The 114710-nt window shown below is 40.9% G+C and carries 99 protein-coding genes, 1 pseudogene and 1 CRISPR repeat array; of the genes and pseudogenes, 61 read left to right on the top strand and 39 right to left on the bottom strand.

Features of this window, described 5'->3' with window-relative positions; genetic code table 11:
* Positions 1-260 precede the first annotated feature (260 nt).
* From FHK89_RS11830 to FHK89_RS11800, 7 genes are all read right to left on the bottom strand, one after another.
* Positions 261-863, bottom strand: a complete 603-nt coding sequence (locus tag FHK89_RS11830) for a hypothetical protein (RefSeq protein WP_230660669.1) — start codon at positions 861-863, stop codon at positions 261-263.
* A 225-nt stretch (positions 864-1088) separates the two neighbouring features.
* The gene (locus tag FHK89_RS11825; RefSeq protein ID WP_230660666.1) at positions 1089-1640 is read right to left on the bottom strand and encodes a GTP-binding protein; all 552 of its coding nucleotides are present in this window, start codon (positions 1638-1640) and stop codon (positions 1089-1091) included.
* Between the two features lie 101 nt (positions 1641-1741).
* On the bottom strand, positions 1742-3124 hold the full coding sequence (locus FHK89_RS11820) for a hypothetical protein (protein WP_230660663.1): 1383 nt from the start codon (positions 3122-3124) through the stop codon (positions 1742-1744).
* A gap of 248 nt (positions 3125-3372) precedes the next feature.
* Positions 3373-3975: a hypothetical protein gene (locus FHK89_RS11815; protein WP_230660660.1), complete on the bottom strand. Its 603-nt coding sequence runs from the start codon at positions 3973-3975 to the stop codon at positions 3373-3375.
* A 223-nt stretch (positions 3976-4198) separates the two neighbouring features.
* Entirely contained in the window at positions 4199-4945 is a 747-nt protein-coding gene (locus FHK89_RS11810) for a PhnD/SsuA/transferrin family substrate-binding protein (protein WP_230660657.1), read from the bottom strand.
* Between the two features lies 1 nt (position 4946).
* Positions 4947-5450 (bottom strand): PAS domain-containing protein, encoded by a 504-nt coding sequence (locus FHK89_RS11805; protein ID WP_230660654.1) that lies wholly within the window; start codon positions 5448-5450, stop codon positions 4947-4949.
* A 328-nt stretch (positions 5451-5778) separates the two neighbouring features.
* Positions 5779-6141: a roadblock/LC7 domain-containing protein gene (locus FHK89_RS11800; protein ID WP_230660651.1), complete on the bottom strand. Its 363-nt coding sequence runs from the start codon at positions 6139-6141 to the stop codon at positions 5779-5781.
* Positions 6142-6591: 450 nt separating this feature from the next.
* On the opposite strand from FHK89_RS11800, the gene FHK89_RS11795 reads away from it, so the two are divergent.
* Positions 6592-7632, top strand: a complete 1041-nt coding sequence (locus FHK89_RS11795) for an aldo/keto reductase (protein ID WP_230660648.1) — start codon at positions 6592-6594, stop codon at positions 7630-7632.
* A gap of 386 nt (positions 7633-8018) precedes the next feature.
* Positions 8019-10319, top strand: coding sequence for a bifunctional 23S rRNA (guanine(2069)-N(7))-methyltransferase RlmK/23S rRNA (guanine(2445)-N(2))-methyltransferase RlmL (rlmKL, locus tag FHK89_RS11790; protein WP_230660645.1), 2301 nt, complete (start codon positions 8019-8021; stop codon positions 10317-10319).
* A gap of 115 nt (positions 10320-10434) precedes the next feature.
* Here rlmKL and FHK89_RS11785 read toward each other — a convergent pair whose 3' ends face one another.
* Positions 10435-10995: a septum formation family protein gene (locus FHK89_RS11785; RefSeq protein WP_230660642.1), complete on the bottom strand. Its 561-nt coding sequence runs from the start codon at positions 10993-10995 to the stop codon at positions 10435-10437.
* A 217-nt stretch (positions 10996-11212) separates the two neighbouring features.
* A complete protein-coding gene (locus FHK89_RS11780) occupies positions 11213-12169 on the bottom strand; it encodes a helix-turn-helix transcriptional regulator (RefSeq protein WP_230660639.1) in 957 nt (318 codons plus the stop codon).
* A 339-nt stretch (positions 12170-12508) separates the two neighbouring features.
* Here FHK89_RS11780 and FHK89_RS11775 point away from each other — a divergent pair, with 339 nt between their 5' ends.
* From FHK89_RS11775 to FHK89_RS11750, 6 genes are all read left to right on the top strand, one after another.
* A complete protein-coding gene (locus tag FHK89_RS11775; protein WP_230660636.1) occupies positions 12509-14548 on the top strand; it encodes a TonB-dependent receptor in 2040 nt (679 codons plus the stop codon).
* A 206-nt stretch (positions 14549-14754) separates the two neighbouring features.
* Complete coding sequence (locus tag FHK89_RS11770; protein WP_230660633.1) at positions 14755-15852, top strand: siderophore ABC transporter substrate-binding protein; 1098 nt, start codon at positions 14755-14757, stop codon at positions 15850-15852.
* A 24-nt stretch (positions 15853-15876) separates the two neighbouring features.
* On the top strand, positions 15877-16887 hold the full coding sequence (locus FHK89_RS11765; RefSeq protein ID WP_230660630.1) for an ABC transporter permease: 1011 nt from the start codon (positions 15877-15879) through the stop codon (positions 16885-16887).
* Between the two features lie 19 nt (positions 16888-16906).
* Positions 16907-17920, top strand: coding sequence for an iron chelate uptake ABC transporter family permease subunit (locus tag FHK89_RS11760; protein WP_230660628.1), 1014 nt, complete (start codon positions 16907-16909; stop codon positions 17918-17920).
* Positions 17921-17932: 12 nt separating this feature from the next.
* On the top strand, positions 17933-18691 hold the full coding sequence (locus FHK89_RS11755) for an iron ABC transporter ATP-binding protein (RefSeq protein ID WP_230660625.1): 759 nt from the start codon (positions 17933-17935) through the stop codon (positions 18689-18691).
* A 712-nt stretch (positions 18692-19403) separates the two neighbouring features.
* A complete protein-coding gene (locus FHK89_RS11750; RefSeq protein WP_230660622.1) occupies positions 19404-21476 on the top strand; it encodes a TonB-dependent receptor domain-containing protein in 2073 nt (690 codons plus the stop codon).
* Positions 21477-21830: 354 nt separating this feature from the next.
* Here FHK89_RS11750 and FHK89_RS11745 read toward each other — a convergent pair whose 3' ends face one another.
* The 4 genes from FHK89_RS11745 to FHK89_RS11730 form a co-directional block, all read right to left on the bottom strand.
* Positions 21831-22784: an EamA family transporter gene (locus tag FHK89_RS11745; RefSeq protein WP_230660619.1), complete on the bottom strand. Its 954-nt coding sequence runs from the start codon at positions 22782-22784 to the stop codon at positions 21831-21833.
* The gene (locus FHK89_RS11740) at positions 22781-23890 is read right to left on the bottom strand and encodes a GlxA family transcriptional regulator (RefSeq protein WP_230660616.1); all 1110 of its coding nucleotides are present in this window, start codon (positions 23888-23890) and stop codon (positions 22781-22783) included. Before FHK89_RS11740 ends, FHK89_RS11745 begins: the two co-directional genes overlap by 4 nt.
* Before the next feature lie 484 nt (positions 23891-24374).
* Complete coding sequence (gene gabT, locus FHK89_RS11735; RefSeq protein WP_230660613.1) at positions 24375-25658, bottom strand: 4-aminobutyrate--2-oxoglutarate transaminase; 1284 nt, start codon at positions 25656-25658, stop codon at positions 24375-24377.
* A gap of 81 nt (positions 25659-25739) precedes the next feature.
* Positions 25740-27194: an NAD-dependent succinate-semialdehyde dehydrogenase gene (locus FHK89_RS11730; protein WP_230660611.1), complete on the bottom strand. Its 1455-nt coding sequence runs from the start codon at positions 27192-27194 to the stop codon at positions 25740-25742.
* A 543-nt stretch (positions 27195-27737) separates the two neighbouring features.
* Here FHK89_RS11730 and FHK89_RS11725 point away from each other — a divergent pair.
* Positions 27738-28493 (top strand): IclR family transcriptional regulator, encoded by a 756-nt coding sequence (locus FHK89_RS11725; protein ID WP_230660608.1) that lies wholly within the window; start codon positions 27738-27740, stop codon positions 28491-28493.
* A 26-nt stretch (positions 28494-28519) separates the two neighbouring features.
* Here FHK89_RS11725 and FHK89_RS11720 read toward each other — a convergent pair whose 3' ends face one another.
* Entirely contained in the window at positions 28520-29152 is a 633-nt protein-coding gene (locus FHK89_RS11720; protein WP_230660605.1) for a hypothetical protein, read from the bottom strand.
* Positions 29153-29372: 220 nt separating this feature from the next.
* Between FHK89_RS11720 and FHK89_RS15020 the strand changes: the two genes are divergently transcribed.
* Entirely contained in the window at positions 29373-29612 is a 240-nt protein-coding gene (locus FHK89_RS15020; protein WP_442966592.1) for an NUDIX domain-containing protein, read from the top strand.
* Positions 29613-29789: 177 nt separating this feature from the next.
* Positions 29790-30527 (top strand): MarC family protein, encoded by a 738-nt coding sequence (locus tag FHK89_RS11715; protein WP_230660603.1) that lies wholly within the window; start codon positions 29790-29792, stop codon positions 30525-30527.
* A gap of 26 nt (positions 30528-30553) precedes the next feature.
* On the opposite strand, the gene FHK89_RS11710 is transcribed toward FHK89_RS11715, so the two are convergent.
* The 7 genes from FHK89_RS11710 to FHK89_RS11680 all read right to left on the bottom strand — a co-directional run bounded on the left by FHK89_RS11710 (position 30554) and on the right by FHK89_RS11680 (position 42035).
* Positions 30554-32098: a HEAT repeat domain-containing protein gene (locus FHK89_RS11710; protein ID WP_230660600.1), complete on the bottom strand. Its 1545-nt coding sequence runs from the start codon at positions 32096-32098 to the stop codon at positions 30554-30556.
* Between the two features lie 79 nt (positions 32099-32177).
* Complete coding sequence (locus FHK89_RS11705) at positions 32178-33413, bottom strand: VWA domain-containing protein (protein ID WP_230660596.1); 1236 nt, start codon at positions 33411-33413, stop codon at positions 32178-32180.
* Positions 33413-36016 carry a DUF5682 family protein gene (locus FHK89_RS11700; protein WP_230660593.1) on the bottom strand — a complete coding sequence of 868 codons (2604 nt, stop codon included), beginning with the start codon at positions 36014-36016 and terminating at the stop codon, positions 33413-33415. The genes FHK89_RS11705 and FHK89_RS11700 overlap by 1 nt, the downstream gene beginning before the upstream one ends.
* A gap of 67 nt (positions 36017-36083) precedes the next feature.
* Positions 36084-37163 (bottom strand): AAA family ATPase, encoded by a 1080-nt coding sequence (locus FHK89_RS11695; protein ID WP_230660590.1) that lies wholly within the window; start codon positions 37161-37163, stop codon positions 36084-36086.
* A gap of 53 nt (positions 37164-37216) precedes the next feature.
* A complete protein-coding gene (locus tag FHK89_RS11690) occupies positions 37217-38797 on the bottom strand; it encodes a DUF5691 domain-containing protein (protein ID WP_230660587.1) in 1581 nt (526 codons plus the stop codon).
* The gene (locus FHK89_RS11685; protein WP_230660584.1) at positions 38791-40563 is read right to left on the bottom strand and encodes an SWIM zinc finger family protein; all 1773 of its coding nucleotides are present in this window, start codon (positions 40561-40563) and stop codon (positions 38791-38793) included. The genes FHK89_RS11690 and FHK89_RS11685 overlap by 7 nt, the downstream gene beginning before the upstream one ends.
* A gap of 290 nt (positions 40564-40853) precedes the next feature.
* Positions 40854-42035, bottom strand: a complete 1182-nt coding sequence (locus FHK89_RS11680) for an acyl-CoA dehydrogenase (protein WP_230660581.1) — start codon at positions 42033-42035, stop codon at positions 40854-40856.
* 295 nt (positions 42036-42330) lie between these two features.
* On the opposite strand from FHK89_RS11680, the gene cas5 reads away from it, so the two are divergent.
* From cas5 to cas2, 7 genes are all read left to right on the top strand, one after another.
* Positions 42331-42972 (top strand): CRISPR-associated protein Cas5, encoded by a 642-nt coding sequence (gene cas5 / locus FHK89_RS11675; RefSeq protein ID WP_230660578.1) that lies wholly within the window; start codon positions 42331-42333, stop codon positions 42970-42972.
* Positions 42962-45232 (top strand): hypothetical protein, encoded by a 2271-nt coding sequence (locus FHK89_RS11670; protein ID WP_230660575.1) that lies wholly within the window; start codon positions 42962-42964, stop codon positions 45230-45232. The genes cas5 and FHK89_RS11670 overlap by 11 nt, the downstream gene beginning before the upstream one ends.
* A 73-nt stretch (positions 45233-45305) precedes the next feature.
* Entirely contained in the window at positions 45306-46208 is a 903-nt protein-coding gene (locus tag FHK89_RS11665) for a type I CRISPR-associated protein Cas7 (RefSeq protein ID WP_230660572.1), read from the top strand.
* Positions 46199-48634 (top strand): DEAD/DEAH box helicase, encoded by a 2436-nt coding sequence (locus FHK89_RS11660; RefSeq protein ID WP_230660569.1) that lies wholly within the window; start codon positions 46199-46201, stop codon positions 48632-48634. The genes FHK89_RS11665 and FHK89_RS11660 overlap by 10 nt, the downstream gene beginning before the upstream one ends.
* The gene (gene cas4 / locus FHK89_RS11655; RefSeq protein ID WP_230660566.1) at positions 48634-49344 is read left to right on the top strand and encodes a CRISPR-associated protein Cas4; all 711 of its coding nucleotides are present in this window, start codon (positions 48634-48636) and stop codon (positions 49342-49344) included. Before FHK89_RS11660 ends, cas4 begins: the two co-directional genes overlap by 1 nt.
* Positions 49332-50423: a type I-C CRISPR-associated endonuclease Cas1c gene (gene cas1c / locus FHK89_RS11650; RefSeq protein WP_230660563.1), complete on the top strand. Its 1092-nt coding sequence runs from the start codon at positions 49332-49334 to the stop codon at positions 50421-50423. Before cas4 ends, cas1c begins: the two co-directional genes overlap by 13 nt.
* Positions 50424-50478: 55 nt before the next feature.
* Positions 50479-50796, top strand: coding sequence for a CRISPR-associated endonuclease Cas2 (gene cas2, locus FHK89_RS11645; protein ID WP_230660561.1), 318 nt, complete (start codon positions 50479-50481; stop codon positions 50794-50796).
* A 352-nt stretch (positions 50797-51148) separates the two neighbouring features.
* Positions 51149-52409: direct repeats of the CRISPR family, unit length 32 nt; unit sequence TTCGCACCCATCGCGGGTGCGTGGATTGAAAC.
* Positions 52410-52471: 62 nt separating this feature from the next.
* On the opposite strand, the gene guaD is transcribed toward cas2, so the two are convergent.
* The 5 genes from guaD to FHK89_RS11620 form a co-directional block, all read right to left on the bottom strand.
* On the bottom strand, positions 52472-53980 hold the full coding sequence (gene guaD, locus FHK89_RS11640; protein ID WP_442966591.1) for a guanine deaminase: 1509 nt from the start codon (positions 53978-53980) through the stop codon (positions 52472-52474).
* 139 nt (positions 53981-54119) lie between these two features.
* Positions 54120-55037, bottom strand: coding sequence for a xanthine dehydrogenase accessory protein XdhC (xdhC, locus tag FHK89_RS11635; protein WP_230660558.1), 918 nt, complete (start codon positions 55035-55037; stop codon positions 54120-54122).
* A complete protein-coding gene (gene xdhB / locus FHK89_RS11630) occupies positions 55037-57625 on the bottom strand; it encodes a xanthine dehydrogenase molybdopterin binding subunit (protein WP_230660555.1) in 2589 nt (862 codons plus the stop codon). Before xdhB ends, xdhC begins: the two co-directional genes overlap by 1 nt.
* Positions 57622-59289, bottom strand: coding sequence for a xanthine dehydrogenase small subunit (gene xdhA / locus FHK89_RS11625; protein WP_230660552.1), 1668 nt, complete (start codon positions 59287-59289; stop codon positions 57622-57624). The genes xdhB and xdhA overlap by 4 nt, the downstream gene beginning before the upstream one ends.
* 151 nt (positions 59290-59440) lie before the next feature.
* On the bottom strand, positions 59441-60805 hold the full coding sequence (locus tag FHK89_RS11620) for a uracil-xanthine permease family protein (protein ID WP_230660548.1): 1365 nt from the start codon (positions 60803-60805) through the stop codon (positions 59441-59443).
* A gap of 574 nt (positions 60806-61379) precedes the next feature.
* Between FHK89_RS11620 and FHK89_RS11615 the strand changes: the two genes are divergently transcribed.
* A complete protein-coding gene (locus tag FHK89_RS11615) occupies positions 61380-62795 on the top strand; it encodes a CAP domain-containing protein (protein ID WP_230660545.1) in 1416 nt (471 codons plus the stop codon).
* 403 nt (positions 62796-63198) lie between these two features.
* Here the strand turns inward: FHK89_RS11615 and ftsH are convergent, their stop codons facing one another.
* On the bottom strand, positions 63199-65085 hold the full coding sequence (gene ftsH, locus FHK89_RS11610) for an ATP-dependent zinc metalloprotease FtsH (RefSeq protein ID WP_230660542.1): 1887 nt from the start codon (positions 65083-65085) through the stop codon (positions 63199-63201).
* A gap of 540 nt (positions 65086-65625) precedes the next feature.
* Entirely contained in the window at positions 65626-66258 is a 633-nt protein-coding gene (gene rlmE, locus FHK89_RS11605) for a 23S rRNA (uridine(2552)-2'-O)-methyltransferase RlmE (protein ID WP_230660540.1), read from the bottom strand.
* Between the two features lie 186 nt (positions 66259-66444).
* Between rlmE and FHK89_RS11600 the strand changes: the two genes are divergently transcribed.
* The 13 genes from FHK89_RS11600 to FHK89_RS11540 all read left to right on the top strand — a co-directional run bounded on the left by FHK89_RS11600 (position 66445) and on the right by FHK89_RS11540 (position 82164).
* Positions 66445-66786, top strand: a complete 342-nt coding sequence (locus tag FHK89_RS11600) for a YhbY family RNA-binding protein (protein ID WP_230660537.1) — start codon at positions 66445-66447, stop codon at positions 66784-66786.
* Positions 66787-66800: 14 nt separating this feature from the next.
* The gene (locus FHK89_RS11595) at positions 66801-67700 is read left to right on the top strand and encodes a hypothetical protein (RefSeq protein WP_230660534.1); all 900 of its coding nucleotides are present in this window, start codon (positions 66801-66803) and stop codon (positions 67698-67700) included.
* A gap of 224 nt (positions 67701-67924) precedes the next feature.
* Entirely contained in the window at positions 67925-71746 is a 3822-nt protein-coding gene (locus FHK89_RS11590; protein ID WP_230660531.1) for a phage tail tape measure protein, read from the top strand.
* 21 nt (positions 71747-71767) lie between these two features.
* Complete coding sequence (locus tag FHK89_RS11585; RefSeq protein WP_230660528.1) at positions 71768-75409, top strand: hypothetical protein; 3642 nt, start codon at positions 71768-71770, stop codon at positions 75407-75409.
* Positions 75409-76218, top strand: a complete 810-nt coding sequence (locus FHK89_RS11580; protein WP_230660524.1) for a hypothetical protein — start codon at positions 75409-75411, stop codon at positions 76216-76218. The genes FHK89_RS11585 and FHK89_RS11580 overlap by 1 nt, the downstream gene beginning before the upstream one ends.
* Entirely contained in the window at positions 76215-76553 is a 339-nt protein-coding gene (locus FHK89_RS11575) for a hypothetical protein (RefSeq protein WP_230660521.1), read from the top strand. The genes FHK89_RS11580 and FHK89_RS11575 overlap by 4 nt, the downstream gene beginning before the upstream one ends.
* Positions 76538-78529, top strand: a complete 1992-nt coding sequence (locus FHK89_RS11570) for a hypothetical protein (RefSeq protein WP_230660519.1) — start codon at positions 76538-76540, stop codon at positions 78527-78529. Before FHK89_RS11575 ends, FHK89_RS11570 begins: the two co-directional genes overlap by 16 nt.
* Before the next feature lie 22 nt (positions 78530-78551).
* Positions 78552-78779: a hypothetical protein gene (locus FHK89_RS11565; protein WP_230660516.1), complete on the top strand. Its 228-nt coding sequence runs from the start codon at positions 78552-78554 to the stop codon at positions 78777-78779.
* 137 nt (positions 78780-78916) lie between these two features.
* Positions 78917-79348, top strand: a complete 432-nt coding sequence (locus FHK89_RS11560; protein WP_230660513.1) for a hypothetical protein — start codon at positions 78917-78919, stop codon at positions 79346-79348.
* Positions 79338-79673, top strand: coding sequence for a DUF2730 family protein (locus FHK89_RS11555; protein WP_230660510.1), 336 nt, complete (start codon positions 79338-79340; stop codon positions 79671-79673). The genes FHK89_RS11560 and FHK89_RS11555 overlap by 11 nt, the downstream gene beginning before the upstream one ends.
* A gap of 14 nt (positions 79674-79687) precedes the next feature.
* The gene (locus FHK89_RS11550) at positions 79688-80014 is read left to right on the top strand and encodes an ArsR family transcriptional regulator (protein ID WP_230660507.1); all 327 of its coding nucleotides are present in this window, start codon (positions 79688-79690) and stop codon (positions 80012-80014) included.
* Positions 80015-80023: 9 nt separating this feature from the next.
* Positions 80024-80566 carry a DUF3486 family protein gene (locus FHK89_RS11545; protein ID WP_230660504.1) on the top strand — a complete coding sequence of 181 codons (543 nt, stop codon included), beginning with the start codon at positions 80024-80026 and terminating at the stop codon, positions 80564-80566.
* A complete protein-coding gene (locus tag FHK89_RS11540) occupies positions 80566-82164 on the top strand; it encodes a terminase large subunit domain-containing protein (protein WP_230660501.1) in 1599 nt (532 codons plus the stop codon). Before FHK89_RS11545 ends, FHK89_RS11540 begins: the two co-directional genes overlap by 1 nt.
* Here the strand turns inward: FHK89_RS11540 and FHK89_RS11535 are convergent.
* Positions 82147-82665 carry a hypothetical protein gene (locus tag FHK89_RS11535; protein WP_230660498.1) on the bottom strand — a complete coding sequence of 173 codons (519 nt, stop codon included), beginning with the start codon at positions 82663-82665 and terminating at the stop codon, positions 82147-82149. The genes FHK89_RS11540 and FHK89_RS11535 overlap by 18 nt on opposite strands.
* 234 nt (positions 82666-82899) lie before the next feature.
* On the opposite strand from FHK89_RS11535, the gene FHK89_RS11530 reads away from it, so the two are divergent.
* Complete coding sequence (locus FHK89_RS11530) at positions 82900-84417, top strand: DUF935 domain-containing protein (protein ID WP_230660495.1); 1518 nt, start codon at positions 82900-82902, stop codon at positions 84415-84417.
* Positions 84410-85696, top strand: coding sequence for a phage head morphogenesis protein (locus FHK89_RS11525; RefSeq protein WP_230660493.1), 1287 nt, complete (start codon positions 84410-84412; stop codon positions 85694-85696). Before FHK89_RS11530 ends, FHK89_RS11525 begins: the two co-directional genes overlap by 8 nt.
* Before the next feature lie 24 nt (positions 85697-85720).
* Here FHK89_RS11525 and FHK89_RS11520 read toward each other — a convergent pair.
* A pseudogene (locus FHK89_RS11520) lies at positions 85721-85840 on the bottom strand.
* 44 nt (positions 85841-85884) lie between these two features.
* On the opposite strand from FHK89_RS11520, the gene FHK89_RS11515 reads away from it, so the two are divergent.
* From FHK89_RS11515 to FHK89_RS11470, 10 genes are all read left to right on the top strand, one after another.
* Positions 85885-86331, top strand: coding sequence for a phage virion morphogenesis protein (locus tag FHK89_RS11515; protein WP_230660489.1), 447 nt, complete (start codon positions 85885-85887; stop codon positions 86329-86331).
* A 173-nt stretch (positions 86332-86504) separates the two neighbouring features.
* Positions 86505-86783 carry a Gp49 family protein gene (locus FHK89_RS11510; protein WP_230660486.1) on the top strand — a complete coding sequence of 93 codons (279 nt, stop codon included), beginning with the start codon at positions 86505-86507 and terminating at the stop codon, positions 86781-86783.
* On the top strand, positions 86776-87297 hold the full coding sequence (locus tag FHK89_RS11505) for a glycoside hydrolase family 108 protein (protein WP_230660483.1): 522 nt from the start codon (positions 86776-86778) through the stop codon (positions 87295-87297). The genes FHK89_RS11510 and FHK89_RS11505 overlap by 8 nt, the downstream gene beginning before the upstream one ends.
* 111 nt (positions 87298-87408) lie before the next feature.
* Positions 87409-88464, top strand: coding sequence for a hypothetical protein (locus FHK89_RS11500; RefSeq protein WP_230660479.1), 1056 nt, complete (start codon positions 87409-87411; stop codon positions 88462-88464).
* A gap of 43 nt (positions 88465-88507) precedes the next feature.
* The gene (locus FHK89_RS11495) at positions 88508-88837 is read left to right on the top strand and encodes a hypothetical protein (protein WP_230660476.1); all 330 of its coding nucleotides are present in this window, start codon (positions 88508-88510) and stop codon (positions 88835-88837) included.
* A gap of 65 nt (positions 88838-88902) precedes the next feature.
* Entirely contained in the window at positions 88903-89838 is a 936-nt protein-coding gene (locus FHK89_RS11490) for a major capsid protein (protein WP_230660472.1), read from the top strand.
* Between the two features lie 76 nt (positions 89839-89914).
* Positions 89915-90181, top strand: coding sequence for a hypothetical protein (locus FHK89_RS11485; RefSeq protein WP_230660469.1), 267 nt, complete (start codon positions 89915-89917; stop codon positions 90179-90181).
* A complete protein-coding gene (locus tag FHK89_RS11480; protein ID WP_230660466.1) occupies positions 90178-90675 on the top strand; it encodes a phage protein Gp36 family protein in 498 nt (165 codons plus the stop codon). The genes FHK89_RS11485 and FHK89_RS11480 overlap by 4 nt, the downstream gene beginning before the upstream one ends.
* The gene (locus FHK89_RS11475) at positions 90665-91174 is read left to right on the top strand and encodes a hypothetical protein (protein WP_230660463.1); all 510 of its coding nucleotides are present in this window, start codon (positions 90665-90667) and stop codon (positions 91172-91174) included. Before FHK89_RS11480 ends, FHK89_RS11475 begins: the two co-directional genes overlap by 11 nt.
* Before the next feature lie 54 nt (positions 91175-91228).
* Positions 91229-91984 (top strand): hypothetical protein, encoded by a 756-nt coding sequence (locus tag FHK89_RS11470; RefSeq protein ID WP_230660461.1) that lies wholly within the window; start codon positions 91229-91231, stop codon positions 91982-91984.
* Between the two features lie 83 nt (positions 91985-92067).
* Here FHK89_RS11470 and FHK89_RS11465 read toward each other — a convergent pair whose 3' ends face one another.
* Positions 92068-92727, bottom strand: a complete 660-nt coding sequence (locus FHK89_RS11465) for a helix-turn-helix domain-containing protein (RefSeq protein ID WP_230660458.1) — start codon at positions 92725-92727, stop codon at positions 92068-92070.
* A gap of 147 nt (positions 92728-92874) precedes the next feature.
* Here FHK89_RS11465 and FHK89_RS11460 point away from each other — a divergent pair, with 147 nt between their 5' ends.
* The 16 genes from FHK89_RS11460 (at position 92875) to FHK89_RS11385 (ending at position 102597) form a co-directional block, all read left to right on the top strand.
* A complete protein-coding gene (locus tag FHK89_RS11460) occupies positions 92875-93096 on the top strand; it encodes a DNA-binding protein (RefSeq protein ID WP_230660455.1) in 222 nt (73 codons plus the stop codon).
* Between the two features lie 54 nt (positions 93097-93150).
* On the top strand, positions 93151-93420 hold the full coding sequence (locus FHK89_RS11455) for a hypothetical protein (protein ID WP_230660453.1): 270 nt from the start codon (positions 93151-93153) through the stop codon (positions 93418-93420).
* 11 nt (positions 93421-93431) lie between these two features.
* Complete coding sequence (locus tag FHK89_RS11450) at positions 93432-93953, top strand: host-nuclease inhibitor Gam family protein (RefSeq protein WP_230660449.1); 522 nt, start codon at positions 93432-93434, stop codon at positions 93951-93953.
* On the top strand, positions 93950-94312 hold the full coding sequence (locus FHK89_RS11445) for a hypothetical protein (RefSeq protein WP_230660447.1): 363 nt from the start codon (positions 93950-93952) through the stop codon (positions 94310-94312). The genes FHK89_RS11450 and FHK89_RS11445 overlap by 4 nt, the downstream gene beginning before the upstream one ends.
* Before the next feature lie 11 nt (positions 94313-94323).
* A complete protein-coding gene (locus tag FHK89_RS11440; protein ID WP_230660444.1) occupies positions 94324-94635 on the top strand; it encodes a winged-helix domain-containing protein in 312 nt (103 codons plus the stop codon).
* Positions 94636-94678: 43 nt separating this feature from the next.
* Positions 94679-95674, top strand: coding sequence for a hypothetical protein (locus tag FHK89_RS11435; protein ID WP_230660441.1), 996 nt, complete (start codon positions 94679-94681; stop codon positions 95672-95674).
* Entirely contained in the window at positions 95667-95924 is a 258-nt protein-coding gene (locus tag FHK89_RS11430) for a hypothetical protein (RefSeq protein WP_230660438.1), read from the top strand. The genes FHK89_RS11435 and FHK89_RS11430 overlap by 8 nt, the downstream gene beginning before the upstream one ends.
* A 45-nt stretch (positions 95925-95969) precedes the next feature.
* Positions 95970-97787, top strand: coding sequence for an integrase catalytic domain-containing protein (locus FHK89_RS11425; RefSeq protein WP_230660435.1), 1818 nt, complete (start codon positions 95970-95972; stop codon positions 97785-97787).
* 2 nt (positions 97788-97789) lie between these two features.
* Positions 97790-98905 (top strand): AAA family ATPase, encoded by a 1116-nt coding sequence (locus tag FHK89_RS11420; protein ID WP_230660432.1) that lies wholly within the window; start codon positions 97790-97792, stop codon positions 98903-98905.
* A gap of 2 nt (positions 98906-98907) precedes the next feature.
* A complete protein-coding gene (locus FHK89_RS11415; RefSeq protein ID WP_230660429.1) occupies positions 98908-99294 on the top strand; it encodes a hypothetical protein in 387 nt (128 codons plus the stop codon).
* Positions 99295-99296: 2 nt separating this feature from the next.
* Positions 99297-99989 (top strand): DUF2786 domain-containing protein, encoded by a 693-nt coding sequence (locus tag FHK89_RS11410; RefSeq protein WP_230660426.1) that lies wholly within the window; start codon positions 99297-99299, stop codon positions 99987-99989.
* Between the two features lie 17 nt (positions 99990-100006).
* On the top strand, positions 100007-100570 hold the full coding sequence (locus tag FHK89_RS11405) for a hypothetical protein (RefSeq protein WP_230660423.1): 564 nt from the start codon (positions 100007-100009) through the stop codon (positions 100568-100570).
* Positions 100571-100580: 10 nt separating this feature from the next.
* A complete protein-coding gene (locus FHK89_RS11400) occupies positions 100581-100979 on the top strand; it encodes a hypothetical protein (RefSeq protein ID WP_230660420.1) in 399 nt (132 codons plus the stop codon).
* A gap of 18 nt (positions 100980-100997) precedes the next feature.
* The gene (locus FHK89_RS11395; protein WP_230660417.1) at positions 100998-101378 is read left to right on the top strand and encodes a Mor transcription activator family protein; all 381 of its coding nucleotides are present in this window, start codon (positions 100998-101000) and stop codon (positions 101376-101378) included.
* Positions 101379-101573: 195 nt separating this feature from the next.
* Positions 101574-101813, top strand: coding sequence for a Com family DNA-binding transcriptional regulator (locus tag FHK89_RS11390; protein WP_230660414.1), 240 nt, complete (start codon positions 101574-101576; stop codon positions 101811-101813).
* Entirely contained in the window at positions 101749-102597 is an 849-nt protein-coding gene (locus FHK89_RS11385; protein WP_230660411.1) for a hypothetical protein, read from the top strand. Before FHK89_RS11390 ends, FHK89_RS11385 begins: the two co-directional genes overlap by 65 nt.
* A 547-nt stretch (positions 102598-103144) precedes the next feature.
* Here the strand turns inward: FHK89_RS11385 and FHK89_RS11380 are convergent.
* The gene (locus FHK89_RS11380; RefSeq protein WP_230660408.1) at positions 103145-103876 is read right to left on the bottom strand and encodes a CHAP domain-containing protein; all 732 of its coding nucleotides are present in this window, start codon (positions 103874-103876) and stop codon (positions 103145-103147) included.
* A 284-nt stretch (positions 103877-104160) separates the two neighbouring features.
* Between FHK89_RS11380 and FHK89_RS11375 the strand changes: the two genes are divergently transcribed.
* Positions 104161-104688, top strand: a complete 528-nt coding sequence (locus FHK89_RS11375; RefSeq protein ID WP_230660405.1) for a hypothetical protein — start codon at positions 104161-104163, stop codon at positions 104686-104688.
* A 305-nt stretch (positions 104689-104993) separates the two neighbouring features.
* Here FHK89_RS11375 and lpxC read toward each other — a convergent pair whose 3' ends face one another.
* The 7 genes from lpxC to murG all read right to left on the bottom strand — a co-directional run bounded on the left by lpxC (position 104994) and on the right by murG (position 114581).
* A complete protein-coding gene (gene lpxC, locus FHK89_RS11370) occupies positions 104994-105890 on the bottom strand; it encodes a UDP-3-O-acyl-N-acetylglucosamine deacetylase (protein WP_230660403.1) in 897 nt (298 codons plus the stop codon).
* Between the two features lie 463 nt (positions 105891-106353).
* Entirely contained in the window at positions 106354-107556 is a 1203-nt protein-coding gene (ftsZ, locus tag FHK89_RS11365; protein ID WP_230660400.1) for a cell division protein FtsZ, read from the bottom strand.
* A 434-nt stretch (positions 107557-107990) separates the two neighbouring features.
* Entirely contained in the window at positions 107991-109271 is a 1281-nt protein-coding gene (gene ftsA, locus FHK89_RS11360; RefSeq protein ID WP_230660397.1) for a cell division protein FtsA, read from the bottom strand.
* A gap of 492 nt (positions 109272-109763) precedes the next feature.
* Positions 109764-110567 carry a cell division protein FtsQ/DivIB gene (locus FHK89_RS11355; RefSeq protein ID WP_230660394.1) on the bottom strand — a complete coding sequence of 268 codons (804 nt, stop codon included), beginning with the start codon at positions 110565-110567 and terminating at the stop codon, positions 109764-109766.
* A 311-nt stretch (positions 110568-110878) separates the two neighbouring features.
* Complete coding sequence (locus tag FHK89_RS11350) at positions 110879-111862, bottom strand: D-alanine--D-alanine ligase (protein WP_230660391.1); 984 nt, start codon at positions 111860-111862, stop codon at positions 110879-110881.
* Positions 111863-111945: 83 nt separating this feature from the next.
* Positions 111946-113391: a UDP-N-acetylmuramate--L-alanine ligase gene (gene murC / locus FHK89_RS11345; RefSeq protein WP_230660388.1), complete on the bottom strand. Its 1446-nt coding sequence runs from the start codon at positions 113389-113391 to the stop codon at positions 111946-111948.
* Positions 113392-113477: 86 nt separating this feature from the next.
* Positions 113478-114581, bottom strand: a complete 1104-nt coding sequence (gene murG, locus FHK89_RS11340; protein ID WP_230660383.1) for an undecaprenyldiphospho-muramoylpentapeptide beta-N-acetylglucosaminyltransferase — start codon at positions 114579-114581, stop codon at positions 113478-113480.
* Positions 114582-114710: the final 129 nt, after the last annotated feature.

Genomic DNA, 114710 nt, shown 5'->3' with positions numbered 1-114710 from the left:
TTATTTTATAAAATCATATATGACCCCTCCCATACCCTCCCCTTGAAGTAAGGGGAGGACTTAAAAACCAGTTCCTCCCCCTTTTTAAGGGGGAGGTTAGGAGGGGGTCTTATAAGTTGAGAGTGGCATATAGAATGTATACAATATAGATAGTGGCAATATTTGGCAGACATTAGTTGGCAGACAGTAGACCGCTATCTTGATATCATTGCAAAATAAATGATTATTTGCCATTTGCCTTTATAATATCTAGATAAAATCTAGCGTTGACTAAAACGCAAACCTGAGGTCTTAATGCCCCAAATCAGCTCAACAAAGGCTCTATTGTTGGTTAATGGCTCACCTTCTAAAATCAAAAAATAACCACTGCCATCAATCCATAAAAAGATAAAGCTGGTACTGGGCAACAACAAATCAATGTGTTGAAAAAAAGAGACTGCCTCACCACTGATGCCCCAGCCACGTTGTTGCTGACGTGATAAAAAATCACCAAAATCAGCCGCTGCCACACTCAAAGTATCTGCTTGCTCTAAGCTATATCCTATATGTGCTAAGCAAAAACCTTCATTGGAGGCGATTGCTGCTTTACGTTGTCCAGAGAGACTGGCAACCACATAAGGCAAAAACTTATCTAATGGCATACAAGGCGCTGGCAGTGCTGAAAAAAGTGTTTCTACCCACCCTTTTTCCATAAATATTTTTAGCCACGCTTCACCATAACTACCAACCCAATCAGACTTTTTGATTGCTACTTCTTGTGATAATACAGCTTGCAGAGCCTGTTGCTTGTCACTTGGCTTACGGGTAGCAAACGCTTCAAATACACCTGCTGGCGTTAGCATTAAATAATCAGTCTGAGTCACATTGGTTACCATATTATTTTATGATTACTTCTATTACCTGAATGACAGTTAGGGGTGCACAAGTATACATCCTTTGCCTAATACCTAAGAGACATTCAAGCTTAATTGATCAAAACAAATACTATCGCTTTAGCTTTGCAAGAAAATTTCTTTACATAAAAGTTGCTAAAAAGAAGGGGCTTGAAGGAAGTCAGACATCATACCTGTTGAAACATAAACTAAATTTTAATCTGCAATGGCATAGACCAATGAGCGTACTAACTGGCGCATCTGCTCTTTATCTCTGGCATCAACAGGCATGACATTGGCAGGCAAATCCATTTGTATTAACTGATCAGATAAACGCTGATGCAAATCCCATGGCATATTTTCAGCATGGGTGATACCAACGACCAATGAGCTGTCTTGCACAAGTGGAATAAAACACTCTAAGTAATCTTGCAAATCTTGAATTGGATCTTTGGCTTCTGCATTGAGTAACAAAATTAACCCTAACGCATTTTCACTTAATATTTCCCACATAAAATCAAAGCGTTTTTGACCTGGCGTACCATACAGTCGTACTTGTTCATTGGAGTCAAGCTGCATGATGCCGTAGTCCATCGCCACCGTGGTGGTCTTTTTTATTTTTTTTACCTCATCTGAAGCAGATTCTTCAGTTGAAACGATTTCTTTATCAGATAACACCCGTATCGCCTCAGTTTTGCCAGCACCAACAGGGCCTGCAATAATGATCTTATAGGTGTGGCGTGATAAAGCATCTGATAAAACAGTCATAATATATTCCTAGCCAATTGTTATTATTATCAAAAAAATTTTCTATCATGCCAAGTTGTACCCCGTATCACAAGTGGTTTCATGACTTGTGGGCTCAACAGTTATATAGACAGTTTTTGTAATAATCGTTTGAAAAAACCTGTGCGATTGGCTTGACGAATATCTGTATTTTTAGGTTTTTCATCTGCTATTTTCTTTGTAAAATCAATTATTTGTTGGGTTTCAGCCACTAATACTGACTCATCGGCAACACCCGACAATATACATAATAAAATAAGATGGTTTAGCTGTTGTAATGAAATCTCAGGAAACAATACTTGTAACTGTGCCAATGTACGTACTTTATTTAGACAGGCTGCCAATACAGGGTAAACGTAACTTGGTACAAAACGCATCATAGCAAAGTTAGGAATATACTTTACCTTTAACTGCAAACAACTGGCAGATCTAGGGATTTCTTTGAAGTCTATTTCTGCTGCCAACTGCCAAAACACAGTGCTCAACGCAAGTTTTTTATGTCCACTGAGGCTAAGCTGCTGTGATTTTTGTTTGTATTGTGTCTCACTAATTGGAATGACTCTGATATGATTGGTTGTGGATAACGCATATTGATATCCACCAACAATACAAAAGTAGTCTATCACTCTGGCAATATCTGCACCCATGAACACACTACGCTCAGTTGGATTAATCAACAGCTCATATTTATTCACTTGTAATATCATGGGCTGGTTTTGCGCAAAAACAGACAGCACCGTTTGCACAAATATGGTGTCATATACTGGTGTAAAGTATTGTTTTAAAACACCATCAATAATCTTGACATTAGGCCGACTTTTTTTGACCACATGTGCTACTTGGGTTTGCAGTGATGCTGATACTGTAGACGGTAATAAATCATCCTTGCGACGGCGGCTTATATGACTGGTCTTATCATGAATAAATGATCGATGGTTAATTGCAGTGCTGATCACTGATTGTTTGTGGGTGCATATATGGCTGTGTGTTTGTGAGACGTTTGCATTTGCCTCAGGCATCGAGGCAACCGTTGACCTTGAAAGCTGATTACGTAAAGATTGTGCTGGCATGACGTTATAATTTCTAATTTTTTGCAGCATATCATTCATATCATGCATCGAATAGGGCACTGATAAATACAAAATAGGTGTGTTTGTCTGCTGCGTTAATACCTGCCAATCTCTCAAATCTCTTCTAGAAACCAAAACTGTTGGATTGGTTTCTATAAATTTAAGTAAGTCAGATTGAAACTGGGTAGAATATTGAGTCATACCTACCCCTTCTAAATCCACCATAAACGCATCCACAGTAACCTTGATTTGGCTGCGTTGTGGCAACGTCAAATGCATTTGTCCAGAAAATTGTCTTTGAATCGAAAAACCATGAATAGACTGAAAATTTCTTTTGCATAACATTTTTATTGCTGCTGCATTTTGCTCAGAAAAACCAATTAAGAATAAATTCATTATTTACTCACAACAACTATTATATGCTCATATAAATATTAAATAATTTAATACTAGACAGAAATATTAATTATTTTTAAAAAATAAAAAATATTTAATAATTATCTATTTAATATCAATTTAATATTCACTCATTTATTGCATGTATTTAAACATAAACTGCACTTATAAAATAAAAATTCAACTAAGCTATGTGCTTCTTATTGTTATAAATGTCAGTTATAAAAGTACTATTATAATAGATATAATTACCCAGCCAATTGTTTTGGTTGATGTTGTAAATCCTGCTGACACTCTTGCCAGCGTTTATCAAATAGCCAATTTCTTTTACCTAACTTGAACCAAGCAATCGTAAATGCCATGACATCATGACAAGCAAGACAATGCGCAAAAAAATCAGACTCTATTTCTGTTATACGTTGCTGTTTTTTTTGTTGCTTATTAAATAGTAATAACTCCACCACTTCATTTGCCAACTGTCGAGCATTATCACTACTGGTCAGCAAATTATGGGAGGAGACATTGAGCGAAGGAGATACCAGAACACTCCAACGAGTCGCTAGAGGACTCACTTTTTGCATATAATCAAATTTTAATATACATTGCTCGAAAGCCTTATAAACATTGGGCTGCAATCTATCTTCAACCTTTTTGAGAACCTGCCCACCAATAAAGGGAATCTCATGCCAACATCCATAGAACATGTCTGCTAACGCCCCTTGCAAAGGCTCATTAATCATCAATGTTTTGGCAAACTCTATGCGCTGTTGATGGAATGATACTTCGTTAGGGTGCTGTACTACTCGCCGTGAATAAGAACGAAACTGGTTGTCTTGTCTGTTGGCTATCATGCTGGCTGCTCTACTGTCACCGTACTTTAGGTGTCAATCCATATTAAAAATAAGAGTGTTAAAAAATAAGAGTTAAAAAAACCATGCTTATCATATTAGGCAATATCCATACTTTTAATAATGCTGTCGTTTGGACAGCCTATTTATTAATAAGCATCATCATACCTACTATAATAGCATGGTGCTATCAGTAAAAAAACCTTTTATCTTAAATTTTTTACATTTAATCTAACAGAGTTTCCATTAGATCAATCATGAACTCAGCAGATTCACCATCCATCGCCTCAAAACCACGCTCAAATCCTAGCTCATTAAGCAAGGCTTGTGCTTCTGGCAGCTCTTGCAATGATAAAATTACCTTTTCAATGGTTTCAAGATGCTCAAAATCTTCTTTCACTAATAACACATGACTGATATCTGCCAGATCACTTTCAATCAAAACATTCAGTTGTGCATGTGTCAGCTTAGATAAGCCAGCAAATATATCCGCTAAAAAGAAGGCAACCTCTGCCTCACCTTTAATCACTTCTCTAGCCGCTGCTTGATAAGATTCGGTAATTTGAAAATTGAGATCGGCTTCTGTCAAGTCCACCGCCTCAAGCAGACGCAAACCAATCAGTTTGACGTCTCTATTATTTGCCATAGCAACCCGACTACCCGCTTTGATGTCCTCTAAACACTGGATATCACTATTTTCCGCAGCGGCAATCACCATTTCATCTGACTTACCCACAGGACGGGCAATGGCTCGATATCCCTGCTTGCGGATTAAAGCGGCTGCATCAAAAGGGTTGGCATAAATGATGCTGATGTCCTTTTGCGCAATCAACTCTTCTTGCTCTACATGGGAAGCAGGAGTTAATAGATGCAAGCCAATATCTGAATGCCTTTGCAGCAATGTATTGAGCATGTGCCAACCAGCAAAACGCTCTGGAGCAAAATCTGGAGCAATCAAAAAATTATAGGTCATGTTATGAATCTCCTTGCTGCTGTTGAGTTCGCATGGCGGCATACTCGGCAGTTGCTGCTTCAATTTTGCTGCGTGATGGCTTGCGACGTACCGAAGTATAACCCACAGTCACACCACGTCTAACATTCGGTACAGCGGTGGCATATACCCAATAATGACTACCATCTTTACAAAGATTTTTGACATAGCCATGCCATTTTTTACCCGCTTGTAGTGTTTGCCACATCTCAGTATATATAGGCGATGGCATATCAGGATGACGTAAAATATGATGCGGTTTACCAATTAATTCGTCTCTCTCATAGCCACTGATTTCAACAAACGCATCATTGGCATGGGTTAATATACCGTTTAAATCAGTACGTGATACGATCAGTTTACCATCTGGATAAGGGCGTTCTTCTTTTGTGTCATATACGATGCGTGACGTACCATCATAGTAATTAAGCTGATGCTGTGACGCAGGTTGACTAGGTTGTACCATATCTGGTATTTGTGTGCCCAAAATGACCTCCTTTACTCTCTACAATCATATAAAAATATATGCTAAGGACTGAATAAATTTTGGTGGTGTTCTAAAAAGTATGCTACCCCTCCCTAACCCTCTTTGGGAGAGGGCTGAAGCTATGGTAATTTATTAAAAATAGTCACAGCATACTTTTTGAAACCCTACCTAAATTTTAAATAAATTTAACTGCCATTAAAAATAACCAAACAAATAGCAAATTCAAATAATGTGCGCTAAGTTTTATTCTACATTGCTTTACTGATACAAATAACGACATCAGATGAATAACAAATCATTTGATGACAAATCTTAGCGTTATCAGACTCTATATCAGTTTAGACAGTGCTTCAGCTGCCCGCTTAATATCTAGGAAAATCAAGCCCAGCTTGGCATTTGATTTTGCGATGATGGTCAATACTGCCTCATCTCCTGCTGAGGTCATGATGACATAACCTTTTTCACCTTGAATCATCACTCGATCAATCTCACCACGCGCAAGCTCTCGCCCTGCTCTATCACCCAATGATAAAAGTGCCGCAGACATCGCACCAACACGATCTTCATCAATACCATTAGGTAATGCTGAAGCAATCATCAAACCATCCTTTGAAATAAGGGCAGATGCTTCCACATCAGCAGAAGAACCATTTAAGTCATTTAAGATTTGTTGCAACATATCTGTACGCATTATTTGATCTCCATATTATTAAAGTAGGTATAGCTTATTAAAGTAGATATAGCCAACCTATAAAATATTTATAATATAAATACTTCTTAAAATAGAACAAAAGTTGACTAATTTTTTTGTTGCTTTTAGATATTCGATGAGCATCATATATTAGTTTTTTGATGAAATAAATAAAAATTTATCGCTAAATTAATTATTAATAAAGCTCTGCTATTTTTATAATTCGCTTTTATTTCATAACATACTGATAAGCATGGTAAAATAATATTACAATTTTGTTTACTTTATTACAAAAAATATAAAATAAAATTTCATCGTGTCAAAATATTAAGTACAATATTATTGTATGAAACAGATATATTAATCTTGATTTTTTATTATTCCGCATTCTTTAAAGGAATTTCTTTAAAAGAATATACCCCTATCCACACTCAAATAAGTTTTTATAAGATGAAATATTACACCTTACCGCAGCTACAACAACAAGTATCCAAAATTTGCCTTGGTACAATGACATGGGGACAACAAAATACGGAAGCACAAGCTCATGAACAGATGAGCTTTGCTTTGGATGCTGGTGTCAATTTTTGGGATACTGCTGAGATGTACCCATCTCCACCAGACAAAGACAAGCAAGGGGCAACTGAACGCTATATTGGCTCATGGTTTGCTAAGACAAATAAACGCAAAGACGTCATCCTTGCCAGTAAAATCTCACCGATGAGCTTTTTGCGTGATGGCAACACCCGTTTAAATGCCGAGCACATCAGTGCTGCCATTGATGGCAATCTTGAGCGTTTGCAGACCGACTATATTGACATCTATCAACTACACTGGCCTGAGCGTCAAAGTAATTATTTTGGTAAACGTGGCTATACCGAAGCAATGGCACAGCAGGATTTAAGCGAGTTAACGCCTTTTTTAGAGACCATTGAAGCTTTAAATAATGAGATTAAAAAAGGTCGTATTCGTGCTTATGGGCTATCTAATGATACACCTTGGGGCATCATGCGCTATTTGTGGGAAGCTGATAAAAATGGGCTGATTGCACCCATTACGGTACAAAACCCCTATAACTTGCTCAATCGATTGTATGAAGTGGGTATGGCAGAAATCTCCCATCGTGAAAATATTGGTTTATTGGCATATTCGCCATTGGCATTTGGGGTGCTATCTGGTAAATACTTAGGAGGACGTCGTCCTAAAGGTGCCAGATTAACGATATATGATCATTATGAGCGTTATCTGAGTGCTGAGGCAAAGTGGGCAACACAGCAATATGCAATGATTGCTGAAGATGCTGGGCTGGATATGGCACAAATGGCGTTGGCATGGGTCAATAGTCGCTCATTTGTTGCTGCCAATATCATCGGTGCAACCTCAATCGAGCAGCTACGAGATAATATTAATAGTATTGATGTTGAACTGAGTACAGACGTTATTGAAGCCATTGAAAACGTACAACGGCAGCAATCCAATCCATCGCCATAATACAGTCGATACTCAGCTAACACAAACCAAACCAATTGGCTAAAAATAAGCGGGTGTTCTAAAAAGTATGCTACCCCCTCCCTAACCCTTCTTCAAAGAGGGATAGAACTGTTCCCTCTCCTAATGGAGGGGGCTAGAGGGAGGGCAAAATAACCACAGCATACTTTTTGAAACACTATCAAAAATAATCTGACTTTACCATACTATAAAAAGCCCCATTCAGCATTGCTGAGTGGGGCTTTTATGGTTAACTGTGCTAAAATCTACCCTACTTTGCAGCCCTCTGTGTAGCCATTGTTTAATGTTGCTTCCATTTAACCCCGTCATCTGTTTCATTATATAATTTTGTATATCCATACAACCATTCATACATCATAGGTAGATTCATGAGCACCCCCGTTTTGGCAAATAGTAACAACCAACCCCCTAAAACCGCCTCTCAGCAAACATTTGCTATCGTTATTACTTGCGCCGATGGACTTGAAGCACCCCTACAAACTGAGCTAACCACCTTTGGCATTGCCAGTGATATCAGCAGTACGGGACGTTTAAATGTCACCGCTACTTTGGCACAGATTTATACCATTTGCCTGTGGTCACGCGTGGCTTCTCGGGTGCTGCTACCCATCAAACGTCGCAATATTAATATCGATTATGATATTGCTGAGCAGCTTTATGGTCTGGCAAGTACGGTGGATTGGACAACGTGGTTTAATTTGGATAATACTTTTGCCATTCGTGTTTCGGTGGATAAGCGTATGCCAGTGAGTCAGCAGTTTGCGATGCTGCGTACCAAAGATGCCATTGCAGATAGTTTTAATAAAAAATACGCTGCCCGCCCCGATGTCGATAGTGAGCAACCTGATTTCCCCATTTATGTCAATATTGCTGACAAAACGGCTGAGCTGTATTTAGATATCTCAGGCACCAGTTTGCACCGCCGTGGCTACCGTGTGGCGATGACCGATGCGCCTCTAAAAGAAAACCTAGCTGCTGCCCTACTCTATAGCGTTGGCTGGCACGAAAAGGATCGTTATGATGCCATCATCGACCCCATGTGCGGCTCAGGTACGTTTTTAATCGAAGCCTTACTGATGCGCTGTGATTATGCGGTTGGACTGGATAAAGCCGAAGGTCAATTTGGCTTTTATCATTGGCAACACCATGACAGCGAGCTGTGGCAACAGATGGTGATTGATGCCACTGAGCGTTTTCATGATGCTTTAGCGACTTTTAGTGATGCACAGCAGGCTGAAACAAATAATATACTGCCCACCATTATTGGTTATGATGCTGATGTGGGTGCCATTAAAGCCACTTTAAAAAATATGATAGCGGCAGGTTTACAACCCATCGTCTCACAGGTGATGCTACAACACCGCCCCTTAAATCAACTTAAAGCAGGGCTTAGTGACTGGCAACAGCAAGGTAAGCTCAATGCACCACTGATCATCACCAATCCACCTTATGGTGAGCGTTTGGGTGATGAAGATATGATTAAGCCTTTGTATCAAGGCTTAGGACTCATCTTGCAAGAGACGTTTGTAAGCTCAAAACACGCACCGACACTCGGACTACTTGCCGCCCATGTTGAGCAAGCAGATGTGCTGCCGATTGCCAAGCCACAAACGCTGCGCTGTCATAATGGTGCAATTACTGTTTATTTCCGCTATGGTACACTCATCACCAAAAGCCCAGCAGCGTTAATCCATACCTTTGAGAAAAAAGAAATCAGCGTTGATGCTGGACAAGACTTTATCAATCGTTTGCAAAAAAATGTGGCAAAGCTAAAAAAACAAGCTGGCAAACAAAATATTACCAATCTACGCCTTTATGATGCCGATTTACCTGATTTTAAGGTCGCTATTGATGTGTATGCAGATAATGTGCATGTGCAAGAGTATGCGCCACCAAAATCCATTCCACCCGAGACAGCAAAAAAACGCTTTAATCTGGCACTGATGGGCATTCGTGAAGTGTTTGGTATTGACCGCGAGCAGGTATTTATCAAAACACGGGCAAGACAATCTGGTAAAGATCAATACAGCAAGCAAGGCGGTAATAAACAAGGTAAGTTTTATATTGTTCAAGAAGACAATGCCTATTTTTATGTCAACTTTACCGATTATCTAGATACAGGACTATTTATTGACCACCGTAATATGCGTGCGCTTGTCAAAGCAGCAAGTAGCGGCAAAAATGTATTAAACCTGTTTGCCTATACTTGTACTGCCAGTGTACATGCGGCATTGGCAGGTGCTAAGACAGTGACCAGTGTCGATTTATCACAAAACTATCTCGACTGGGGCAGACGCAACTTTGCTTTAAATGGATTGGATATTTCTACTAATCAATATCAATTTGTCGCAGAAGATATCTTTGAGTGGATTAAGGATAATACTGAGCAGTTTGATACCATTTTTATTGATCCACCGACCTTTTCTAATTCCAAAAAGTTTCAGGGGACGTTTGATGTGCAAAGAGACCATGCAGCATTGATTAATCGTGCCATGAATCGCCTAGCTACGGATGGCATATTATACTTTTCTAATAACTTTACTAAGTTTGAGTTAGATGACGAGCTGCGTCAGCGCTATGATGTAACCGATATCACCCACAAAACCATTGGCTTTGATTTTAATCCCAAACGCCCAATTCACCAAAGCTTTGAGATACGTCATCGTTAATATCTAGTGTTTATTGGCAAAAATTAGGGCAAGCCATCTGGTCGCTTGCCCTAATTAAAGATATATAAACACTATATATAAACACTATGCAATTGCTAAAGCTGAAAAAACGACCTTATAAATTTTTACCTTTTAAGGATTCAGTTAATTTTGCATTACTCTCATCAAACAAGAAACACACCACCTCACGATCGCCAGTTTGCCAAGTATCCAACGATGGTGATAAGGTTGACATATTATACATAGATTCTTCAAAAGATTTACCCACATAACTTTCAAAGGCGGGGTCACAGTTTTCCATCACCTGAGTCTCAAAATCCTCATCGGTCGGTATATTATCACCAGTTAAGTTAAATAAATGAAATACTTCATAATCATGCGGTTTATCACAATCACGAATCGGCACTTCACTAATTTCTTCACCTGAACCACTATCAATATTGCCATTGGCATCATTAAAGCAAGTACCCACTTGTAAACTAAACACATCCTTTTCATCTAAGCTAAGTGTTTGCTCTGCCTGTTCTCTTTGTTCTACAGAACAACCCAGCATACTCACCACACCCACAGACATCAAAGCCATCAGTAGATACGAAAAGCACGATGTAGCCTGTTGTTGTGATGAACGACTAATATTAGCAGCTGGGGTATTTTTTGCAGTATTTTTTTGCGGCATACAATAATTCCATAATTAGAAGATGTTTTATGTCAATTTATACTAGGTTGATTTAAGCTAGATGATTAGTCATTCTGTAACGATACTATATAGTCAATAGACCCTAATATAAATTTATAAATATCATTGCATTGTACCGAACTTCGATATGAATTGTTACTAAATCATTAATAAATATCATAAAAAGTAAATTTCTAAGGTAAGCAACAAACTATGTTTAATCCATACCCTCACATCGATATTGCTTTGGGGTGATGCCATAAGTTTTGTGGAACAATTGGCTAAAATGGCTGGGCTGATAGCCACACATACCCGCAATATCCTTGACATTTAAGGCTTTGTGATGTCGTAGTAGCTCACAAGCATGCTGCAAGCGATATTGAGTTAAATACTCATGAATACTGATATCCAACACCTGCTTAAAATACTGCTTTAAATAGCACTCATTGGTACCCACTCGCTGTGCTAATTCTGCGATGGTCAACGGCTGCATAAATTCACTATGAATAATATCTTGTACAGCATGCACATATTTTTTGCCATGTTTTGGTAAGCCAGCTCCATAATTAGAAGTACAAATGGTCGGCTGCTCTGCCATCTCTAGCATCATTGCCAGCCAATCAATAGCTTTTGATTCTACCCGCAGCGCATCACTTACCCGACTTACTTTAGGCATGGTGCAAATTTGCCATGCCAACTGACGTAGGGCAAAAGGGACAGCAATACGGTCTATGTATTTTTTATCTTGATTCTCTATAATATGTAATAGCCATTTTGGCAAACGCTGCTGCTCTTGTAACTGGCTAATATAACTATGGCTAAATTGCAAACTGGTGTAATACAAAGACTGGTCGAGTGCATGTAAGGTATTACCTGCAAACTCATAACCATTAGTGATGTTCATATCACTGTGATGCAAATGTTCAAATGCCAACTTTTTGGGGTCAACTTGTTTGTCACTAAAGGTAAAACACACACCAATATAATCCAAATCCTCAAAGGCAGGATAGCGAATGGGGGTTGTGGTTTGTAGCTGCCGCCGCACCAGTCGAAACCCTGATTGAAACTCATGTGTTTCTCGATAAGCACTCACACGATCATCACAGCTAGTGATTTGCACATGAGCCATCTGCTGCTGTTGCCATGTTATTTTGTCGTAATCTATTAACATCATCATCTGTACCAGTAATTAAAAAATGGTAAATAAAAAATAGTGTGATCCTACAGGATTACTCTTTAACTTAACTTACAACCTGTTACACCCCGTTTTTACTGTCTTGGTAAGCTCATAGGTTTTTGATAAGACTCATAAATTTTCCCAATTTCAATATATTTTTTTCCTCATTATTACACATTAATATTTTGTTTTATAGATAATATCAGTTCTTATTTGTATAACGATTTTTCTTATCACTTAGTATTTTAGTTTATTAGTTTATCGTTTCATTAATAAGCTGATAAACCCCTTAGCCATAATCTACCACGCTTTATATAGCGACTTTTAGGAAGTACTATGCGACCAAATCACCTCTGCTTATGTTTACGTTTATTACTATCTACTGCTGCGCTAGGTACCGCACAACTGGCTTTAGCAGCACAAACATCTGCTAATGGTGATACAACAGAAGATCTACCACATACCACCATAGATACCATTGTGGTTACTGCAAGCTCAGGTGGCATCACTCCCAGTGTCAATCAACAGGTGGTTGAAAAAAGCAATATCGTTGATATGAAAGACGTACTCAAAGACCAGCCCAGTCTCTCTGTTGGTGGCGGTAATGGCGTATCACAACAACTATATATTCGTAATTTTGGTGAAAATGAGCTGACCTTTAGTGTGGATAATACCGCACCTAATTCGCAGTTATTTCACCATCAATCCCGCTTTATGTTTGATCCTGCGTTACTTAAATCAATGAATATTGAAAAAGGAACAGGGCAAGCCAACTCTGGTATCGGTGTCACAGGTGGTGCAATACGTATGACCACCGTTGATGCCAATGACATGCTGCGCAGTGGACAAAATGTTGGCGCAATGCTTGGTGCAGGTTACAGCTCAAATAAAGGCTATCGTGGGGTGGGTGCATTTTATGGACGCAGTGACGATCACCGCTTCGATGGTATCGTCATGGGTAATTATGTTAAGCATGAGGATTATAAGGATGGCAATGGCGATGTGGTAGAAGACACTGCTGTGAATCAAGAAGCCTATATGGCAAAATTTGGCTGGAACGTCAATACAGACAACCGCCTTGAGTTAAGCCATCGCCGTGAGCAGCAAAGTGGCGATTTGCCATTACGTGCAAACGTTATTGTCGACAAACAGCCAATCATGGACACAAAACTGACTCAAGATACCACCAATATCGCCTACCAAGGCTATAATGTGGCAGGTCGCACAGGTGTCGATGTCAATGCGAATGTCTATTATAGTCAGGCGGCTGAGCAGCGTACACAAATCGAAAATATCAGCACCAATCGTGTGCCTAAAGAATTAGATATTGATATGACCACCACAGGCGCAAATGCGTCGGTGTTTTTACCAACTTTTGCCAATCATCTTTTAGAGACAGGTGTTAATTATCGTGACAGCCAAACCAATGCGAAGAATCAAAGTGTTGGTAGTGGTCACGAAGACAAAAAAGAATCTGGTGTTTATGCACAAATGCTGTGGGATTTTAACCCAATCAGCCTAACCACGGGGGTGCGTTATGACCATTATGACATCACCACTAACCAAGGTAAAAACATCAAAGATGGTCTGGTTAGTCCAAGTATTGCTGCCAAATGGCAGATGAATGATAATTTTGCAGTTAATGCCAGTTGGTCACAAGCGATACAAGCCCCTCGTATTTATGAGTCTTTGATATTGGGCTTATCAAATGGGCTAAATCATGATTTTGCTGACAATATAGAGCCAGGTAAAGCGCAGACCACCGAAGCAGGTATAGAGTGGCATGGCGACAACGGCTTTATGGCGGATGCCAATGTTTTTGAACAACGTATCAAAGACTATATAAAGGTTGAGTCTATTAAGGGCATTTCAACACAAATGAACAGTGGAACCCTCAAAAGTCGTGGCTATGAAGCCAATGTGGGTTATCGCAAAGATGGTATTAATGCCTTTATGGGCTTATCTCGCAGTAAGACAGATCTCAATGGTGACTATTATGGCTATGCGTTAGATATCTTGCCGACAGGAACAAAATATAATGCCAGCGTTTCTTATCAGTTCGATCAGCCTCGTCTTGAAATTGGAGTAAAAAACCAATATGTAGATGATTATAGTTATCAAACTGAAGTAGAAGATAGAAGAACCAAACAGATAACCACTGAAAGTGGTCATCTGCCCAGCTATTGGGTGACAGATGTGTTTGCTAACTGGCAACCGCTTGTAGATGATAGATTATCTATCAATGCCAGTATTAATAATATTGCTAACAAACAATATTATAACCAAAGTAACAACCGCTCAACGCCTGTGGACTTTAATAAGATATATCCTGAAAAAGGACGTGAGTTTCGGGTGGGGGTAAACTATAAGTTTTAACGGCTGGATGCTGAGTAAGCATAGACCTTAAACAACGATTTAGAATTTAGATTAAAATAATTGTTTTTATTAACTTAAATTTGTTTTATATTTAGTTTAATACTAGACTAATACAAAAATTGCCGTCTAGAAAAACATCCTTCTCTCCACGGGCTACTTTACGATTCATGGCGCAAAGTAGCCCTTTTTTTGATAGGACAACCCGTATGACATTTTTTTATAAAAAGCTTAACACAACAGAACAAAAAGAGGATAACCAAAGCAGCATAAAAGCAAAACAATCGCAACCAGTACGTGCTTTTTGCCGTCATTCACTTTTTGCCGCATTGGCTGCTACCTCTATTGCCTTCACTGGCTGCTCTTCTCCTGATGCTGAGCAAAATCAAGACACAACAGCACAAGCTACCGATACCAACATAGCAACTAATACAGACAGCAATGTGACAAATACCAATAGCAGTGGTGAGGTCACATTAGATACCGCACAAGGCAAGATAACGGTGCCCACCAATCCTAACCCTGTGGCCGTCTATGATATGACCTTAATACAAGACTTAGCTGCGCTTGACGTACCTGTGCAAGGGCTACCACAAGACTTATTAATAGAGCATACCCAAGCAGAAAATACCCCAAAAGCACAAAGCATCGGTACTGTTTTTGAGCCCAACTTAGAAGAGTTGAACGCATTACAGCCGCAAGCGATCTTAATTGGTAACCGTATGGCAAAACATTATGCTGCCATCTCTGCGGTTGCCCCTACTCTAGATTTAAGCTTGGCATTTGAAGATTTATACAATACCAGTAAACAGCGGTTGGCAGAGCTGGGCATATTGTTTGATAAGCAAGCACAAGCTGCTAAGTTGCAACAAGACATTGATGATGCCATCGCCAAAACGCAAGCGATGACCAAAGATCGTGGTAATGGCATGGTGGTGTCTATACAAGGCAACAAGCTATCTACCTTTGGTCTAGACTCTCGCTTTGGCTATGTACACAAGCAATTTGGTATTCCCATTGCTGACCCGAGCATCGGTGCTGCCACTCATGGCGAGCCCATTTCTTTTGAATACATTCAAAAAATCAATCCTGATTGGTTATTGGTGTTAGATCATGATGCTGCCACAGGTAAGGCGGGTGAAAATGCGCGTGTGGTATTAGACAATCCGTTGATTCAACAAACCACCGCATGGCAAAAACAGCAAATCATTTATCTAAGCCGAGATTCTTATCTGGCATTTGGCAGTTATTATCACTGGATAAATGATGCCAAGCTGATCCAAGCAGGCTATAGCAAAGCACAATAAATCAGTCAGAGTACATCAGCCAATATGATAAAAACCTTTGCACTCAGCTACCTTACCCCCAGTAATGTTATTGGCATTATTTTGCTGCTGATTTTGAGTGCCATCAGCTTGTCTGTGGGGGTGGCAGATTTTAGCTGGCTTGCCCTGTGGCAAGACTTATTCAGCGCTACTCATACCACAGGCTCACAAGACGTTACTTTGCTACTCATCAGCCGCCTGCCACGTACCCTTGCCATCATCTTAACAGGAATGGCGCTATCAGTGGCAGGATTGATACTACAAGTGGTGTTAAAAAATCGCTTTATCGAGCCGTCAATGATTGGTGCAACTCAAAGTGCCGCATTGGGATTATTATTCATCAGTCTGGTTGCACCGCAAACCTCACCCCTCATCAAGATGAGTATTGCCTCAGTCGCTGCCCTATTGGGAATGTTGGTGTTTGTGATGCTGATTCGTCGCCTACCCAGTCGTGACTATTTATTAGTACCTTTGGTTGGTATTGTTTATGGCGGAATTTTAGAAGGCGTTGCCACCTTTATTGCCTATCAAACCGAGACACTGCAACTCCTCAATGTCTGGTTTTATGGCGACTTTTCTGCGGTGGTTATTGGGCGTTATGAGCTGCTGTGGGTCGGTGCAATTCTTACTGTACTGGCATTTATCTTAGCAGATAAGCTTAACATCATCGGTTTGGGTGACAATATCGCCATCAATTTGGGCATCAATCAACGTCCACTGGTGTGGCTAAGTGTGACCATGGTGGCGATGATGAGTGCCTTAGTGGTGGTCACGGTGGGAGCTATTCCCTTTGTCGGGCTGGTGGTGCCCAATATCGTCAGCCGCTTATATGGTGATCGTATGCGCCAAAGCTTGCCAACGGTTGCGCTATTAGGCGCATGTGCGGTACTGGCTTGTGACATCATTGGACGCACGTTGCGTTATCCATTTGAAATCCCTGTGGCAACCATTTTTGGCGTGGTGGGTGCGGTGGTATTTTTATGGCTGATGCTTAAGCCTGTACGGCAAACTGCATAAGAAATAAGGTTTATTGGTTATGCAACAACAATCCACTTTTACCACGTTGACCACATTTATTATCACCATAAAAGACTGGCTAAGCCGTCATGTGGTAGCAGTCACCTTATTGCTGTTTGTCATCAGTTGTTTGCTATTTATGACCATCAATGCGCATGGTCATTGGGATTTTATTTTGCCACTAAGAGGCAAAAAACTACTGGGGCTGATGATGGTGGGTTATGCCATCGGTACAGCAACCTTATTGCTACAGACACTTACCCACAATCCAATTTTAACCCCTTACTTGCTTGGTTACGATGCCATTTATGTTTTAATCCAACGGTTATTGGTATTTACACTTGGTGGCCTAGGCTATGCCTCCCTGCCCTTGCTGCCAAAATATGGCTTTGAAGTTGGCTGCATGGTCCTATTCTCTGTATTACTATTTCGGCTGCTATTTACCAAAGCCCGTCAAGATTTAACCCAAATGATTTTGGTTGGGGTGATTTTTGGTATTTTGTGCCACAGTTTGTCCAACCTCGTTGCTCGTCTGATTAACCCCAGTGATTTTGCTGTGATTCAATATGCCAGCTACGCCCAGTTTAATAACATCAATACCCAACTGTTATCCATCAGCATGGTGGTGGTTATTGCTGCTATGATCCTCATTTGGCGGTGGCGACATCAATGCGATGTGCTGATGCTTGGCAAACCTGTCGCCATTAATCTTGGCATTGATTATCAGAAGTTTGGGCTCAAGCTGCTGGCAATGATTGCCATTCTTGTTTCTGTCTCTACTGCGCTGGTCGGGCCCGTCTCCTTTTTTGGCTTATTGGTCTGTGCTTTGACCAATCGCATCACCCCGAATATGAGCCACAGTATGCGCTTGCCCTTAGTCGCCTTTGTGGCAATGACCACCTTGGTATTGGGGCAAACCATTTTTGAGCAATTATTGGGGATGGCAGGGGTATTATCGGTGGTCATTGAAGTTGGTGGTGGCATTGTATTTTTATTGTTGCTTGCCAGTCACTATCGCTTAAGCACTAGATAAGGAAGCTTTTGTATGATAAGAATTGCAAAACTCAACCATCATATTGGGCAACAACACATTTTAAAAGACATTGATATTGAGTTGCCCACCCAAAAACTGATTGCACTGGTCGGGCCAAATGGTGCAGGCAAATCCACCTTATTTTCATTAATGGCACGCTTGCAGCCCTTAGCACAAGGCAATATCTACTTTGGTGAGCACAACATCAGCCAAAGCAGTAGCAAAGCCCTTGCTAAAGTGGTATCCATGCTGTCACAAAGAAACCATATTCAAGGACGGCTGCGAGTCAAAGAGCTACTGATGTTTGGACGCTATCCCCATCATCAAGGGCAACCTCGAGCAGATGATATTGCCATCGTTGATCAAGTCATGGCAGACTTTGAGCTAACTAAGATGGCATCTCGATTTTTATCTACGCTTTCAGGCGGACAACAGCAGCGGGTACTTATCGCCATGGTCGTCTGTCAAGATACGCCCTATCTACTGCTTGATGAACCACTGAACAACTTAGATATGTATCATGCCTCACAGATGATGCGACAGTTTCGCACTTTGGTAGACCGTGATGGCAAAACTGTCATTACCGTGCTGCATGACATCAACCATGCTGCTTGTTATGCCGACCATATTGTGATGATGCGGTCAGGAGAAATTGTCGCTCATGGTGCGCCAAGTGAGCTAATCACCCCTGAGCGTATCCAAGATTTGTTTGGGGTTAAGGTAGCGGTGTTACACCATCAAGGCAGACCAATTATTGTCGATGATTTATAAATCAACCTTTAGTATTAACTCTCAATCATCAAAGTCGCCATAGGTGGGAAATAAAACGCTCAAAAGTCAAGTAAATAGTGAGTTATCCACAGACACTTTTATTTTTTTATCTGTCTATCTGTGAAACATATATCTTGCCATAAAGTTTTTGCATTTATTTATAAAATTTATTCGTATTGCATACAACGTAACATAAGTTATTGATTTTAAAGAATAAAAAAATTGTATATTTTTTAATCAATTTTACGCAAATGTATACAAATCAAGACTATGACCGTGTCAAGTATCAAGTTATCCACAGGGTTATCCACAGATAATGGGGAAAACTTTTGTAACACAGTTAGGATAAGCGTTTGCGTCTTATTCAATTTTTATCATGAATCACATTGTGATGTTATTTCATGCTGTCAGCTTCTTTTTACACGGCCATTTTATAAAAAAAAGTCAGCCAATATGATTATGTTTCACAAAACTGTCATCTTATGAATATTTTATTTTTTGAATACTATATATATTAAATGAACTTAAATTTAGTTATTAAAATCAATAAGTTGATTGCCAATTCATTAATATTACGCTATTATTATAATTCGTAATTGAAATGATAATTATTATTTCTATCATTAATTTTATCTTTAATATAACCTAATAATTAGTTGTTATATCTGGTTTATTTTAAAACTTCTATTTTAGAAAAAATGAGTGAGTTTATATGCGTAATTTTAATGCCTCTTCAGCCATACCTAGCCGTTTGTCTATTTTGACTATCAGTATGGCTGTTGTTAGTTTTTCTCAGTTGGCACAGGCAGAAAACATGCCTTATACCACTGTTCAGACCATTACTGTCACTGCTAATCAGTCAATCAATGAGCGTGCACAAACAGATGCGATATATGTTGATGAGTACACGCCTGCCCAGCAAGCTGCACATCTAAGTGATTTCTTAGAAGTTGTGCCGAATGTTTCAGTTGGAGGTACGTCTGCGGTCAATCAGCGGGTACAGATTCGTGGTTTGGATGATACTAACTTAAAAGTGACCGTTGATGGCGCGCGTCAAGAAGGCTATTTATTCCACCACATGGGTAACTTAGTTATTGATCCTGAGCTATTAAAAGAAGCAGAAGTCTCAGTTGGTAATAACTCAGTAACACTAGGCAACGACGCGCTTGGTGGTGGTGTAGCATTTAAGACTGTTGATGCGGTAGACTTACTCAAACCAAATCAGAAAATTGGGGCAAAGGCAAAAGTTGGCTATGGCAGCAATAACAATGAACGACTGGCTTCCGCTGCTGTGTATGCAATGCCTACTACTAATATAGACTTACTTGCTTATTATAGTAAGCGTTCAGCGGATGCGGGCAAGGATGGTGATGGACGTGAGATTCAAACCCAAGATAGCAATACTGAGAGTATCTTGGTCAAAGGTGGCGCATACTTAACTCCAGAGCATCATGTTAGTGCTAGTTTTGGTCGCACCCAAAATAAAGGCGATTACCCTATTCGCCCTGACTTTCCAATGACAGCAGCAGATGGTTTTAACCCTGTTGTGCCACAAGAGATGAACCGTGATACTTATACCCTAGGTTATCGCTATACACCTTATAATCCACTGCTAAATTTAGAAGCCAATGCATATCAATCTGAGACCCAGATTCTGCGTAATGAAGGTGCATTTGATGCCAAGGTCACCACTAAAGGTGGTAAAGTACAAAATACCAGCCGTATTGGTGATAAAGACAGTAGCATAGGTGAGCATAGATTCATCGTTGGTGCTGAGCATTACACCAAGACTTCCGACTACCAAGGTACAGACCGTAGAACCAAAGCACCTGTAGGTGGCAGCGATGAGGCGACCAATACTTCTGTTTATATTGAAGACCAATGGCAGTCTGGCAAGTTTAGCCTAACGCCGGGGATTCGTTATGACAATTATAAAGCACCAAAAGATGTTGCTGATGGCAAAACCTATAATCATGTTGTGGGTGCCTTGGCTGCCAGCTATGAAATCATGCCCAACAGCTATCTTTTTGCCAGCTATACTCAACTCTTTAACGGCCCTAACTTAAACGAAGTCATTCGCAATCGTGGCGGAGATGATACCTATATCACCAAAGATCTAAAACCTGAAACAGGTGATAATAAAGAAATTGGCTTTACTGCCAGTCTGCCCAATATTAATACCAGTGGCGATAACTTACGTCTAAGCGCAAAATATTTTATCACCAACTTAAAAGATATGATTGAGAGTACATCAGGGCTTGACTGTCAAACAGGACAACCGATAAAAGACGGCAAATGTCGTGGTTCAATCAATAGCAGCGAAGAGTTTGACATCAAAGGTGGCGAGATATCGGCTGATTATCGAGGTGATAACTACAGTGTGGGCTTAAGTTATGCCCGAGCTAGAAGTAAAGGAGCAGAGACAGGCTATAACCTCGCTCGAGATACAGGTGATAAATACATGGTCAATGCCACCTATCAACCCACTGATGAATGGCAATTAGGCTGGCGCAGCACCTTTGTGTCTTCATTAACACCAAATACGGATGGTAATGATCCTAAAAAGCCTGCTTATAATACTCATGATGTTTATATGAGTTATCAGCCACAAGCCATTGCTGGGTTAACAGCAAACTTAGGTGTGTATAACCTATTTGATGAGACCTATGCCAGCCACGCCTCTCGTACATTGGGCGATAGAGAAACACCTGAGCGTGGTAAATATTCTTTAACCGATTATGAAATGGGGCGCAATGTCAAAGCTTCATTAAGTTATCAGTTTTAATTTTTCTGCTCATATAGTCAATCTAATATAATTTCACCACAAGGCAACCGAGTGCAGATAGTACACCCATCTAGCGAGACACCGTGGTGGATTTATAGTAGGCAAACTATAGCGATTAGTCCATAAACTCACGCTTTAAAACTTGAGTTGTCAAATTTAAGTTGTCAAAATAGTGTCATTCCCTTACCTTCTAAACAATAAATGGGAATGGGAATGACACTACCACCATTCACTATCTTTGCTGAAATGCAAACTAAGAGACACGGTCTTACCAACCATATCAGAAGCACAGCTTACTTTGCAGTGTGCCATTTTATTCCTCAAAGCTGCTTTTTTTGACTTATATTTTTTGACTTATAAATGCGGCTGCTTAACATGTGGCTTATATCGTGGCTTATATAAACTCAACAACAGCCCCGATAAAATAAGCACCATTGCCAATATTTTCCACCACATCAATACTTCTTTGGTCAATATTACTGAGGTTGTCATAGCAAATATCGGCACAAGTAGCGCGAATGGGGTGACTTTAGAGGCTGGATTTTGACGAAGCAAATACGCCCATAATCCAAACCCAATCAGCGTTGATACATAGACAATAAATCCAAGCGATAACCACGAGGTTAGTGACGCATTGGTAAAGGTGGCTAATTGCCACGCTGAATGTTCAAATAGCAAAGATACCAGTGTCATTAACACACAGGCAATCAATCCTCCCCACACTACCAGCGATAATGCAAGTGATAATGCCGACGTACCTTGCGTTTGTACTGATGCTTGCTTAGCGTTCTGTCGTGAGACCTGCTTTGATGCCTGCTTTGATGCCTGCTTTGATGAGATGTTACCAAAGCTCCATCCTATCGCTGCGATGATAATACAAATAAATCCCATCACGGGCATATCTCCACCCAAATGATTACCAATCACAGCCAGCCCTAATATGCCAATTGCCATACCGCAAATTTGCCAACGATTAAGCGACTCTCCCAATAGCAAATAAGCCAACAAAACCGTAATAAAAATCTGCATTTGCAATAATAAGGCACTCAGACCTGCCGATGCACCTAAGTACATGGCGGTGAATACAAAAGCGTATTGAATCACAAACGTACCAATGGCATAGATAAAGAAAATACGACTAAACACAGGACGCTTGATAAAGAAAATCAGCGGTATGGCGGTAAAAAAGAAACGCAGCGCAGTCAACATCAATGGCGGAAAACTCTGTAAACCCCAAGCGATAAACGTAAAATTGACGCCCCAAATAATCGTCACGATAACAGCAAGTAAAATATGTTTGGCTGTCATAATGCTTGCTGCCGAAATTGTGAGGGGGTGCCCTGCTCTTCAAATTGATGCCATGCTCGTCTTAACTGTGCATCTGAGCGAAACCCTGCTTCCTCTGCTGCTTCGGTGACGCTCATACCTGCCGATAATGCCGACTTTGCCAGACTCAAACGTACTAAGGTGACATATTGCATGGCAGAAATACTGGTATATTGTTTGAATAATCGGGACAAATGTCTGGGGGATGTGTGCGCTACAGTCGCCAAACTTTGTAATGTCCATCCTACTTTAGGATCAAGGGCAATGGCGGTTTGGGCACGATGCAAAGCAGGTTGTAAGTGATTGCGATGGGTCAATAATCCAGAAAACTGCGGATGTTGGGCACTGCGACGCTGCGGCATAACCAGCCACTGTGCTACCTCGCTTGCCACCACTTCACCACATACTTGAGCAATTTTATGCACCATTAAATCAATGCCCGTGGTTACACCTGCGCTACTGGTCATTGCCCCATCTTCTACAAACACGCAATCTTGCTGTACCAAACAATCAGGCTCGATAGTTATTAATGTCTCAAGGTCACGATAATGGGTCGTCACTTTGCGATTTTTTAAGCGTCCTGCATAACCCAATAAACTACTGGCACAGACGGTAATTAATTCAAGGTGCTGTTTTTTAATTGGCAGCTCAGCCAGCCACGCTATTAACTGCTCATTTTGTGGCAGATGCGGATTGAGCTGCTCAATGCCCTCTTGCCCCAAAATAACCACCCAAGCAGGGGGTTGTATTTCTGTGATACTTGGCATCGGCTCTAATTGCGCCATGATCATCCCTGTCGAGAGAGTCACTGACTCGGCAAAGCCCACATGATGTATCACAAACTGCTTTGGTTTAGCATGTGTTTCAAGTACACGATTGGCAATACGTAATGCCTCAGCAGGACCAGCCAGATCAAGTGCCACAGAATGTTCTAACACCACAAAATAAACGTGTATCGTTGGTTTTTTTAACGATCTTTTGTTCAATACTGTTTTTTTCAATACTGTTTTTTTCAATACTGTTTGCTTTGATAATGACTGTTTTGATAGTGGTTGTTTTGATAATGGCTTTTCTGGCAGCAAAGACATAGCAATAATTGCCCTCAATAATGGGATAAAAAGATGGTCTGATAAATAAGCGACTTGTAAGCAAAAAACTATTAGTAAAAGACTATTAATAAAAGATTATGGTATCGGCTTTTGTAACAGACGGCGATATAAGAATAGCCAAGCACCGAACAAATTAGGACATATTTATAATTGCATGGATAAAAACCCTAGCAAACACAAAAAAAACAGGCAGAAACCAAAGCTTCTGCCTGTCTATAAGAGAGCATCCCAGATACCTGTTAAAATAAACTAGCTACCTGCCAATATGATCCAACCTCAATCCACCACTGCATCATAAAAACATCGTCTGCGCTGTTATTGTGTCAATACCTGTTTAAGAACCTGTATTCACAACCCATAATGGTGGCTTTTTGCCTAAAATAGACGTACTACGGCGTTAAATTTTGGGTTAAATAGAGTGACTATTCGCCCCCAAATTTGCCTTGTATTACGCAATTTTAGTTTAAAACTCCCCTGATTTTGGATTATGAATACAGGTTTTAAGAATATCAAAGGCTTCTTGTAACACTTCATCGCTCACAGTTAGTGGTACCATCACTCGAATGGCATTGCCATGATGACCACAAGATGCCAACAGTAGCCCTTTTTCAAATGCTTTTTGCTTTAATGCCGCTGTGCCACTGGCATCAGGATTGCCTTGCTCATCTAGCAAATCAAATGCCAACATTGCACCTTTATGACGTATATGTGCAATGTTGCTTTGATTCAAACCAGTTAAAAAGTTAGCTAATTTTTCACCAATCTCATTACTGCGTGCCAGCAAATTTTCTTCTTCAATGACTTCCATCACTGCCAATGCCGCCACACAGCCTAGTGGACTGCCAGAATAAGTACCACCCAAACCACCAGGTTGCGGCGCATCCATGATATCAGCACGTCCTATCAATGCCGATATTGGGTAGCCACCTGCCAAACTTTTGGCACTGGTTAAGATGTCTGGCTCAACGCCAAGCTGTTCGGTAGCAAATAGGGTGCCTGTACGTGCAAAGCCTGCTTGCACTTCATCAAACACCAATACGATGCCATGTTCATCACAAATCTGACGCAATGCTTTGGCAAATGAAGGTGTCACTTGATGGAAACCACCCTCCCCTTGCACGGGTTCAATAATCATCGCTGCCACATCTTTAGGATCAATCGATGCTTGAAAAATGGCATCAATGCTGCGTAAGGCTTCCTCCTCACTAACACCTAGCTCAGGTGCGGGGAATAGCGCATGAAAAATAGACGCAGGCATCGGACCAAAGTGATTTTTGTAAGGGGTGATTTTCCCAGTTAGCCCCATACACATTAGCGTACGACCATGCCAACCGCCCACAAACGACAACACCCCATGACGACCTGTTTTAGCACGTGCAATCTTAATGGCATTTTCTACCGCTTCTGCCCCTGTGGTAAATAGCACTGCTTTTTTATCACCGCTGATCGGTGCTTTTTCGCACAGCTTTTCTGCCAGATCGACATAGCTTTCATAACTGACGATTTGGGCAGCCGTGTGTGAAAACTTATCAATCTGCTCATGCACACGCTGGGTAATCTTTGGATGTGTATGTCCAGTATTTAATACTGAGATGCCACCAATAAAATCAATATAGCGATTGCCTTCGACATCCCATAATTCTGCATTTTGCGCACGCTCAGCAAAAATAGGGAATGCCACGCCAAGTCCTTTGGGTAACACAGCCAGACGACGCTCTAGTAATGATTGATTGCTAACGGATGACATATTTATCTCCCTGAATTTTTGAGGTTTATCTTGGATTGGTTATTAAATCGTCTGTTAAATGAAACGACTTAAAAATTAAAATCAAAGCTGCTGACACCAATATTTGATAACCACATATTCTTCAATGCCATATTTTGAGCCTTCTCGACCAAAGCCAGACTGCTTAACACCACCAAATGGTGCAACCTCAGTGGAGATGATGCCTGTATTTTGTCCTACCATACCGTACTCTAAGCCCTCAAAAACTCGCCATGAGCGTGCCAAATCTTCAGTATAGAAATAAGCAGCCAATCCATAAATGGTATCATTGGCTTTTTTGATGACTTCCTCTTCTTTGGTAAAGGTAAATACGGAAGTGATTGGACCAAATATTTCTTCACTGGCAATATCCATCTCATCACTAATATCGGTAATGATGGTTGGATTTAAAGTCAATTCAGAAGCAGGATTTATATCGCCGCCTAGGCGCAGTGTCGCACCTTTATCCAATGCATCTTGCAATAATGCTTTGACTTTTTTGACTGCTTTATCATTCACTAAAGGTCCAATATCTGTTGCCTCTTCCATACCATCGCCAACACTAAGTGCTTTGACTTTTTGTATATAAATATCCATAAATTCATCTTTTACAGACTCATGCACATAAATACGGTTGGCACAGACACAGGTCTGTCCTGCATTACGGTATTTAGCAGCAACCAAACCCTCTGCTGCTTTTTCTAAATTGGCATCATCAAAGACAATAAACGGTGCATTGCCACCCAGCTCAAGCGATAATTTTTTGATGGTTTCAGCACACTGCGCCATCAAAATTCGACCAACTTCGGTTGAGCCAGTGAATGATAGCTTATGGATGCGCTCATCTTGGGTTAATACGTCACCCACCACTGATGATTTACCTGTGACAATCTGTAGCACCCCTTTAGGGATACCTGCTTGAATGGCAAGCTCACCTAATGCCAGCGCAGAAAAAGGGGTTTCAGAAGCAGGTCTGACAATCATAGTACAACCCGCTGCTAGCGCAGGCGCAGCTTTACGGGTAATCATCGCAGAAGGAAAATTCCAAGGGGTAATGGCAGCACAAACACCCACAGGCTGCTTTAACACCACAATACGCTGCGACGCTTTAGGAGCAGGAATAACATCACCATACACCCGCTTACCCTCTTCGGCAAACCAACGGATAAAGCTATTGGCATAGCCAATCTCACCCCGGGATTCTTTGACTGGTTTACCTTGCTCAGCAGTCATCAACACTGCCAAGTCTTCTTTGTTCTCATCAATCAAATCTGCCCATTTATTGAGCAATTGTGCACGCTCAGCAGCGGTTTTTGCTGCCCACTCAGGCTGCACTTTATGCGCCGTTGCCACAGCTTGCTGGACTTGCTGTTTTGACAAACTTGGCACAGTCCCAAGCGTTTCAGCATTAAATGGATTCACTACAGTGATACTGGCATCGGCATCTATCCAACCATTGCCATCTTCACCAACCAGACATTGAGATTTTAGTAGATCAGGGTTTTTTAGCGTAAGCATGAGAACGCTCCTTGTAGGCTATTGTTATAAAAAAATTGTTGTCGCAATAAATAAAATCTAAGCGATAAAGCTGAATTTTGTTCAGTATATTGAATTTGTATTCTGTATTGAGAATAATTTATTATAGGGGCGATGATAAATGAATTGCAACTGTTAATCTGCAATTTTTATTGGAGTAAGGTAGATCAAGACAAAGATGTTAAAGACAAAGCAAATTAAGAGAGGTTATAAAGAAGAAAGGGAGAAAAAGAAATGAAAATCAGGGAAAACCAACAATCTGTCGATATAACCATTTATAATGTTCGCACTATTTAAGTTTGAATGCCTTTAGACTATTTATCCAACGACCCATATAAATATAGCTCCCACTAAAGATATTTGATTGATGCCGACTAAATTAGACATCCTATTTTATAATCAATCTAATATAATTTCACCACAAGGCAACCGAGTGCAGATAGTACACCCATCTAGCGAGACACCGTGGTGGATTTATAGTAGGCAGACTATATAATTTGCCTTTAATATGATATGGAAGCCAGCTTGAAAACCTCAAATACCACCGTACCCGCTATTGATAAAATGTGTCTTATCTTAGATTTGATTACTGCTAGCAGTTATCCCTTAACCTCTGCACAAATTGCCACTGAGCTTGGGCTACCCAGAAGTAGCACCCACACTATTTTGCAAAGTCTGTTGGCAAAGCATCTGGTCTATAAAGACATCAATAACCGCTTTCATTTAGGCTCTTATCTATTGTATTGGGGCGGTAAATACGAGCAGCAGCACAGCATCATCCAAGTATTTCATGAACTTATCAGCCAACACTCCGTGTTACTCAAGCACACCGTTACCCTCTCCAAAATTGATGGCAGTGAGGTGATATTTCTTGCCTGTCACGAAGCGGTAGCTCCGCTTGGATTTACCTTCCATGCAGGGGTGCGAGTACCTGCGGCATTTTCGGCAACGGGCAAAGCCATGTTAGCTACTTATGATGACCAAACTTTAGCACAACTATTTGCTAACGGTATGCCTGAAACCATGACCTGTCATAGTGTCACCAGCCTAGATGCGCTAAAAGACGAGCTACAGCAAATTAGAAAAACTGGCATTTCCCTAGATAACGGACAACTGCGAGAGGGCATGTATTGCCTTGGTACGTGTATCCATAATGCTCAAGGCGAACCCATTGCAGGTATGGCGGTGAGTTTCTTAAAACGAGAATATGAATACTACCGTGAAGAAGTAAGTACAGCACTGCTACAGCTAGCTAAGCAGATAGCCAATAAACTTGGCTAAGAAAATTCTATAGTCAGCGAAGTTCACTACAAAGCAAACGCTGTAAAATATCTATGAATGTCTTGTTTTTTAATCAAATCAGTCTGGGTAAAGTCTAACTCATCACTTTTGGCAATGACAGAATGAAATACTTCTGGTATATCATCTAATGTTGCATAGTCAGTTGGCATTAAAAAACTAAAATAATCACCTGCTTGCGTTTCCCCTTCATAACCAACAGGATAGTCACAATTTGGTTGATAACCACGAATTGCATCAAATAAGAATAAACCTTTTCTACTAGGCAAGTTCTCATCGCAAATATTTTTAAAGTTATCTTGGTTGTATTTGGTAATACTGGCTAGAACTTCTTCTAAGGTATAGGGTGTCTCAGGTGTTTTATCAAATCGACTGTGTGACCTATGTCTAAAAGAATCAAAGGAATAATATTTTAAAACGGTTTGTCCATGTTTACGATAATAGGAAAACCTATTCGACTCTTCAAAGATATACTCATACAACGAGTCAATTGCTTCTTTAAAATCCTTATCCGTCATAATACATAATGGAATTTCACCTGTCATATAATTATTAAACATAGCAATTCTATTGTGTTTATCACAAGCAAACCATAGATATTCATTATCGCCAGGTCTCCAGATATGGTGATTGATTTTCATGTTAAATTCTTTAATGAGTAGTTATAGTCAATCTAATATAATTTCACCACAAGGCAACCGAGTGCAGATAGTCCACCCATCTAGTGAGACACCGTGGTGGATTTATAGTAGGTAGACTATAAGTGGTGAATTTACCCAAGCGATGATGGATATGGGGGCGATATTATGCACCCGCACCAAATCTGTTAGTTAAGGATTTAGATAAAACTTAAATAATAGTATCCGCGATAAAAATAATAACAACACAGCCCAAAAATCTACTGATAAAGATATTATCAAGCACACTTTGACCCATTTTCATTGGTATTTAACACCCTTTGCCATTACCTTAGATAAGATACAAACCAATGAGTTATCTAAACAATTAGATAAGACAGATATTAACTTTATATGGTGCGATATCGACCACGCTAAAACGTTGGGATTCCCTAAAACGATGTTAAAGGTATTATCACAATAATTCAGTGTTAAATTGATTTTGCTGCATGGCATTAATAAATGATGCAATTTTTGTTATAGTAATAATGCAACTGTAATTGTGGTTTTTTTTATTTAGTTGCTTGTTTTATATAAATTTATATAAAAATATTTCAATATTTAAAAGCAAATAACATAAACTATTGATTAAGGAGTATTTATGGATATTGTCCATCAATTTGGCTTAGTTTTTATGGCATTTTTTGCCATTATGAATCCTATATCAAGCCTACCTGTTTATATTAGTTTAACTGCTGATGATGACCCACAAACTGCCAAAGCCATTGCTCGTAAGGGCTTAATATTGGCATTTGGTATTACCAGTATTTTTGCTTTAGGGGGGCAATATATATTTTCATTATTTGGTATTACTTTGCCAGCGTTACGTTTGGCAGGTGGCTCACTGGTGTTTTTAATTGGCTTTCATATGCTACAAGGCAAAACATCACCCACCAAAAGCACAGAAACCACAGAGGTTAAAAATGCCATCAATCAAGCCAGTAACGATACTAATAACGATGCCAATAACACTATTGATATAGATAAAAATAAAGATAACAAAACCAGTCCCACTACCTCTACTCCCATGAGTCAAGAAAAGCTTAATGTTGCCATCTCTCCGCTTGCCACGCCATTATTGGCAGGACCGGGGACGATTGCTACTGCCATGAGTCTGACTGCACATCACACATTAGTGGATAAGCTAACCACCATTTCTGCCTTTGGCGTGTTATGTATCATCACTTATGTACTATTTTTATATAGTAAATCCATTGTAAAAATCATTGGTGATAATGCCATGACGGTAATGACCCGTATGATGGGGCTAATTTTGGCAGTCATTGGCGCTCAGATGTTAATTGCAGGGTTAAAAGGAGCGTTTAAGGTTTTGGCATAAATAGCCATACTAATACCCATAGTTGGTTATTTTTGATACTTTTTTATCTGCTTTAACGCATCTTTTGCCTGTTTACTGACGTTTTTATCTTGATGAGTTGTCGCATACTCTAAAAGTTTTGGTAAGGGTATGCGGCTAAAATCTATTATAATATTATAAAGTTCACACTCATCATCATTTTTAATACTATCAAAATAATTTTTTAATAACTCTTGTATCTCATCATCAAAGCTTTGTATTCCCAACTCTTCTAATAAATTCATCACATTTGCAACAATATAAGTATCATTGGGAATACGTTTTAAAATGTCTTTGTAATAGGGAATATAACTGGGATTATTTAACTTCCCAATACTTTGTAAAACATTAATAGCAACCTCTTTATCTTCCGTTTGTAAAGCATTTTTAAGAACACCATCAAAGCTACTATTATCCTTTAATAAACCAATATTATAATAGGCAGTGCTGCGAAAGTTTTTATTCTCATGGTTAACCAGTTTATGTAGCAAACAACTAATATCCGCTTTGGTATTGGTTAATATATAAAAAATAAAATCTAATAATTTCTCTGATTGTGTATTTGTCAGCCGAGCCATTAATGGCGCAACCCACTCTTGTCGTCTCTTTGGTTTTTTTACATACCAATGAATAGATTGACAAGCAATTAACGCTTGTGCATCATCATGACTATTAATCATCTGTAACAAAAATGGTTTGGCTTTTTTATAATTATGCTCGGTCAATAAATATAAGGCGTGTTTGCTAATATCTGCATTTTTATGATTGTTATGACTATTATAATGGATAAGGGGTATTAAAGCAGTTGTTAAAGCATCTGTATCTTTAATTTTTTTAAACTTTGCAACAGATTGTAAGGCATTTAATATTTGGGCTTCTTCATTGCTTGTAAGCTCAAGCAATAGTTTGGCTAAAAATTTATCATCTTGAATAATTTCATCTAACCAGCACTCATACCAATCTAAAAAATATTTATGGGTAAAAATGGGCTTATACAAATCCAGATTGACATAAATCACTTTGCCTTTATGCGCGCCATTTAAGATTAAGCCAACAATACCCGCACAACCAAGACTACCAATGGGTAAAATACCTGCATACAGCTCATTGATTGCTTGCTCATAAGCGTCATCTTCTTCGGGTAATTGGTCTATTTTAGCGTCCCACAGTTCATCACTTATCTCATCTTGCTGACTATTTAGCATTGATGTCAACGTACAAGGTTGGGATAAATAGTGTTGCGGGTCATTCACCAACACATCATTATTACGTGTCAGGGGGAAAATACCATAGTTAGGTCCTGCAAAAGACTTATCAATTTCATAGTTTGGATAGGATTTGCCCTCGTTCCCCAATGTGGTAATCATCGCTTTGTAGCCATCAGGCAAGGTTAGCTGATATTGCTGTTCAAATGCTTCAACTTGCTGGCTCAATAGCGGATTTTTGATTTTATATTTATGTGATTCTGCGCCAAATACTTCTCTTTTTTTATCTTTTGCTTTTGCCAGTGGCAGTTTTTTGGCGATTCTGGCGATTTGCTGATTGTCCGTCATGGGTGGTTTCCTTTTATTTTGCATGATGCTTGTAAATGATAGTGTTTAGGTGTTTTATTCACCACTTTTTAGTCACCGTTTAGTCACCACACACCGTTTTAATGTCTTGATTGGCTGCCCATGCCAGTACGTCCTCGCGTTTGAGTGCGGTTGCCATTAAATCAGGAAACTGGTCAGGGGTACAAGCAAACACAGGTGAACCAATATTGGCAAATTTTTGTGCCATATTATCATCATAGCTGGGTCTGCCATCATCACTTAATGCCAATAGACTAATGACATTCACCCCTTGACGTATCAGCTGACTGACACGAGCAACAAGCTGTTTTTCATCACCGCCTTCATATAAGTCTGAGATTAAAATCAGATGGGTTTTGCTGGGTTGTTCGATTTTCTTTTCACAATAAGCAATGGCTTGGTTAATGTCTGTACCACCGCCAAGCTGTACGCCAAATAGCACCTGCACAGGGTCAGCAAGCTCATCTGTCAAATCAATGATGGCAGTATCAAAGCAAACCAGCTTAGTTTTGATGCTAGGAATACTTGCCATCACCGCCGCAAAGATAGAGCTATACACCACTGAGCTTGCCATTGAGCCTGACTGGTCAACACATAAAATCACTTCGTCAAGGTCGGTAAGCCTACGTTGTTGACGCAGATAACCAACCAGCTTTTCAGGGACAATGGTGTTAAAATCAGCTTGGTAATGACGCAAATTGGCATGAATGGTTTTATGCCAGTCAATGTCATTAAAACGGGGGCGATAAGTGCGTTTGCCTTTGTTAATTGAGCCACGTATCGCCTCTTGGGTACGCTTTTCTAACCGTTGCATCAATTCATCGACCACTTTTTGTACCACTTGCCGAGCGGTGCTGATGGTTTTTTCGGGCATCACTGAGCGTAGGCTAATCAAATCTGCCACCAGATGCACGTCCGCTTGCATGGCGTTTAAAAACTCAGGCTCCATTAGCATTTGCTTAAGTCCCAACCGCTCAAAAGCATCTTTTTGTATCACTTGCACCACCGAGCTTGGGAAAAACTGGCGAATATCACCCAGCCATTTACTCACTTTTGGGGCTGAGCGTCCCAGTCCTGCCTGCCGACCTTCACCACTTGTACCACAGTCATATAAGGCGTTTAGGGCATCGGCAAGACGTTGGTCTTGGCTGGATAAGGCAATGGCATCGTCCGAGTCATCTTTGCCCAATATCAGTTGCCAACGGCGAGACTTTTCTTGTGAGTCAATGGGATTATTCTCTATATCCATACCACTTAGCGTATTTCTTGTTGGTGTTATTGGTGTGGTGGCTGTCATTATTTTAGTTCCTCTACTGTGTCTTGCTCCATCAGCTCAAATTCTGGCTCTACGATTGCTTGCCCCATAAGTAATCTAGCCAATGCTTGTTGTTGCTGTTGCCATAACGGCAATAGGTCAACATGGCTATGATATAAGATACTGGCTTGATATTGCTTACCTAAGATTTTTTGTAATAAATGCTGACGCTCAGTGCGGTCAAGGTCGGCAAACACCCGTTTAAATAATGGCAAATATTGCACAAATGCGTCATCAGCCAATGACATTAGCCATTGTTCAAGGGTGGTCAGTAAGTCAGTATCATATTGTAGCTGTTGCACCGCTTCGCTAAAAAAGCCATCAAAATACGCCGCCGCATCACTACTGGCAATGGCAGGCGATAAAGTGCGTTTTAGACGGCGTTGCAATTCATCACGCTCAAGCTGTTCGGCTTGATACAGCAGACGGGTAGACAGTCCTGATAATAAGGGGCTGGTTTCTGTGCTGTGGCTGATTTGCTCTAAGGCTTGCCACCACAGCTGCATTAAATCCTCAGACAACTGTGCCAATAATATACTGCTGTGGGTGGCTTTGAGTCGCTCCCGAAAATGATTGGCTTCGTCCTCATTAAGGTTGCGACAAGCATAAGGCAAGGCAAGTGCAGCTTGGGTGACAAGCTGAGTGATAAGTTGCCCAACTTGTGCAAAGTCGATATGACGTGCCGTACCATAACGGCTGATTTGCACCAATGGCACAATCGCCCCAAGTAGGCTTAAGGCATCGCTGTTATGTGCCGCTTGCTGGTTTAGACGTTTGAGTCCCATCTGCACAGCATCATCAAGCTGAGCAGTTAAGCTAAGTTGTACTTGGGTGGCAAGTTTATCAAGTGGTAAGTCACCGCCCATCACTTCAATCAATTTGTTATTACTGGCTTGCTCAATGCTGTTGCCATAAACTAAATTTTCGACCAGTTGCACGGCATATTCAGGCTGCCATTGTAGTTGCCAGTTTTCCCGAAACGTCCCTCGAGAACTGCCCGAGCTGAGCAATGTACCCCACGGCACGTTTAAAATCTGCAAACGGTGCAATAACACCGAGCGTTTATTGCCTGAGTCACTACGCAAATCAAGGCTTAAGGTATCACCTAAGGCTTCAGGCTTAAGCTTGGTGAGTTTTTGTTGCCGCTGTAAATCCTCTAACAACGGTGCAAGCGGCATGTTATCAGGAATCTGCCCCACCCGATTGCCTTGCAATACTGTGGTGGCAATTTGTTGCCAAATCAGTGGCTCACCAAAGCACAAACACGAAATCGTGGCATCAATGATTTCCTCAAAACCCACCGCAGGTCGACCATGCACACTCGCTAGGCTATGGCTTAAACGCACTGTTTCTATCACCGAAGCGGTAGAGATGATTTGCCCCTGCTCTCTTAAACTGTTGGCAATGTGGCGTATCCAATAGGTAAGCTGGTCGGGGTGGTGGCGATAATCCCATAAATGTTGATACCACATGGGGGCAGCCACCCCTGCTCCATAGCCTGAGGCTTTGCTAAGACGGGCAGATGTCCACGGTATCCAAGTGGTTTTGACTTTACTGGCGGTTAGCTTTTTGGGTAAGTCTTTTAGCAACTGCTTATCTGCTTTTTGGGTGCTGCCTGTTTGCAACGCAGGCACATGCCATGCACCGCACACCACCGCAATCACAGGGGGTTTTGTATTTTTATTATTAGTATTGTCAGAACTGTTCGTCTGCTTGATAAGTTGTTTGCTATAGTCGACAATTTGTAAACGCATATAGGCTTCACGTACGTCATCTCGTGACTCTATATCAACAGCCACCCCATCAGCATCTACCCCATCAACAATCAACTTATCATTTTGGCTACTGGCTCGTAGTACCGCCATCACTTCAGCAATACTGGCAAATAATGCTTGGCTGTCCTCTGACTCGTTATGATTTTGTTCAATAAAATCATTCCACCACGATTCCCCATCTTGATACCCTGCCAGTTTTGCTAATACGCCAATGGGGTCATTACTGATGCGTTTGCCACTAATATTAATTGCTTCTGGGCTGTCTACATTATCTAAACTGTCTGTATTATCTGCACCATTGCTGTGGTCTGTTTCATCAGTTAAGTCGCTATCATCTGCCGATTGCTCTACTGGCTCTTCTTCTAGTTGTGTTTCATCTAGTAGTAGCTCTGCATCTACCGTTTTACTGTCCTCACTTTGCCCATCTGCTTCAAGCTTTGCCATTGCTTCTTCAAGTTGCTGTTGCCGTTGTAAACGGGCAGCCAATTGAATGTTAATCGGCAAGTCGATAAATGCCAGCGTGGCTTGTTGTTTCACTGCCCATAAACAGGCTTGATATTCAGGCGAATATTCAGTAAATGGATAATATAAATGCTGCTCTGGGCTATCAGCAGCATACGCCAACAATGCCACCGGTGGACGCATTTGTTTATCTGCCAATAATGGCAACAATTCACTACAATCACTAGGACCTTCGATAAGTACGCAATCGGGCTGTAGCTCATTTAAGGCTTTAAGCAAGCGACTGGTAGAGCCTGGTCCATGATGACGGATACCCAAATAATGAATGTCTGGTGTTTGTGTTGCCATAATTGACTCTTATGAATGCGTGATTTTTATTGTTGTTAATATGCTTGTTAATATGATTGTTAACGTCTTAAAGCTGTTCATTTAAACCATGATAGTACTGCTGATAGCCTTTGCGTTTTTTTAGTACCGTTTCTAGATATTCTTCTAGCACTAATTTATCTTGCACAGGGTCTTTAACAATGGCACCAATTAAGTTGCTGCTGACATCTTCGACACTGAGTTTGCCTTGATTAAACCAGTTGGCTTGACTTAAACTACCGACCATCACCGCAATGGCTTCGGCAGTAGACAGATTGCCTGTGGGGGCTTTAAGGGCAGTTTGTCCATCTAAGGTTTCTCCACCACGCAATTCGCGAAAAATAGTAATCACTTTTTGGATTTCCTCAAGGGTATTTTTGGGTACAGGTAAGCCCAATTTATCACCCATTTCACTGACTCGGCGACTGACGATTTGCACTTCCTCATCCATGTCATCAGGCAGAGGCAACACCACCACATTAAAACGGCGTTTTAATGCTGAGGACAGCTCATTGACCCCTTTGTCTTTATTATTAGCAGTAGCAATGACGTTAAAGCCTGCTTTGGCATAGACGGCATCGTTTAGCTCAGCAATGGGCATCATTTTTTCTGATAGCACCGTGATAAGGGTATCCTGCACATCTGAGCCCATACGAGTTAATTCCTCAAGACGGCATAACGTACCGTCTTGCATCGCCCGAAACAATGGCGTTGGCACGATGGCATCAGTGCTTGGTCCATGTGCTAGTAACTGCGCATAGTTCCAACCATAGCGGATTTGGTTTTCATCTGTACCTGCGGTACATTGGATAATACGGGTGCTGTCACCACTGATAGCAGCGGTTAGATGCTCAGATACCCAAGATTTTGCCGTCCCCGGTACACCAAGTAACAGTAAAGCTCGGTCAGTTGCCAGTGTTGCCACTGCCGTTTCTATCAAGCGCCGATTGCCAATATATTTACTGCTAATCTCTACGCCATCACGGGTTTTTCCACCCATCAAATAGGTGACGACTGCTTGTGGGGACAGTTGCCATTGCACAGGTTTGGCATTGTCATCACAGGCTTTAAGGGCTGCTAGTTCATCTTGATAGGTGACTTCAACGGGTTGTCTTAATAAATTACTCATGGTGGTTTTGTTTCCATTTTGGTGTGTTGGTAATGATTGTTTTATTTAATTGATTAAGTCGTTTGTGTTAACTTTGCCAATTCAATATTTAATAAAAAACTGCTAAATGCAGGGTCAATGCGCATACGCTCTGTGCGCTCAGCTAAGTCATCTAAAGCTTGCTGTGCCACACAGGTCGGTAATATCAGCCCCAACTGCAAACAGTTATGTTCAAAATAATGCCTGTCCCCATGAAATTGCTTTTTCCAAAATTGACAGCGTTGTAGTTGCTGCCAGTTGAGTAAATCATCAGATAATGGCATCTGAGCGTAATTTAATATTAGCAATAAATGGAAATCACCCGTCGCATCTTTAATGGCAGTTGCCAAATATTGCTGCTGATACTCAGTAGGCAGTCGTTGCCATAACTGCTCGTTTAGCCATTGGGCTGACTCATCAATCTTAAGGTTATCTATAAACTGGCAAATGGCTGGTGTATAACTATCGGGCAAATTGACAAGATGCTTGGCAAACACCACCAAATGCTCATCAAATTTAGTACTAAATCCCGCTATCACCTGCTCGACAGTTAACGACAACGCCTTGGCAAGCGTCATAATGTCAAACTGCTCTAATAACTTGATATAGCGTTCACGCTGGGTACTATTTTTAAAATTTTTGGGGGCAATGTGATACTCAGGTAGGCGTTTTTTGCCTATGGCTTTGGCAAGGGTGTCTTTGATTGTCGATTTTGGCGTGACCTTAAGCATGGCGACCAATTCTTGTAATTCCTCATCAGCCATGTCTGTTTGACCATAACCCAAACGCTGTAACAGTCGATTTGCCAATTGCACCACTTTTTTGGAGCGGTCTTGCTTAAGGCTTTGCAAAAATTCAACATCATTTTCAGACAAGTTGTTTTGTAGTATTTCAATGATTTTTAGGCGTTTATCAGCAGATTCTTGCTCGATACATTCGGCGATTAACTCACGACAGCCATCAGCATCACTGTAACGCAAATCCTCTAGTAACAGCAGTCGCTGAGCAGGGGCAAAATCTGCCCATGTTTCAGCACTGAGCGCATCTGCTACGTCAGCATCAACGTGACCCAAATTTGCTTGCGCTAAGTGTTGTTGATATTGTTCATTCCAGTATTGCCACTTACCATAAACGCTGCGATAAAAATCAGGCGTTTGCTGTTTTGCTTGTGTGCTAGATGACTGATATTGCAGCCACAACTCAGGAGGTAAACTGTAGCCATACTGTGCCAACAATACCGTTAACAAATAAAAACAATGTGCTTGCTCGGCTAAAATATATCGCACATATTTTTGCAGGCGTTCAGGCAAGATTGGATAATCCAGCGTGGGCATATCAGGTAATATTGCCAATGGTTGGGCAGCTTGGGCAGGTTGCACTAAGGCTTGATATTGGCTTAGCATCGCCAGTGCTGCTAATGATAGCGGCTGTGTATCTTGCTGTGTTTGCTGGGCTAGCGTGTCTTGCCACAAACTTGGGCAGTCTTGCAAGCTAAAAGGGGCATCATTACCCAATGTCCAACGGGTTAATAACTGCTCAATCTCGTTATCTATTTGCTGCATATCGTTTGCATTGACCTTAACTGTATTGCTGCTGGTAGTAACTGTATTTACCATGAGAGTTGTCCCCAGTGTTGATGATAACCACTGCCAAAGGTGGCATAAACCCCGTCCCATAAAATAAAGCTATGTGTCAGCGGACAGGCTAAAACATAATCCAAACTGCGCTGATTTTGAGATTGATTGGGTCGCAGGGGCAGTTGCCATTGTGCTGATTGTAGTGATTGCTGTTGGGCTTGCTTGCTATTTTCGTGTGGCTTGATGACGTTATTTTGTAAACCATCATCGGCTTGCCACCATAACCTATTCTGCTGATTTTTTTGTCCTTTGCTGGTTGACTGATTTAGCGAAGGGCTAAGCATTGGGCGAATATGTCCACAAGGCAACAAACACGGCATTGCTTCAAGCCACGGCATCACCGCTAGGGCTTGCTGATAACCTCGATAAAACTCAAATACTGATTGCGGCAAATGGCTGTCTTGCTGACAAGGATAAAATTTAAAAGGGTTTTGCCCATTATTAACATTCATACCAGTGCCTGTTAATGCGCTTATGACTGAGGCTAACTGTTCATCAACATGTTGCTGTGATGCAATCACCGCACGCAATGGATAACGACTTGGATAATAGCGAATATCAGCGATTAAATAACCGCCCAAACTGGCACTGGTGCTACGCCGTCCAGTGGACGCAGGATAATAGTCTTGCAACAAAGCAAAAGGAACAACCGGCATAGGCTGGCTTTGGGCGTTTGCAGCTTGAGTAAGCTGACTACGCTCTTGAGAAAGTGATTGCAATGCCTCTGCTGATAGCGTATCACCCAGACTGGCTAAATTGTCCAAATCACCCACACCACCTAAGTAGCGTAACCATGTCGCATGACTGATTAAACCATCACGGCGGTTTTCTACCTGCTCGGCAACCACTTGCCAAATGCCTTGCTGACTGATGGTATCTGCATTTTCTAAGACACTATCACGGCTTTCGGCACTGCTAATGGCGCGGCGTACATCTTTGTCATCACAGTTTGCTTGCCACGCTTTTACTAGACAGACAATTTTTCCTAGCTCATTGGTCGCCATTCGCAATTGGTTTTCTTTGGGAATTTGCATAAGTTTGGCAGGTAACTCGTCCAAACGTGCGGCTAAATTGGTGGCTTTGGCATCAACCAAACGCGCGCTAATGTTTCGGCAACGCTCGGTGGCATGGTCTAAAAAATTGATGAGTCCTGTACGCAATTGGTCAGCCAACCACTGCTCATATTCTTTTAGCCCTGCACTGATGGCTTTATCAGTTGCCGCTTTAAGTTTTGCTGCTCTTTTAGCGGCTGCGGCTTGTTTTTTAGCCTCCGCTTCTGGGTCTATTTTTGCGGCAGTAGATACTTGATTGTCCATGCCAGTTTTAGCAATACTGGCGGTTATCTTTTTAGTAGTGGTATCTTTATCTGTATTGCTTGCATCTTCTGTTGTTGTCCCAACACTGGTAGATTTATTTCGCCGCCGTCCCAGCCAGTCTGTCACCCACTGCGGCACCTCTGCCACTGCAAAACTGCTGTCATCATCAGCGTATTGCCACATCAATGCCAATACGTGTTTGCAAGGAAACTTGCGCGAAGGGCAAGTACATTTGTAGCCATGATTGCTGGTGTCTATCACAGTGTAATAGGGATTTGCCCCTGAGCCTTGACAATGCCCCCATGCCAGCTCTTTACTATCAATTTGCTGTTTGACAGGCCATTTGGCAGGCTTGAGCAGTTTTTTGGCAGCATTGAGTGATGCTTGGTCAGGGGCAATATTTTGGACGGTTTCTAAAGTGATGGTCATAGTTGGCAATCCATAGCCACATTAAATATGTGGATGTTTTATTTTTTTATAAATGGTTAAGTGATTGACAAGTTTGATTATAGGGGGCAGTTATCTATCACACAAGCGATGAATACAGTCAAAACGAATTAATGCGTCATTTAGTGTCGTGCAACACAAATACGATGCGTTACACCTCTTTTATCAAATCAAATTTTACCCAGCTTAGGTTCAAACTTGGATTCAAATAAAAATGCAGATAATCTTATGATTACCTGCATTTTTTCTCGTTGAGTTTATCTAGTAGTAAGTCACATAAAGGCTTGTATCCCCGTCTGCGCCCGTCCTAATATTAGCGCATGGATATCGTGTGTTCCTTCATAAGTATTGACCGCCTCTAAATTCATCATATGGCGAATTACATGATATTCATCACTGATTCCATTGCCCCCGTGCATGTCCCGAGCAACACGAGCGATATGCAGTGCCTTCCCACTATTGTTACGCTTAATTAATGAAATCATCTCTGGTGTTGCCATGCCTTTATCCAACAAACGTCCCACTCGTAGTGCAGCTTGCAAACCTAAGCTTACTTCAGTTTGCATATCTGCCAGCTTGAGCTGTACAAGCTGTGTCGCCGCCAGTGGCTTGTTAAACTGCTTACGCTCTAAGGTATATTGTCGGGCAGCTTGCCAACAAAACTCAGCTGCACCCATTGCGCCCCAAGCAATCCCATAACGTGCCTGATTGAGACAGCCGAACGGACCTTTTAAGCCTTTGATATCAGCAAATACATTGTCACTTGGCACAAATACATCTTCCATCACAATCTCACCAGTAATGGAAGCCCGTAGTGAGAACTTACCCTCAATCTTAGGTGCAGATAGCCCTTTCATGCCTTTGTCCAATACAAAACCACGAATATCACCCGCCTCATCTTTTGCCCAAATGATAAACACATCGGCAATGGGACTATTGGTAATCCATGTTTTTTTACCAGTTAATAGATAACCACCATCGACTGACTTTGCTTTGGACTGCATGGCATTGGGGTCTGAACCTGCCTCTGGCTCTGTCAATCCAAAACAACCAATATATTCACCTGTGGCAAGCTTTGGCAAATATTTTTGTTTTTGCGCCTCTGTACCATATGCCCAGATAGGATACATCACCAAGCTTGACTGCACACTCATCGCTGAGCGATATCCCGAATCCACCGCTTCAACCTCACGCGCAACTAACCCATACGCCACATGCGACATACCCGCACAGCCATAACCCTCTAAAGTCACCCCTAAAAGTCCCTGCTCTCCCAATCCTAACATCACATCACGGTCAAACACTTCGTTACGATTGGCTGCAATAATATGAGGCATCAATTCAGTTTGACAAAATTTATGGGCTTTTGCCTGTATTGCTTGCTCAGCATCACTGAGCTGCTCTTGTAATAAAAACGGGTCATTCCAGATAAATTGTGGTTTTGTAGATGACATTTTATTTCCTTAAATTTATAGCAGTTTTTATATCCAGTGAGTTGAGATTCTAAAACATACAACACACTTTCACAAACACAATCACCTTTTAGATTACCACTCATAGATAATTATAAAATAACCGACAACTGTTGTCGTATCTGTCATCTATGTGTCTTGTTATCTACCTAATATGGGGGTAAAGTGAAATCATTACTGATTTATATTTTCTTATGAACAACCATAACAAAAGTATCTATAATTAAAGTATCTATAATTTAAGAAATATCAACTTAAAACTTAAATAGGAATTTCTATGAAAACCTATGACATTTCAATGGAAATATCTGGTGATTGTGCAATGTGGGCTAGACCTGACACAGGAAGCACACCAACCAGTTATCCTATTCCAACATGGTCAGCAGTCAAAGGTATATTTGAAGCCATTGTTTTTTTGAAAAGTGGTAATGCATGGATTAGACCAACTCATGTCGAAATCTGTAAACGTGTCAATGAAAATGGTGGTCTGATTAACTATCAACAGTACACCACTAATTATCGAGGACCTCTGCAAAGCAATACGATAGGTGCCTTTCAATTTAATGCCACCATACTAACCGACGTTTGTTATCGAATTTATGCCACCATTGAAAATGGCAGTGGAAAACCTTTACGCTATGGCGATAACCCTTGTCATCGACTGCAAGCCATGTTTGAAAGACGACTTAGCAAAGGGCAGTGCTATAAAACACCCTGTCTTGGTTGGAATGAGTTTACTGCTAATTATTGGGGGAAGTTTAGAGAAGATGAATATGAAGTAGATAAAAGTATTAACGAAAATTTGGTCTCAGTATTAAATCAAGTATTCGACAAAGCCGTTTCTGGCTCATACGCCCCTGAATTTCAACGCAATGAACAAGCCTATATTAAAGCGGGGGTATTTTACTATGATAAATGAGCTAAAGCTGATTTTAGATGGGCTAGAAGCATCTAATGTTGATATCACGCCCACTCACAAAACACTAACCAAAGCAGGCGGTAAAGACGCTGTTAGAGTCATATTAGACCTTGATACCAATAATGATACTAATAATAAAGTAACTATCAAACGTCTAGAGTATATGAATAAAGATGACATTGATGCTATTTGGGTGATTGGAGATGGTAATAAAAATCATTTTCCTGATATCAAACTCACACGTCCGCTACGCCCTGAAGGGAACAAATTCTATGCTGATTACTTAAAGGGAAAAAACTTAAAACAACCAGTACAAATAGATGATATAGACTTTCGAAAACTCACCGATAAGAAAACTATAATCAGTGAAAAAATTCGTATTTTACTCAGTAGCTTTAATGCCCCCGAACAAGTTAACTTCTCTGGCATCTTTCCTGGTGATGGCTATCGTAAAAAGATAGAAGAACGTCATCAATTATTGTCCTTATCCAATGACCCCAACGTATTAAAAGTAGCACATCTGTTTGAAATGTTTATCAATTTTGATAAAGATGGTCATGAATTTTTAAGAGCCTTAGATAACGCTATCCATAACACCTTATCTGAATCAATCATTGATGAAAACTTTGCAAAATTACTACTAACCATACTATTCGGTAATAAAGTAACGAAAGCCTCAGGTGATTTACAAGATCGTGCTAATGACCGTATCAAGCTGATTATCGACTACCAACCTGACCCAAATATTGATATTTATGTAACCAATGCCGAAACTTATAAAAATGCTGTTAGCCGTCACTTGGTTAATTTGGATAATAAAGACTCAGATACTGACGTATCAGAACCTCAATTAGTCTGCCCTATTTATGGCAAAACACATACCTTAGTTGAAAAAACTTTTCCAAAAATAAAAACCAATACCTTGCTTGGTAATGTAACACCCTATGCTCGCTTTGATGATAGTAAGAACAAGACCACAGTGCATCGATATCACCGTTCTGGTACAGACGCTTATAGTGTTGATAAAGATTTTTCAAATAAGTTAGATGGCTTAATTAATTTATTGACCAGCTCTGATAATGAAGATAAGACATGGCGGTCCATCGCCTCAGAAAACTCTGACCAAAATGATATCTTAATCGCTTTTTGTCATGAAGACCTTAAATTTCCTGCTCTAAAGCTATTAACTTATAGAGATTACTGGGAACATGAAGATTTTAAGGAATATTCGGAAAGTACAGAGGATATTCTAAGTCTTATTAAAGCAAAATCCATTAATCCCAACGGTCTAGCTAGCTTTATTATCCTAAGAAAAATCGATACAGCCAATCAAAAAGTTATTTTTTCAGCACAACACACGGTTAGTGAGTTACAAAAATCCGCCAAACGCTGGAAGCAAGCAGTTGCCAATACACCTGATTTGCAACTGGTCGTATTTATTGAGAAAAAGGCTAAACAAGTTCAACCGTGGAGCTTGTCCCCTGAACAGCTCATCAGATTAAGCAAAAATATCTATCAAAGAGATGGGAAGGTGGCAAAAACTAGTGTACCTGCTATTAGCTTTGCTCAAACCATGCACTTATTTTTTGATGAAGGCAGTCGATTTGATGAATTAGCCAACCAATCTTTACAAAAGATATGCCAACAAACACAGTGGTTATTTAACTTATGTGCCACTCATAAAGTCTTATCTATTAATAAGAAAATTGACACTATGGTCACTCATGAGAATAAAAATGCACTCATGTATACCACTTTAATTAGCTTACTACTCTACAAATTAAATCGTACTAAGGAGCAATACATGACAAGTCTTTCTTATCAACTGGGGCAGTTTTGCTCTGCAATGAACGAATTGCATTTAGGCTATTGTGAAAGTGAACGGGGTGGCAGTATTCCATCGACACTATTAGGCAGTACCGCTTATAGCATCGCATTAAAAAGTCCAAATCGAGCTTTGGATTACTTAGCCAATCGATTACCACCCTATCAATCTTGGGTTGCACAACAGCAAGCTGTAAAAGATAAAGACGGTAAATATAAAAAAAATGCTGTTAATAATGCAGTATTTGCTAATAACTGGATGCACCAACATGCCCAAAACTTATTTCAAGCTTTTAATGAACAACAAGAACAAGGCTTAACTAAAACGCATTGTGCAGAGCTAATGCTGGGGTATTTAGCTGGTCGTGATTTTGAGAAAAAAACAGACACCAATGAAAAAGCTGAATCAACCGTAGCAGAGTCATCTAATAACTAAGCTGATTGCCATTATCAAGCGTACCATATCCACCAACTTAAACTAAATCTATAACATTAATGGAGTACCAACTATGTCAAACGCACCTTTTAACCGCTATGCTGGTCTTATTATTATCCAAGCCACCATGTCAAACCCTAATGGCGACCCCGATATGGAATCTGAACCCCGTATGCGAGAGCTTGATGGGCTTGGATTAATATCACCACCTTCAGTAAAACGCAAATATCGTGAGCTTATCGATGAGTCTATGGTAATGCGGGAAGCTAGAAATTTATTCAAACTTGATAAATCAGACAATGACTTTCAAATTTTAGAAAAACGTGGGCGTGACCGTTCAAAAATTCTTGCCTTAGATACTAAAGATTTTAAGCAACGCTATTGGGACGCTCGATTATTTGGTAATACTTTTTTAGAAAAAATAGATGATAAGGATGAAAAACAAAAAAAACGCAAAGCTGATGGTGAACTAGAGCATTTTACTAATACAGGTGTATTACAACTGGGGGTTGGGTTATCCGTTGCACCCATTCAAATTGAACGCATGACATTTACCAATAAATCAGGGGTAGAGTCAGGTAAAGATAGAGGAATGGCACCGCTTGCTTTTAGAGTCGTCACTCATGGTATTTACTGCATTCCTTTTTATATCAACCCATCAGTTGCTCTTAAAACAGGGGCAACGCAAGAAGACGTGGACTTATTTCAATTTGTAACGCCACATATTTATGCTCATACCACATCGGCTATCAGACCCAATATTGATATATTACACGCTTGGTGTGCCGAACATAAAAGCCCACTTGGCTCTTGTCCAGAACATCTGCTCATGTCAGCTTTAAAGCCTAGATTAAAAGAAGGTGTCAGCAATCCAACATCATTAGATGACTATATTATTCCCAATCTTGATAGCTTAGGTGATTTAGCCGAGCGTTTTAATAAGATAGAGGACTTAACACTAAAATCATGGAATTAGTTGCTCATACGCCACCCAAAGCAGCACAAGGTAGCCCAGTACAAAATTCTGTTAATATAGCAACTGTGCTACCTCATACTTATCATGACCATATTCAAGAGATGCTTGAGTATGGTATGCCCTTAATTGAGTACCTTTTAGAGTTTACTGCCTTTGATAAGGCAACCAAAGAAATTCTAAAACAAACGTATAAAGCCTCTATCATGCTACATGACATGGGTAAACTTGATAAAGACAATCAAGTCATACTACGGCAAGAAAAACAGGGACGTTTGCCCATTGACCACATTGATGCAGGTGTTGCAATAGCCAATAAGATGGGTAATGAATTGCTTGGTTGGGTTATTCGTGGACATCACGCACCTGGACTTGCCAATAAAAGTAGTGAAATAAGCTTTAATAAGAGAATTTGGCGTAATATTGATATTCCTCGAGATAATTATTTATTACGTGGTAAACGCCACCATCGACAAAACCTCGAAATTGAAGATTATACCAATCACTACCAAACCATTGCTATCACTCAACAAAGATTACAAGACTATAAAAACCAGCAAATACTGGCTTGTGGTGAATATCCTATCGTCGCTTGCAAGCTACCAAATGAGAGCTTAACCACCAGAATTATGTTGTCATGTCTGGTTGATGCCGACCATAGCAGTACAGCAAACTATCATCAACAAATTGCCATGAAACAGTTTTGTCCTGCCTCGACAAAATGGCAAGCACGTTTAGACAAGTTAACACAATATGTAAACGACTTAGACCAAACACCGTATGCAAACAAATCTGCTCGCAACCAGTTACGCCATGATTTATTTGAACATTGTTTAAATAGACCAATAAACGCAAGCTCATTAGAAATGTGTTCGGCAAGTGTTGGTCTTGGTAAGACAACGGCTGTGACGGCTTATTTATTGCGTAAAGCAGTGGCTTATGATGCCAGTAGGCTCATTATTATTGCCCCTTTTACCAATATATTAACCCAAACTGTCAGAACACTACGTAAATCAATGGTGCTATCAGATGAAGACCCTGAAGAAACCGTCGTAGAAAACCATCATAAAGTTGAATTTAGCCACAAAGAACTGCGTCAATATGCCAGTTCATGGGAAGCACCCATTCTTGTCACGACAGCGGTACAATTTTTTGAAACCTTAGCCAGTGCCAATCCTACTCGCCTGAAAAAGCTACATAATATTGTCGGTTCTGTCATTTTTATTGACGAATCGCATGCCTGCTTGCCCCCAGAATTACTCGCTATCTCTTGGAAATGGTTAAAACTATTATCAGAACAATGGGGCTGTCACATTATTTTTTCTTCTGGCTCTATGGTTGAGTTTTGGCAAAATGCGTATTTGATAGAACAAAAAGACCTATCTTATATACCAGAATTATTATCTGACTCATTACTGGCTAAAGCCAATCAGTTAGAACAACAGCGAGTCATCTATGAACAAATAACAAATCCTTTGGATAAACATCAGCTTATCACTCATATTGTAGAAGAGCTTAAAAATTTTGATGACCTTAGACCTTGTAGCTTGGTTATTTTAAACACCACTCAATCAAGTGCTTTTATAGCCTATTATCTTGCAAAGTATTTAGAAGAAGACACAGCCAATCTAGCCCTAAAAAATCGTCAAGTTTTACAACTATCAACTGCTCTCACGCCTAACGATAGAGTCAAAATTATTGATGAAATAGAACGCCGACAAAAAGATAGTGAATGGAACGATAAGCCTTGGTTTCTAGTTGCTACCAGTTGTGTGGAAGCAGGTGTTGATTTAGATTTTCAGTTTGGCTATCGTGAGCGTTGCTCTGTCTCAAGCTATATTCAAGTATCTGGTCGTATCAATCGCCATGGCAAACGCAATAACGCCATACTATATGACTTTGTGATAACACCTGATGATGAGATTAACCAACATCCAGCCTTTAAACGTAGTAGTGAAATATTTGCTGATAAATGGGCAGAGCTAGAACAAAGAACAACAGAAGTTAACCAACTGGTCACTCGTGCCTTGCAAAATGATTTCTTACATAAAGGGGTAGTGACAGAGGCAAAAAAACGGCAAAAATCTCTCATCGACGCTGAAAATAGTTGTGATTTTCAAAACGTACATGACGAATATAAGATTATTAATAGTGAGACTTATACAGTTATTACCAATTCTTCTATTATTAATAGTCTCAAACATAGTCTCAAACTTGGATTTTTTGTCGATTGGAAAGACATACAAAAACACTCTGTTCAACTATGGTTTAACAAAATTCAACACTTCCACTTAATACCTATTCCCAACGCTCAAATAGATAACGTCTACTCTTGGATAGATACTTATGACTATAATGATTTTCTGGGTATTTTTGCAGGGGTTATCGAAATTGATACATTTTTTGAGCAAACTGGCGGAGTCTGGTAATGCAAACCCTCTACCTATCCCGCCTACAGCATTACCTATTTTGCCCACGCCAATTTGCCCTTATCGAACTAGAATGTATATGGGAAGAAAATATCTTTACCGCTGAAGGTCAAGTCATGCACCAAAAAGTCAACGATGGCGTACATGATAAACGAGGTGCAATCACCAGCGTACGCACTCTACCCTTAGGGCATAAAACCCTCGGACTAGAAGGCATTGCCGACGTTGTCGAATACCATAGCCCTACTAAAACTGACAATAACAGCAACCATAATATCGACAATAACAAAACTGACCAACCCATTCCCTACCCCATCGAATACAAACGCGGTAAACCCAAATCACACCGAGCCGACGAAGTACAACTTTGCGCCCAAGCCCTATGCCTCGAAGACATGCACCAATGCACCGTTCCCGAAGGGGCATTATTTTATGGCAAAACCCGTCGTCGTCATATCGTCAAATTTGATCCAGAATTAAGACAACTTACCTTAGATACCATACACGCCTGTCGCCAAATCATTGACACCGCCATCACCCCCAAGCCCAGCTACAGTACCAGCAAATGTCGAAACTGCTCACTTAAAAACCATTGCCACCCCAAAATATTTAACAAAAACGCCAAAACATGGCTACACAAAAAAATCAGCCACAGCCTAAACGAACCACACAAAGACCAAAACCAAAAGGAATCACCATGCGACCCCTAAAAAACACCCTATTTGTCCAAACCCAAGGGGCATGGCTTAACAAACAAGGCGAAAACGTCGTCATGAACATCGACCACCAAATCGCAGGACGCGTCCCCATACACAAACTACAAGCCATCGTCTGTTTTGGGCAAATATCCCTATCGCCCGCGCTTATGGCACATTGCACCGACAACGGCATCACCATCACCCACCTCAACCAATACGGCAGATTTCAAGCCCGCATCGAAGGGGTAGTCAGTGGCAACGTCTTTTTACGCCGAGAGCAGTACCGCATCAGCGACGACCCAAAACGACACCAACCCATCGCCCACAGCATTGTCCTCGGCAAAATTCACAACCAACGCCAAGTCATACGCCGATACCTACGTGACTACCAAACACAGCTTGAGCAAAGCACCATACAACAACTGAACCACGCCCAAAAACGCCTAGAAAACACACTTGCCACCCTTATCAACGCCATCACTGACAGCCCCGATTCCATAAACAGCACAAACAGCCCAACAAATAACACAAACAGCCCAACCCTAGCCCAACTACTCGGCTACGAAGGCGACATGGCAAGCGTCTACTTTTCCGTCTTTCCCACCTTTATACGCAACGACAACTTCACCTTTGCCAAACGCACCCGCAACCCACCCACCGACCCCATCAATGCCCTACTATCCTTTACCTACACCCTACTCACCCACGACTGTCGCAGTGCCTTAGAAACCGTCGGACTAGACCCCGCTTGCGGATTTTTTCACCAACTACGAGCAGGCAGACCCTCACTTGCCCTTGACCTCATCGAAGAATTTCGCCCCATCGCAGACCGCTTTGTCCTATCGCTTATCAACAAAAAACAGCTCAAACCCAGCGACTTCACCCAAGCCGAAAACGGAGCCGTACAACTCAAAGACACCGCCCGCCAAACCTTCCTCAAAGCATGGCATGAACGCAAACAACAAACCCTACAGCACGACTGGTTTGAAGAAACCGTCCCTTTTGGCTTACTACTGCACCTACAAGCCACCATCATGGCTCGGCATATCCGTGGTGACATCGACGCTTATGTCCCGTTCTTATGGAAATAAAATCATGTTTTTTAAACAATACTGTAAAATTATTTAAAAATAGGAATAAATGATTATGATGATACTTGTCACCTACGACATCGCCACCGCCATCAACGACAACAATAATAGCAGTGATACCAATCACAGTACCAAACGCCTACGCCATATAGCCAAACACTGTCTTAACTATGGGCAACGTGTGCAGTATTCCGTCTTCGAAATCGAAGTCAACCCTGCCGAATGGACGATGCTTAAAGCCAAACTCGAAGATATCATCGACCCCAGTGTCGACAGTCTACGCTACTACTATCTGGGTAAAAACTGGCAACGAAAAGTAGAACACATTGGTGCAAAACCTGTACTAGACTTAAACGACATGCTACTATTTTAACCTTATATGTCCTATAGTTGCTTCAAGATAAGACTGATACGAGGAAGCCGAGCGAAGCTGTACAAATAGTACTGTGAGCGAGGATGATAAAGTAGCAGTTTTGTATTAAATCAACTATGCCCAGCCCCACAAATGACCGTCATAAGGTCATTGCGAACCCATAGCATACATAAAAACACTGGGACACTCGCAATCGTGGTAAAACCCTATTTAACAACTTGATTTATATAGCCCCACCCCATAAACTGTCAACTATTGACTGGTGCAATACCAGTCAATATCGCCTTTATGAGTAACACTCGCAAAAACACAGGTTTTTTTCTAATGTTTATAACGAGTTAACTCATAGGCTTTCGCACCCATCGCGGGTGCGTGGATTGAAACCAAATACATAATAGTTATGTTCTTTTAGTAATCGTTCGCACCCATCGCGGGTGCGTGGATTGAAACATAGAAATAGTGTCAGTTTGTACCATCGGTATTTCGCACCCATCGCGGGTGCGTGGATTGAAACATTTTAAATTCCTTTGATATTACTTATGACAGGTTTCGCACCCATCGCGGGTGCGTGGATTGAAACCATTTTGGTCAGTTGATACGATTAAGCGCACAGTTCGCACCCATCGCGGGTGCGTGGATTGAAACATATTAGTGTTGACATATAAGAACCATTGGTTTTCGCACCCATCGCGGGTGCGTGGATTGAAACTTGCTGGTCTGACCCTGCAATTAAAATTACTTTTCGCACCCATCGCGGGTGCGTGGATTGAAACCAGTGATAAAGATTTTCTCAAGCAACTCACGTTTCGCACCCATCGCGGGTGCGTGGATTGAAACTTTCAATAGCTTGGTTGATTGCAATTGATTGTCTTCGCACCCATCGCGGGTGCGTGGATTGAAACAGAAGCATCAGCTTTGGCAGCAATGGCAGAATCTTCGCACCCATCGCGGGTGCGTGGATTGAAACGGTTGCCCATTTTTTTATCACATGAAATGAGGGCTTCGCACCCATCGCGGGTGCGTGGATTGAAACAGAAATAAAGCCAAGTTTCAGGGGTAGGGTTGTTTCGCACCCATCGCGGGTGCGTGGATTGAAACTTTTGATGAAGATGAAAGCGATGGCGACCCATTTCGCACCCATCGCGGGTGCGTGGATTGAAACAAGCTCTACCATCTCATCGTGACCAACTAAGATTCGCACCCATCGCGGGTGCGTGGATTGAAACTTTCCGCTGTGTGCGATATGATATACCTGTCATTCGCACCCATCGCAGGTGCGTGGATTGAAACATGCCAGTATGTTACCTAATGAATATACGAGTTTCGCACCCATCGCGGGTGCGTGGATTGAAACTGATGTAAACAGCAAAAATTCTGAGCAAGATACTTCGCACCCATCGCGGGTGCGTGGATTGAAACCTCAAACACATCATCAAGTATCGAGTTAAACACTTCGCACCCATCGCGGGTGCGTGGATTGAAACACTAGAAACTGATAAGACTTACCAGGAATATTTTTCGCACCCATCGCGGGTGCGTGGATTGAAACAGTAGTCGGTGTCTGTACTGGCTGATTTTGCATTCGCACCCATCACGGGTGCGCGGATTGAAACCCTGACGCTGATAAAATCGCTGAACGTCTTAATTCGCACCCATCGCGGGTGCGTGCAACTCATTAACTTTTCTCATAACGACATACCCCAGCAATGATGGTCTTAGCAACAACCCTATCATCACCCAGCATCATCAGCACAAATAGCTTTTCTGATAACGTCTGGCAATGTGCCAAACGGCGTTGCAATAAAGGCGTGGCATTCAAGTCTAGCACCACAAAATCTGCCTCTTTACCGACCTGCAAATTACCAATTTTATCGCTTAATTGTAATGACTGTGCATTGCCGAGGGTAATTTGATATAAACCTTGATAAGCAGAAAACGCATTGCCCAACAGTTGCTGAACTTTATACGCCTCCGATAACGTCGTCAGCATCGACAAACTTGTCCCCGCCCCCACATCACTGGCAATACTCACCCCTGTACATGCCAGTGTCTTAGGCAAATCAAACAATCCACTACCCAAAAACAAATTAGAAGTCGGACAATGGGCAATTTGCGTCCCTGTCTGCTGTAGGCATTGATATTCGTCTGACTGTAAATAAATACCATGCGCCAAGGTGCTATATCGCCCCAATAGCCCCATATCAGCATACACGTCCAAATAGCCTTTGTGTGATGGATATAGCTTTTGCACCAACGCCACCTCATCTCGATTTTCTGCCAGATGCGTTTGCAAATACACATCCGCATAACTGCCATACAACTCACCTGCCAATTGCAACTGCTTGGGTGTAGAGGTAATCGCAAATCTTGGAGTAATGGCAACATGCTGTCGCCCATATCCATGCCAACGCTCAATCAAGTCCTGCGTGTCTTTGATAGACTGTTCGGCTGGCACACACAAATGCTCAGGCGCATTGCAATCCATCAACACATTGCCTGCAATCATACGAGTATTGAGTCGATGACTATGGCGAAAAAATGCGTGCGCTGACAGTGGATTACTGGTGGCAAACACCATCGCAGTAGTCGTGCCATGTGTCAATAACTGTGATAGAAAAAATGAGGCGCTGTCCTCTGCCACTTGCGGGTCAGCAAAATTTGCCTCCGTCACAAAGGTATAATTATTAAGCCAATCAAGCAGTTGCTCGCCATAGGAGGCAATCATATCTATCTGCGGATAATGCACATGGGTATCAATAAACCCTGCCATGATTAACTGCTCACGGCAATCGTGGATTTGCATTGCTTGCGGTTGTGCCTTTTGGCTTATGTCACTTTGGTTTTGACTTGCACTTTGACCTGTACTTTGATTGATAGTTGTACTTTCACTTGGATTTAACTGGGTATACTTTGGCAATATGTCTGTGGCTATCCCATAATCGACAATTTTTCCAGACACATCATCGACCACCAACACACCCTCAGCGATATACTCAGGCACAATGCTGACACCCGTAATCACAGAATGAATGCTTATGTCTTTGAGAAGATAGGCAGAATTTTCAACAGCATTATGTTGATTGTGCTCATGACTTGCATCGCTTTTATTGCTTTTATCAGTTTGATTCGCCTCTGGCATACTAACAAAATGTAAAAGTTGGGCTTGATAAATATGTAGGGTCATAAAAGTGGCTTATATTAAGGCGTGTTAAGGGGTAATTAAAAAATAAGAAATGAGAGATGAGAGACAAGAAATATAGAATAAAAAATAACGGCAAACTTTATTGATAGCTAATACTGTTGATGACTAATGGTGTTGATGGCTAACTATGTTGATTATAATCTGCCAAAACCTGAGCCATGATAGACACCGCCACTGCCATTGGCTGTTTACCCCCAATATCAAGCCCTATTGGCATAATCAGCCGATTAATAGTTTGCTCATCATAGCCCCGCTGACGCAAACGCGCTTGAAAGCGAGCCGCTTTGGTTTTTGAACCAATACAGCCAATATAAGGTATGGCGAATTTTTTAGCATCAGTATTAACATCATTATTGCCAAAATCTAAGGCATGGCGTACCAACTCAAAGTCCAACGCATGGTCATGGGTCATAATAACCACATAACGTCCCTGTGCGTGTGTGGCAATAAACTCCGTGGGGTCATCACTGACATGGCTACGAATATGTGCAGGCAACTTGTTGTTTGATTGCGCAAATATATCGGCACGACTGTCCACCCAGTGAACCTGACACGATAACTGCGCACATATCGTTATCATCGCCTGCGCCACATGCCCTGCGCCAAATACCAATAAAGACAATACAGGTGTTTGATAAAAACACTCAAACATCACCGTCACACTACCACCACAGCACTGACCTAGCTTTGCCCCTAATGGATAATGCTTGGTCAGCACCGCACTACGTCGCCCTACTTTGGGTTTGCCTGACTTTCCAGACTTGGCTATCTGGGTGTCAGTTGTCTTATCATCCTCTGGCTCTGCACTTGGCAACTCCCCATTGATAAGCTGACGTGCATAAGCAATCACATCAAACTCTAGTCCACCCCCACCGAGCGTATCACTACACGCATCTTCAGTTATCACCATTTTCGCTTGTAGCTCTCTGGGAGCTGAACCATTCACTGCCACGATGGTTGCCAACACATGCGCCCGCCCTTGTTGTTGACACAAGGTTAACGCTTCATACCATCTTGACGGCAACGCTTTATTTAACATTATTTCACATCATCACTGCTAGAGTTTTCACTATGGGCAGGCGCACGAGCACCATCGACTTTTGGCTGCGTGATATGCTCTGCCTCATCATCATACGTTTCACCCTCACACATTGGTGTATCCACCTGTTTGGCATGGCGTACTTGCTCGGGCATGGTTAAGGTGTCCCCCTCCTCTTTATGTTGCACCTGCATACGCTGCACCTGCTTCTGATTTGGGGTATCTGCGCTCTCCCATGCTTTGTCTTGAATACCCATCACTGCTTTAAGCACCGCTTCGGGTGTTGCAGGCATGGTCAGCTCTGGGTTTTTGCGATAGTCTGCAAGGCTGGCAATGGCATTATTAATAGCACACCACACACTGGCAGCAAGCATAAACGGTGGCTCACCCACTGCTTTAGAATTATAAATGGTCTGCTCACTATTTTTACGGTCAAACAATTCAACATGCCACTGTTCAGGCAAATCATGAGCAGTCGGAATTTTATAATTGGCAGGGCTGTTCGATGCCAATTGCCCTTTATCATTCCATATCAGCTCCTCGGTGGTAAGCCAGCCCATGCCTTGCACAAATCCCCCTTCAATTTGTCCAATATCAATAGCAGGGTTAATTGATTGTCCTACATCGTGCAAAATATCACAGCGGACGACTTTATATTCTCCTGTTAAGGTATCAATCTCAACTTCACTGCATGCCGCCCCGAGAGCAAAATAGAAAAATGGTCGTCCCCATGCTTGACTGCGGTCATAAAAGATTTTTGGGGTTTTATAATAACCAGTCGCTGATAAACTAATACGGTTTTGATAAGCTAACTGCACAAACTGAGCAAAACTTAGCACCTCTTTACCAGCAATATGCACATGATTACGCTCAAATACAATCTCTTCTGAGCTAACTTGGAAATGCTCACTGGCAAAATCTAATAGACGTTTTTTGATTTTAATACACGCATTTTGTGCCGCTTTTCCATTGATATCCGTCCCTGATGAAGCAGCGGTTGGTGAGGTATTGGGCACTTTATCGGTACGTGTGGCAGAGACTTGTACCGTTTCTACATCAACGTCAAATTCATTGGCAACAATTTGGGCAATCTTAATAAATAACCCCTGCCCCATCTCTGTACCACCATGATTGAGATGAATACTGCCATCGGTATAAATATGCACCAAAGCACCAGCTTGGTTTAGCGTCTGTACGGTAAATGAAATACCAAAACGTACTGGGGTTAGCGCAATACCTCGACGTTTATAATGTCCATCTTGTTGCGCTTGCTGATTGTCCTTGATAATGGCTTGGCGACGCTGATTATAATCACAATCATCACGTAACTTGGTTATTAATTCTGCCAAATCAAAATGCTCAATTGGCTGACCATAATGGGTACATTGTCCATTTTGATACAGATTATCAAGGCGTACTTGCAGTGGGTCACGCCCGAGTGTATAAGCAATGTGGTCCATCATATATTCAGCAGTCATCAACCCTTGTGGCCCTCCAAAGCCACGATAAGCGGTATTAGATACTGTATGCGTTTTACAGCGGTGTCCTACCACATGTGCATTGGGATAATAATAGCCATTGTCACAATGAAACATCGCTCTATCGACAATGGCATCAGACAAATCAGGGGCATAACCACACAATCCTGCCAGTTGCATATCTACACCTAACACCCGTCCTGTCTCATCAATACCGACCTCATACTGATTGGCAAACTCATGGCGTTTGCCTGTCACTACCATGTCATCTTGGCGGTCAAGACGCATACTCACTGGCACATTATGACGCTTGGCAACGATGGCACACAGACACGCCCATGCCGCTGCCTGTGTCTCTTTACCACCAAAACCGCCACCCATACGCCGTACTTCGGTCATCACTGCATGAAAAGGTAAATCGGTGACTTCAGCAACCAGTTGCTGCACCTCACTGGGGTGCTGCGACGAAGTATAAACTTGCAAGCCCCCATCATCACAAGGCACCACATAGGACACCTGACCCTCAAGGTAGAAATGCTCTTGACCCCGCATATGGATACGCCCTTGCAAACGCAGCGGCGCATCTTGTAACGCCTTGGCTGCATCGCCTCGCTGCATATGATGGCTGGGGCGCACAAAATATTGCTGTTTTAACGCTGCATCAATACTCAGCACCGCAGGCAATGGCTCATACTCCACAATGGCTTTTAGCGTCGCTTGTTTGGCAGCACGGTGACTGGTTGCCACCACCACAAATAGTGTCTGTCCCACATACTCGGTTAAGCCATCTACCATCAATGGCTCACCCTCAAATACTGCACCAATATCTGTTTGTGCGGGTAAATCAGCAAAGGTCAAAACATCGACCACCCCTGCCGATGCTTTTACTGCACTTAAGTCCATATTTAAAATACGTGCATGCGCCTGCTGACTTTTGCCCACTGCCAAATGTAATGTCTGATTGGGTTTACTAATATCATCAACATAAGTGGCACTGCCCATCACATGACTTATTGCACTGTCATGCTTTGCTGAGCCACCAATTTTTTGCTTCGGTGGACGACTGCGACGAATTTGATAATCATCAAATAAAGACGTTTCATGGCTCATCGTACCACCTCCTGACTATTCATCATCATTTGTTGCAACTGCAAACCACACTTGAGCAATAAGCCTTTTACCACATGCAGGCGATAATGACGGCTGGCACGTACATCGGTCATTGGGGTTACATCCTCTCCAATCAGTGATGCCGCCTGAATAAAGCTATCTTGGTGTATTGATTTATCAATAAGTGCCTGCTGACACTGCCTTGCCAAAGTGGGAATTGCCGCCATACCCCCCAAGCCTATACGGGCATCCACAATACGATGACCCTCTTTATCCATATCAATACGCATCGCCAGCAAACAGGCAGAAATATCATCTTCATAACGCTTACTGATTTTATGGATAAACAAATACTGATGTTCTGTGAGAATGGGAATATGAATGGCAACAATATAACTGCCCGTACGCAGTTTGGTCTTTTTATAATCTACAAAAAACTCGGCTAAAGGGATGATTTCATCTTGTGCTTGCGCTGATACATCACCATCTTTTGCAACACAATGGCGCAAATGAATCTTGGCATCGAGTGCCAATAGCACTGGTGGCATATCACCAATGGGCGAGGCATTGGCAATATTGCCGCCAATTGTCCCCATATTGCGAATCTGTGGTGAGGCAATACGTGGCAATAGCTTTGCAAACTCAGGAATATATTGCTGTAACACAGGCAATAACTGCTGATAAGTCATTCCCGCACCGACCACCAACATCTGCTGAGTAGCATCAACTGTACCATCGGCTGTATCTATCGTTTCTATTGCATACTGCTTAAGTTCATCAATCGCAGACAGTTGTATAATCACCTGATGCTCAATCAAATGCTGAGTGATACTCAATCCTAAATCCGTACCCCCAGCCCATAATGTCGCCTCAGGATAACGCTGTAATAACTGTTCAAGCTCATCTAATGATTGAGGAATAAAAAGCTGCTGGCTATTTTGGGTTAGTGCAGGCTGTATGTCTTTGTCTTTATGAGTAACACTAGCGGCTTGATGTGAGACATCTACCATTTGCACTGACTGTACCGAATTGGCAATGCGCTGTTGTAGAGATTGTGAGCTATTATTTGTCTTATCCTGCCCAATCTGCTGCATACGCAAACCTGCCTCAATAATCGGGCGATACCCCGTACAACGACACAGATTACCCGAAATGGATGTTACCACCTCGTCTCGAGTCAGTTGATTTTTATCCTGATTATTTTCAATGACACTATTTTTATAGGCATGGTTTTCATAAACACTGGCAAGTGACATCACAAATCCGGGAGTACAAAAGCCACACTGCGAGCCATGACACTCAACCATTGCCTGTTGGGCTGGGTGTAGCTGTGCTTTTTTAGGATGATTAAAAGGATTGTCAGCTAAATAAGATGCCGTCATTAAATGATGACCATCTAATAGTGATAATAAAGTGATACAGGCATTAACCGTAAAAAATGAACGTTCAAGCTGCTCTTTATCTGCAACATCTTCAACCTGCACATTATCAGAAAAGTTAGGCAATGCCTGAGCCATCACTGTACAAGCACCACAATCGCCACTGGCACAGCCTTCTTTAGTATCGGTCATGCCTTGGTATAACCGCAAAAAATCTAATACTGTGGTATTGGGATTGAGGTCAGTGACTTGATGGTACTGACCATTTAAAAAAAAGGTAATCATGGCAAAACTCAGCTAATAGGATTATGCAAAAAATAATAACAGATAAAATATAGTATCTATCAAAAAAAGTTAAAAAACGGATACCAAAAAAAGTTTGCCCCATTTATAGAGACAAACCACATAGAAAAATCATAGGAATAAATATTACAAACTATTCAACCATCAACGATCCATTTTCCTCAGGCAAAAATAAACTTAATAAAATTGCTGTCATTGCCCCAATCGCTACAGGTGAAATCAAGACATTACGCATCAGTTCAGGCAATTGTGATAATACATCTGGCACCATAGAAACACCGATCCCCATACCAATTGAAATAGAGATAATCATCATATCACGACGGTCAAGTTTGGCACTGGCAAGCACCCGAATACCCGCAACCGCAACCGTACCAAACATGACCAATGTTGCCCCACCCAAAACAGGCTTTGGCATGGTTTGTAGCACTGCGCCAAAAATTGGAAATAGTCCCATAATCACTAAAATGGCAGCGATATACATACCCACATAACGACTGGCAACACCTGTTAACGCAATCACGCCATTGTTTTGGCTAAAGGTGGTCGATGGCATACTATTAAGGGTAGCAGCAATGATAGAATTCACACCATCTGCCAATACCCCACCACGGATACGCTCTAAATATACAGGACCAGTGACAGGCTCTTTTGAAATGGTCGCATTGGCTGTCAAATCGCCTGTGGTCTCTAAAGCAGACACACAGAATAAAATAATAAGTGGGATAAACGCTGCCATATCAAAGTTAAAACCATACTTAAATGGTATCGGTACACTGATAATGCCAACATGAGACAAAGAAGAAAAGTCTAAACGCCCCATAAAAAAAGCAGCCAACATACCCAAAGTCAATGCAATAACAATGGATGACAAACGCAGTACTGGATTTTTTGAACGGTTAAGTACAATCACTGATACCAAGACAATGCCACCAAGCAGTAGATTTTGCAGACTACCAAAATTCTCAGCCCCAAAGCCACCACCAATATCGGTCACCGCCACTTTAATCAGTGGAATACCGATTAAGACAATGATGGTACCCGTTACTACAGGGGTAAAGATACGTTGTAACTTATGCACAAAGCGGCTCAAAAATACTTCCACAAAGGCTGCACAAAAGCTCACTCCAAAAATGGTCGATAAAATCTCTTCAGGTGAGCCACCACGTCCTTTAACAATCATACCAGCCGACAAAATCGCTGTTAAAAATGCAAAACTTGTGCCCTGTAAACACAACATACCTGCGCCGATAGGACCTATTTTTTTACTTTGAATAAATGTACCAATACCAGAGGCTATCAATGCACAACTAATCAAATAAGGAATATACTCACCTAATCCTAAGGTTCCTGCGACAATCAAAGTGGGCGTCACAACACCAACGATACTGGCTAGCACATGTTGCAATGCGGCAAAAGATGCTGGCCAAAAACTAGGACGGTCATCTAAATGATAAATTAACTCAGGGTTTACTTGCTTATCTGATATCTTACTCATAAATTATCCTTTTAATATTATCACCGTATTTGTCCCTACCAGATATCAAAAATAAACCCATTGGCTAAAATCAAAGTTTGAAAAGGCTATAATACGGTTTCATACCTAGCGACAGCCACACTTCCTGTGTTGCCACACCAGGTCATAATCTTTAATACAAATTATAAAAATTGTCTCATATACATGCCAAAATCATATAAAATGAACACCTTACATATTGCCCACTTATCAAAACCAGCATCTCAACCAATGCTAGCAAACAGATTCAAGACAACAAAACGATAATCACTATGCCAGTAACACTATGTTAATGTCAATTACATAATACCCACTCTCTACTCTATGCAATTATTTTTCTTTTCTTGACTTTTTTATTTTTTTAATATAGCAATCCAATTTTTATCTGTCCTATCTTAATTTTTAAAACTTATAAAAAAATTTACAAAAAATATCTAGACTATTTCTATACTCAGAAAATTTCACTTGCGTTTTGTATCATAATCCCGCATTGTAGCTATGGTGATGAGATAATTGAAATAAATTAAATTTGATAAGCAAAATAAAGAGGTAAACAATGGTAAATAATATAAAAGTTATTGGTTTATTTTTTCTATTTACTTTAACCCTAACAGGTTGTGGTGGGGGTGATACAAATACAGGGAATCACAACTCTAAAACAGGCACACCTAGCACAGGAACTCCTAGCACAGGAACTCCTAGCACAGGTACTCCTAGCACAGGTACACCTAGCACAGGCACACCTAGTACAGGCACACCTAGCACAGGTACTCCTAGTACAGGCACACCTAGTACAGGTACTCCTAGCACAGGAACTCCTAGCACAGGAACTCCTAGCACAGGTACTCCTAGCACAGGTACTCCTAGCACAGGTACTCCTAGCACAGGTACTCCTAGCACAGGTACTCCTAGCACGGGAACTCCTAGCACAGGTACTCCTAGTACAGGAACTCCTACTTCAAATCTCAACAATATTATTAAAAACAAAAAAGCACAGTATCAATTAACTGCTTTAAATTTATTGAGTATCAATCGACATAAATGCGGTTTTGGTGGCTTAACTCATGACACAATCCTGACTCAAGACTCTGAAAAACGTGCCAATTATATTGGTTATGTATTAGCAAATGCTAAAATCCCCAATTATAATCCACATTCTGAAAAAGCGATTGCGGGCTTTCAAAGCTATACAGGAAAAAATAATCCTTACTACACGGGTAACACCGTTTCAGATAGATTCAATAAAACAGCTTATTACAACGTTAACAATAGAGACACCATACTTGGTGAAAGTATTGCCATTAACTATTACAGTAATTTCAGCTCATTAGCACCAACCGTTGTTTCTGACATTTATACCAGCATGGTCAGACAGCTTTTAGCTGCTCCTTACCACTTATCAAATTTAGTTTCACCTAAATTTAATGAGGCGGGTGTGGGAGTCAGTCAATTTACTCCAAATAATGGAAATGAATTATTTAAATTTGGCTTTGCAATAAATATACTCTCTGGTGCAAAAACTGCCATAGAAGTTCCAGACAAACTTTTAACCTATCCATGTGATGGTATTACTGACAGCGCCACCAATCTACGTAATGAAAGCCCAAATCCCTTTCATGGCTTAGGCCGAGACTTACAAACAAATCCAATAGGTCAACCTGTTTATGTCACCTATCCCACTGCTAAGAAAATTAAAGTCTCTAATGTCAAATTTACTGCTGTAGCAACAAATGAGGATATATCTGTACATATTCTTGATGCAGATAATGACCCTAACAAAATCACAAAATCTAACTCAGCATTTATCCTACCATTAACAGATCAATTAAAAAGCTGTGAAACCAATGCAGAGCCTGGTTATACTAAAGGCAATTGTGGACTTTACAAAAACAGCAAATATAAAGTAAGTTTTGATGTATTGGTAGATGGCAAAAAGTTAAAGCATCAAACGCTTACATTTAGTACAAAATAATGTCATGTGCTTAAATTTAGTTCTAGCCACAGTAGGTAGACGGTAACCATAATACAGCCAATTCGATTAGCAAACATTACCTACCTCCTATTAAAAATAGGAGGTATTTTACGTCTTAAAGCCCCAAAAAATAATGAATACCCATTCTCTAAAATATAATATAGAAAAGCAAAATGGATACTATACCACTGAATGTATATAGGACTTACGCAGTTTTATAGATTATTAGGGTCTGGTAATCATTGTTTTTTATCAAGTGGACTGGCTGCATGTAGTTCTAGAAGTTGTTGTTTAAATATACAAAAATAAAAACCCCCTACAAAACTTGTAGAGGGTTTTATTGTTATAGTTATTAGCTGCCTGTAGCCAAAGCATAACCAAAGATGCTAAATGGCAACTTAATTTACATCGCTGGTAGTGGTGGTGGCGTTTTATCTTTGCTAATAGATATCTTATCAGGGGTCACATCAATACTTTGATAAACACGTGGCTCACGAGGATCACGCCCTGCCATAATATCTTGCAATTGATCACGATCAATGGTTTCCCACTTCATCAGTGCTTCTACCATTGCATGCATTTTATCCTGATTGGCTTCAATCAGCTCACGAGCAATGTCATACTGCTCTTCTAAGATACGGCGTACCTCATCATCTACTTTTTGCTGCGTTGCCTCAGAGATAGTACGTGATGCGCTACCAAAATATCCTTGTGAAGAATCATCATCTTCATAAACCATGATGCCCAGTGCATCAGACATACCATACTTAGTAACCATTGCCCGCGCCATTTTTGTGGCACGTTCAAAGTCATTTGATGCGCCAGTAGATTGCTGATCTACAAATACTTCTTCAGCAATACGTCCACCAAACAAAATTGCAATGTCACTGAGCATTTTTGATTTATTAACACTGGTTTGGTCATGCTCAGGTAACTGCCAAGTGACACCTAATGCAAAACCACGTGGCATAATCGTTACTTTATGCACAGGATCTGTGCCAGGTAGCATTTCTGCGACTAAAGCATGTCCTGCTTCATGGTAGGCAGTCGAACGACGCTCCTCTTCACGCAATACCATAGATTTGCGCTCAGGACCCATATATAGCTTATCTTTGGCATCCTCAAAGTCATGCATATCCACACTGCCTTTATTGCGTCGAGCTGCAAACAATGCCGCTTCATTCACAAGGTTGGCAAGCTGTGCACCACTAAATCCTGGTGTACCACGTGCTAACGAGTTGATATTCACACCCACAGTTGATGGTAGCTTCTTCAGATGCACCGCCAAAATTTGCTCACGACCCTTAATATCAGGCAATCCGACATGTACTTGACGGTCAAAACGACCTGGACGCAACAATGCTTTATCAAGCACATCAACACGGTTGGTTGCAGCAATCACAATCACACCATCATTGCCTTCAAATCCATCCATTTCTACCAATAACTGGTTAAGGGTTTGTTCACGCTCATCGTGTCCACCACCCATACCAGAACCACGATGACGACCCACAGCATCAATCTCATCAATAAAGATGATACAGGGTGCATTCTTTTTAGCTTGTTCAAACATATCACGTACACGAGATGCACCCACACCAACAAACATCTCGACAAAGTCAGAACCAGAGATAGAAAAGAAAGGTACTTTTGCCTCACCAGCAATGGCTTTAGCAAGGAGCGTCTTACCAGTACCTGGAGGTCCTACCATCAAGATACCACGAGGAATGGTTGCACCCAGTTTGGTAAAGCGATCAGGATCGCGTAAAAATTCCACCACCTCAACCACTTCTTCTTTGGCTTCTTCACAGCCAGCAACATCTTGGAAGGTGACTTTGATTTGGTCTTCTGACAGCATTTTGGCTTTTGACTTACCAAAACTCATCGGGCCACCTGCACGACCACCTGCACCGCCTCCTTGCATATTACGCATGAAGAATAAAAACAGACCAATAATCAACAATACTGGGAAGCTTGCAATTAATAATTGCATCATCACACCTTGACGCTCTGGTGCAGCTCCTTGTATTTCGACTTGATGCTCACGCAATGTTGGCATCAGCTCAGGGTCTGTCACCGCAGGACGAACTGTCTCAAAGGTGGAACCATTTTTCTTCTCACCTGTGATTTGCTCGCCATCAATTTTGATGCTTTTTACCTGATTATCAGTAACTTGCGTCACAAATTCAGAGTAATTGAGCATGTCTGGCTCATTACGGCTATCATAGTTACTAAAAACCACGACCAAAACGCCAATAACGACCAACCACAATAAGGTATTTTTTACCATGTCACTCACTAGTGATACCATCCCTTACTTGATATATTCAAAAATTAACCATCTACATTCTACATCGTTTTGTTACATTGTATTGTAGTACAAACAGCCACTGACAATACAGCTTTCATAATCATTGTTTTAATTTATATATAGTTTCACAAAAATATGGCAATAAACACTCAAACCTCACCAATCCTCATATCTCACACTAGATGAAGGATGATGACAAATGAGCATATCTGATTACATTCTGCCATTATTATCTTTATAGTATATTTATAGATGGGTTGTTAGACTACTTTTCAGACTGTCTAATATAGCAGATATTAGGTCATTATCTCCAATCTTCAAGCCATCTCGCTGTAAATTTAGGTAAATTTATTGCAAAGCTTTTAAAGTTTAATCATACTCTTATCTCATAACCATCACAATCTATACACTAACAATCTAAAATTCAAGCTATCCAAATTGTCTACTATCTATACCATCACTATCTATTATAGAATCTAGTAAAAGCTAAAATTATTTAGCCACAATTTATTTGATTGCTTATTTAATTGCCACCCAAAACATCTCTTTTGACCGTGCTCTAGAAGCAGCAGGCTTAATACTACGTACTTGACTAAACTGCTGTTGGATTTGCTGTCTTAGCTCTTGTGCCCCTGCACCTTGAAACACCTTCATAATCAACGCACCACCATCAGGCAGTACTTGCATAGCAAAGTCTACTGCCAACTCACACAGATGCATCATACGAGGTTGATCCACCGCATTATGCCCTGTTGTATTTGGAGCCATATCAGAGAGTACCACATCCACTCGTTGGTCACCCACTTTTGCCATGATCTGCTCAAACACGTCTATTTCACGAAAATCACCTTGGATAAAAGTCACACCCTCTAGAGTATCCATTGGCAAAATATCTGAAGCAATCAATGTACCTTTATCACCCACCATTTTTGCTGCCACTTGTGACCAACTTCCTGGAGCACTGCCCAGATCTACTACCGTCATGCCTTTTTGAATCAGATTGGTCTTTTCATTGATCTCAATCAGTTTATAAGCTGCTCTGGCACGATATCCCTCTTTTTGAGCCAAATGCACATAATGGTCATCCAGATGTTCTTTCATCCATGCTCGACTACTTTTTGAAAGTTTTTTATTGCTAATACGAGTTGCCAAAAAATAGATCTCCAATTTATTACATGTTCACCAATGACAAGAAGCGTGATAAACCATCACATTTATATCGTCAATCTAGCCAACTGTATTTTTAACCTAGCAAGTTACTCTTTACAAGAGTAGCATGCAAGTTAATGCTAGATTATTTATAATGGTGACTCTTTTTTAATGAAACAGTAACTGACTATGACACAATTGCAAAAAAACACTAGCACACATGACCTTGATAATGCAGAGCTACGCCGCCTCAAAGGCATTGGGCATGAGCTTAAACCCATCGTGATGATTGGTAACAATGGTATTACTGAAAATATCCTACAAGAAGTTGAACGCGCATTAACTGACCATGAACTAATTAAAGTTAAAGTACCTGCTGGAAGCAAACAAGAAAGAGATGAGCTTAGCACTCAACTTGCCAACTCAGTACAAGCACAACTGATTCACAGTATCGGACGCATGGCATTATTATTACGTCGCAACCCAAATGCCAATCCTAAGCTGTCGAATCTTAGTCGCCATAGCGAATAATGGATCACTAAATAGTGAACCATCTCTCCCTCACAGCGTCTTATAGCACTCATCAGCTAGGACGTTGGGATTTGATCGCAGACATCGCTTCAAACCAGTGGTGTGCTGCGCAGCCTCATCTAATCATGCCCAAAGTACAAGTCGAGGCACAGATAATTAGTTCCTCTGTAAAAAATAAAAATATAGCCAAACCACAGCACAAACTAACTTTAAACTATGTGATTACTTTACCACAACCAACAACTGTACCAAAACTTACTCGACATAACCTTACTAAACATCATATTGAGCATAAGTATAACCACATATCACCTGCGATAACACCTTGGTTTATGTGGTTACCTTTGGTAGATGAAATGAATCCAAAGGACAAACAGGCAGATTTTTTATGGCAAAGCACCTGTCTTGAATGTTTTATCGCAGGCGACACATCTGATAAACAAGCAACCGATGCACAGCAATACATCGAAATTAATGTTGCCAGTAGCGGACATTATGCCATCTATCACTTCGATGATTATCGTACACCCAATATGATGCCGCCTAGATGTCTGATATCATTACCCAAAATACAAAAATATTTACAAAGCGACTCACAAAACTCAAATCAAAACTCTTTATCAAACCCGCCAGATTTACTCACCGTTACCACTGTAGATGATGAGGTCATAAACAACGCTTTTACTACTAATAAAATGGTATTTGGGCGCACCGTCAGCATCGACTTATCGCCTCTAATGCAGATTTGGCATTGCCTGACCCTCATTCACCCTACCGTTATTTTGCAACACCAACACAGCCAACAACTGTTATATTTTGCCCCCAAACATACCAATCCAGCTGACTTTCATCAACAGCAATTATGGAGCAACATAGACTTTTTACTAGGGTCTATTGAACATTCATCTTTGTAGGAAAAATTGAGATACTGATTTTAATAAATTAATCACACCTGTTATAACTAGCATACAGAAGATGTTATAAACTGGGAATAACTGGGATTTAATGATTATTAATGAGATAGAAATTGAAATAAACTTTCAAAAAATATTAGAAAAATAAGGGAGTATTCTAATTTAAAATCTTTACCTACCTACCTAAGATTGCTCATAGACTAGAAATATGATGAATAACCTCTATGAGCAATGCCAATTTAAAACTCGCATTAGAGATTGCCTTACAAACTAAAAATCTTACTGATCTAGATCTGCTAACTGATGAGTTAAAAGCAGCGGGTATTGATGTCGCTAATTTATCAGAGAAAGGTGAACATTTAAACGATACATTTAATGCTATTAGTCAGAAGCAAGGTCTGATAAAGATGTTCCGTGAGCAAAAACAGGCAGTAGTCGATGCGGCTAACGCTTGGCAAAGTGCTCAGGAACAGACTAAAACACTAGCGCAAGAGTGGCAAGCTGCCAAAACCAAAGCTGAAGCATTGAAAACAGTAATGGAAGCGCAAGGAGCAGCCACCAAAGAACAAAAAGCTGAGTATAGAGATGCCGTTAAAGAGGTTGAGCGACTCGCAAAAGCGCATGAGCAATCTGCTAAGCAAGCAGCCAGTCTTAAACAAACCCACACATCGCTTAACATTAGCCTTAACGACACACGTCAAGCAATGTCTGATCTTGGTCTATCTACTACTGACCTAGCCTCTCAAGAACAATTCCTACAAGAACAGACACAAGCGGCACAAGAAGCCTTAAGTGAACTCACTGCTGAAGCTGAAAATCTAAATGAAATAGCACAAGCTAAAATACTATTAGGCATTGAAACTGATGATGTTGCATTACAGCAGATCGAAGAAATCACTACTGCTTATGAGACACTAAGAGACAGTGGACAGCTTACTGGCAGTGAGCTTGCACGAGCTAGTGAATTAGCGACGGCACAAATTGAAGAGCTTGAAGCATCGCTCAGTGATGCTAGTGATGAAACAACTGACTTTGCGACTGAACTGGGCAAAGTTACTGCTGCCGCAGGAGGGCTTGCTGTCGTTACATCTGCTGCAATGGATTTTGAAGCCGCAATGGCAGGTGTTAAAAAAACTGTTGATGGTACACCTGAGCAAATTCAGACTTTATCTGGTGATATTAAACAGCTAGCAATAGATTTAGGCTTAAGCAGTGAAGCAGTAGCTGATATTGCAGCGCAAGGTGGACAGCTTGGCATTCCAATTGAAGAACTTGGTAAATTTACTGAAATGGCTGGCAAGATGTCAGTTGCATTCGGTATTAGTGCTGATGAAGCTGCTGAGTCAGCTGCACAGCTTGCTAATGTGTTTGGTATCTCAATGCAATCTGTAGAAGCATTGGGTGATGCTATTAATACACTCGGTAATAATACTGCTGCTAAAGAGCCAGATATTATTAATGCAATGGTACGGATTGGTGGTACCGCAAAACAATTTGGCTTGGCAGAAGAGCAAGCGGCATCATTAGCCGCAGCATTTATTGCGCTTGGTAAACCACCAGAAGTTGCAGCTACTGCTATTAATGGACTGTTAACTAAACTACAAACAGCTCAAGTACAAGGTGCTGGATTCCAAGAATCCCTTGATAATATTGGTTTGTCAGCAAATCAATTGGCTGATGATATCAATGCTAATCCGCAAGAAGCCTTGATTAACTTCTTACAAACGCTAAGTAAGCTTGATGACCAACAACGATCCATAACAACATTTAAATTATTTGGTCAAGAATATGCTGATGATGTCAATTTATTGGTGGGTAGTCTTGATACTTATAATCAAACACTAGACTTGACTCAAGACAAGTCAGCGACTGCTGGTGCAATGCAATCTGAGTTTGAAGCTCAGATGTCAACATCAGCAGCAGCGACAGCCAGAGCTGAACAGTCGTTAATCGTATTAGCACAAACACTAGGTCAACATCTATTACCTATCGTTAGTGCTACTGCTTCTGGTGTCGCTAGCGTAGTTGAAGCGGTTAATGGCTTTGCTGAATCATATCCCATGATTACTAAGTTAGTGGTATTGATTGCTAGTGCTCGAGTAGCCACTGTTGCATTTAACAGTGCAATGGCACTAGCTGGTACGGTTGGACTAACAGCAGGGGCTAATATTGCCACTGGTATGACAACAGCCCGTGCCTCTATCCTAAGCACTACCACTGCCGCAAATGGTCTAGCGGGTAAGATGTCAGGATTGAGTACATTATTTGCTGCTGCTGCCAGTTGGACAATTGGTACGGCTATTGGTGATAGTTTGTATGAAAACAGCTCAGCCGTTAGAGCGTTTGGAGACGAGCTTGCTCGTGGTCTAGCCTATCTTGATGCTATGGTAACTGACCGTACTTTTGATGATGTGCGTAATAACTTTGAAACCAGTGCTGAGTCTGCTCAACGATTAGCTGAAGCACAAAAGTTGGCAGTAAAAACTAGCGATGAGTTAGCAGCTGCAGAAACTGAGGCAGCAAATGCTGCCAGACAGCAAGCAGATGAAAATAGACAACTTGTAAATGACATCATTGCTACTGAAGCAACGGTTAAAATTCTAAATCGTGAGCTAATTAATCTTGCTGCAAACGGGCAAAAAAATACTCAGGAATATAATCAATTAGCAACCGAGCTTAATGAGACAACAAACCGTCTTGAAGCAATGCACCTTGAAGCAAAGCAAAATAACCTCGGTGAGTTGTTAAAATCAGATTTGGACAAGGCTTCTGATGCGTTTGAAACCTTGGGACTCGACGCACAAGAATTTGCGACAGGTATGAACAGTGAAGTCACCAAATCACTAGAAGCTTTTAGTGTCATTGCAGAGCTTGCCGAGGGTGATACGACTAAACTGGCACGTGCTTACAACGCAGCAAAAGAATCAGCTGGACAAAATGCGCAAACTCAAGCAGGACTTGAGCAAGCCTTACTGGCAGCAACGAACGGCAATAAAGAGCTTGCTGATAGTGTTAAGCGTACTGCTCTAGAACAACAAGCTGCCAAGTCTGCTACCGATGCTCAATCGCAAGCTTTGCAAACTTTGGGTATTAATATGGATGCTGTTAACCAGAAGATGAGCACTGACGGTTTTAAAATGGTGCAAACACTCAAAGCTGGCGTAGCTGCAATTAAAGAACAAGCAACCAGTGCTGATACCCTCAAAACTGCCCTTACATCAGCACTAGATACCTCTCTAGCTGCTGCTAAAACTCAAGCTGACTTTAAGGCAATCAAACAAATACTACAAGAAGCTGGTGTGGTAGGACAAGTCACAGCTGAGCAAATGCGTCAAATTGACGCTGGACTACGTGGCGGTGCAAAAGCAGCAGACGAAGCTAAGCAAGCATTGGATGCAATGAGTAATGCTGCTAACAATGTTAAACCACCCATTGATGCAGCAAAAAACTCTATGCAGCAACTGGGTAATGAAGCAGGTAATACTGGTAAAAAAATGGTGGCAGCAGCACAAGAAGGTACACGAGAATTTGAAAAGCTGAAAAAGACAGTTGATGATCAACATCGTGTTTTAAATGACCGTGGCACTGTACTAAAAATGGTTAGTTATGATGCAAACAGCGCATATAAAAAACTACTCAGTGATTTGAAACTACAAGAAAGTGAGCTAGCTCATGCAGAAATTAATTTATTAAAAACAACTGCATCAAATGCAGCTAACTCAAAAAAACACTTAATTGACCCCATTCGCAATGGTATGACAAATGCGTTTGCTGTTGATGAGATTTTTGAAGATTTTATTAAAGCAAATAAAAACCGCCAATGGGGTAAAAAAGCTAAACAGGAATATCAACCACCACCATCGCCAACTCGACAACAGCCGTCGCAAAACATACAAATATCTGCTACCCCAAATATAGCCAATCACATCACCGTTAGCGACATTGTTAATGCTCTTGATGCTCGTATTGTACAGCAAATCAAAGATATTGGTGCTCAAGAGTTTATGCAAAAATTGAAAAAAGAATTAGCCCGTAAAGCTAGATAAATCAAACAAATAGAGCTCATTATGTCATCAAACAAAGATACGAAAATCACAAGACAAGACCTCAAGTTTTATCCCAGTGAACGCCTCACTGACAATGATGATGGCGGTGGCATGCCACTTGGTACACCGATTTCTGGTGAAGCAAATGAACTGTTTAATCCAATATCAAGCATAGCGAGGGTTAATGGCTCATTTCATGCTCGTTTAGTCTATATGGGTGTTACTCGCCCTGATGATGAACCGTTAATCGGTACGTTTGCTGCAATCACAAAGCCACCCAAAGACCCTACTGTCAGTTATCTATTATTTCCAGCGACTAAATTTGGTGAGCAACGCAATGAGATTTTAAAGCGTATCGAAGCCTATAGCGTTGGCACAATTGAGTCTCGTATGACGCTGCTATCAACGCAGTCGCAAAACTCTAAAATAATCCAAGCGTATCAACGCCCTGAAGAGCCATTACCTCTTATTGGTGATGTCTATTGTCTGCGCCAAGATAAAGCAGGCTATGCACAGCATGAGCAATACGTACAAGTGGTTAAGGTGACATCTGAAGAGCGTACATTTACCCAAAATAATAAAGATTTTACTCGCACAGTCGTCAAGTTAGAGATTAGCTCAAAGCTAGAAGCGGACTTTGTTGGTGTTGACTATCCAAGTGAGTCGTATGTCGATACTCCGTGCAAAATACGTGAAACCCACGTCGCTGATGCGGCTCAATATTATGGTATTAAGCCGTTAACTGAAGCTATTTTACGTGAGTCAACGCAAATCAAGATCGCTGGACTTATGGAGAAATTAGTACCAACAAACCAGATTGAGACTGCATTGATTGATTTAACCGCCGCAGGACAGCGGCAAACGCTGTTTGATGGCACAAAAGCTGACAGTAAATTAAGCTTAACTATCAATAAAAGTCATAGTGCAGGCTCAAACAGCACAGTGTCACTGGGTAATGCCGTACTACCAAATAGTATTACTCTGAACACAAGCAATGGCAATATCACAGACAAGGGTGGATTGCTGATACTCAATGACAATGTAGTTGGCAAAGTTGATTATACGCAAGGTGATTTACAAATTAATGAGCCATCTTTTAGTGGCTATTTAAATAATGTCAGTTTTAAAGCGGCAGCATCTGAGTTAAAAGTCGCTGATACGGCTCGCATCGATGTTGATATTAATAATCGTAGCTATAACGATGTAATGACAATTGATCCACCTCCAGCGGTGGGAAGCTTAATCGTCAGCTACCGAGCGCAAGGACGTTGGTATGATTTGCGTGACGATGGCACAGGTGCGCTGCGGGGTGCAAGTGCAGCGCACGGCAGCGGCAATGTAAATTATACAACTGGTACCGTCAATGTCAGCTATGGTGAACTGCCTGATATTGGTAGTGCGGTATTGTTTTCATGGAGTACACGAGCGAGATATTTTAACCGCTCTGACATCGCCACATCTGCAAAAATGCTGCTCAATATCTCACAAGATGCTGTGCCAAGTACGCTGTCTCTAAGTTGGAATGATGGTGAAGACAAAACTGCAACTTGTGATGCAGCAGGTAATATTACAGGTGATTGGACTGGTCAATATGACCCAAATTTAAAACAGATACGCATTGATACGGATGCTAATTTTAATCATCCAGACGGTGTATTAGATATTAATGTGAGCTATAACGTTGGTAATAAAGCCACAAAAATATATCAAGCACCACAAGCTGGTAGTGATGGACAAATCACGCTAGAAGATTTGAGTGATAAACCGCTAAAGCCTCACAGCGTTAAAGTAAAATGGCCGCTATTTGTTGAGGGTTACATAAAAGTCGATGGTAAAAATTGGATTGATCCGTATCAGGTGATTACAGATGATGGTGCTGGATTATTAGTTAATAATGCTGGCGAAACAGTTGGTACTGTTGACTATGCAGCACGCACACTCAAATTTAATACTGATGTGATTGTTAACATACCAAAGCCTGTTTATAAAACTACTACAGGGCAAGTCCGTGATGGCTTGATATTTGATGGTACAGGCTACCAGAGCCATATGAAAACTGTCATAACACAAGTATTAACAGGCTATGAATATGCTGATGCTACTGCGACACTGCCAGAAGATGGCGTTGTTGAGGTATATTTTTATGATACTGACACAGCAAACAGCGTAACTGAGCAGCTAAGTAGCGGTGATATTGAGATTGATTTATTGCCACATCACGCTGAGAGTATTGCACCAGCTAGTATCAATGTAACGTGGGCTGGACATACTTATTTTGACAAACTGGGCAGTATTTATACTGATCTTGACCCCAAGACTGGCTCTGCTCAATTAGCAGGCACAGTTGATTATCAAGCAGGCAAAATGCTGTTGACAAATTGGCAATGGCAAAATGGCAATGCGCCAGTTATTAACTCATTAGTAACCAGTATTGGCAGTAATCCCGTCGATAGTGTGACATTTAGAGTGCCAAGCTCACCCCTACGTGCTGGCAGTCTTGAAATACGAGCAGTGGCAGTTAACGGCACAAAAATTAATGCACGGGCAAACTACGCTGGTGAATTAAAAGCAGATGGTATTCAAGGTCTAGTAGACACTGAATTTGGTGTAGTTGATGTTAAATTTGGTCAATTAGTCAATGCGTTCGGCAATGAGAATGAAGACTGGTACGACCAAGAGGCTATACATAACGGCAAAATCTGGAAACCACTGCACGTACTAGCAGAGACAATCACTTACAACGCTGTTGCTTATTCTTATCTTCCAATTGACAGTAATGTTGTCAAAATCGACACAGTGAGACTACCACAGGACGGGCGTATTCCAATTTTTAGACGAGGCGATACTATCTTAATTGGCAACCGCCAGACTGATGACATCGGCTCAGCACACACAGGCGGTCAAACTGTACAGCTATCACGCAATGATGTTGACCGTATCTGTGTCAGCGATGCCAATGGTCAGCCTGTCAATGCAGAACTTTGGGACTATGACCTAGACGCTGGCACAATCACATGGACAACCCCGCTCGACCTCTCATCTTATCAAATGCCGCTATCTGTGATGCACGCTCAAGAAGAGCGTAATCGCATTCATGAGGCTGATATTGACGGCACATTATCACTGATATTCCCTACAAAAAGAGACTATCCAATAGATAGCACTTATGTATCTAGCGTGTTAATCGGTGATGATTTACAAGTGCGTGTCTCTGTACCTTTTACACAGCGCAACTGGGATAAAGTTTGGCGAGATGAACCCGTCGGCGACACGCTGCTTAATAAACTCAATCTAAAAGATTATCCAATGGTATTGACAGATGATGGAGCTATTACGGAGCGTTGGATGATTAAAATGACAGGCACAAGTCAATTTGAGTTGTATGGCGAAACGCTCGGCTTTGTCATGCGTGGCGATACATTAACTGATTTAGCACCGATTAATCCAGCCTCTAACAAGCCATATTTCACTATTCCAAAACAGGCATTTGGTAACGAAGCACCATGGGCAAGCCAAGATATTATCCGTTTTAATACGTGGGGAACATTGTTGCCCGTGTGGGTATTGTGCGCTGTACAACCGTCATCTAGCACGCCTAAAGGTGAAGACGGCTATACAATGTGCTTGTATGGTGATACGACAGAAACTAAGGAAATATTATAATGTTAAATATTTATGATTATGAGCCATTTCATGTGTATTCAAGTTACGATGATGATGCTCCGCAACTTGATAAATCAGATTTCTCATTTTCGACTGTGTTAAAAGCATGTCTAATTACAGGGTATGGTGATAAACAGCCGCCTCAAGACTGGACAATGCCAGTTGATGACATCGAAAATACGGGTACACGAGCATTTAGTAGCACTGCTATATTATCATCACATTGTATATTTACAGTTACGCATGATACATCTGATAAATTTGTTATGACTGCAACAGCAGCAGATGCAGATACAGCATTTGCTACAACAACTCGCTCAAAAAAAATGTTTAACTTTAAGTCTGAGACTCAAGATTGGTTTGTCATTGCAAATAATCAATCGTGTTATGTTTTGCTACAAACGGATGTCGGTACACCATTATTTGCAGTGTTCTTTTTTGGCAGTGCTTATACAACAGAAGCAATAAAACAGCGACCAGTTTTATGGGGCGGCGACTATCGTTATGAAGCAGTTAATTATAGTATAAATCGCATGCAACTCACTGATGAGCACAATCAAAAATGGTATAAAAAACAAATATTTGACGATGATATCAATGCTGGCACACAACATGTTTTTTGTGCGCCAATTTTCAAGTCTGACATGTACGGCATTTTTTTGCCTGGTCTCGTTGAGCATGCAGGTCAATTAAATACTAATAATCATTATCTAAAAATTGCAGACACCGCTAGTGATATATTGATGTTTAAAACAGCATGGGCACAGTTACAAAACTTTGGTGTTGTGTTAAAAGGATCTTATACATGATTATTGGGCATATTATTACTAACTATGCTGGAGACGGATATATTGCGGGCAGTGGAGCAGGTATTGTTACAGTTGCAGGTAAATCAGCAAGTCGAGAGGTTATATTATTAGATAATAATTATAATTTATTAGCACGCCAAGCATCATTGAAAAATGGTCACTATATGTTTATAGGACTAGACCCTAACAAACAATATCTTGTTATATGCCGAGACCTACCACCCAATGGCATTGACCAGCGTTACGAACCATTTTGTTGGGACTATGTCACACCTGCGACAGATTTAACAGTCGCTGAGCAACAAGAATTGTGGCAGTCATGGCAGAGCGAGTAAATGCCAATGCACTACCATTACCTCTACAAATTCCTCTGCTATCTAATAATAGCGGGGCTTTACCGCTATTATTAGATAGACCGCTTGGCAAACCTCCAATAATATTTAGAATTGTTAGTGCTGACAGTTTGCCACTGCAACTATCTCGACCCATTGTTGACCGTCCAGCATCCAACAATTTGCCACTGCCTTTGTCTCGTAAATTGGGTGTATTAGTCATTAGCGGTGATGTTAATGATAACAATGATAATATAGATGATAGCGATGGCAGTACACCCACTGAGCCACCAAAACCTAGGCGTATGCATGGAGCGATGGCATGGTTTGGTGCAGTCACTCACACCACAAAAACTATTGTACGCTGTGAGACATGGCGACACACTAGCCAAAGCATTGCTGATGATTATCAAGTGATACGTGATGCTGCTATCAACATCGCATCTAGACATTACTTTAAATCGCAAGCATTTGTACCTCTATTACAATGGCAAAAAATACAAATCAGCAATGGCATATTACTCAAATATTGTCAGGCACAAACTGTGTTGCCGTTTATCTCATTACAATCGTGCCAAGCCGCAAAAATCAGCCCAACGATTGGTTATCAAAGCTGCGTTGCTGTCAAATCTGCACCTGTGGTTGCTTATAAGCATTGTGTGAATTTGCCGCTTAAGCACACAATTAATCTATCTGATAGTGTCAGTTATTACAAAGCCTCTCGCAACATTGAAAAGTACAAACAGGCTCGCACAAGTGCAGCAATACCAGTGCCGTGCCGTTACTACCCGATACCCGAGCCAGAGCCTGATAAGCCGAATTTTACTTGTCGTATTAGACCACCAGCTAACCGTTTGCCCCTGCCTTTATCAAGACGACGTAGCAACCTACCGTCTAGCAACTTGCCATTTGTCTTTACGTGTTGGCATGACGCACCGCCTCAGCTAATACCAAATCTAAGGAGTTATATCGTGCATAACATCATTACAGCTACGGTGGGCGGGATTGCAGTCGACCCATTATCGTTTAGTATAAAAACAGATATGTCTAGTTATTGTTGGCAAGGTAGCATTGATATCACTGCTAAAGATTATGCCAAAATTAAGGCAAAGTTAGATGTGCCACAAGGTAATGAGCCATTGATTAATGTGGTGGTTAATGGATTCACGTTTACAATTATCGCTGAAGACCAAAGCCGTACTCGCAAGTTTGCAAATCACACACATAGCATCGGTGGTCGCTCAATCACAGCAAGGCTAGGTGCTGATTATGCTGGTACACAGAGCGGACTATCAGATCAGGCGAACTATGCGAGTCAAATTGTCAATCAACAGTTAAATGGACTATCTATCAGTGTGCAAGACTGGGATATTAACGATTGGCTGATACCAGCGAATCAATATGCTGTAACAGGCAAAACCCCCATTGCTGTGATTGCTGATATTGCTCAAGCATGCGGTGGTTTTGTGACAACACACCCAAATGAGCCAACACTATCACTCAAACCACGCTGGAAAAAGCCCGCTTGGGAGCTTGCGACAGCAACGCCAGATGTGACAATACCTGCTGATGTGATATTAAATATGACTGATACAGTCAATAAAGCCACTCGATTTAATACCGTCATGGTGGTTGGTGATACAGTCGGACATGAGGTGTTTAGAGCTAGACAAGGACGTGATAGCGATGCTCCAACACAAAACCATACACTCTATACTGACCAAGATGTGACTGTACCAAAAGGTATGGCGATACTATCAGATAGTGGCACTCATGCTATTTATACGCTAAAAATGCTCTGGTCTGATGATGTGCCCCTAGCAAAGCTGGGGCAAATCTGGCAAGTAAATGATACTTTAGAGGGAGGCGATGGGGCATGGCGTGGTGTAGTTACTGCTATATCAGTCAATATCGAACTGGACAATGGTGCACCTAAGATTTATCAAACAGTAACTGTCGATAGATATTTAGATAATTAGGGATTGATATAGGTGAGATTGTATGAATTTATTAAGTCAATTTGAACAAATCTTTGATACGCAAGAGAAAGCATTTGCTACTATCATAGGTCAACGTAGCGATGGTAAGCTCGTAGCTGAGACGCCTAGTGGGGCTACGATATTATTAACTGGAGATATGGAAACAGGTAAAAAGTGCTTTTATAATCGGCGCAATAGTACCATTTTATCTGAAGCACCAAATGTGACATTTAGTGAGTTTGGTGTCTAACATAAAATCAGTTCTCTTTATTATCATTCCTCAAGATACAAAACCAGTCTTATTCACTCTTAGTCACCTGACTATATACTTAAGGTATTGCTTGACCTTTAACTTTGAGCCATACCTTCTATAGTCAAGGACTTATCATGCTTAAATATAAATTTTCTTTTTTAAATTCGATGTTAGCTTCAGCTTTAGCGATAGTCGCTAGTGTTGGACTAACGCCTAATATGACAACTCAACCAGATGTTGATACTGAGTTTGGTTATTCATCACTTGATAGCCCTCCACCAAGTCCATCACCTGAGCCTAATCAACCCAAAACTCCTACCAAATGGTGGGCAAAGTCTAAAACTATGTGGTTTAACATTGGTGTTACAGCGATGGGGATTGCTGGCGTGGTATTTCCAATGGCAGATAGTGTATTGCCCTATGCCGAGCCATTTATCAACGCTGAAACTTTTGGGCTACTGACAGCCATTATCGGTGCGGGCAATGTGTTACTACGAACGATGACACAATCTAAAATCACAACAAAGCAGCATCTGCCACTAGAAAAGGTGGATTATGAGATTTGATATTCATTTTATCAAATTCACTTTTGATGTGGTGCAAACCGTAGTCATGGTAGGCATCTCAATCTATGTGTGGATAGTGACAAATCACAAAGCAAATGCTAAGAAAATTGTTGAATTAGAAGCCAAACATAACACTGAGCTTGACGAATTAAAAACCCGTGTTACTAGCATTTCAACACAAATAAAGCATATGCCAGACCGCCAACAAATCTCACGCATTCATTATCGTATCGATGACTTGAATACAAATGTTTCTACAGTGCAAGGCATCGTCAAAGGTTTGGCAGATTCCAATGCGATGATTCTTGAAAAACTCATTAAGTAGGGAATGAATAAAAAATGAACCTGCAACAATTACAAACCGAAGACCACAGACGCAGCGTACTGTGGTTTTTGTTATATGACCCTGATTATCAGCTAAGTGAACAAATGCTATATCAATGCTTTGAAATGCAGGGCAAATCAATCTCTTATGACCAGTTGCGTACACATAACCAATGGCTATGTGAGCAAGGCTTAACAACATCTACACCACTTGGTGCTATTAATAACATTGCATTAACAGATAGAGGTCTAGAGGTTGCAAAAGGTATGGTACGAGCTGTGGGGGTGCGTAATTTACGCCCATCAGAGATTGCTGATATCAAGTCATTCAAAGGCTATTAAGAGGGTAAGATGGCAAAAAGTAGTATCAAAACCCTACCACCACTATTGCTAGAACAGTTGCAAGATTGGCTGCGTGACCCACGCATTACTCAGATAGAAGCAACTGAGCGGCTTAACGAGTTACTTGAAGAGATTGGTGAACCACCTCGCAGTAAATCAGCGGTTAATCGCTATGCAGTGCAGATGAATGAAGTGGGTGCACGTATCCAACAAAGCCGAGAAATGGCTGAAATGTGGGTGGGTAGATTTGGTAATGCTCCACAGGGCAAAGTTGGGCAACTGCTTAATGAGGTCATACGCAACCTTGCTTTTAATACCGCTATTAATCTGTCTGATGGTGATGGTATCGTCGAGCCTAAGATGCTCAAAGAGCTGGCAATGGCTGTCGAAAAGTTAGAGAACGCTGCTACTATCAACGAGAAACGTCAGCGTGAAATTGAAAAAGCCATATTAGCAAAAGCTGCCAAAGAGACTGAAAAAGCCATCGTAGAAGCAGGATTGTCTGCTGATACGGCAAATGAGATTAAGCAAAAGATATTGGGTATTGCCTAATGTTTAATGAAAATGACGTCTTATTGGCATATCAAAAACGTTGGATAGCAGATGATAGCCAGTTAAAAATTGCTGAGAAATCACGGCGAACGGGGCTAACGTGGGCTGAAGCTGCTGATAATGCACTCGATGCTTCACTCAAAAAAGCAGAGGGTGGCTGTGATACGTTTTACATTGGCTCAAGTAAAGACATGGCACGAGAGTATATCGATGCTGTTGCCATGTGGGCAACCATGTATAACTATGCTGCCAGTGAAATTGAAGAGAACGAAGAGGTTTTTGAAACTGAAGATGGTAAAAAAGAAATCCTGACCTATGTCATCTATTTTGCCAGTGGCTTTAAAGTCAAAGCGTTATCATCTAATCCCCGCAATCTGCGAGGTATGCAAGGCAATGTAGTCATCGATGAGGCGGCATTCCATGAGCATTTATCTGAAGTATTAAAAGCGGCATTGGCATTGACAATGTGGGGTGCAAAGGTACGTATCATCAGTACGCATAATGGCGTGGATAACCTGTTTAATGAGTTAATCATTGATAGTCGTGCAGGTAAAAAACGCTACTCAGTCCATACCATCACTCTTGACGATGCCTGCAATGAGGGACTGTATAAACGCATTTGCCAAGTCACTAAACAAACATGGTCACAAGATAAAGAAGCACAATGGAAAGCAAATCTGCTTAGTGATACCGCTAATAAAGAAGATGCCTTAGAGGAATACTGTTGTATTCCACAAAATGGCGGGGGCAAATGGCTATCTCGTGCATTGATTGAGCAGTGCATGAATAGCGACACACCTATTATAAGATTAGAAAAGAAAAACGATTTTAGCTTATTGCCTGAATCAACTCGTCGAGCTGAGATTGATGACTGGCTGAATGAAACGGTATTATCTATCTTACAGTCATTGAGTAAGACGCAACGACATTATTTGGGTGAGGATTTTGCTCGTAGTGGCGATTTAACCTCGTTTTCTATCGGAGCAGAGCAACAAGACTTAACACTGGCAGTGCGACTTATTATAGAGCTGGCAAATATTCCATTTAAACAGCAAGAACAGATATTATTATTTATTTTGGAACGCCTGCCACGCTTCAGCGGTGCGGCACTTGATGCTCGAGGCAATGGACAATATTTAGCAGAGTGTGCCTCAGATAACTATGGTGAGCTAATCAATGCGATAATGCTGTCAGAAAAATGGTATCGTGAAAATACTGCCCCATTTAAGTCGGCACTGCAAGATGGTGAATTGATAGATATTCCCAAAGATACTGACGTACTCGCTGATCTTAGAAGCTTTGAGGTCATCAACAATATACCCCGTATTCCTACGACTCGCATCAATAGTGCTGATAGTGAAAATAATAATAAACGCCACGGTGATACTGCCATCTCACTACTACTGATGCACCATGCCAGTCGCACCGACCCACCCACTGAGATTGGACTTGCAATTGAATCAAGTAACAATCATTCACATACTACTGATGCTAATGGCGACCAGTATGGCTATGGTGCTAATTATGTAGGGCATGATGATGTAATTGGTAGAATTGGCGTACATAGCGAGTGTACTGAGCTATTTAATGGCTTTTAGATTGCTAATTTGCCGAGTTTGTTTATCAAGATCTGCGGTCACTTGCTGAGTGACGGTCGCCCCCATTGCATTTGTGCCTCGAAATGTCATTAAAATACTAAAGCTGTCGCCATTATCATGATAGCGAGTTTCAACATGCTCAAATGAGTCTGGATTATGCATACCTGCTTTTACGACTGCGACCAAGTCTCTATTAGAGCCGTCCCAACTGCTAAAAAACACCTCACCTGCTGGTGGCTCATAACCGTTAGATGGTAGTGGCTGCTTTTCTCCAAAAATAAAAATATAAGCAATGAGCAAAGCAACCAACACCCCCAAGCCATAGATACCATAAGCCCTTAAATAGTCTATAAACCCTTTTTCTCGTTCCTGCTCATAGGCTGTTATTAGCTCATCTGTCACACGGAATTGTTTTTTGCAGGACAAACACTCTATCACTGCATTTGCTTTTACTTTACCCTGCATTAGCTCACCACATTTGGCGCATTTCACCCCTGCCATATTTTTATCCTTTTTATATTTTCTACGTCTATCAACTTATGACTGTTAGTCAGCATAGCATACAGCTTATATATTTTTTGCAATAAAGTTTCATTAAATAGTCACTCAACAACCAAAGTTTCATTATTTAGTTTCACTTTTCATTTTAAAACCATTCATTTAGCAATTAGCATTTTTCTTACTTATAGTGGTAGCTGTCATAAATGGCATAACCCGTATGTGAGATAGTCCAATATGAGTAACACTAAATCCACCACCAAAGCCCCCCCATCTCCGACCAAACCCAGCACAGAGGTTGCAGTTGAGCACAACATCACCGAGCTTGAGATTATTGATGATATCTTAACCAATAAACTATCAGGTGATATCAATGGCTACCGTAATCTATTAACTGATACCACTGTATTTGGTACGTGGACACAGCGGCAATCTGCATTGGTACAAATGGAGCGTCAAATCATACCCGCTGATAGTGATAACCCCGCTGATGTCGAAGCTGCCGAGTTTATCAAAGCTCAAATAGAAGGCATCGCCTTTGACAGGGTGCTAAAAGCCATGCAATGGGGTGTTTATTATGGCTATGGTGTGGCAGAAGCAATGTGGTCATTGGTGGATGGTAAGGTGGGTATTAGCGATATATTGGTACGAGACCGAGGCAAGTTTAAATTTGATAAAGATAAGCAACTACTATACATAGGTAATGATAGTGAAACGGTTGTGCCAGAGGCTAAGTTTTGGACATATAGTGCAGGCGGTGATACGACAGATAACCCTTACGGACTAGGTCTTGCTCATTATTTATTTTGGGCAGTATTGTTTAAAAAATCAAACATTAAGTTTTGGCTATTGGGGCTAGAGAAAGCTGCTACTTCGATGCCGCATGTGCAATATGACTCAAAAGCACCTGACCCAGCCGCTGAGCGAGAAAAAGCATTGCGAGCAGGTGTCGCTCTTAAAAATGGCTCTGCCATTGCCACCGCTCAAGGCACAGTGGTAGAACTACTCAAAGGGGCAAGCGGTACAGAAGACTACGAGACACTTTGTCGCTATATGGATGAAGCTATTGCCATTGTGATATTAGGGCAAGTAATGACCAGTCAGGCTATTGGTGGTCAGTACAAGGCAGAGATACAAAATCAGGTCAAAGAAGACATCATCAAAGCCGATGCTGACCTGCTGTGTAGTAGTTTTAATAACACCATCATCAAATGGCTGACTAAGTGGAACTTTCCAAATGCCAATCCACCTAAGTTATGGCTACTGACTAGTGATGAAGCAGATGAACTTAAGAAAACTCAAGCTTGGGCTAACATGGTCAAAGTTGGTTATCGTCCTACACTTAAAACAGTTGAAGATACCTTTGGTGGTGAATGGGAGGAAATCAGTACGCAAACCAACCAAGTTGCTGGTAATCAGTCAGGTACAGAAACTGGCAAGCAGTATGATAACAATCAAAGTAAAAACTCTACTGATTTTGCTGAGTCGCCAGAAACAAATAACGAAATTGATAGTATGGTTGACCAGCTTGCTGATGAGATTGCACCCATCACAGGTGGGTGGATAAATAAAATTAAGCAAATCCTAGACGATGTAGACAGCTTAGAGGAATTACGAGAGCAATTAAACAGCTTAGCTAAGCAGTTAAGTTTTGATGATTATGCTCGTGTGTTTACTGAAGCAAATATCAGTGCAAAGCTGGCAGGTATGGCAAGTGTAGCAAATAACAATACAGACGAGGCTACTCATGTCTAAAACAAAATACGATACTCCTGCACCCAAACTGCCCTTTGAAGAGCAGATTAATTTCTTTAAAAACAAGCTTAACTTGCCTACAGATAGCTATCTTGATCTTGAAGGTCAAGAGCATGACTATGCGTTTGTGGTGGCAGGGGCAAACCGCAACGACATACTGACAGATTTTCGCACCGCTGTTGACAAGGCTATTAATGACGGTACAACGCTAGAAGCCTTTCGTAAAAGCTTTGATGAAATAGTGTCTGAGCGGGGTTGGAATTATAACGGCGGTCGAGACTGGCGAAGTCGCATTATCTATGACACCAATTTATATAGCTCATTTGCTGCTGGACGCCATGAACAACATGGGCGTATGAAAGCCTTAAGACCATATTGGGAATATAAGCATCGTGATGGAGTGAAGCACCCACGCCCTTTGCATAAGGATTGGGACGGTCTGGTACTACATTGTGACGACCCATTTTGGCAGACACATTATCCAATAAATGGCTATGGCTGCCATTGCAGTGTCATTGCCCATAGTGCTAAGTCATTGCAGCGTGAAGAGCTAAAGATTAGTAAAAGCCCTAAGATTAACTATGTAACTAAAGAATTGGGTAAACGCAGTGGCAATCCAAAGACAGTAACATTACCTGAAGGCATTGATTACGGCTTTGACCGTATCGCTGGTAGCAATCGTGTCGATATGCCAAGCAAGTTACTACTGGATAAGGCTGTTAGCGTACCGCCTAAACTTGCTACTAACATGGTCAGTAATGTGTTGCAGGTAGCAGAGGTCAGAGCATTATTAAACAATGAAGTCAAAGAAATGGTGGATCTGGTAGAAAAAGAAAAAATCGCTCGTGGGGTGAGTAAGTCGGTGGGTGTATTACCTGAGCCAGTCGTTGACGCATTGGTTGCTGAAAATCTAACGCCCAGTAGTGCTGTTATCACCCTACGAGATCACGATGTGTTACATGCTTTGCGAGACAATAAAGACGCTCCACTGCCGCTTAGTTTTTGGGAAAATATTGCTGACTATTTAATTGAGCCAGAAGCAGTGCTACTCGATACGTTAAAAGCAGATAATGCGCTGTTATACATCATTAATTTGGGTACGGATAAAGGCAAGGTTATCGTCAGATTGGACTATGAACTGAAAGTAAAAGATGAGGATGGTAAACGCCAACGCATTATCACCAACATCATTAGAAGTGGAAAACAGATTGTCTACAATCAAAAAATGCGAGACGGCTTGTCTCAGCATAAAGTGCTATTTGGTGCTATCACACCATAAATAAGGTAAGAAAGAATGCGACAACTGTGATGGGTAGGATTCGAACCTACGTCACCGCAGCGCCAGATAACCACAAGCGCATTCGTACTTGATGGTTACTCTATAGCGGGCGTCCCTTCTACCTGAATTGGGCTCTACACCACAGTGTCTAATTTCATTATAGGTTAACAGCAATAAGGTTGCAAATAATGGCTAGATCATCCGTTGCCACATTAACGTTACAAGATGTGGTCGATATTTTAGATAAGGTGCAGTCGCTTAAATTTATGGATAGGGCTGTTTGGGAAGCCATTGGCGAGCAACTGACCATCATTCACAAAAAACGTTATGAGCAAGAGATTGACCCAGACGGAAATGCGTGGACACCCTTAAATGAAAAGTACCAAGCCAAAAAGAAAGAAAAGGCAAATTATCAAAAGATATTGCAGTACTCAGGTCGGCTCTTTGACACCCTGCACGCACAAGCGAGTGACTATGGGGTTAAGTTTGGTAGTAACTCTGTCTATGCTGCTACCCAGCATTATGGGCGTGATGGTATTCCAGCCCGTCAGATTATCGGTATCAATGAGGCTGATAAAAAAATCATCGCTGAAGAGGTCATTGAAGCCTATGTCAACTGGTTATCTGCTCAATGATGTATCGCCAGTCCCTGTCAATATGTTTATGAGCGTTTATAAACGCTCAAGATGGCGGATTAAAGCTGAGTATAAGCATTGATAGGTTTATAAAGTTAAAGGGGCGACATAGCTCATTTAAAGTCACAACAATAAGTTGTTGATCAATCTTACACAAACTAGGAGTTTTTATTATGAAATTAACTAAAGAGATTTTAGAAAGTCACATCGTTGATGAAAGCTATCATTTATTCCCAGATACTACGGTAACTGTGTGCTGCCTTACATTAGATAATGGCTTTAATGCCATTGGACATAGTGCCTGCATTGAAAAAGAAATGTTTGATGCCAAAACTGGTGAACAAGTGGCTAGAGAAAAAGCAGTCAGAGAGTTGTGGCAACTTTATGGCTTTAATGCGAAACAACAAAAATTTGTAATCAATAATATCAATAGGAGTGATACAAATGACTAATGCTCTACAGCACATCGTTAAAACAGCTTTTACTCCTCTATTTGACCGACTTATGGTGCATGAAGGCGGTTATGTTAACCACCCCAATGATCCGGGCGGTGAAACTAAATGGGGAGTCACAAAGCAAGTGGCTCGTAAATATGGTTACTATGGTAGTATGCGCCATTTACCAAAGACGACAGCACATCAAATCGCTGAACGTTTATACTGGGATGTAATACATGGTGATGATCTTGACAAATCTGTCGCTTGGCAACTGATGGATGCTGCTTATAATCATGGTAACCGTAATGCCATTAAGATGATACAACGTGCAGTTAGTGTGGCTGATGATGGTGTTATTGGTTCTATTACTTTAAGTGCCATTAATAGTATGGATAAGAATGATGTTATCTTGCGCTTTAACGCTGAGCGACTAGAGTTTTATGCACAACTGCGTAGCTTTAAAACTTTTGGGCGTGGTTGGGTGCGCCGTGTGGCAGGTAATTTACGTTGGGCTGCTAAAGATAACTAAACCTTTTTTAATTTAACCTAGCCATACACTATTTAAAAAACCAGTCTTATTCACTGCCCTTACCGCCAATTCTATAATCCAGTTATTAACCAATAATAACTGGATTTTTTTATGAGTGCGACGCAAGGTCTGATGCCAAATATTGCCATTTTTAAGATAGGCAATCACACCTCAACCGATGGCAACAAGATGTCTGTCAGTGCAGATATGCTAAAAGCTGTTGCTAAAAATTATCAAGCCAACACTCATGAAGCTCCTGCCGTTATTGGTCACCCCAAAGACAATCACCCTGCCTATGCGTGGGTTGAGTCACTATCATTTGATGAGTCAGATGGTGTGCTATACGCCAATTTTAAAGACGTAGAGCCACAATTTGCTCAAATGCTCAAAGACAAACGCTTTAAAAAACGCAGTGCCAGTTTTTATCCACCCAATCACCCCAGTAACCCAACACCTGATATGCCTTATTTGCGTCATGTGGGCTTTTTGGGTGCACAGCCGCCAGCCATTAAAGGACTAAAAGATTTTACTGAACTAGGCGATGTTATTAATTGCAGCGTTTATGAATTTTCTGAATTTGATATTCAACAGCCATCTTCACCAAACCAACAGGACACCCTTATGAGTGATAACACCACTAATCCAGATAAAACAACCAACACCCCTAAAGACACTAATCCTGCTATCGAATTAGCTGTAGAGAAGCAAAAGAAGCTTGAGGCTAAAGAGCAGGAGCTGGCTGCCAAAGAAGCTGCCATTGCCCAGCGTGAAGCTGATTTTGCCAAAAAAGAAGCTGCTATCAAAACACAAAACTTTAGCGATTTTGCTGATGGACTGATTACTAAAGGTCAGCTAATGCCCGCAGAAAAAGATGCTCTAGTTGCAGTGATGTTGGACTTAGACAGCACCCCCAAGACCTTTGATTTTGCTGAAAATGGCGTGGTCAATAAAAAAACATCAGTTGATGTATTGCAAAATGTATTAAGCCGCCTGCCTGTCACCATTGATTTTAGCGAACATACAGGTGATGACCCAAATACAGCTGCCCGTCCACAATATCAATTTGCTACTGGTATGAATGATGATGAGCTAGACAAACAAATCCAAGATTATGCTAACTCAGAAGGTATCAGTTACGCCGAAGCAGCACTTAGCTTTGCTAAGTAGTTAGTACATTCAACCGTAATACTAAAAAATAAAGGACAACATCATGCCTCAGCATAATATTTTAAGTAAAAAAGTCACATTAGCAGAAGATGCCAATAAGAATCAGATTGTTAGTTTTAGCGGGCATCTTGCCACGACTGGCTCTGGTGATAAAGAACCTGCGGGCGTCATGATGTATGACGGCACAGCAGGTGATCTGGTTGCCATCATGTGTATAGGCTTAATCACTACACCCCAAGATGGCAGCTTGAAGCTTGGTGATAAGGTCAAAGTGACAGCAGGCACAGTGGTCAAAGCCACTGACACAAATGAGGTGTTTGCTGAGGTCAGCGAAGTGACCACCACAAGCCATGTCGAACTACTACTGAAATAAACACTGGCACATAAGTCACTATATGCAGAATCTAACAATCAACTTTCAATTAAATAGGTAACATCATGAGCAGCATTTTATATAACAAACCAAAAACCGATAAGGTCTTAACCAAAGTGGTACGAGGGTATGACCTTGACCAAGAATTTAGCGGTCATCATTTATTCCCTGATATTGATGTTGATGAATTCGCTGGCAAGATTGTCATGTTTGGTAAAGAAGCCTACATAGTCATCAATACCAAACGAGCACCGGGCGAGACTGTGCGGGGCATCGGCATCACTTATTCAAGCAATGATTATGTGCTAGAAAATCGTTTGCTAGAAGCTCTAAGCCCTGAAGAGTTTATTGAAATTGGTAATAAAAATAATATTGCTGTCAAAGCACAAGCAGTGACTGCGGTTTATCGTGCGATGCGACTAGAGGGCGAATATGATAAAGCCATTTTAGCCAATAATGCTGATCACTATGCCAGCACCAATAAAACAACACTGTCAGGTAGCTCATTATGGAATGATCCTACTGCTAACGTTTTGGAACAAGTAGAAGATGCAAAATCTACAATCCGAGCCAAGACGGGACGTTATCCAAACGTATTTCATCTAGATGCTGATGGCTTTGCAGGGCTAAAGCGTAATGAAGCCATCAAAGAGCAATTTAAATACAGTGGTAAAGCCAGTATTAATACTGAGATGCTTGCTGATTATTTTGGTATCGAAAAAGTGGTGGTAGGTCGTGCCATTCGTGCTGCCAGCTTAACTGATGACTTTGTCGACCTATGGGCAGATAACAGTATCTTAGCGTATGTCCCACCCAAAAAACTACAATCACAAGCATCACCATCATTTGGCTATAACTACGTGCATAGAGGCTTCCCCATCGTTGAAAAAGAATACTACGATAAGTCAGACCGTAGCTGGCATAACCCTGTGCTATTTCGTGATAAAGCCATTATCACAGACGGCGGTGCTGGCTTCTTATTTATAAATACCACAGGCTAAATAGCTAAACAACAAAACCCTATGACTGAACTTGAAATAATCAAATTTAAGTCATCAAACCCAAAAGGATAACATCATGACCGCCAAAAAAACTGCCACAAAAACACCTGACACTGATACTCAGACACCTGAGCAACCAGCCGAAGCCAAACAACAAGTGGAAGCCAAACCAACGACTAAAGACTATATTGTGCAATGGACACTACATCACGATAACAAACGCTATAACGCAGGTGACACATTGGCACTGTCCATCGCCGATGCCACTCCGTTGTTAGCTGAGGGTGTGATTAAAGCAGATGGTATGGTCGTTACTGACAATGTTGTGGTTGCGAAAAAATGAATTTAACTTACTGCACCGCTGCCGACTTAGTTGCTCATGACAATAGAGCAAGGCTGATTTCACAGCTGGCAGCGTCAGACTATGGCAAAGTACCCTCAGCTGACGATGTGCTGAACTATTTTATTCACGGCACAGTCACTGGGGATAATGAGGAAAGCTTGCAACGGCTCAAAGCTCGTGTTGAGCAAGCCATTAGCAACAGTGCCAGTGAGATTAATGGCTTATTGTCATTGTGCGGTGGTGTAGCTTTGCCAACCGAAACTTTGACAACCATCAATATGGATATGGCATTAGCACGGCTGTTTGAAAAGCTAGATGATGACAGTCAAATCAAGCGACAAGCCGATAGATGGGTAGCATGGTTGGATAAAATTGCCACTGGCAAAATTCCTATCAATCAAGACGGTGCAGTCGTGACTAATCCATTAGTCACAAGTGCTCAAACCCTTGGTAGTGATGTGCTATGGAATGAGGATACATTAAGTGGCTATTAACAACGTGATAGACCTATTTAACCCACGTAAGGCATTAACCACACATCTGCAACAGCTTGTTGAGCAAGGTATTATACGGGGTGTAGGACAAGCACAAGATTTATCAGATGTACTAGATGGGCGTGAGCCTAGCATGCACGGGTTTGTCTATGTGACTTTTGATAAGTCCAAAAACATCAGCACACAAGGCAAAAACACCATCAAGTCTACCGAAGTCTATACCGTTACTTTGGCATGGCGTAACAATCATTCCGAACGTAGCAACCATGGACAAGGTATGGATGAAGCAGGTGAGGTTAAAGCAGCCCTTGAATTTTATATTAATGGCTGGGTGATAGGCAGTGATAAGCATAGCCAAGAATATGCCAGCCCTACAATGGGCAAACCCTTTGTACTCAGCGAGTCCAGCCCTGAAGCATTTTATCGCCCTGATGGCTGGGCGTACTATCCAATGGCATTTGAAATTATGGTAACTCGTGTACGACCTCAATCCATCTAAGCGTTTAAAAAACTCATCTAATGATAAATGATAAATGATAAAAGGTAATTATCTATGAACGATCAAAACAACTCCGTCAATAATGACCACGGCTTTATTGGTACAGGTACACCGTATTTCTATCCTGATGATGACTTAACTGTCTTCTTTTTTGGTAACCCCATCTCATGTAAGATTACCAGCTCATCAGATAAAAAGGTGCGTAAATCACGACGAAAAGAAGATGCTGGTGCGTCACTTGATACTCGTAGCATACCCAACCCTGCTGAGGTCAGTATCAGCACTGACACCTTCCAGCCTCGTACTTGGGCGATGGCGATGAGTGGTGAGGCAGGCAAGGTTACTAAGTCTGCTCAGACCATCACTGATGAAGCTGCAATCGCAATATTTGATGGCTATCATCAGCTAGCAAATAGTGATATTGACCCTACCACTGTGGTAGTCAAAAAAGATGGCTCTGTGGTTGAAGCAGAGAAATATAAAATCAACCCCTCTATGGGATTGCTACAGATAATCGATGAGACAGCGGCTCAGGTTGGTGATGATTTGACCGTGGACTATAAGACTCGCCAAGTCACCAAGATTGTCATTGAAGCGGCGAAAGTAAGCAGCTTTAAAGGTAAGATTGTCATTGATGGCAAAAATGATGTGACAGGTGAACCCGCCAAACTGATTATTCCCAACGTCAGCTTAAGTGTCGATGGAGATTTTGATTGGTTCTCTGATGACTTTAATGAGATTGAGATGAAAGGCACAGCATCCATCGGTAAAAATGGTGAGCCACCTTATACTATTGAGCTGTATCCATAAGCCATCTCAAAATCTATCAGTCATTTATTTAAGTAATGAAAAGCCCGCTGTCACGATAATGGTGGGCTTTTTTGTGCTTGTCTTTATGTTTGCTTGTGCAGGTAATACCCAAAAATAGAGGCAATAATAGTAATAAACCATAAAACAGCTGCCACTACCCAAAATGTGCTACTAAGAATAAGGTTATCAGCAAGAGTGAAGTTAGCTAATGCGGCAAGTCCCCATGCAGCAAGCCCACAAACCATACATATCATTATAAATGGTGTTTCTGTAAAGCCTGATTGATTGAAACTGTTTGATATTGGGCTATTAGGACTATTAATTACGCCTTGCTGATTACCAGTCTGTTGATTGTTATCTCCTGAACTCTGCTGGTTGTTATCACCTTTAATTTTTTGGTTAACCTTCTTTTGTGAGGCACTCTTATCTTCAGTTAAATTTTCAAATCCACCTAAGACAAATCTTAAGGTCATCTTCTTTTGCTCAGCATTCAAAGGGCGGTAGCTATCTAGCAGTAATGCCTCATCAGATGGTAGATCTATAGGCTGAGTACGAATACCTGTAATGAGATAACTAACATCAACCCCTAGCTCGTATGCCTTAGTTAGATAATCACTATCAGGACTACGCTCACCTTTTTCATAAAGAATTTGGGCATTCCTTTTAACCCCACAAAACTCTCCAAACTCCTTTTGTTTCAAGCCAATACGATCACGCTCTTCTCTTAATCGGTCACTAAACATAAAAAAACCCCAAAAGTATTCATTAAAGTGCAATAAATGTCTTGATGTATTCAATTGAATACATTATTATAAATGTGTGAGGTAATTACATCACAATTACCTTATCTGTAAGCTATCAATTTATAACGTCAAATAAGGAGTCTCATCATGACTACAGTAACTCGCTCTAAATCAATGCTTACTCGCGCTGAAAAAGCAGAGCAAATCAAAAAAAACTTACATGAACAAGGTATCACAATTCGCCAATGGTCAAAACAACACGGCTATCCAGATACTGAAGTATACAAAGTTCTGAACGGCGAGCGTAAAGGCTTGTATGGGCGTGCCCATGAAATCGCTGTGGCGATTGGGCTTAAGTCAGTAAGTTAATTGAGTTTAACCCTTTTATTACCCTTTTATCAATAAAAAATCAAGGACACTTAAATGAATATTTTAACAACCACGCAACGTAATCAAGTGATTGATGAACTAATAGTTGAGTTAAGTGATCGATTAAATAACTTAAAGAGTGATCGTAAAGATTTCACTGATAAACAACTTGCCACTTTAGAAAAACTAGTAGGTGAGCAGTATTTACAAGTTAACTCAAGTGATGAAAAACGAATTTATGGTGAGTTATTAAGCATCATCAGATACAACCTGTACAACCTCCAATCAGTATCCACCACCCAACCTTCTACATCTGGTAACTAGGAGAAATCATCATGACCAAATCCATCAGACTCAAAACAAAAGCCAAAGCTTTTGTCTGCCAAAGCAAGTCACAAGTTAGCGAAGCCATTACCGAAATTGGCAATGCTCAACGAGAAATTATTCGCTTAGAGACCGAAATAAATGACATCACTGCCAAAGCGATTGAAGAAAGAAAAGACCGCTTAGAAATGCTTCGCACAAGTATTAGTGAGTTATCAGAAGGCGTACAAACATGGTGCGAGGTACACCGAGACACGCTATGTAAAAACAGCAAGACTGCCAATTTGACCACAGGAGAGGTGAGCTGGCGACAGTCACCGCCAAAAGTCAGCCTGCGTGGCATTGACAAAATTATGGAGGCGTTAAAAGAAGCGAAACTGACACAGTTTATTCGTATCAAAGAAGAGATAAATAAAGACGCTATTCTTGCTGACCCAAAGGCGGTTAAAAGCATTAAGGGCATTTCAATTAAGTCGGGCGAAGAAAACTTTGTTATTAAACCATTTGAAGTAGAGATGGAGACTTCACAATGAGCAAACAGAATAAAAGACTCAAAGGTGCAAGCCCACTACATTTGAATAATCAAGAGCTGCGTTGGGAGCTAAGAAGGGCAGATGAAATCATCAATTACGCATGTCATCTGCTGGGTACATCAGGACAAAAAGAGCTGGAGTTTCAGCTAATTGAAAACGATATCACCACTTATGCTGACCCGTTATCTAAACAAGGGCGTACACAAGCGATGCATCGTATCAAACCAAAGCGAGATATCGTTCTGACAATAATGATGGTTGTTACGTTGTTAGTTGGCTTGGCTTGGTACTGCACGCAAACTGAAAACGAGATATTACGAGCAGAACTCGCACATGCTCAAATCAATTTTGCCAAATAAAGGACACTACCATGAGCACTGACAATGAAAAATATATTAATAGCTCACAACAGCGAGCATTACGCACCTTAAAAGCCTTATTTGGGCATGAGTTTACAGGTATCTCATCAAAACAACTTGCCCAGCAACTAGACACCACCGCTTCGCAAGTGTTTAAAGACCTTATCAACTTGCAAGCGGCGGGACTGGCTGAGCAACTACCTGATAAAAACTGGCGTATCGCACCGTTATTAGGGCGTGAAGCCATCAAAGTCATGCACACCTTAGACAGTGCAAGGCGACGACTGGATGAGACCGCCAATCGCTATGGTGTGGCTGGATAGCACACACCTCACTACTACTTAAATCACCATAAGGAGTATCACTATGACCAACAAAATCACCACCACGACCAATGCTGAACAAGAAGCCACCTTTCAAAAGGACGTGGCAGACTCACAAGCCCTAGCCACCACACTTAATGCCATTACTACTGAGCAATTATTGCTTTCTGAAAAAATTGGAGCTTTTAAAGCTTTTGAGTTTTCAAGAAAAATTATGACTGTCAGCACTATCAAGATACTAGCTGAAATAAAAAACTCTAAGGAATATAAAGGCTTACAGGTTTTTGATGTTAATGGAAACTGCCAACATGTCAGCACTTGGGAACAATTTTGCACTTCACTTGGTGTAAGCCGTCAAAAAGTAGATGAGGATATCCAAAACCTATCTAAGTTTGGTGAGGATTTTTTAGAAACCTCTCAACGTATAGGACTTGGCTATCGTGACCTACGGAAGCTACGCAAAATCCCTGAAGAAGATCGTGAAGTCATCATCAATGGTGAAGCGGTACAGGCTGAAGATAAAGACAGCCTTATTGAGCTAATAGAGGACATGAGCATTAAGCATGTCAAACAAAAAGAAAAACTAAGCAAACAGATCAAAAGCTTAGAGCAAGAAACCAAAGCCAAAGATGCGGTTATCCGTCAAAAGCAAGAAACCATCGATGCCAAAAATGATGAAATCATCGCAATGGATGCCAAACTTGCCCATAACCTATCTGCCCCTGCCTATGAACGAGCTCAAGATTTTGTCGCACAAATCAAAGTCATTAGCGTCGATGCTCTACAGCTCTTCGGCAAGATTAACGCCCTCTATGAGCAGATAGAGCAAGACAGTGATTTACCCGAACTACTTAGGGTTAATCAAGGTCACTTATTACTTGAGATTAAAGCTGAGGCTAACAAGCTAATTGACCACTACTATTTGGGTGACGTCAGTGTCACTGATGATGACATGACATGGGTAGAGGAAGCCAATGCCGAGCTTGCCAAACGCCAAGCACAAAATACTGGTGATATAGAGGGCAGCAACAATGAATAACCCAGCTCAAGCACATCACCTCTCAAGGTTTAATATCCGTCAACATAAAGCTGAAATTAAGCATTGGCTTAAAGCCAAGCCAAAGTTGCTGAGTTACCTGCACTCTAGTATTCCCAAGTTTGACGTGCGTTGGCGAAATGCCCAGACAGAATACTGGATGCGTGCTAATCCTAACAAAGTCACTTATTTAGCAGATGGTATATCGACTAATCGCCGACTCAAACACGGCATGCCCAGTTTTAAACGCTAAGTCATCACCCACTTTATTAACCAAAATTGCTAAGAGCTACACACCATGAGAAATGAAAGCTATTACCGAGACTTAAAACACCGCCTAGAGCAAGAGCCGCACGGTAATCGCCAGTCATTAATCAATGCCGCCACTGAATTTTTGGGTGTATCGCACATGACCATCTATCGCAATCTAAAAAAGCTTGGGTACAGTGACAATCGCAAAACTCGTGCCGATAAAGGTGACAGTCAAATTGGCATCGATGAGCTAAAAATAATTGCCTCACTAATTCGTCAGTCTGAGCGTGCCAATCACAAATCATTGATGCCTATTAAGGTCGCCATCGAAATTGCCTATGAGAATGGGCAAATCAACGAGATGTATAACGAAGGTACAGTTGCTCGCCTATTACGTGAAAATCAACTATCACAACGGCACATGCAACAAGCAACACCACATATCAAATTAAAAACGGCATACCCAAACGAGATGTGGGAGTTAGACCCGTCCATCTGTATTTTGTATTACCTCAAAGATGGCAACAAAATGGCGGTGATGGATAAAGATAAATTTTACAAAAATAAGCTAGAGAACGTTTATAAAATTGCTAATGAGCGGGTATTTCGCTATGTCGTGGTTGACCATTATAGCGGTGCATTTTATTGCAAATATTACATGGCACGGGGTGAAAACCAAGAGACATTATTTGATTTTTTAATGACAGCAATGGGTGAAAAAGACAAACTTAAAAACCCATTTGAAGGTGTACCCACTATGCTGTATTGGGACAAAGGCTCTGCCAACCAAAGCCACATGATCCAAAACCTACTTAACCAACTAAATATAAAGCACGCAGCCCACATCGCAGGCAATAGCCGAGCCAAAGGATTGGTAGAAAAAACTAATGACATCATAGAGCGGCACTTTGAAGGTCGCCTATATCTAGGGCAACATCAAATTCAATCTATAGATGATCTCAATCTATATTGTGAAATTTGGCAACGAGGCTTTCAAAGTAGCCAACGCTATGCTCACAGTCGCCATAAAATGCCCCGCTTTACCGCTTGGCGACGCATCACATCAGAACAGTTAATCACTCGTCCGCCGATAGACGTCTGCAAAATGCTGTTATCTGACAAGCCTGCCGAGCGGCTAGTCAAAGGTAATTACAACATTCATTTTGAAGGACGTAAATATAACCTATCAGGTGTGGATAACATCGCCATTGGCAGTAAAGTGGGGGTAAAGGTCAACCCATACGACTACCCCAATATCAGAGTCAGTCACCCCAACAGCTTTGGTGAAATGGTCACCTATGACATTGCCCCGCTTACTCAAGATGATATTGGCTTTGATAGCGATGCCATACCTGCCACAGCCATGATGGACGGGCATTTTCACACCGCCAAACTGACCACTGCCGACAAAAATCGTCAAGAGCTTGACGAGCTTGCATATGGCACTCGTGACCAAGCCCATATTGACCGTATTCGTAACACCAAATCACAGCCAGCCTTCGATGGCAAGATGGACGCCTTTACCTATCTAAAAGCGGAGCATGACAAACCGCAAACTCTACTACACATGCCAAAGCAGGGGACACCGCTAGATATTGGAGAGCCTGCTCTACAAAAGGTACGAGTGCCAAAACGCCCTTCACCTACATCAGTAGAGCGTACAGAGGAAGCACTACCTGTACTGCAATTTATCCAATGGTTTGTCAAAAAACACGGTGTTATTGATGGCATGGCAGACAAGATACGTGAGCAATACGCTGACGGTGTCAAACAAAGCGACTATGAGCGTATTGCTGAGCAGCTAATCAATCCCCAGCCCAAGCCAACAGAATCCGAACCACAGCCACAATTAAAGGTAATTTAACCATGACATTACAACAAATTTTGCAAGCTCACGGTATCAGCCAACGCAAACTTGCCGCTGAAACAAACTACAGCCCAGCAGTGATTAACCAGTTAATAAAGCATGGTAAATACCCAAGCTCAATCGCCCCCGAAACCATACACAACAATATAGACAATGCTTTAACTGCTTTAAATGTGACATCAATGCCAAACTGGCAAGCCATGCAGGCAACACAAATAACTAACAACAATCCACTAGCACAAAAGGAGCTACCCGATATGCAAGCATTAACCCAAGCCGCCAAGCAACTATTCAAACTGCACAAATCACCCTTTGCTGACGATGTACAAAGCCGTGAAGATGTGTATCTATCTGCCGAGCAACGCTATATCCGTCAATCCATGCTGTCTACCGCCAAACATGGAGGATTTATCGCCATCATAGGTGAGTCAGGTGCAGGCAAAACTACTCTAAAACGTGACCTGATTGAGGGGGTAAAAGAGGACAAAGACAGTGTCATCATCATTCAACCACAAGCCATCGACAAGACTCGTCTAAGTGTCGCTCATTTATGTGATGCCATCATAGATGACATTAGCCGAGGGCAAGAAAACCCCAAACGCTCAATGGAAGCCAAAGCTCGTCAAATCAAACGCCTACTGACTGACTCTAGCCGTGCAGGCAATAAACATTGCCTAGTGATTGACGAAGCTCACGACCTCACCATACCCATGCTGAAGTACCTAAAACGCTTTTGGGAACTAGAGGATGGTATGCGTCGCCTACTGGCTATCGTACTCATTGGACAACCTGAGCTGAAGATTAAACTAAACGAGCGTAACTCTGATATTCGAGAAGTGGCACGTCGCTGTGAGCAAGTCGAATTACAACCTTTAAATGCCTATGTTGGTGATTATCTGAAGCACAAGTGTCAGCGAGCAAGTCTTAGTTTTGACGCTATTTTTGCTGATGATGCCATGAGTGGATTAACTGCCCGCCTCACCCAAACCAATGGTGAGCATAGTATTAGTTTGCTATATCCACTTATTGTTAATAACGCTGTCATTGCTGCGATGAATAAATGCGCTGAAATTGGGCAAAGCAAAATTACTGCTGATATTTTTGAGGGGATATAACCATGTCAAAGCTATATGAGTATACAAGCCAGTATCATCGGGATATTGAAACGTTAAGAGTAAGAACTTGTGGACAAGGTATCTATTTGGGTATCAACAGTATTGTTCAGATGCCATTCAATCAAGATGATAATGAGCAGACGACTAGCATCGTCCTGCCATTAAGTGAGGTACTACCTCTTATAGAAGCACTGTCAAAGAGTATCTATGATAAAGATAGTTTTACTCTAGTTCTGAATAGCTATCAGGTTCAAGCCACTATATCAGCATTGGAGTTTTATATCAAAATGTTAGATGGGATAAACACTGTAGATGCTATGCCATATGAATTAGTTGAAGCTCTCAAGACTATGTTTGATGATTTAATTAAAAAGAATAAGGAAATCTGAACATGAATAATAAAAAACTTGAACGCATTATGGACAAAATCAAACGCTGTTTAGCATTAAGTAAGTCCAGCAATGAAACAGAATCTGCTACTGCATTACGTCAAGCACATAAAATGATGGAACAGTATGGTATTAGCATGACTGATATCAAATTGGCAGATATTCAGCAAAAGCACTCTCAGTACAGAGTAGCTAGACGACCATCTGTTTATCTCACTACATTAAGCATTATGATTGCCCAAATTTTTGGCTGTGAAGTATATATAGATAATGTTAACAACAAAGGTAAGTATTGTTTCGTGGGCTTAGAGATGCACACAAAGATAGCCAGCTATGCCTATGATGTTTTATACCGTCAACTAAAACAAGCCCGTCTACATTACATGAAGACACAGTTAAAACGAGTACGTTTGGCTAAAAACAAAGCGGCTCGTGCAGATGCATTCTGTTTGGGTTGGGTAATAACAGTTCGCCATCTAATTAAAAATTTAGTACCTCTACAGACAGATAAACAATTAATCAATCAATTTATGCGGCAGGAATTAAGGTTAGTCACAGTGAGTGCACTTGACCGCATCAAAAATAGCAATGCGAAAAGTGCAACAGACGACTATGCCAATGGTCTTAATGCAGGCAAAGAGGCAAAGCTACATCATGCCATGCACAGCACAAACTCACCTAAACTTATCAACTAGCATATAGGAAATTACTAATGAGCAATAAACTCATCTGCCCAAATTGTCATAGAGGGCATGACCTCAGTGACTATATCAATGAAACCAATGCTGAGATGGCGTTTAGCATTGCCCTAACAGTACCAGCCCCTCTATCCTCACTGGTATTGCAATATACTCAACTATTTGCCCCATTAAAGTCTAAGCTATCGCTTGACCGCCGTGCCAAAATTATCGAAAGTCTTCACCTTGAAGGCTGTGACATAGCCCGTGTGGCTTATGGTATTAACGTCATGTTGGACAATCATGCAAAGGGCGAACTTAAGTCCCCAATCAAAAATCATAACTACCTGCTTAAAGTGATGGCGGGTTATACCCCACCTAATATCTCTGAGCGTAAAAAATACACACTAACGGATAAGCAAATTAAGTTTTTTGGTTATCGCTTATGTCAAGACGATGCCTTTGCTATGAGCAATGCTAAAGTCGGTGAAAGCCAAGGTGAATTTCTCACACGTATTGAATATGAGCTAAAGAACCCAGACAAGGTCAAACAATGGTACGGATATATCAATAAAATCAGCCAGCAAACCGAACAGTAAGGAGAAATTTATGGTTTGGCAATTAAAGCGTAACGATACCAAAGAGAGCATAGAGCTACCAGATGATATGCATTGGAATGATGAATTTAGCTGGAGCAAAATAGCACAGTCCAATCCTGAATGGACATTAACAGGCTCTATGGTTGTGCAACAAGGCACAAAAAAGGCTGGACGACCAATTACTTTAACAGGTGACTGGATATGGCATAGACGTGAAGACTTATTGCTGTTAAGGTCATGGTGTGACGTAGCAAAGTTAACCATGACTCTAACCCATTACGATGGGCGAGAATTTCAAGTTATCTGGCGATTGCATGACACTGGTATCGATGCACAACCTGTATACTATCAAACACCAGAAACTGAAGATGAACCGTACCTTGCCACGTTTAAACTAATGACGATTTGATTTAATGAGGGAGGTAATATGTCTGAACAATTTGAATTAACCAGTATGCCGTCCATTGAACAGGTAGCAGATGTAGGTAACATAGGATCATTTTTTGCCAGCTTCATCGAGCTATTACAAGCGGAACTTGTCAAGTTTGGCATTAAAGCCACTGATGCCAGTCGCATAGTTAGTCAAGTTGTGTGCCAGCTATCACAAGCCTTTGCTGGAGAAAGCTTTTATATTACCTCAAAGCCTGCTGTCTTTGCACGTCACATGGCAATGTATGCTGACCTGCAAACAATGCCTAGTTATGATGTCGATAGAAAATACGGCGTATCCAGAGGTTATAGCTTAACGGTAGCAAAGCAGATAGATAGTAAGCGTAAGCGTCGTGATCAGTTAAAATTAGACTTTTAGAAAGTAGTCTACTGTTAATATTTAGACTAACAAACTATAATCCTTATCAAGCAAATAAAATAAGCGACTGGCAGGTACGCCAATACCCACCAGACCCGCAGGTGAAAAACCACCATTGGCTAAGGCTTATCTTCTCTACGCAGAGAATGTATAGCCTAACTATTTAATTCAAAAATAGCAATGGTGGTTATCCCTATGAAATTTATAAAATGTCAAAACTGCGGTAAAAAACTACTTAAAATTGGAGTTTTTGACAACCTCTCTATTAAATGTTCTCGTTGTAAAATCATTAATACTATGAGCGTCAAGCACGCCGCTAATCCCAGCACCATAGAAGCCCACGAGGCTCTTATCCAAAAAGGACAACCTCGTGGAAATCTGCCAGCCCAAACTCTACAACAAAGCTCCTCTGCCATTCGTCGGTCAGAAACGTAACTTCTTAAAAGCCTTCCGAACAGTTATCAACAATCATATACAGAACGATGGTGCAGGTTGGACGATCATAGACACGTTTGGTGGCAGCGGATTACTTGCCAATAATGCAAAACATTTCAAGCCTGCTGCTAATGTCATCTATAACGACTTTGATGGCTATAGTGAGCGATTAAAGCATATCAGTGATACCAATCTTCTCCGTCATTCTCTACTTGATGCCCTAGGTGACTCACCAAGAGGCAAAAAACTATCAAAGCATGTGAAGTCTAAAGTACAATCTGTCATTCAAGATTTCGATGGTTATATAGACCTACAAAGTATTAGCACATGGGTTTTGTTTAGTGGTAAGCAAGTTAGTAGTGTTGATGAGCTTTTCAAGCAAACGATGTATAACACCATTAGATGTAGTGACTATAATTTAGCTGATGGCTATTTAGATGGTATAGAGATAGTGTCATTGTCATTTGAAAAGTTATTACCCACTTATCAAACAAGCCCCAAGACCTTACTCATATTAGACCCACCCTATGTAAGCACCAAACAAGGTGCTTATTCGCTAGATAACTATTTTGGCATGGTGCAATTTTTAACACTAATGAAGCTAGTCAGACCGCCTTATATACTATTTAGTAGTACTCGTAGCGAAGTATTGGCGTACATGGACTATCTCAAAGATAACGACGTAGCAGCATGGGAGCGTTTAGGAGGGTTTGATATAGTCAGTCAGATATCTCGTATTAATCAATTAGCAACCTATGAAGACAATATGATTTACAAATGGTGAGAATATGAAATAAAGTTTCTTATTTAGAAATTTTTAATAGCATAATTTATAACGATTTTTTCGAAAAATTTTAACGTTTTTGATTAATAAATAGTGACTTAGTCAAGGCAATGAACGTAGGTAGCTCTGGTTAATAACAGCAGGGATATGAACCAGTTCATTAACGCTTCATCATGCAAATTTAGCCAATTTTTATATGAAAGTAAAAAGTAGCTGTATCCCTTGTAGATATTAGCCTAACGGGGTGAAAGTTCAACAGCCCCTATAATTCAAGGCAACATAATAATTTATTTAAGGTGTCTTGACGATAAGCAAATAAAAAGCCCAACTTCTTATGACAGAAACTGAGCTTGTTTATCATATTGTTATTAATAATGTTTTTAATAACAATATTGTTAATAACAATGTTTTCATTAATAATGTATTGATATGAGATATTTAATAAATCTATTCTCTAATCTTAGTTACCTATTTCTTTGTTCTCTATCACGGCTCATCAACAACACAACCAACACACAATAATGTCATCTTGAACAAAAACGAGATATTATTCATTCATAGCAAGATAGATACCATTATTTGAGGCATTATCAGTATAACGAGCATCTCTCCAAGTGGTGTAAGAGTAGTTACCACCGCTATAAGGATTGATACTATTTTGACGAAAATCAGAAACCCAAGCCGTACCATCAAATATTTGAATATGCCCATGCTTATGTTTAGCAGAACGATTATACACTACAACATCACCAATTTGTGGTGGGGTGTTATTACTGACTTTTACAAATCCAGCATTGGCTAATGTACCACGAGTGGCATATTGATAGGCAGAAGCATTAGGCGTAAACTCATAACCAGCGGCTTGTAGTGCCTTACGTACATAACGGGCACAACGTCCAATACTACGTGAATGTGCTGCTTGAGCTGCTCGAGCGGCAGCAATGGCAGGGGCAGAGTTGCTATTGATTCTAGGGGCTGGGCGATTGGCAGAAGTACCAAAGTAGGTTGGGGAGGTTTGCATTTGTGACTGTTGCGAGAGTTTTTCAGATAAGGCAGCAAGTCTATCTTCTCGTTGCTGCGCTTGTGCGCTTAATTGCTGGATGGCTTGACTAATTTCATCTTCACCATCTACGCTTATGTCATCATAACCATCAATATCATCATCGGCTGCACTATAGACTAGGGGCATGTTATATGCAGGGAAGGTTTGTTCAACCTCAGCATTTGCCTGTGTAGCACCCAAACCAAACAGTGATAATATTATTAAAGATCTTTTCATAAACTTTCCATTTGTTCAACTTAAAGCATACTGTAAACTGAGTTGCATAGACTCATTTCAGTAGACAACGTAAAAAAAGTGACATGTTATATTAGTAACACAGCAATAACTTAACTCTACTAGTCATCATTAGAGGTAAAATGTACTCTAGAGATGACCTGCAAGTTAGCTTATTTGTTATATAAACCAACTGAATTTAACATCTCACTTCATGTCTTTTTGGTATGAATCTAAACTAACACTCATATTCACAACAGTATTATTCAATAAAGCATATAAAACAGATGATAAATCAAAAAAAACAGCCCAATCAGTTCGCACCATTAATGGAGCGACAATCAGTAGCAAGTATTACCCTGCCTAAAAATTTAAACAATAAATATAATGAGCTGCTGACTCATACTCAAGAGATAAGACGACTATTACAAGACGGCTTACCAGCAGAGATCATAAAAACAATGTGGATAGTAAAATATGAGCAAGAGAGTCTAACCATTGCTGTCAGTTCTCATACTGCTGCCAACCATCTACGCTATATGTCCTCTACTTTGGTTGAGTTTATAAAAATGCAATCAATGACATTTAAACAATTAAATTCTATTGATATCATTGTTTCATACACAACCAAACCACTGAGCACATCTGCTTCTATGACATCACTGCCTACAAAAAACAGCAGAAATATTCATGATAATCATAATAAACAGGTACTCAGTACCAATGCACGCAAGACTATAGCACACACAGCCACACATGTCATCACAGATGAAAAGCTTAAACAAGCGTTACTCAAGCTAGCAAATTGTGATTAACAGAGTTTTTACATTGTATATTTTATGTAAATTTTTATTTATATTCAGCAATAATTTTACTTAATTTATTTATAAATTCTTTATTTATAATTTTCCAATATTTTTGCTACTCATAGCAAAAATAAATATTTTTTTTCTAGATTTACCGAATTATCTAACTTTTATGCAAAACATAATAAATTATTATTTATTTTTTAAAGGCTATGCTCTACTCTGCCCACCTCAGTTTTGATCAAAAAATACTTCTTGCACAATTGTTGCTTTGGCAGTCTAAAAAAATGGAATCTAAGCAATCATGCTATGATTTACGCTTCTAAATAGGCGACTGGGGCCTTTTTACTGTCATTAAATGTTACAATTTCAAAGTTATTTTTATCACTTAGCAATTTTCTGATGAGGCGATTGTTTAGCGCATGCCCTGATTTATACGCATTAAATTGCGCCAATAAACTATAACCACATAATGATAAATCGCCGACCGCATCTAAGATTTTGTGACGTACAAACTCATCAGCATATCTTAGCCCTTCCATATTCATGATTTTATGATCATCAATAACGATGGCATTTTCCATACTACCACCCAATGCCAGATTGTGCTGACGCATCTTCTCAATGTCATGCAAAAAACCAAAAGTACGTGCGGCACTTAAATTAGCAACAAAATCCTCACTAGAAAACTCTAAACTGGCGCGCTGATAACGCTTATCAAAAGCGGGATGATCAAAATCTATTTCAAAATTCAATTGATACCCATCATAAGGTAACAGTTCTGCCCATTTATCAGCATCTGTTACCCGCACTGCTCGTAACACCTGCAAAAACTGCTTATCTGCTGCCTGCCATTTAATCCCAGCTTGTCTAATCAGCTCAATAAAAGGGGCAGCACTACCATCCATAATAGGTATTTCAGCAGCCGAAACACGGATAAGAAGATTATCAATGCCCAATCCTGCAATGGCACTTAATAAATGCTCAACTGTACCAATACGCACACCATCTTGCACTAAATTAGAGGACATCATGGTATCTTGAACCAACAAAGCATCTGCCTTGATTTGCGGTGTATCAGATAAATCTGAACGCTCAAAAACAATACCAGTGTTACTATCACTGGGGAATAGCTCTAATAATACTTCTTTGCCACTATGCAGACCAACTCCTGATATATGTACAGGAGCAGCAATGGTTCTTTGCTTCATATTGACTCTCTTAATATTAAAAGTTTGCAAGTTTGCTTTATAAGATGCTGATATGGATTTAGTAAGACTGCATTATACATAATTTGTTACATTAATATTGTAGCATCAACACCGCAAGATAAAAATGAAGAAAACTGAAATCTATTTTCAGAAATTTTTATTCAGAAATTTTTATATAGTCAAAGAAGTCCAAAACAGATACAAGGCAACCGATTACAGATAGTAGGGTTATGCAGCAAACAAGATTAACACTGTAGCTGTTTAGTAGTTCTTTGACTATAACCTTATAGTCAGGGGTATTTATCACCATAAAGCAAATATACTTATGGTTTATGTACCTCCATAAAATCAAAAAAGCCAAACCAGACAAGGCTGATTTGGCTTTGTAGAAACACTTTAACGCATAGTGTCTGGCTAGTTAGCTATATTAATGATGAATTCCGTTGATTCAATGACTCATTATTTAGCGATTTTGCTGACGCTTTAAATAATCTTGAATACTATTGGTTTTTGTTTGTGTCGCATCTGGTGCAGTTGTGGCACCTGAAGAAGTTTTAGTAATGCTGTCTTGAAAGAGTTGTGACTGTGTTTTTTTCTGATTATTTAAAGCACTGGTATGGGTGGTGGGATCAACTGCTTGATGACTATGGGCTGACAATACTTTTTTAGTTGCTTCTTGTTTGGGTTTATCTTCTAAGGTTAAACCTGTCGCAATCACAGTCACATGCAAATCATCTCCCATTTCTGCATCCACTACTGAGCCATAGAAGATATTCGCTTCATCGGTATCTGTAATGCCCTCAACAATTTCACTGATTTGACTAAATTCATCCAGTGATAATGTATCTGATGACACCACATTGACTAACAAACCTTTGGCATCTTCTAAGCGCAAATCATCAAGAAGTGGCGAGCGGATGGCTTTTTCGGTTGCTTGTCGTGCACGATCATCGCCACTAGCCCGTCCAATCCCCATCATCGCATGACCTTTTGCTGTCATTGCCGTACGAATGTCATTAAAGTCAATATTTACCAAACCTGAACGAGCGATGGTCTCAGCAATACCTTGCACAGCATGTAACAACACATCATCTGCTTTTTTGAAAGCCTCTGGCATGGAGATTTTACCATAGACACTCAAAAGCTTATCATTTGGAATGGTAATAATAGAATCCACAAAATTGGTAAGCTGATCAATACCTGCTTTAGCAGCTTTAACACGTTTACCACCTTCAAATTTAAATGGTGTGGTGACGACTGCTACGGTCAATATTTCCATCTCTTTAGCAATACGTGCAACCACAGGTGCTGCACCTGTACCCGTACCACCACCCATGCCAGCAGTAATAAACACCATGTCAGAGTTTTCAAGCAATTTACGAATTGCTTCTTCTTCACTCTCAGCAGCTTCACGTCCCACCTCAGGATTAGCACCTGCACCAAGTCCACGGTTTGTTTTTGCACCCAGCTGTAGTTTGTGCTCAGCGGTCAGCCTATCGAGTGCCTGACGATCAGTATTAGCACAAACAAAGGTAACCCCTTTGATACCTTGTTGTACCATGTGCTCTACGGCATTACCACCACCGCCACCCACGCCAAAGACTGTAAAACGTGCTTGACCATTATTGTGGATCTGGCTGTCATCAGACATGGTAAATGTTGTCATATTATACATTCTCCCTTAATCGTGCATCATTTCAATCAATATCAATGTGCCACAATGCTCGATCTTAAATAAGTTACGTTTTTAAATTTTAAAGATATTTAAAGTTCAATAATAATCTGTTTTCAATTGGCAAATATTCTAAAGCAAACAAGAGCTAAAATAGCATAGACTAAAATATCTTTACCAATAAACATGGCGTTAGTCGCATTTTATAATATGCTGTGCTCTATGCTCAGCTTATATACATAGATATAATATAATCAGTATAATGTCACCTCAAGGCAAGCACAACCAATACAGACCACATCTATCTGCGTATGAGCCTTGCATACATTAATCAATCATCAAATATTAGTTAGTATATTAATAAAAATTTAATATATTAATAAAAGTATAAAAGTATTAATACACTACCTTTAGTATATTATATTTGGCTATAAAATACGTTTTAAAAACCCATCCAAGTGGGTTCTAATACGACTAAATCGACTGTATTGTAAAGCATCAGGGGAACTTTTTTCACTATGCTGAAACTGCTCACTTTGAGTATATAAAAGCGCACCAAAAGCAGTTTGATAGGCTCTTCGGTTCACCTGCTGGGTCAAGTGTTCAAAACGCTTATCATCATCAAAGTGATTGTAAGCTGTAATGGCTGGATGAGAGTTAGTTAAATATACAGGCATATTTAATAGACGTTTGCAAAAAGCCACCATACCTTTAACCTGACTGCCACCCCCAGACAATACAATACCTCTATCAAGATACTCTACCAAACCTGCTTTATTCAGCTCCACAAAAACCGCACGTAAAATCTCAATATAGCGCGCCTCCATAATTTTAGCGAGCTCTAGTAGATTGATCATTACCTCATCAGCCACACCTTGACGTTTGAGCATCATAAACTGACTGGCATCAATGCTCTGCACATCAACTGTTCCATAAGTTTTTTTCAGTTTTTCAGCCTCAGCCATGGTTAAGCCCAAATCAACAGAGATATCCATGGTCACATTATAGCTGCCTTCTGGCACACAATGGGTAAATATTAATTTGTTTTCACGATAGACACAAACACTGGTGGTACTGGCACCAATATCAAGTAGGCACACACCCTGTCTTTTCTCATCAGGCATCAAGCTGTATTCGGCACTAGAAACTGCATCAAAGAGTATGTGGTCAATACTCACATCACACGCTTGCAGTAATCGCTGCAAGTTTTGACCACTTGCCACAGGCAACATCATTAAATGATACATCACCGAAATTTGCTTAGTATACATACCAATGGCATCATCTACCATGCTCTCCTGACCATCTACGACAATGCCTTGCTGACAGTGATGCATCAGGTAATAATCATTTGGCATGTCAGCCGCTTTTGCCAGACTTAAAGCTTGCACAATATCTTTATTCTCTACTGTTTCAGTTTCAATACTCACTGTACCAAAGCTATTTTTACTGAATAATTCAGGCGTAGATAAAGACAGCCAAACTGAATGCACACGGCAATTTGCCATCTCTTCTGCATCAAAAATAGCTTGCTTAATACTTTTTTTTAGTCGCTCCCAATGGATGATTTGACCACGAAAAAAATCATCACTTTTCACTTGTCCCACACCCATGATACGGATATCATCAGCAGATACAACTTGTCCAATAACAGCATAAATCGCTGTGGCACTCAAGTGAACAACAACCAAATTTTCCGTATTCTTCATGATATAACACTAGTGAAATAAAACGCTAATAATAGGCGTAAGGGGTGAAAAGACTGTCTTATAATAAGACTAAGAATGAAATTAAGATACTAAATTAATTAAGGTACTATAGTACTATATAAGATATTAAATAATACACACGACTTTAGTCTATCCTGCCGACTAAGTTAAACTATAATATAAATAAATTTAGTGATAAGGTAAATAAAAAATGTATTATAAATCTTTATAGTACAAACTAATGTTTTTAATACTATTCATTATACAACTCATTAAACGGGACAAATCCTAAAAGAAAAGCTATTTATAATCTTAAAAAATAATTCAATAAAAATATTTAAACAGAGCTATACCACAGTATTATAAGGAATTAACATGCGTTTATCATTATCTAGATACATAGTCCTATAAAACTTGTACACAAATATTATAATACGTTAATAACCGTATCATTCGTATCTTCATCACTACCCAATAATAGTACTTATGTATCTAATCTTGTGTATCTAATAAAGAGGTTGGCTCTATATTATCTGTTTTCCATGTAATGGCAAATCCATTTTTATACCTCAGATCTATCGACTGAATTTCATCACGTCTACTTGCCAATTGATTGACCAATATTTGACTGACTGCAAATAATTTTTGATAAGTGTTTTCATTATCGACAATAATACGCATGCCATTATCAAAGCGAAATAGCCATGTCATTCTAGGGGATAAAAAAATGTCTTGTACCTTTATATCAGCAGGTGCATACCACATATTCACTTGCTGCATCATTTGCATAATCAATGCTGATTGCTCAGTGCCACCTTGTAGGGTAACAAAGTTAGGTTGCTGCAATGAGCGAGCATCTGCAGGAATATACGCTTGACCCTGTGCATCAATAAGACGTTCACTACCAAACTTTGCTACAGGCTGGCGTGGTAATACAGAAATAACAATACCCCGATTCCAATCCCTTTGGATACTAACATCCTCTATCCAAGGCATTTGTAGTGCAGCATCTTGTAATACAGGTAGATTGGTACTAAAGAAGCTACCCACCTGCTGTGCTTGCATGGTCTCATTTAACAATTGGTATTGTGTAGCGGAGAGGTTTTTGGGATCAACAATAATTTGTGCAGGTGGTGCGTGATACAGATTATTCAGTACCATAAAAATACCAACGACAATAAAAGGTACCGTCAGTAAATACATCAGTTTGGACTTCATTGAATCTGATAAATAAAATAAGGCGTTTTTTTTTGTGGCAGATATATCATCTACCTGCTGTGTCGTGCTTTTATCCATGCCACTTCTCATTGCATTGAATGCCTACTAAATTTTGATAACTGACATTAGATTTAATATTCAATCTTCACCAAACTATCTATTTTTACTATTTAAATTTTATCTTCTATTTCAAATAGATAATACAATAAATGGCACAGCATTATTGATTGAATAGTAGCCTATTTTGTCATAAAACCCCAGTATTTTTGAAATCTTTTATAGGCAGCTTATCAGTCACTAAAACAATAACCATAGCTGTTATGTTTTAATATTACAAAATACTCATCAACAATATTAATCAATTTGATGGTTTATTTGATTACTAATGATCATAATGTTTGCGCTAAGATATGCACACATAGGGTTTGAAAATCCATGCCCCGAGCTTTGGCAGCCATGGGTACTAAACTATGACTGGTCATACCCGGTACGGTATTGATTTCTAATAACCAAAAATTACCTTGCTCATCTTGCATGGCATCTATTCTACCCCAACCTTTGGCATTGACTGCTTTAAATGCTGCCAAACTTAGGGCTTGTAAATGCTTTTCATCCGCCTCTGACAAACCGCACGGGATATAATAACCTGTGTCATTGCGATTGTATTTTGCTTCAAAATCATAAAAGTTGGTAATATCAGCAGGCTCTAGGCGAATGACAGGATAGGCGTCATCATCAATAATCACGATGGTAAATTCACGCCCTGTAATCCATTTTTCTGCCATCACTGCATCGCCACAAGCAGCGGCTGTTTCATAAGCAGCAGGCAATTCATCTAGCTGATTTACTTTGGTCATACCAATACTAGACCCTTCATGCACAGGCTTAACGATTAATGGTAATCCCAAAGTATTCACTACTTGTTGCCAATCTGTATCTGCTGTCAATAGTGAAAATGGCGCTGTCGATAAGCCACACCCATGCCATAGCTGCTTGGTACGTACTTTGTCCATACCAATTGCCGATGCCAATACGCCAGAGCCTGTTTGAGGAATGTTAAACCATTCAAGCAAACCTTGTAGTAGTCCATCTTCCCCACCCCGACCATGCAACACATTAAACACTCGATCATAGTCTCTCAGGGCCAAAATATCGTCTGTTTTGGGATCAAAATGAGTCACATCCACGCCATAGTCTTGCAATGCCTTTAATACAGCTGAGCCACTATCAATGGACACAACACGTTCATTACTATTACCCCCATACACCACAGCGACCCGACCAAAGACGCTGGGATCTTTGGGCAAGGTGGTATTAATAGTTGCATCCGCATTCGATGGTTGGTTTTGATCAGATAATGTAGTTTGGCTCATAATGGCTTACTCAATTGGAACTTTAAAAATATCAGGGTTAAAAACTTTTATGCTCTCTATGCTAAGCAATACAATACTAATGCTTAACTAGACTGATTGGTTAAATAGAGCTGATTTTCTGCCAATGTCTGTGATACCTGACCGACATTGCCTGCGCCTTGGGTAATGAGCAAATCTCCAGCTTGTAATAGCTTTTGCATAATGGGTGCAAGATTGTCTTTGTCAACCAGCATCGGCTCAACTTCACCACGCAAACGTATACTGCGTGCCAATGCCTTGGTATCTGCGCCCAAAATAGGGGATTCACCAGCGCTGTAAACATCCATCAACAACAGCGAATCCACTTTGGATAACACAGAGACAAAGTCATCAAAACAATCCCGCGTACGGCTATAACGGTGTGGTTGAAATAACATCACTAAGCGGCGTTCAGGATAGCTTTGGCGGGCAGCATCAATCGTCGCTTGCACTTCTTTGGGGTGATGCCCATAATCATCAATGAGCAGCACATCACCATCATCTTTTGCCACACAAGCTTGCTGCTCAAAGCGGCGACCAACACCAGCAAATTTCTCTAATGCCCGTTGTATCGCTGCATCATCTACCCCTTCATCTGTCGCCATGGTAATGGCAGCAAGAGCATTTAATACATTATGCTGCCCTGGAATATTGAGGGTCAAGCGTAGCGGTTCATTATCTCGGCGCAACACGGTAAAGTGGGTTTTTGTGCCATCGACAACCACATCGGTCGCTTGCACATTATTGTGGGGTAAAAAACCAAAGGTAAGCACAGGACGGGCAATATCATCAATCATCGCATATAGCTCTTCGTCATCACCACAAACCACTGCCAAACCATAAAATGGCATGTTTTGCAAAAACTGAATATAAGCCGCTTTGAGTTTATCAAAGCTGTTCTCATAAGTTTCCATGTGGTCTTGATCGATGTTGGTAACAATCGCTGCCATCGGACGCAAAGATAAAAATGATGCGTCTGATTCATCCGCTTCGGCTATCAAAAATCGACTTTGTCCCAATGAGGCATTTTTACCAGAAGCATTAAGCTTTCCACCAATAACATAGGTCGGGTCAAAGCCTGCCTCAGTCATCATCATGGTCAAAAGACTGGTGGTGGTGGTTTTACCATGTGCCCCTGCCACCGCAATACCATGACGATAGCGCATCAGCTCTCCAAGCATATCGGCACGGCGTACCACAGGTAGACGCGCTTTGAGGGCAGATTGGATTTCAGGATTACTGCGATCAATGGCAGATGACACCACCACCACATCGGCATTAGCAATATTTTTGGAGTCATGCCCGATATATACTTTGATGCCAATATCTTCAAGACGATGAGTGACCACACTGGCTTTGATGTCTGAGCCACTCACCACATAGCCTTGGTTTTTCATTACCTCAGCAATGCCACACATACCCGCACCACCAATACCCACAAAGTGGATACACTGAATACGACGCATTTCTGGAATTTCAATTAGGCGTTTGGGTAAGGTGGGCTTAGACATAGCTCTACTCTCTTTAGTAAAATGACTAAAAATAATACCATTAATTACAATAAAATTAAGACTAAATCACACAAAATAAGCTAAATTTATAGCTCAGTGGGTAAAACAGCCATAATTTCATTGGCAGTCCGCATGGTCGCACCAGGTATGGCAGTTGCTTTACCTTTTTTAGCCATCTCAAGACATTTATTGCGATCTAAATCTAATAATATCTCTTTGAGGTATTCAACATTAAATTTGCTTTGTGGCACCAGATAAGCAGCATCTTCTACTGCCAAAAAGCGGGCATTAGCGGTTTGATGGTCATCAACTGCATGTGGCAATGGTACAAAAATGGCTGCCAAACCAACATTTTGAATCTCTGTTACTGTCAATGCTCCTGCTCGGCAAACAATCAAATCTGCCCACGCATACGCCGCTGCCATGTCTTCTATAAAAGGCAGGATAGTGACTTGATGTGGACTGTCAGTTAATGGTGCATAATTCGCCTGAGCTGACTCAACATTTTTCTGTCCACACTGATGGCGCACATTGAATGGCTTATCAATTAATGCCAACGTGGCAGGAATGGTTTCGTTTAATACTTGTGCACCCAATGAGCCACCAACCACCAAGAGTTTCAGCGGGCTGTTATCTTCCACGTTATAGCGAACTTCTGGCGGCTCTATGGCGATAATTTCTGCTCGAACAGGATTACCTACTGTCACCAATTTGGGATTTTCTTTGGCCGTGCTATCACCAAAGGTATCTTCAAATGCTTGTAGCACTTTAGTTGCCATTTTTGCCAAATAACGATTACTCATACCCGCAATGGCATTTTGCTCATGGACAATCAGCGGTACGCCTGTTGCTTTTGCTGCCAGACCACCTGGTGCGGTGACATATCCCCCAAAACCAACGACCACATCAATTTTATTTGCTTTAATCACTTTTACCGCCGCCATGGTCGCCGCAGATAAGGTAAATGGCATTTTAAGTACTCGTCCGATGCCTTTACCGCGCAGCCCTTGCATCTCAATACTATGAAAAGCATAACCTTTGGGACGTACCAAATCATTTTCCATGCCATTGGGTGTACCCAGCCAATGAATCACTGCACCACGACGGGTTAATTCTTCTGCTACTGCCAAAGCAGGAAACACATGCCCGCCTGTCCCTGCTGCCATCATTAATATTTGTGGTTTGTTCATAAAATATCTATCTACCTATATGGATAATGTATCAAATACGAATGGTTAAACCTTGTCTATATATTTTTCTATATAAAACCTCACTCTCAACTTATTTTACTAAATTGATATATGACCCCTCCCAAACCC

This window comes from Psychrobacter sp. I-STPA10 (assembly GCF_021012795.1).
Taxonomy (GTDB): Bacteria; Pseudomonadota; Gammaproteobacteria; order Pseudomonadales; family Moraxellaceae; genus Psychrobacter.
Note: the sequence above shows the minus strand (reverse complement) of the source record. Positions and strands in the feature narration are given on the sequence as shown.

What these genes read in the sequence shown, in the direction of transcription:
- FHK89_RS11825 (WP_230660666.1), bottom strand. Translation starts at nt 1,640, where the DNA reads ATGACTGTTTTATCAGATGCTTTATCACGCCACACCTATAAGATCATT.
- FHK89_RS11820 (WP_230660663.1), bottom strand. Translation starts at nt 3,124, where the DNA reads ATGAATTTATTCTTAATTGGTTTTTCTGAGCAAAATGCAGCAGCAATA.
- FHK89_RS11815 (WP_230660660.1), bottom strand. Translation starts at nt 3,975, where the DNA reads ATGATAGCCAACAGACAAGACAACCAGTTTCGTTCTTATTCACGGCGA.
- FHK89_RS11810 (WP_230660657.1), bottom strand. Translation starts at nt 4,945, where the DNA reads ATGACCTATAATTTTTTGATTGCTCCAGATTTTGCTCCAGAGCGTTTT.
- FHK89_RS11800 (WP_230660651.1), bottom strand. Translation starts at nt 6,141, where the DNA reads ATGCGTACAGATATGTTGCAACAAATCTTAAATGACTTAAATGGTTCT.
- FHK89_RS11795 (WP_230660648.1), top strand. Translation starts at nt 6,592, where the DNA reads ATGAAATATTACACCTTACCGCAGCTACAACAACAAGTATCCAAAATT.
- rlmKL (WP_230660645.1), top strand. Translation starts at nt 8,019, where the DNA reads ATGAGCACCCCCGTTTTGGCAAATAGTAACAACCAACCCCCTAAAACC.
- FHK89_RS11785 (WP_230660642.1), bottom strand. Translation starts at nt 10,995, where the DNA reads ATGCCGCAAAAAAATACTGCAAAAAATACCCCAGCTGCTAATATTAGT.
- FHK89_RS11780 (WP_230660639.1), bottom strand. Translation starts at nt 12,169, where the DNA reads ATGATGTTAATAGATTACGACAAAATAACATGGCAACAGCAGCAGATG.
- FHK89_RS11775 (WP_230660636.1), top strand. Translation starts at nt 12,509, where the DNA reads ATGCGACCAAATCACCTCTGCTTATGTTTACGTTTATTACTATCTACT.
- FHK89_RS11770 (WP_230660633.1), top strand. Translation starts at nt 14,755, where the DNA reads ATGACATTTTTTTATAAAAAGCTTAACACAACAGAACAAAAAGAGGAT.
- FHK89_RS11765 (WP_230660630.1), top strand. Translation starts at nt 15,877, where the DNA reads ATGATAAAAACCTTTGCACTCAGCTACCTTACCCCCAGTAATGTTATT.
- FHK89_RS11760 (WP_230660628.1), top strand. Translation starts at nt 16,907, where the DNA reads ATGCAACAACAATCCACTTTTACCACGTTGACCACATTTATTATCACC.
- FHK89_RS11755 (WP_230660625.1), top strand. Translation starts at nt 17,933, where the DNA reads ATGATAAGAATTGCAAAACTCAACCATCATATTGGGCAACAACACATT.
- FHK89_RS11750 (WP_230660622.1), top strand. Translation starts at nt 19,404, where the DNA reads ATGCGTAATTTTAATGCCTCTTCAGCCATACCTAGCCGTTTGTCTATT.
- FHK89_RS11745 (WP_230660619.1), bottom strand. Translation starts at nt 22,784, where the DNA reads ATGACAGCCAAACATATTTTACTTGCTGTTATCGTGACGATTATTTGG.
- FHK89_RS11740 (WP_230660616.1), bottom strand. Translation starts at nt 23,890, where the DNA reads ATGTCTTTGCTGCCAGAAAAGCCATTATCAAAACAACCACTATCAAAA.
- gabT (WP_230660613.1), bottom strand. Translation starts at nt 25,658, where the DNA reads ATGTCATCCGTTAGCAATCAATCATTACTAGAGCGTCGTCTGGCTGTG.
- FHK89_RS11730 (WP_230660611.1), bottom strand. Translation starts at nt 27,194, where the DNA reads ATGCTTACGCTAAAAAACCCTGATCTACTAAAATCTCAATGTCTGGTT.
- FHK89_RS11720 (WP_230660605.1), bottom strand. Translation starts at nt 29,152, where the DNA reads ATGAAAATCAATCACCATATCTGGAGACCTGGCGATAATGAATATCTA.
- FHK89_RS11715 (WP_230660603.1), top strand. Translation starts at nt 29,790, where the DNA reads ATGGATATTGTCCATCAATTTGGCTTAGTTTTTATGGCATTTTTTGCC.
- FHK89_RS11710 (WP_230660600.1), bottom strand. Translation starts at nt 32,098, where the DNA reads ATGACGGACAATCAGCAAATCGCCAGAATCGCCAAAAAACTGCCACTG.
- FHK89_RS11705 (WP_230660596.1), bottom strand. Translation starts at nt 33,413, where the DNA reads ATGACAGCCACCACACCAATAACACCAACAAGAAATACGCTAAGTGGT.
- FHK89_RS11700 (WP_230660593.1), bottom strand. Translation starts at nt 36,016, where the DNA reads ATGGCAACACAAACACCAGACATTCATTATTTGGGTATCCGTCATCAT.
- FHK89_RS11695 (WP_230660590.1), bottom strand. Translation starts at nt 37,163, where the DNA reads ATGAGTAATTTATTAAGACAACCCGTTGAAGTCACCTATCAAGATGAA.
- FHK89_RS11690 (WP_230660587.1), bottom strand. Translation starts at nt 38,797, where the DNA reads ATGGTAAATACAGTTACTACCAGCAGCAATACAGTTAAGGTCAATGCA.
- FHK89_RS11685 (WP_230660584.1), bottom strand. Translation starts at nt 40,563, where the DNA reads ATGACCATCACTTTAGAAACCGTCCAAAATATTGCCCCTGACCAAGCA.
- FHK89_RS11680 (WP_230660581.1), bottom strand. Translation starts at nt 42,035, where the DNA reads ATGTCATCTACAAAACCACAATTTATCTGGAATGACCCGTTTTTATTA.
- cas5 (WP_230660578.1), top strand. Translation starts at nt 42,331, where the DNA reads ATGAAAACCTATGACATTTCAATGGAAATATCTGGTGATTGTGCAATG.
- FHK89_RS11670 (WP_230660575.1), top strand. Translation starts at nt 42,962, where the DNA reads ATGATAAATGAGCTAAAGCTGATTTTAGATGGGCTAGAAGCATCTAAT.
- FHK89_RS11665 (WP_230660572.1), top strand. Translation starts at nt 45,306, where the DNA reads ATGTCAAACGCACCTTTTAACCGCTATGCTGGTCTTATTATTATCCAA.
- FHK89_RS11660 (WP_230660569.1), top strand. Translation starts at nt 46,199, where the DNA reads ATGGAATTAGTTGCTCATACGCCACCCAAAGCAGCACAAGGTAGCCCA.
- cas4 (WP_230660566.1), top strand. Translation starts at nt 48,634, where the DNA reads ATGCAAACCCTCTACCTATCCCGCCTACAGCATTACCTATTTTGCCCA.
- cas1c (WP_230660563.1), top strand. Translation starts at nt 49,332, where the DNA reads ATGCGACCCCTAAAAAACACCCTATTTGTCCAAACCCAAGGGGCATGG.
- cas2 (WP_230660561.1), top strand. Translation starts at nt 50,479, where the DNA reads ATGATGATACTTGTCACCTACGACATCGCCACCGCCATCAACGACAAC.
- guaD (WP_442966591.1), bottom strand. Translation starts at nt 53,980, where the DNA reads ATGACCCTACATATTTATCAAGCCCAACTTTTACATTTTGTTAGTATG.
- xdhC (WP_230660558.1), bottom strand. Translation starts at nt 55,037, where the DNA reads ATGTTAAATAAAGCGTTGCCGTCAAGATGGTATGAAGCGTTAACCTTG.
- xdhB (WP_230660555.1), bottom strand. Translation starts at nt 57,625, where the DNA reads ATGAGCCATGAAACGTCTTTATTTGATGATTATCAAATTCGTCGCAGT.
- xdhA (WP_230660552.1), bottom strand. Translation starts at nt 59,289, where the DNA reads ATGATTACCTTTTTTTTAAATGGTCAGTACCATCAAGTCACTGACCTC.
- FHK89_RS11620 (WP_230660548.1), bottom strand. Translation starts at nt 60,805, where the DNA reads ATGAGTAAGATATCAGATAAGCAAGTAAACCCTGAGTTAATTTATCAT.
- FHK89_RS11615 (WP_230660545.1), top strand. Translation starts at nt 61,380, where the DNA reads ATGGTAAATAATATAAAAGTTATTGGTTTATTTTTTCTATTTACTTTA.
- ftsH (WP_230660542.1), bottom strand. Translation starts at nt 65,085, where the DNA reads ATGGTAAAAAATACCTTATTGTGGTTGGTCGTTATTGGCGTTTTGGTC.
- FHK89_RS11600 (WP_230660537.1), top strand. Translation starts at nt 66,445, where the DNA reads ATGACACAATTGCAAAAAAACACTAGCACACATGACCTTGATAATGCA.
- FHK89_RS11590 (WP_230660531.1), top strand. Translation starts at nt 67,925, where the DNA reads ATGAGCAATGCCAATTTAAAACTCGCATTAGAGATTGCCTTACAAACT.
- FHK89_RS11585 (WP_230660528.1), top strand. Translation starts at nt 71,768, where the DNA reads ATGTCATCAAACAAAGATACGAAAATCACAAGACAAGACCTCAAGTTT.
- FHK89_RS11580 (WP_230660524.1), top strand. Translation starts at nt 75,409, where the DNA reads ATGTTAAATATTTATGATTATGAGCCATTTCATGTGTATTCAAGTTAC.
- FHK89_RS11575 (WP_230660521.1), top strand. Translation starts at nt 76,215, where the DNA reads ATGATTATTGGGCATATTATTACTAACTATGCTGGAGACGGATATATT.
- FHK89_RS11570 (WP_230660519.1), top strand. Translation starts at nt 76,538, where the DNA reads ATGGCAGAGCGAGTAAATGCCAATGCACTACCATTACCTCTACAAATT.
- FHK89_RS11565 (WP_230660516.1), top strand. Translation starts at nt 78,552, where the DNA reads ATGAATTTATTAAGTCAATTTGAACAAATCTTTGATACGCAAGAGAAA.
- FHK89_RS11560 (WP_230660513.1), top strand. Translation starts at nt 78,917, where the DNA reads ATGCTTAAATATAAATTTTCTTTTTTAAATTCGATGTTAGCTTCAGCT.
- FHK89_RS11555 (WP_230660510.1), top strand. Translation starts at nt 79,338, where the DNA reads ATGAGATTTGATATTCATTTTATCAAATTCACTTTTGATGTGGTGCAA.
- FHK89_RS11550 (WP_230660507.1), top strand. Translation starts at nt 79,688, where the DNA reads ATGAACCTGCAACAATTACAAACCGAAGACCACAGACGCAGCGTACTG.
- FHK89_RS11545 (WP_230660504.1), top strand. Translation starts at nt 80,024, where the DNA reads ATGGCAAAAAGTAGTATCAAAACCCTACCACCACTATTGCTAGAACAG.
- FHK89_RS11540 (WP_230660501.1), top strand. Translation starts at nt 80,566, where the DNA reads ATGTTTAATGAAAATGACGTCTTATTGGCATATCAAAAACGTTGGATA.
- FHK89_RS11535 (WP_230660498.1), bottom strand. Translation starts at nt 82,665, where the DNA reads ATGGCAGGGGTGAAATGCGCCAAATGTGGTGAGCTAATGCAGGGTAAA.
- FHK89_RS11530 (WP_230660495.1), top strand. Translation starts at nt 82,900, where the DNA reads ATGAGTAACACTAAATCCACCACCAAAGCCCCCCCATCTCCGACCAAA.
- FHK89_RS11525 (WP_230660493.1), top strand. Translation starts at nt 84,410, where the DNA reads ATGTCTAAAACAAAATACGATACTCCTGCACCCAAACTGCCCTTTGAA.
- FHK89_RS11515 (WP_230660489.1), top strand. Translation starts at nt 85,885, where the DNA reads ATGGCTAGATCATCCGTTGCCACATTAACGTTACAAGATGTGGTCGAT.
- FHK89_RS11510 (WP_230660486.1), top strand. Translation starts at nt 86,505, where the DNA reads ATGAAATTAACTAAAGAGATTTTAGAAAGTCACATCGTTGATGAAAGC.
- FHK89_RS11505 (WP_230660483.1), top strand. Translation starts at nt 86,776, where the DNA reads ATGACTAATGCTCTACAGCACATCGTTAAAACAGCTTTTACTCCTCTA.
- FHK89_RS11500 (WP_230660479.1), top strand. Translation starts at nt 87,409, where the DNA reads ATGAGTGCGACGCAAGGTCTGATGCCAAATATTGCCATTTTTAAGATA.
- FHK89_RS11495 (WP_230660476.1), top strand. Translation starts at nt 88,508, where the DNA reads ATGCCTCAGCATAATATTTTAAGTAAAAAAGTCACATTAGCAGAAGAT.
- FHK89_RS11490 (WP_230660472.1), top strand. Translation starts at nt 88,903, where the DNA reads ATGAGCAGCATTTTATATAACAAACCAAAAACCGATAAGGTCTTAACC.
- FHK89_RS11485 (WP_230660469.1), top strand. Translation starts at nt 89,915, where the DNA reads ATGACCGCCAAAAAAACTGCCACAAAAACACCTGACACTGATACTCAG.
- FHK89_RS11480 (WP_230660466.1), top strand. Translation starts at nt 90,178, where the DNA reads ATGAATTTAACTTACTGCACCGCTGCCGACTTAGTTGCTCATGACAAT.
- FHK89_RS11470 (WP_230660461.1), top strand. Translation starts at nt 91,229, where the DNA reads ATGAACGATCAAAACAACTCCGTCAATAATGACCACGGCTTTATTGGT.
- FHK89_RS11465 (WP_230660458.1), bottom strand. Translation starts at nt 92,727, where the DNA reads ATGTTTAGTGACCGATTAAGAGAAGAGCGTGATCGTATTGGCTTGAAA.
- FHK89_RS11460 (WP_230660455.1), top strand. Translation starts at nt 92,875, where the DNA reads ATGACTACAGTAACTCGCTCTAAATCAATGCTTACTCGCGCTGAAAAA.
- FHK89_RS11455 (WP_230660453.1), top strand. Translation starts at nt 93,151, where the DNA reads ATGAATATTTTAACAACCACGCAACGTAATCAAGTGATTGATGAACTA.
- FHK89_RS11450 (WP_230660449.1), top strand. Translation starts at nt 93,432, where the DNA reads ATGACCAAATCCATCAGACTCAAAACAAAAGCCAAAGCTTTTGTCTGC.
- FHK89_RS11445 (WP_230660447.1), top strand. Translation starts at nt 93,950, where the DNA reads ATGAGCAAACAGAATAAAAGACTCAAAGGTGCAAGCCCACTACATTTG.
- FHK89_RS11440 (WP_230660444.1), top strand. Translation starts at nt 94,324, where the DNA reads ATGAGCACTGACAATGAAAAATATATTAATAGCTCACAACAGCGAGCA.
- FHK89_RS11435 (WP_230660441.1), top strand. Translation starts at nt 94,679, where the DNA reads ATGACCAACAAAATCACCACCACGACCAATGCTGAACAAGAAGCCACC.
- FHK89_RS11430 (WP_230660438.1), top strand. Translation starts at nt 95,667, where the DNA reads ATGAATAACCCAGCTCAAGCACATCACCTCTCAAGGTTTAATATCCGT.
- FHK89_RS11425 (WP_230660435.1), top strand. Translation starts at nt 95,970, where the DNA reads ATGAGAAATGAAAGCTATTACCGAGACTTAAAACACCGCCTAGAGCAA.
- FHK89_RS11420 (WP_230660432.1), top strand. Translation starts at nt 97,790, where the DNA reads ATGACATTACAACAAATTTTGCAAGCTCACGGTATCAGCCAACGCAAA.
- FHK89_RS11415 (WP_230660429.1), top strand. Translation starts at nt 98,908, where the DNA reads ATGTCAAAGCTATATGAGTATACAAGCCAGTATCATCGGGATATTGAA.
- FHK89_RS11410 (WP_230660426.1), top strand. Translation starts at nt 99,297, where the DNA reads ATGAATAATAAAAAACTTGAACGCATTATGGACAAAATCAAACGCTGT.
- FHK89_RS11405 (WP_230660423.1), top strand. Translation starts at nt 100,007, where the DNA reads ATGAGCAATAAACTCATCTGCCCAAATTGTCATAGAGGGCATGACCTC.
- FHK89_RS11400 (WP_230660420.1), top strand. Translation starts at nt 100,581, where the DNA reads ATGGTTTGGCAATTAAAGCGTAACGATACCAAAGAGAGCATAGAGCTA.
- FHK89_RS11395 (WP_230660417.1), top strand. Translation starts at nt 100,998, where the DNA reads ATGTCTGAACAATTTGAATTAACCAGTATGCCGTCCATTGAACAGGTA.
- FHK89_RS11390 (WP_230660414.1), top strand. Translation starts at nt 101,574, where the DNA reads ATGAAATTTATAAAATGTCAAAACTGCGGTAAAAAACTACTTAAAATT.
- FHK89_RS11380 (WP_230660408.1), bottom strand. Translation starts at nt 103,876, where the DNA reads ATGAAAAGATCTTTAATAATATTATCACTGTTTGGTTTGGGTGCTACA.
- FHK89_RS11375 (WP_230660405.1), top strand. Translation starts at nt 104,161, where the DNA reads ATGATAAATCAAAAAAAACAGCCCAATCAGTTCGCACCATTAATGGAG.
- lpxC (WP_230660403.1), bottom strand. Translation starts at nt 105,890, where the DNA reads ATGAAGCAAAGAACCATTGCTGCTCCTGTACATATATCAGGAGTTGGT.
- ftsZ (WP_230660400.1), bottom strand. Translation starts at nt 107,556, where the DNA reads ATGACAACATTTACCATGTCTGATGACAGCCAGATCCACAATAATGGT.
- ftsA (WP_230660397.1), bottom strand. Translation starts at nt 109,271, where the DNA reads ATGAAGAATACGGAAAATTTGGTTGTTGTTCACTTGAGTGCCACAGCG.
- FHK89_RS11355 (WP_230660394.1), bottom strand. Translation starts at nt 110,567, where the DNA reads ATGGATAAAAGCACGACACAGCAGGTAGATGATATATCTGCCACAAAA.
- FHK89_RS11350 (WP_230660391.1), bottom strand. Translation starts at nt 111,862, where the DNA reads ATGAGCCAAACTACATTATCTGATCAAAACCAACCATCGAATGCGGAT.
- murC (WP_230660388.1), bottom strand. Translation starts at nt 113,391, where the DNA reads ATGTCTAAGCCCACCTTACCCAAACGCCTAATTGAAATTCCAGAAATG.
- murG (WP_230660383.1), bottom strand. Translation starts at nt 114,581, where the DNA reads ATGAACAAACCACAAATATTAATGATGGCAGCAGGGACAGGCGGGCAT.